The organism is Hymenobacter saemangeumensis (assembly GCF_039541835.1).
GTDB lineage: Bacteria > Bacteroidota > Bacteroidia > Cytophagales > Hymenobacteraceae > Hymenobacter > Hymenobacter saemangeumensis.
In genome coordinates, this window is sequence record NZ_BAABGZ010000028.1 from 57,672 (window position 1) to 153,755 (window position 96,084).

Consider the following 96,084-nt stretch of genomic DNA (forward strand, 5'->3'; position numbering starts at 1 on the left):
CTACCAGTACCGCATGGACAACGCCAGCTGGACCGACAACACCCGTAACAAGTACAAGCTCCGGCTGGGCCTGGCGTTCTCCGACCTCGGCGCCGTGACGTATGCCAACGCGGCGTACGTGCGCCGGGCCCAGCTCGCCAACACCCGCACCATTCAGTGGGGCCAGCTTGACACCTTGAAGTACAGCAGCCTGGGCACGTCCGTAGACCAGACCCTGGCCCGCGTGGTGGGCCTGCAGGGCCAGGCCACCCGTTTCACCAGCTACCTGCCCACGGCCCTGCGCTTCTCGGCCGACTATGCCGTGCGCAAGCACCTGTACGCGGGCCTGCTCTGGACCCAGAACCTGCTGCCGGCCACCACCATCGGCAGCCGGGCCATCAGTAGCCTGGCCCTCACGCCGCGGGTGGAATTCAGCCAGGCCGAGCTGTCGCTGCCGCTGCTGCTGACCAACAACTACCGCAGCCTGCAGGTGGGTGCCATGCTGCGCCTGGGGCCCGTATTTGTGGGCTCCGACAACCTGGGGGGCGTGTTTGGGGTGACCACCACCACGGGCTACGACCTGTACGCAGGCCTGGGTTTTGCCCTCGACAAGAAAAAACACAAGGACCGCGACGGCGACCAAGTGAGTGACAAGCTCGACCGGTGTCCCACGGTGAAAGGGGTGTGGGAGTTCAAGGGCTGCCCCGACCGCGACGGCGACCATGTGCAGGACACGGAGGACGAATGCCCCGATACACCCGGCCTGCTGGCCTTTAAAGGTTGCCCCGACCGCGACGGCGACTTGGTGCCCGACAAAATTGATGACTGCCCCGACCTGCCCGGCGTGCCCGCCCTGCGGGGCTGCCCCGACCGCGATGGGGACGGCGTGAAAGATGCCGACGATAAGTGCCCCGACCTGCCCGGCCCGGCGGAGCACGCCGGCTGCCCCGATACCGACCAGGACGGCCTCTACGACAACCTGGACCAGTGCCCCACCGTGGCCGGGCCCACCGAAAACCAGGGCTGCCCCTTCCCTGACACCGACGGCGATACCGTACTGGACAAAGACGATGCCTGCCCGGCTGTGGCTGGCCCCGTGGAAAACAAGGGCTGCCCTTACGAGGATGCGGACGGCGATACCGTGCTCGACAAGGACGATGCCTGCCCCAGCATAGCCGGGCCGGTAGAAAACAAGGGCTGCCCATTCTCCGACGCCGACGGCGATACCGTATTGGACAAGGACGACGAATGCCCCCACACGCCCGGCCCTGTGGCCAATAAAGGCTGCCCCGTTATTGCTGCTGCCGAGCAAAAGGTGCTGAACACGGCCTTTGCCAACCTGCAGTTTGCGTTTAACAAAGACATCATCCTGGCTGCTTCTTACCCTTCCCTCAATGAACTGGCCCAGCTGCTGCAGGCCCGCCCGGAGTTCCGCCTGCGCCTGCGTGGCTACACCGACAACGTGGGTACCCCGCAGTACAACCTGACCCTTTCGCGGAAGCGGGCCGAGGCAGTAAAGCGTTACCTGGTCGGCAAAGGCGTGCCAGCCGAGCACATTCGCAGCGAATATTTTGGCCGTAAAAACCCCGTGGCGACCAACAAAACCGCCGCGGGCCGGGCCCGCAACCGGCGCGTGGAAATGAAAGTCCTGTTCGACTAAGCTACCCGTTCTACAAAAGCGGCCCTTGCACCCTTGCCCGGCTGCAGGGGCCGCTTGGCGCTGGGGCTGGGCCACTCCCGAAGGTGTAGCTTCGCAAAGCCGAAACGGCACTTTTCACCCCCTTTGATAACGTACTTTCATCCCGGCTTTTCCTCCCTGCCTTGAAGCTCAGCACCAAATTCACCCTGTTCAACGCCGGCTCCCGGGTTGCCATCCTGCTGCTGCTGGCCGTGGGGCTGCCGCCCGTGATGAGCCGGGTAGCCCTGCTGGCCACCGACCAGCGGCTGCAGCAGAAAAAGGAGAAGGTGCTGCGCCTGATTCGCCGCAACGGCATTTCGGATTTTATTGCCAGTGGGCAGTCGTCCTACGGCAGCTACAACCTGCTCAAGGAGGAGTTTATATCCCTCGAAGAAATTCCGCCCGGCCCCAGCATTGATGTCATCGAAGACGCCAAGCGGGCCGTGGAAGACGAGATTGTGGAGTACCGGGTACTGAGCTACTCGTTTACCCAGGGCCGGCAGGCCTACCTGCTCGAAATCGGCCGCAGCACGGGCAGCATCGGCGAGACCGAACGCAACTTCCGGCGCTATGCCCTCTACATCCTGCTGGTGGCCGTGGCCCTGACCACGTTGGCTGACCTGGCCTTTTTCCGCTACCTGCTGGCCCCGCTGGGCACCATCATCCGGCAGCGGCTGAAAAATACCCACCACCCGGCGGCGTTCAGCTTTGAACCCATCCCCACCAGCACCGACGATTTCCGCCACCTCGACGAGAGCCTGCGCGAGATGATGGCCACCATCCAGGCCTCGTTCACCAAGGAGCGCAAGTTTATTGCCGATGCCTCCCACGAGCTGCTCACACCCCTGGCCGCCCTGCAGTACCGCTTCGACAACATGCTCAGCGACGAGAGCCTGTCGGATGAAAACCTGCTGCGTGTGGTGGAGTCGCAGCGCACGGTGCACCGGCTGCGCACCATCATCAAGTCGCTGCTCATGATTTCCAAGATTGAAAACGACCAATTCCCCCGCACCGAAACCGTGACGTTGACGCAGCTGGTCGCCGAGGTGAGCGAGGAGCTACACGAACGCCTTGCCCTGCTTGACCTGACCCTGCAGCAGGAGCTGCAGTCCGATTTCGTGGTAGCCAACTGCAACCGCAGCCTGCTGTTTACCCTGCTCTTCAACCTGATGAGCAATGCGGTAAAGTATAACCGGCAAGGCGGCCAGGTGCAGGTGCTGGGGCGCCCGGCAGCTTCCAGGGCCGGCTACGTGCTGGAAATCCGCGATACCGGCATCGGCATCAGCAAAGAGCAGCTGCCACGGCTGTTCCACCGCTTCGATAAGGGCAGCAGCACCGACCCCGACAGCTACGGCCTGGGCTTGTCCATTGTGCGTACCATCGCCGACCTGCACGGCATTGTATTGGAAGTAAACTCCATCGAGGGCCTCGGCACCTCGTTCTTGCTAACCTTCTCGCCCGAACCGGGCAGACACTAGCGCTGTCTGCATTTGGTCTGTATGCAAAAAAGCTTCAAGCGTCTGGTATATCGCCCCTTCGACAGCTCACAACTAAGCGGAACGATGGACTCGCCCGGTTATATCTCAGCCCCGGTCTACCTTTAATAGCCAGGGGTCGAGTCATACCAAGGCCCAAGAATCTCCTTCCATGCGTCCAGCACGGCCGGGGCAAGTAGCCTCGCTTTGTCCTTGGCGTAGCGGTCCGTTACGTCTTCTTCCGCATGCCCAAGGACGAGCTTCGCCAGAGCCTTGTTGTTTTTGGATACCTGTTTGAGCAAAGTTGCTGCCGTATGCCGTGCTGTATGGCTGCTGATAACCTGCCAGAGCGGGCGCCAGTTGTGCTTCACCTTACCCCCGCTGATAAGGCGGTCGTCCCATTCCCGCGTGAGTCCGGCACCTCGGGCTACCTGTTTAATCCACTCGTTGCGCTCCTGCTCACGGCGGGCGGGGAATTTCCAGCCCCACCGCTCACCAATGTGCACCGCAATGGGGGGCAGCGGCACAGCGGCATCCAGACCCGTCTTCCCCTGCACATGCAGCAACGCCGGCACCTGCCGGCCGTCCTCTAGCTGTAGCACCGTCCGCTGCCGGCTGGGCTCAAATTTCTCCAGGTCTTCGTACCGGCGGCCACTAAAGCATTGGAAAAGCTACCGGTCGCGCTCTTCGGCTAGATAGGCAGCTGTGGGCTTCCAGGCGATTAAACAACGCAGCTCGGCTATTTCCAAGTCAAGCTGCGGCGCATTCTTAGCCGAGTACTGCAGCCACGAGGCATCCGTCGGCCGACCAAGCCGCTCCAGGCACTTCCGGATACCCGTAAAGTGTACTTTGATGGCCGCATCGCTCAGCTCCTGGTCGAGCAGGTGGTTCAGGTAGTCCTGGGCCGCATCCTCATTAAATTGCAACGGGCGCAGGGCCGGGCGCCACGACTCCATCATGGTGGCCATCTGGTCGTATTTGCGCAACGAGTCGACAGCAAGGTGCCGGTTTTTTTCCTTCCACTGCTCCAGCACCTGCCGCCACGTTTGAGCGGAGGGGTCTGGTCCCTTTTCCGTTTCCGGGAAAAGGTAGCGGTGAAGCGCTTCTTTTGATATCTTTTGAAAAGGGGCTGCTCCCCACAAAGCATCGAAAGCCGCAAGCACGTCTCGTTCCCAATCGTTCAGCCGGTCGTTTAGGTTAAGATAATCAGGGTGCTGGCTGGTGACCCGGTCGGTCTTTTCGTCCCAGAGCATTATGAGCTCACCCTTTTTACCCACCTTCCGGGGCAGCACCCGCTCGCCGGTGCGCAGGTGCATGGTCTCGCCGTGCCAGCGCACCGTTACCCGCAGCGCGCACCATCCCTGCTTATCCGCTTCGGAGTGGATAGGGTAGAAATGGACCTTGATTTTGTGACGGTAGACCGTTGGGCTCTTCATCGTGTAGCCTTGTGCTATACCCGTACCGCTTTTCGTACCAGTTTCCGTACCGCTATACGGTGCAATACCGGTTTGGGGCTTGGTTGAAAACCGCTCTAATGGGCTAGAAACACGAATACCCGCCGGATTTCGGCGGGTATTGCGGTGTTGTAGCGCTCCCTCCTGGGCTCGAACCAGGGACCCTCTGATTAACAGTCAGATGCTCTAACCGGCTGAGCTAAGGAAGCATTTTGGTGCCCGAAACCCGGTTGTTGTTGTTTCGGACTGCAAACTTACAAGGTCGATTAGGTTAGTGCAAGCCTGGGGCAAAAAAAATTTCAAAAAAATACACTCAGCGCTTTAATTCAGGATATTAAGTTGCGAGCCCTGTAAGCTGGTGCTGTATTGGCGGAGGGGAAATGGCGACGGGCCGCCAATAACCTGGCCCTGCAGATTGAACTGAGAGTTGCAGCAGGAGTCGCGCAGGAAGAGCCCGGAGCGGTCTACGCTGACCAGTGCGCAGGCGTCGAAGGGGCGGTAAGGGCAGTTGCGCTCGAAGGCGAGGTAGGAGTTGCCGGCCTGGCGCACCACGATAATGCCCTTAAGCCCGCCAGCATCGGGCCGGCCGCTGCTGCCGGGGGGCAGCACCACCGTACCGTTTACGGTGCGCAAGGCCACGTATTGCTGATTTGTTAGCGTCAGCGACACGTTAACCGGCGTGTAAGGCATCTGAGGCTGCTCGTTGTTATTGCTGCCGCAGGCGCCTGCCCCAACGAGCAAGGAGCAACAGGCAATGAACCAAGCAAGGCGACACATAAGTGCTTTAACTGGGTTGTTCATTGCTAATAGCTCATTGATAATTGTAAAAGCCGCGTCCGGTTTTGCGGCCGTGGTGGCCGGCATCTACCTTCTGCTGCTGCACCCGGCTGGGCCGGAACTTGGCATCCTGGTGGAAGGAGGCAAACATGGCGCTGGTGACGGAAAAATTGGTATCGACGCCAATCAAATCCATCAGCCGGAACGGGCCCATCTTAAAGCCGCTGGCTTCCAGCAGCTCATCGACCACGGTGAAAGGTGCCACCTGCTCCTCCACAATCTTCAGGCTTTCGACGTAGTAGTGCCGGGCCACCCGGTTTACGATAAAGCCGGGCGCATCGGCGGCCCGTACCGGGGTTTTGCCCAGGCGGCGGGCCAGGGCCTCCACGGCATCGGCTACGGCGGGGCTGGTGGCTACTCCGCTGATGACTTCCACCAGCGGCATAAGCGGGGCCGGGTTGAAGAAGTGCATGCCCACTACCCGCTCGGGCTGGGGCACGGGCGCCGCCAGCTGGGTAATGGGTAGCGACGAAGTATTGGAAGCCAGAATGGTATCTGGACCATTGATGAGCGCCAGCTCCTGAAACAGCTGGTGCTTTACATCGAGCTTTTCCACCACGGCCTCAATAATGAGGTCGGCCTGCACCACGCTGAGGTCGGTAGTGGCGGTAAGGCGGGCCAAGGCCTCGTCCCGAGACTCGGCCGTAAGCTTACCTTTTTCTACCAGCTTGCCCAGCCCGGCGCCAATGGCAGCCTGGGCTTTCTCCAGTGCGGCGGGGTTGAGGTCGAATAGAATCGTCGGCAGGCCGTGCTGCACGCCCAGCTGGGCAATACCCAGCCCCATGGTTCCGGCGCCGACAACGGCCAGCGTGTTGATGGTCATACTTAATAGGTTTTAGTTGTCAGTTGTTCGTTGTCAGTTGTTAGAATGTTCTATATAATTATTCCTGACAACTGACAACTGACAACTACTTCTTAAACAGCGAATTCACGAAGGTGTGGCGGTCGAACAGCTGCAGGTCGGTCATCTTCTCTCCTACCCCGATGTAGCGGACGGGAATGCTGAACTGGTCAGAGATGCCGATGACCACGCCGCCGCGGGCGGTCCCGTCGAGCTTGGTGACGGCCAGGGCGGTTACCTCGGTGGCTTTGGTAAACTCTTTGGCCTGCATAAAGGCGTTTTGGCCCGTGCTGCCGTCGAGCACCAGCAGCACTTCGTGCGGCGCGTCGGGAATCACCTTCTGCATCACGCGCTTGATTTTGCTGAGCTCGTTCATCAGGTTCACCTTGTTGTGCAGGCGGCCGGCGGTGTCGATGATTACCACGTCGGCGTTCATTTCCACGCCCTTGCGCACGGCGTCGTAGGCGACGGAAGCGGGGTCGGTGTTCATGCCGTGGCTGACCACGGGCACGCCCACGCGCTGCCCCCAGATGATGAGCTGGTCGACAGCCGCGGCGCGGAAGGTATCGGCTGCACCCAGCACCACTTTCTTGCCGGCGCTGTGGAAACGGTGCGCCAGCTTGCCAATGGTGGTGGTTTTGCCCACGCCGTTCACGCCCACCACCATGATAACGAAGGGCCCGTTGGCACTATCGGCCCGGTCGAGCACGGCCATGGAGCCGGAGTTGTTGTCTTCGAGCAGGTCGGCAATTTCCTCGCGCAGGATGCGGTCCAGCTCGCCGGTGCTCACGTACTTGTCGCGGGCCACGCGCTTCTCGATGCGGTCAATCACCTTCACCGTAGTGTCGATGCCCACGTCGGCGTGTACGAGCAGGCCTTCCAGGTCGTCGAGCACGGCTTCGTCGACGGTGCTTTTGCCCACCACGGCCTTGCTGAGCTGGTCAAAGAAGCTGGTTTTGGTTTTTTCCAGGCCGGCGTCGAGCGAGGCCTGCTGCTCTTTGCTTTCCTTGTCTTTCTTAAAAAAATCGAAGAGTCCCATAAGTAGCTCCAACTTTTAGCTGGAGAATCAATGAATGGTCAGCGATGAATCGTTCGGCAGCCAGCGTTTCGCGACGGCCCAACGATTCTCCAACTGAAAGTTGGAGTTACGGTAACACGAAAAAAGTCCCACGAAGGTGGGACTTTTTTCACTTTTAAAAGCAAATGCGCAGCCAGCTTATTTAACGCCGGTGGCCAGGTACTCCTGTACTTTGTCGAGGAGAACCATCTCCTCCTTGAAGGTGTAGGCACCGGTTTTCTCCGATTTCACGGCACGAATAACCTTTGCCCAGTTCTTGGCATTCTCTGTGGTTTTCAGAGTTGCTACTACTTTCTTAGCCATTGTTCAGGTTATTTAATTTCCTTGTGAACGGTCATTTTCTTGAGGATGGGGTTGAATTTCTTCAACTCGATGCGCTCAGGGGTATTCTTGCGGTTCTTGGTGGTGACGTAGCGCGAGGTGCCCGGCATCCCCGAGTTTTTATGCTCGGTGCATTCCATGATAACCTGCACCCGGTTTCCTTTCTTGGCCATCTCGACGGGGGTGTGATTTTTAAATTTAGGACTGCAAAGGTACGGGTCTTTTTGAAAACTACAAAAGGGTAAGCGAATTATGTAGGTTGTTTCTGGTTTCTGGCTGCCTGTTTATGGCTTTTGGTTGCTGGTTTCTGGCTGGAACGACCAGCCGAACCCAGAAATCAGCAACCAGCAACCTACTTCAGCTCGGGCAGCTTCCACGCTTCCAGGGCGCTGGGCTCGGCCATGGTTTTCTCGATATCGGCCACCGTGCGGGGGCCTTCGGCCGAGAGGTTTTCGTAGCCATTTGCGGTAATCAGGATGTCGTCTTCGATGCGTACGCCGATGTTCCACCACTTGGGGTCGCAGGGGGCGCCGGCCGGGATGTAGATGCCGGGCTCCACGGTGATGACGTTGCCGGCCTTAAGCGGCCCGTAGCTGCCGCGGTCGTGCACGTCGAGGCCCAGGTAGTGGCTGGTGCCGTGGGGAAAGTAGAGGCGAAACTCTTCTTTCTTCTTGATAATGCCCAGCTTCAGCAGGCCCGCGGCTACTACTTCCTGGGCGGCTTTGTTGGGTGCCTGAAAGTCGGCGCCCGGCTTGCAGGCGGCAATGCCCGCGTCCTGGGCCGCCAGCACCAGCTCGTAAATCTGGCGCTGGGCCGGGCTGAAGGTGCCGCTGGGCGGCACGGTGCGCGTCACGTCGGCGGTGTAGCCGTGGTACTCGGCGCCGCAGTCCATCAGGATAAGGTCGTTGTCGAGCCGCAGCCGGTCGTTGGCTTCGTAGTGCAGAATGCAGGCATTGGCGCCGCCCCCTACAATGCTGGGGTAGCCCTGAAACTCGGCCCCGTAGCGGCGGTACACGTACTCGTGCAGGCCCTGCACCTCCATCTCGCCCATGTCGGGCCGCAGCAGGCGCATCACCTCGCGCTGCCCGGCCGTGCTGATGCGGACGGCGCGGCGCAGCAGGGCCAGCTCCTCCGGTGTTTTCACGGCCCGCAGCTCGTCCATTATTTCGCCCAGCGTGGCCCCGTCGTAGCGGCTGGGTGGGTTGGGGCTAATGGCCTTCTGGCGCTCGGCATCTGTTCTGGCCGCCAGGTAGGCGCGCACCGAAGGGTCTTCGGCCAGCCCGGGCAGATCCTTCAGCAGGTTATTCAGGTAAGCGGTTACGTCCTTGGCATTGCTCACGCCGTAGCGCTTGAGCATTTTGTAGACCACCGTGCGGTCGGCGCTGTAGTTGGCCGGCAGGCCCGACTGCTCCCGGAACGTGGCTACCAGGTTGTGCAGGTCGGCGGGGTCGCGGGGGTCGTCGCGGGTATCGGCGGGCAGCTCGGTGAACAGAATCTGGTCGAAGTCGGCCCACTTGATGCCGGCGCTGGCAAAGTCCTTGTTGTCGGCAGCGAACTGCAGCTGCAGCTGGGCCTTGGCCCCGGCGCTGCCCAGGCGGCGGCCGGTCCACTGCTCGGCGGCGGCGCTGCGCGGCTGGGTAAACAAGGCCTCCGTGACGCCTACCTGCCCGCCCACAGTGCGTGGCTCCTTAAAGAGCAGCAGCACGGCGTTGGGCTCGTCGTAGCCGGTCAGGTAGTAGAAGTCGGGGTTCTGGTGGTAGATGAAATTGACGTCGTTGGCCCGGTTGCGGACGGGGGCCGCAAACAGCACGGCTACACCGTGGGGCGGCAGCTGCTCGCGCACCCGCTCACGGCGCTCTTTGTGGAAGGCCGGCGACAGGAAGTCGGTGGGCCGGGGGGGCGCGGGCGCCATGGCCAGCGGTGGCAGGGCCGGCGCCTGTTGCGCCCGGCTACCGGGAGCCGCGGCCAGCAGCAGGCCCGCCAGGCCCAGCAGCCGCCAGAAAATCGTGTTGCCCGCCTGCTCATCTGCTCGTTGCTGTAGCCTCATGTTCCCGGTGTTGCTGATAAGATGTAAATCGACGGCCAACAGACAAAGCCAGCGCCGATACGTTGCCTTAAAAAGGCAAACATACCGGCGCTGGCTTTAGTGGCTGCTTGTTGCTGGCTTCCAGCTCCTGGTTGTCGTTCCAACAAACCAGCAACGAGAAACAAGTAACCAGAAACCTGATTTAGTAGGTGATGAAGCCTTGCTGCTTGGCTTTCTTCAACACCGCCATGATGCCATTCTTGTTGATGGTGCGGATGGTGGAAGTAGCAACTTTCAGCGTAACCCAGGCATCCTGCTCGGGAATGTAGAAGCGCTTCTTTTGCAGGTTCGGGAAGAACTTGCGCTTGGTCTTGTTGTTGGCGTGCGAAACGTTGTTACCAACGCGGGTGCGCTTGCCGGTCAAATCACAAACTCGGGCCATGATATCGAAGGGTTAGAAATTACAATGCTATGCGAAACGGGCCGCAAATATCGGAAAAAGTCTGGCATCCACCAAGCCTTTGCTCCTATTTTGTAGAAGAAGAGCTATTTGCAGGCCGTTGGGCGCGGGTTTTCCAGGGGCAATGCCGGCAGCCGCTGCCGCAGCAAGTGCCCCGGCGCAGGTGGTACTGCTCGGTAAATACCAGGTAGCCTTCCGGCGTATAGTAAAAATCGCCGGCTTGCAGCGGCTGGGGAGTAGCGGGCATGGGCCGCAAAGTTAGGGCCTTCCCATTGCCCTAAAGGCTACCGTTATCGTAAGGGACAGCTGCAGGCAGGCAGAGAGGCTACTACCAGCCTGCTGGTTAGCACGTATTGCTTCTTATATCCTCACGCCGACATGCTGCGTCTGTTCCTATACCTTACTTTATGCACCCTGCCGGGCATGCCGGCACTGGCCCAGCCGGCCCGGCCGGTTGTGCTTACCGAACCCCCGGGCACTGAAGCCGGGCGCCGCGCGCTGGCCACGGCCGACGCTGAGATTGCCGATGCCGTGCGCGAGGCACGGCGTACCCTGCCACAGGCCCGCAAGCGCTTTCAGGCCGGGCTGCCCGCCGGAGCCGAGTGCCAGCTGCTGGTGCGCGTGGTGGCCGGCGACACTCTTTTCCGCCCTACCCCGGTCCGCGTCATTGGCTGGCGCGACGGCAAAGTGCAGGCTTTGCTGCCTTTGGCCACGGCTAGCGACAAAATACCCGTCAGCTTCCCCGAATCCGCCGTTCTGGACTGGACCATCCTGCGGAGCGACGGCCGGGAAGAAGGAAACTTCGTGGGCCGCTACCTCGAAACAGCCCGCAACCTGGAAGGGCTGCGGCTGCGCTAAGGCCCCGCCGCTTCGGAACCGGACAAAACGCAGGATATATGCTGTTTTTCAGGCATCGCGCTTTTCCTTTGTTCCATGAAAACACTTTACACCCTGTTGCTGACCGCCGGCACCCTGCTGCCCGCCGTGGGCCGCGCCCAAACCACTCCCACTGCGGCTGAGAGAATCAAGCCCCTGCTGTTTCTGGAAGGCCAATGGAAAGGCCGCGGCTGGATAATGCTGGGCCCGGGCCAGCGCAGCGAGTTCAACCAAACCGAAAAAGTAGAGCAAAAGCTCGGGGGCAGCATTATAGCTATTGAAGGCCGGGGGACGGACCCCAACGACGACAAGCGCGTGATTCACCACGCTTTTGCTACCATGGCTTACGATGCGCCTTCGGGTACGCATCGCATGCGGGCCTACAAGGCCGATGGCAGCTACATCGACGCGCTGGCCACGGTGAACCCCAACGGCAGCGTGAGCTGGGGTTTCGACATGCCCAAGGCCGGCAAGGTACGCTTCACCATGGAGCTGAACAGCAAAGGGCAGTGGCACGAAACGGGCGAGTTCTCGCCCGACGGCACCAAGTGGTTTCCCAACTTTGAGATGACGCTCGATAAAGTGAAAAGTGAAAAGTAAGGAGGCAAAAGCTGACCAATCTCTAGCTCTACCCTTTTCACAAGAGCAGTTTCGGGGGCAGGAGCTAGCTGCCGTGTATCGCGGACTCTGCGAGTTCGCCCGGTTCAACGTTCACACGGGCGGACTCGCAGAGTCCGCGATACACGGCCGGCAAACCGCTCTAAGCATGACCCTACCGAGCATTTTCGCGTACTTTTAGCCTGTTTCATTCCCACTCCATTTCTATGCAAGCTTCCACCCTCGCCCCCACCACCCGCTCGCAGCAGTACATGCAGCTCGAAGACCAGTACGGTGCCCACAACTACCACCCCCTGCCCGTGGTGCTGAGCCGCGGCCAGGGCGTGCACCTCTGGGATGTGGAAGGCAAGCAGTACTACGACTTTCTGTCGGCCTACTCGGCCGTAAACCAGGGCCACTGCCACCCGCGCATCATCGGCGCCCTCACCGAGCAGGCCCAGAAGCTTACGCTGACTTCCCGCGCCTTTTTCAACGACCAGCTGGGCGCGGCCGAAAAGCAGCTTTGCGAGCTGTTCGGCTACGACAAGGCCCTGCTGATGAACTCGGGCGCCGAAGCTGTGGAAACGGCCCTGAAGCTGGCCCGCAAGTGGGGCTACCAGGAAAAAGGCATTGCCCCCAACACGGCCCGCATCCTGGTGGCCGAGCACAACTTCCACGGCCGCACCACGGGCATTATCTCCTTTAGCACCGACCCCGACAGCACCGGCGGCTTCGGGCCCTACAACCCCGGCTACGAGGTGGTGCGCTACGACGACCTGGCCGACCTGGAAGAAGCTCTGCAAGACCCGCATGTGTGCGCCTTCCTGGTGGAGCCCATTCAGGGCGAAGCCGGCGTGGTGGTGCCCAGCGAAGGCTACCTGAGCAAGGCCTACGAGCTGTGCAAGGCCCACAACGTGCTATTCATCGCCGATGAGATTCAGACCGGCCTGGGCCGCACCGGCAAGCTGCTGGCCACCCACTACGAAGACCTGCGCGCCGACATCATCATTCTGGGCAAAGCCCTGAGCGGCGGCGTGCTGCCGGTATCGGCCGTGCTGGCCGACGACCACATCATGCTGACCATTCAGCCCGGGCAGCACGGCTCCACCTTTGGCGGCAACCCCCTGGCCTGCGTGGTGATGCGCGCGGCCCTGGACGTGCTGCAGGAAGAAGGCCTGACCGAGAATGCGGCCCGCCTGGGCGAAATCTTCCGCACCCGCATGCGCCGCGTGATGGCCCAGCGCCCCGAAGTAGTGGAGCTGGTGCGCGGCCGGGGCCTGCTCAACGCCGTGGTCATCAAGCCCCACCCCGACGGCCGCACGGCCTGGGACGTATGCGTGACGCTGATGGAGCGCGGCGTGCTGGCCAAACCCACCCACGGCGACATCATCCGTTTTGCGCCCCCGCTGGTGATTAACGAGCAGCAGCTGCACGAGGCCTGCGACGTGATTGAGCAGGTTATTCTGGAGTTTTAAGTTGTTAGTTGACAGTTGTCAGTTGTCAGTTCGTTCTTACAATACAGCTATCAGAACGGCCTGACAACTGACAACTAACAACTGACAACTGACAACTAACAACTGACAACTAACAACTAACAACAACCTTCCCCCATTCAATATCATCAAAATGCGGACGCTGCTGGCTTTTGCATTGCTGCTTATCGGCCTGTACGCTACGGCCCAGGCTCAGACCACTCTGCCAGAGTTTAAGCTGACGGGGCACAGCCTGGTGCTGCCAGCGCCGCTTGCATTCAAGCCCGGCACGGCCGAGCTTACTCCCGGCAGCACGGCTGGCCTGGAGCATATCAAAAAGTATCTGGAGCAAAAAACCTACATCAGCCTGCTGCGGCTGGAAGGGCACGTTGCCGAAAAAGCGGCCACCGACCAGGCCTTAAGTGAGCAGCGGGCTCAGGCTGTAGCAGCCTGGCTGGTGGCCCACGGCGTGGAATGCCGCCGCCTGCTGCCCGTCGGGTTTGGCAGCACCAAACCGGCCGGCACCACCCCGGAAGCCAATACCCGCATCGAAGCGGTGAATACCGCCCTGCGCGACCGGCCCATCGGCGGACTGCCGGTGGATGGCGGAGGCCGGGTGGTAGACGCTGCTTGCAAGCCGTGATGGCGGCCAACCTCTCCTACTGGGAGCAACAGTCCTTTTTCGGGCCCGCCGACGTGGCCGTTATCGGGGCCGGACTGGTGGGCCTTACGGCCGCCCTGTACCTGAAGCAGCAGCGCCCGCAATGGCGCGTGGTGGTGCTGGAGCGCGGGGCCCTGCCCAGCGGCGCCTCCACCAAAAACGCCGGCTTTGCCTGCTTCGGCTCGATTTCGGAGCTGATTGAGCAGGAAAAGCGCGGCGACCTGCAAGCCGTGGTGGCGGCCCGCTACGAAGGGCTGCGCCGCCTGCGCGAGCTGCTGGGCGATGCGGCCCTGGACTACCGCGCCGTGGGCGGCTACGAGCTGTTCCGGGCCGATGAAGGGGAGCTAGCCCGCGAGTGCCTGGCCAGGATAGCCTACTACAACCAGCTGCTGGCCCCCATCACCGGCCGGCCGCTCACCTTCCACGATGCCAGCGCCGAGGCCGGCCGCTTTGGCTTCGGCGGGGTGCGCACCCTGCTCAGGAACGACTGCGAAGGCAGCCTCGACGCGGGCCGCATGATGCGCACGCTGCTGGGCCGCGTGTGGGCCGCCGACGTGCCGGTGCTGAGCAGCTGCGGGGTGGAAAGCCTGGAGGCGCCCGCCAGCAACCGCAGCGGGCCGGTTTTGCTTCACCTCAGCAACGGCGCCCGCCTGGAGGCCGGGCAGGTGCTGCTGGCTACCAACGCCTTCGCCGCCGAGCTGTACCCCAGCCTGGCCGTAGCGCCCGGCCGCGGGCAGGTGCTGGTAACCGAACCCCTGCCGGAAGTAAACCTGCCGGGTACGTTTCACTACGACAAAGGCTACGCCTACTTCCGGCAGCTGCCCGACGGCCGCATCCTGCTCGGCGGAGGCCGCAACCTGGACTTTGCCGCCGAAGCCACCACCGCGCCCGGTCTGACGGCGCCAGTGCAAGCTTACCTGGAAGGGCTATTGCACGAGGTGATAGTGCCGGGCCGGCAGCCCCGCGTCGACTACCGCTGGAGTGGGGTGATGGGCTTCGGCCCGGAGCTGGCCCCGGTGCTGGACTGGGTGGCCCCTGGCGTGCTGGCCGCGGTGCGCTGCAACGGCATGGGCGTGGCCATGGGCGCGGGCACTGGCTGGCGGGCCGCGGGGATGCTGGCGACAAACCCGGCCGGCTAAGGCCGAACAAAACGCCCTAGCTTTGTCGTATCCTGCGGAAGTCAGCTGTTTTTTTACTTATGCCCCTCTCCTACTCCCGCTTTTTCAGCTTGTGCCTGGCCTTTCTTCTGCTGAGCATGCTGGCCGGCTGCCGCAGCGAGCGGGTAGTATTTCACTTCGGCCCGGAGGCCGGCGCCCACGTGCCGCTAGCGGCCGAGCCTGCTTTGCCCACGCCTTCGGCCGTTGACGCTCTGCCTGCTGCTCAGTCAGAGTCTATGGTTAACGCTCAACCTGTATTAAGCCAGGCGGCTAAGTTGCCTCACCAACGGGCGGTGCGCAGAGTAAGCGGGGGCTTTGCTGCTAAAGGCACATTGCCCCGCCAGAAGGAGGCCATGCGCCACCTGCTAAAGCGGCACCGGGCCCCTGCCTCTGCCTCCGTACAGGCCCCGGCTGAGCAAGGCCTGGGGCGCATTTTCTTTTTCGCCTTGTTTCTGGTGCTGCTCGTGCTGGCCGGCATTACCTGGGGCATTGCGGCGCTGGCGGGTATCAGCGCGTGGAAAGCACTGGCTTTTCTAGGCCTGGGTGTGCTGGCACTTTTCCTGATAAAAGCAGTGCTGGAGCTGCTGGGCAACAATTAATACTCCACGAGCAGGAAAATAACGAGACCAGGCGCCTACCTTTACCGGTACTGGGCCTAGGTAAATTCTTATTTCTGCTATGCTTTCTCACTTCTCCCGCAGCCGCTGGCTTCTTGGTTTTATGCTTTCGCTGCTAGCCCTGGGAAGTGCCGGCTGCCGCAGTGAAAAGGCTGTTTTCGTGTTTGCCCCTGGCACCGGCAGCTTCGCAAATCCCCAGCCTCATACCACTGCGCCGGCCCCGGTGGCAGCAGCTGAGCTTGCAGCGCCCCAAGCCCTGGCCCCGGCCCCACCAGTTGCTGCGGCTGCTGAACCCCTGCCATTTAAAGCGAAGCCGGCAGCACGTAGCCAACGCGCCCCGCTACGCTTCGTCACGACCAAAAAAGCAGCGGGCAGTCCTTCAGCAGCCCGCGCCCAGGCCAGCGCCGACCGCCATCCGGCCGAGCGCATCCTGCTCTGGAGCGGTGTTGCCAGCACTGCGCTGGGATTTATTCTTACTTATATCGGGGGCAATACCGTGCCGATAAGCCAGGGGCTGCTGAGCATTGCCCACGCCTTCTTCTGGCTGGGAGCGCTGCTGCTCATCGGCTGGTTTGTTATGCTGCTGCTGCGGGCCAGCAAGGAATAGCCAAGCCTCATGCTTATGCCCCTGCGCCTCCTCTTACCTTTCTGCTTGCTGCTTCTGGCTGGATGCCGCAGCGAGCGGGTGGCATTCAGTTTTCAGCCGGAACCCTTGGCAGCTGAAGCCCCCATCCTGCCTCATCAGCAGCTCATGCCAAGGCATAACGCCACCTTTGCCGCACCCACGACGGCCGCAAAGCCTCAGCTCAGCAGCTACCAGCGAGTGCTGCCACGTCCTGTCGGGGCAGCCTCGCCCCGGGCCAAGGTGCGCAGAAGCCAGCGGCTGCTCTCGACACACCAAACCGCTGTTTATTCCCTTCGCAAGCCATTGCGCGCAGCTTTTCGACACCGCACCACCACCCAGCTGCCGGCTACCAGCTCCGGCGAATCCGGCTTTCTGTTAGCGCTGGGCGCCATCTGCATGCTGGGCGGCCTTATCTGCCTGCTGATTTCCCTGTTTATGCTATCCGGCACGCTGGCGCTGACGGGTCTGGGAGTACTGGCGTTGGGCGTACTGCTGTTCTCGGCGGGCTGGGGCAGCGGCTGGGCGTTTGGCTGAGCTGCCGAACGGCGCAACCTTACCTTTGCGGGCGCTGTTTTACCCCGTCTTATCAACCCTATTTCCTAGTGTCCCTCCTTCCCACCCACCGCCCCCGCCGCAACCGCAAGTCGCAAGTAATCCGCGACATGGTGCAGGAAGCCCGCCTCACCACCCACGACTTCATCTACCCGCTTTTCCTGATGGAGGGCCAGAACCGGACCCTGGAGGTGAAGTCCATGCCGGGCATACACCGCTTCACTGCCGACCGCATCATCGACGAAATCGGGCAGTGCGTGGAGCTGGGCATCAACGCCTTCGCGCCCTTCCCTGGCCTGAGCGACGCGGTGAAGGACCGGCTGGCCCGCGAGTCGGCCAACCCCGACGGGCTGTACCTGCGCACGGTGGCCGACATCAAGCGGCAGTTCCCGGACGTGGTGCTGATGACCGACGTGGCCATGGACCCCTACTCCAGCGACGGGCACGACGGCGTGGTGGATGCCGAAAGCGGGGAAATCCTAAATGATGCCACCCTGGAAATTCTGGCCCAGATGGCCCTGGCCCAGGCCCGCGCCGGCGCCGACATCCTCGGCCCGTCCGACATGATGGACGGCCGCGTGGGCTACATCCGCGAGGTGCTCGACCAGAACGCCTTCGCCCACGTCAGCATCATGAGCTACACGGCCAAGTACGCCTCGGCCTTCTACGGCCCCTTCCGCGACGCCCTGGACTCAGCCCCCAAGCGCGGCGACAAGAAAACCTACCAGATGAACCCCGCCAACAAGCGCGAGGCCCTGCGCGAGCTGGCCCTCGACGAGCAGGAGGGCGCCGACATGGTGATGGTGAAGCCCGCCCTGAGCTACCTCGACGTGATTCATGCCGTGAAGGAAAAAACCAACCTGCCCGTGACGGCCTACAACGTATCGGGCGAGTACGCCATGGTGAAAGCCGCCGCCCAGCAGGGCTGGCTCGACGGCGAGCGCACCATGATGGAAGTGCTGCTCAGCATCAAGCGCGCCGGCGCCGACGCCATCCTCACCTACTTCGCCAAGGAAGCCGCCGCAGTGCTGCGCCGCGGCTAATTAGTTGTTGGTTGTCAGTTGTCAGTTGTCAGTATTGTTCTGATAGAGCAGCCGGCAGAACAAGCTGACAACTGACAACCAGCAACTGACAACTACTACCAACATGACCCGCCGCGCTACCGAAGCCGACCTGCCCGGCATCCTGGCCCTGATAAGCCGGGTGGTGCCGCTGATGAATGCCAGCGGCAATATGCAGTGGACCGACGACTACCCCAACGAGGCGGTTTTTCGGGAAGACATTGCCCAAAGCCAGCTCTGGGTGGCCGAGCTGGGCGGCAAGGTGGTGGGCGTAGCTGCCCTCACCCGCGACCAGGACGCCGAGTACGCCGATGCCGACTGGGACGTGACCGAGCCCGCGCTGGTGACGCACCGGCTGGCCGTAGACCCGGCTGCCCAGGGCCAGGGCGTGGCGCTGGCCCTGATGCAGGAAGCCGAAGACGAGGCCCGCCGCCAGGGCCTACGCGTGCTGCGCGTGGATACCAACTCCGAGAACCTGGCTACGCAGCGCCTGTTTCCTAAGCTGGGCTACCGCTTTGCGGGCGAGATTAAGCTGGCCTTCCGGCCGGGGCTGCGGTTTTTCTGCTACGAGAAGCGGCTGGAGTAGGGCTTATTTCATGGCCAGCGGAAAGTCCTGGCCCAGCATTCTGCGAAGCTGGTTTTCAACGCTGGCCTCATCCAGCGGCTCCTGCTCGGCCATTGGTGGAGTCTGGTTGAAGTACACGACTTGCCGTTGCTGGCGGTCGTAGATAAGGAAGTAAATATCTGACCTTGCTTTAACGGAGACGGGCACAACCATGCCCATGGTAAGCAGCCCAACCCCGATGGTTTTTGCCAACTGCCCGCTGTAGTTCTCCGAGGTGCGGGTGAAGCCCCGCAGGGCCGTGAGCAGCACATAGCGGGGGCCCGGGCCAGCCAGCAGATGGTCGATGGCGGGTAAGTTGGCGCTGGTTTCCAGCCGCTGCCGGTACGCAATGCCCTCGGCGGCCCGAAAAATCTGCTGATATGCCTGCTGGTACAACGAGTCCGGGATATGCAGCTCGTGGGTAAGGTGCAGCTCAGCCCGGTGCCGGGTCAGCAGCCTTCGCATTATTTCAGTGGCCTGGGCGGTAGCTTCCTCATTTGGCTTGGGCAGGTTGCCCTTCTCAATTAGGCTAACCGCGGCTATTGGTGAGGCGAAAGTCATTTCCTGGCCTGCAGACGGTTGAAACCCCGCTCGCAACAGCCCCGACGAGGTTGCACAGGAAGAAAGCAGGCCAGTCAGGAGCAGAAGGGTGTAAAGCAGCCGCATATACGAGCAGGTTGAGAACGTTGGGAGCCTGCCAAAGCGGCGTACCTAGCGAGTAGAGGAGTAAGTCTGGCCGGCCGGGGCGGCCTGGGGAAGCTCAAACTCACTGCTCAGCAAGCGCCGGAGGTGCCGCGCGGTTTGCCGGGAATTATGGGGCTGGTAATTTTTGCTGGTTTCCTGCGCGTACACAATGCGCTGCTGCTGGTTGTCGTAAATCATCACGCACAGCGCCGTGGCCGACTTAATGGGCGGGGGCACGGCCACCGGCTGGCCAGCGGGGTCGAACATCGCCCCGGTGTGGGCGCTTCTTCCGCCCACCATGGCATAGTTGTCAGTTGAGCGGGCAAAGCCCTGGCTGAACAAAACCATGGTGTAGCGAAAGCCCGACAGGCCGGTTAGCTGATTAAGCAGCGGCATCCGCACCGAATCGGGGTTCACGCGGGCTCGCATTCCCAGTACGGCCCGGCGAATCTCCCTGGTCAGGGCCGGGCGCTCCAGGGAGTCTATTACCACCTCCGATACCAGATGCAGCGGGGTGCGAAGCGTAAGCAGCGCCTGCTTATCGACCCGGGCCACCATGGACGAGAAAAACGGGTCGGTACGCGCCAGCAGCTGGTAGCCTACCAGGTAAGAAGCCGAGCTTAGGGGAGTGGCAAAGCTCAGCTCCGTCGTGGCGCTGGGCCGGAAGGTCGGACTGGTATAGCTCGTCAGCTTTCGCGTACAGGAAACGGAGCAGAAAAACAGGCAAAAGAATAGAAGCAGAACAGGGCGCATCCTGTAAACATACTCCTTTTCAGCCATTAATTTCGCTTGAGCGGCCAGCGGCTCAGGCGCCGGCTGCAGGGCTAGTTGGCCGTCAGGTTGAAATCCTTGCCCAGCATGCCGGTGAGCTCCTTGTAGATAATTTCTCCGTTCTGAGCCAGGGGGTCTTTCTCGGTGGGAAAATTCGCTTTGTGGTACACAATGGCACTCGTTTGGGCATCGTAAATGAAAAGCCCCAGACGAACCGAAGCACTGGGCGTGACGGGCACCAGCATTCCCATGCTCAGCAGGCCGATGCCGAGGTCGCGGGCTACCATGGCGCGGCGGTTGGCAGGTGTGCGGGTGAAGCCCCACACGCAGCTCACGAGGCAGTAGCGCTGCTGGCTGGTCATCAGGAGGCTATCCAGCCAGGGCTGCGGCTGGGCCATGGTGGCCTTGCGCCGGCTTTCCAGCAAAGCCACGGTGCGCAGCGTGTTGCGGGCGATGGCCTTGCGCGCGCTGCTGTCGGGCGGCAGCTTTACCAGCCCGGTGAGGTGAAGCTTGGCATCGTGCTGAAAAAGCACCTGCTGCAGCATCTCGGCGGCATCGCTCGAAGCGTCGGGGTCGAATGCGGCCCGGTTACCCTGGCCAATCAGGCTGACAAGGCCTACCGGTGGCAGCACCAGCATCTCCTGGATATCGGCCGGCCGGAACCCGCCTGCCGGGCGCTGTGCGAACCCGCTGCAGATTATGGCAGACCAACAAATCAGCTTCAGTAGGTGTGAACGCATAAGCGGAAAGCAGAATGTGGGTACAAAGCCAAATTTATGGACTTTCAGTCGGCATCCTTACCAGCTCAGCTGTTTTTACACCCCGGCATACCGCACCATTAATCGGGCAGCGCAAAGGCGGCCAGCTCTGCCAGCTCCTGGGCCAGCTGCCGCTCCCAGGTTTCCTGCTTATCCAGATACAAGCCATAGTTGGTTTCGTCGGCGTACTGGATGTGGCGCCTGCTTGCTTCCTCACTCGCCAGCCGAAACAGCTCGCCGGTATCGGGCTTGCCTATTAGCGCAATGCGGCGGGCATTGGCCCGCAGCTCCTTTCTTAAGCGGCGGGCCGCTACCTCGCTGATATCCCACAGCGTTTGCATATATCGCAGCTGCTCGTTCATATCCTCGCGTCCGGCCGAGTCGAGATAAGATGCCGACGTGTTGAACAGGTTCTGAACCACGGCATTGACCCGCTTGCTTAGCAGGTCGTAGGCGTTGCCGTCCATTTGCAGGCCGATGTTGCCGATGCTTTGGCGCAGGTTGTTTTTAGAACGCAGCTTTAGCTGAAAGTCAGCCACCTGCAGCCGACGAACGGCGCTCCAGCGCAGGTAACCTGCCGGCAGGGGCTTGCCCGGCTGAGCTACCCCAAGAAAACCGACCAGCAACAGGCAGCAGGTTAATACCAGGCGACTACTCATCGGCTGAAGGTGATAGAAGTTGAACGCCACTGCCCTACCTCTCAAACGGCCAGCGCCCCAGCCGCCGGCTCCAGAGCAGAAACACCACCACGCCCAGGGCAATAACGGTGAGGCCCGACAGCATAAAGCTCACGCCGGTACTGTAAAAAATCAGCAGCCACACGGCAATGGCCAGCAGCACCGGCAGCGGGTAGAGCGGCATCTTAAACGGCAGCGACGCCGTGCCGCGCCGGCGCCGCAGCAGCATCAGCCCCACGGCCTGGCCCACGAACTGCACCAGAATGCGCATGGCCAGAATGGCCGTAATCACCTCGCCCAGGCGGAACAGCAGGCTGAACACAAAGCCCACGCCGCCCAGGATGAGCAGCGACACGTGGGGAAAGTTCTTGGTGGGGTGCAGCCGCCCGAAAAACGAGAGAAACTCGCCGTCGGCCGCCGCCGCGTAGGGAATGCGCGAGTAGCCCAGCAGCACCGCAAACAGCGAGGCAAAGGCCACCAGCAGCACCAGGGCCGTAGCCGCCTGCGCCGCCGCCGGCCCGTACAGCCGCTCCATAAATACGCTGATGATAAACTGCGACTTGTCGGCCCCCGCGCCCGCGCCGCCGGCCTGCCAGCCCTGTACTTCCTGCCAGGGAATGACCGTGCCCACGCTCCAGTTCAGCAGCAGGTACAGGGCCATGATGCCCAGGATGCTGAGGAAGATGCTGCGCGGAATGATGCGCTGGGGGTTGATAATCTCGCCGCCCAGGTGGCACACGTTGTAGTAACCCAGGTAGGAGTAGATGGTTTTGATGGCCGCCTGCCCCATAGCCGCCGACAGCAGCACGCCCGGTAAAGCAGCTGCGCCGCCGCTGGGCAGCCAGGCTACTTCGTGATTGGCGTGGGTGAGGCCGCCGAAAATCAGCCAGCCCATGAGGCCGAGCACGCCCACCCACAAGGCCACGCCCAGCCGACCAATGTCTTCGATGCGGCGGTAAAGCAGCAGGATAAGCAGCAGCACCACGGCGCCGCTCACCATTTTCGGCTGCCACCATTCCGTCATCGGCACGAGGTAGCCGAAGTACTGGGCAAAGCCGATGGCACCCGAGGCCAGCACCAGCGGCGACTGCACCAGGGTCTGCCACACGTAGAGAAACGACATCAGCCGGCCCCACTTCTGCTCGCCATACGCCAGCTTGAGAAAGCGGTAGGAGCCACCGGCTTCGGGGTAAGCCGCGCCCAGCTCGCTCCAGATAAGGCCGTCGACCAGGGCCAGGCCCGCGCCCACCAGCCAGGCCAGCAGGAAGTTGGGGCCCATAAAGCCCATCACGAGCGGCAAAGTGACAAAGGGGCCGATGCCCACCATGTCAATCATGTTGAGAGCGGTAGCCTGCACCAGGCCCAGGCGACGCTGTAGAGAGGGTTGCGACATGGGGGCGAAGGTAGAACGAGTACCGTGAAGCCGGGCTTCATCTCGCCCGTGTCCGGTCGCCGCAGGTTGAAGTGGTGGGCGGCTTACGGGGCCGGGCGGGAATGGAATTCCGTGTTTCGGCAGAATCTAAGCTCAACCTTAACCCTGGAGCCATTTTTCCGGTATGGAGGAACTTGGCCTGCTCCCAAGGCTATACCTCCATCTCACCTTATGCAGAGCACTTCTTCCAACCCTTTCCGCTCCTTCTGGTGGGGCGGCTTCGAATGCACCGACCAGCTCAACTGCTTTGGACACCGCGTTGATTTTCTACCCCTTACCGGCCACCTGGAGCTGATAGACCAGGACTATACCGCTCTGGCCCCGTTTCATGTGCGCACCGTGCGCGAAGGCATCCGCTGGGCTCAGATTGAGAAGACGCCCTACCACTACGACTTCAGCACGGTGAAAGCCATGCTGGCCGCCGGCAAGCGCCACGGCATTCAGCAGGTGTGGGATTTGTGCCACTTCGGCTACCCCGACGACCTGACCCCGTTGCACCCCATGTTTGCCCGCCGCTTTGCCTCGCTGTGCCGGGCCTTCGTGGATTTTTACCGCAGCGAGCGGCCCGACGACACGCTCATCGTGACGCCCATCAACGAGGTGAGCTTTATTTCCTGGCTGGGCGGCGATGCCAAGGGCACCTCGCCCTACTGCCACGGCCAGGGCTGGCAGGTGAAGTACGCGCTGATGCGGGCCTACATCGAAGGCACCTATGCCCTGCGCGAGGCCGACCCCGGCATCCGCCTGCTCACCACCGAGCCGCTGGTGAACATGGTGCCCCCGCGCAATGCCACGCCCCAACAGCGCCGCGGCGCCTTCCACGCCCACGAGTGCCAGTTTCAGGCCACCGACATGCTGGTGGGCCGCATGTGCCCCGAGCTGGGCGGCAGCCCCGACTGCCTCGACATCGTGGGCTTCAACTACTACTACGACAACCAGTGGCAGTACGACAACTGCCAGCGCCTGGGCTGGAACGACCCGGTGATGGACCCGCGCTGGACGCCCCTGCACAAGCTGCTGCGCAAGGCCTACAAGCGCTACGGCCGCCCCTTTGCCATCACCGAAACCAGCCACCCCAAGGAAGACCGGCCCCTCTGGCTGAAGATGATTGGCCGGGAGTGCGCCAAGGTGCTGCGCGAAGGCCTGCCGCTGTGGGGCGCCTGCCTCTACCCCATCATCGACCGCCCCGACTGGGACTTCCCCGACCGCTGGCACCAGTCGGGCCTCTGGGATGCTGACCTTAGCACCACGCCCTTTACGCGGGTGCTGCACGAGCCCAGCGCCATGGCCCTGCTCAAAGCCCAGGCGCTGATTGCCGGCATCGAGCCCAGGGTAAAGCGGCCCGTCATCAGCGCCCAGGTGCTGAGCGCGCCGGCCCTCACCACGGTTGCCGAGGGGGCCACGCGGGAAAGCTTACCCAGCATCACGGACATTATTCAGCCGAACTAGTGCTCAGTCAGGGAATTTGTTTAACAAAATAAAGTAGGTTGGAGTTGGGCGCTTATGGCACGTCCCCTTACTCCCTTTACCCTGCCGGCCGCAGACCAAGCCGCCCTGGAAGATTTCACCCGCACGGGCTGCCGGCCAGTGCGCGCTGTGCGCCGGGCCCAGGCGCTGCTGGCCCTGGCCCAAGGCATTGGCCAGCAGGCGGCTGGTCAAGCCGCGGGCTTGAGCCGCCAAACCGTGAGCCAACTGCGCCGCCGCTACGAAAAAGCGGGCTGGCAGGCGGCCCTGGCCGAAGCGCCGCGTAGCGGCGGCCCGGCACAGTTCACCGGCACCCAGCGGGCGGCCGTCACGGCGCTGGCCTGCACCCCGGCCCCGGTGGGCCATAGCCGCTGGACCCTGCGCCTGCTGGCCGATAAGGCCGTCGAACTGGAACTGGTCGGGACCATTTCGCACGAAACGGTGAGCCAGGTGCTCAAAAAAACGAGTTGCAGCCCCACCGCCAGCAGCACTGGTGCCTGGGGGCGATGAACGCGGCTTTCGTGGCGCGCATGGAAGACGTGCTGGCGGTCTACGAGCGCCCCTACGATGCGCGCTTTCCGGTGGTCTGCTTCGATGAGCGCCCCTGCGTATTGCACGGCCAGCCCGTCGGGCCCCTGCCCCCGGTACCCGCCCAGCCCGCCGGGGGCGAGCAGCCGGCCAAACCGGGCCGGCCCCGTCGCCAGAGCAGCACCTACGTGCGCCAAGGCACGGCCTGTTTGCTGGCCGCCTTCGAGCCGGGCACCGGCCAGCGCCTGGTCGAGGTCTCGGCCCGGCGCACCGGCGCCGACTACTGCCGTTTTATGCAGCGACTGGTCGCCGCGTATGCGCAGGCCGAGAAAATCGTGTTGGTGCAGGACAACCTCAACACCCACACCGACGCCGTGTTCTACCAGCACCTGCCCGCCGCCCAGGCCCGCGCGCTGGCCGCCCGCTTTGAGGTCCATTACACGCCCAAAAATGCTTCTTGGCTCAATATGGTCGAACTCGAACTCTCGGCCATCGCCCGCCAGTGCCTGCACCAACACATTCCGACCCAGGAGGAACTCACCGCTCACGTGGCGGCCTGCGTGGCCGAGCGGAATGCGGCCCGGGCTACCGTAAAATGGCAGTTCACCCTGGAAAAAGCCCGCGTCAAACTCGACCGCCACTATCAGAAAATTAGGTCAACCAATTCCCCTGACTAAGCACTAGGCCAAGGCAACAGGCTAGGGCGTAGTTTAACAAAAAGCGCATTGCCTCCGGTCAGGGCCGGAAGCAATGCGCTTTTTTTAGCAAAATTTTCTACTAATAATTTTGGCAAAAGCTATCTGTGCAGCTACCTTTAGGCTGTGAATACAACGGCTTATCTCCCCACTCCTATTGGCACCCTGCGCCTTACTGGTAGCGACGCCGGGCTAAGCGCCGCCACCTTTGTTGACGAGCAGCTTACTACTGCCCTGGCCGACGTGCCGGCTTGCCTGCGCGAGGCTCACCGGCAGCTGCAGGCCTACTTCGGGCGGGAGCTGCGCGAATTTCGGCTGAACTACGCCCCGGAGCTCGGCACCGCGTTTCAGCGCCAGGTGTGGGCGGCGTTGCTGGGCATAAGCTATGGGGAGACGGCCTCCTATCTCGACGTGGCCCGCCTGCTGAACAACCCCGGCTCGGTGCGGGCCGTGGGCGCTGCCAACGGGCAGAACCCGCTGGCCATTGTGTGGCCCTGCCACCGCGTGATTGGCGCCAACGGCAGCCTGACGGGCTATGCCGGTGGGCTGCACCGCAAAAAATGGCTGCTGGCGTTTGAGCAGCCGCTGCCGCCCGGCGGCCTGTTTCGCTAACCTGAACCACCTTCCGCAGCCATGACCTTCACCGAAACCTTCGAGCAGCTCCGCGCGGCCGGCTCGGCCCAGACCCGCAAAACCTACCAGCGCCACGGCGCCGGCGACAACCTGTTCGGTGTCAGCTTCGCCACCTTCGGCCAGCTGAAAAAGAAGTTTGTAGGCCGGAGCAAAGACCCCGGGCACGCCCACGAAGTAGCCCGCGAGCTGTGGCAGAGCCAGAACCTCGACGCCCGCATCCTGGCCACCATGATTGCCGACGCGGCTCGCCTGAGCGAGGCCGAAGCCCGGACCTGGGTCGCCGACTGCCAGTGGCACGGCCTCAGCGACGCCCTGGCCGAGCTGCTCGTCAAGGCTCCATTTGCTGAAAACCTGATGCAGGCGCTATTTGCCTCCGACCAGGAGCTGCCCCAGCGCATTGCCTACGCCATGCTGGGCCGCCTCGCCCAGCAGTCTGAAACGCACGACAACCCCTACTTCGCGCCCCGCCTGGCTCACATCACAGCCCACATCCACTCGGCCCCCAACCGGACCCGCGAAGCCATGAACAACTGCCTTATCGCCATCGGCAGCCGCAACGAGGCGCTGCGGGCCGCAGTTGAGCAGGCCGCCGACCGCATCGGCCCGGTTGTCATCGACCACGGCGACACCGCCTGCAAGACCTTCGAAGTCAAACCCTACCTGGCCAGAATATGGGCCAGAAAAGAAGGCAGGGCGTGTTGATGTGCTGATTGTTTGATGTGCTGATGAGGTGATGAGGTGATGGGGTGATGGGGTGATGAGGTAAATAGAACGTCATGCTGAGCGAAGTCGAAGCATCTTGCCCGCAGCAGTAACTCCTTTTGACTGGGTTTACTCTCGTGGTAAAGATGCTTCGACTCCGCTGCGCTCCGCTCAGCATGACGTTCTTATTGCCACATCAGCACATCAGCACATCAGCACATCAAACAACCAGCACATCAAAAAACCAGCTTGCGTAGCTCCTGATAAATGATATTGTTTTTCCAGTAGAGCATCAGCACCATGGGAATGTGCTTCTTGCCGGGCAGCACCTTATACAGTGGGTCCTGCCCCACGGCCTGCAGCTGCTTGCGAAAGCGCGCCGTGCTGCTGCTGATGCTGGGGTAGGTTTTTTCCCCCAGGAAAATAAGAAAGGGCGGCAGGCCGGGCCGCAGCTTGTAGATAGGCGACATCTGCTTCCAGCCCGCCGGGGTATCGCCGAAAGCATCGTGGTACTCCCGGTCGCCGGCCGCCTTGTTCATCAGGAAAGTGTACATGTCCAGCCCCCCGGGGTCGTCGAGCACCACGCCGCTGAGGGCATTCGGCGGCAAGCCGTGGCGGGCCTGCAGCTCCTGGTCGGTAGCCAGCAGGGCGGCCAGTCCGCCCCCGGCCGAGTGCCCCATGGCGTAGACGCGGGCCGCATCGCCGCCGTACCGGCCGATGTGCTGGCGCGTCCAGGCCAGGGCCCGGGCGCAGTCGTCGGCCATCTGCGGCACCTGCACGGCTGGCGCCAGGCGGTAGTTGATTACTACGGCTACTATGCCCTGCCGGGCCAGCCGCCGCCCCACAAACGTGTAGATGTTCTTATTCCCGCTGTTCCAGGCCCCGCCGTGAATGAAGATGACTACCGGATGCCCGGCGCCAGTGGCAGCTTTTCTGGGAGCATACACATCCAGGCGGTGGCGTTCGGGGTCGAAGCCCGGGGTAGAAGATTCTACGTATGCCACATCCCGAAACCGGCGGCTGGGCCGGGCACTCCCATCACAGGCTACCAGTAACAGGGCTAGCAGCAGGGCAGCGGGCAACACAGCAATGAGACGAGGCATGGGGCTTAAGCGTCAGCGCCAAGAAAAGTGCGACTACCCTACCTACGCCGGCCGGCGGCGGGCAGTTTGACCAGCAGCAAAAACCACAAGCCCGCCAGAGCTAAAACCAGGGCCTGCCCTGTGCCCTATCTTTGTCTTGCCTGGGCTATACCCCGGCATTGCTTTTTACCTCATTCTCTCGAACGTGCCTGCTTTAAAAACCCTGCTTTGGGGCACCCTGCTGGCTGCCCTGCTCACCGCCCCGGCTGCCCACGCGCAACGGAAACCCGGGAACAGCGCTGCTCCCGGCACTGGGGAAACTCCACCCCGTCCGGCTCGCCTGCAGCCCTTGTTCGGGGGGCTGCCTGCTGCTGAAGCCGCCCGGCTGTTTGGCCCCGCCCGGCTTGAGGCCATTGCGGCCAGCTTCGCTTCCCGGGCCGAAGCCAGCACCTTCTTTGCCAACAAGGGCTTTGAATACCTGAGCGAGAACCAGCCCGACACCGCCACGTACCGCTTCAACCTGGCCTGGCTGCTGAACCCACAGAATGCCAGCGCCTACCGGGGCCTGGGCGTAGTGGCCAGCGCCCAGCCTACTCCCGATGCCGCCATCGCCCTGCTCAGCCAGGGCCTGGCCCTGGCCCCGGCCGACGACCTGCTGCTCAGCGACCTGGGAACCAGCCATCTTATCCGCTACGGCCTTAGCAAAAAGAAAAAAGACCTGAGCACCGGCACCGAGCTGCTGCAACGCGCCACCACCGTGGCCCCCACCAACGGCGTGGCCTGGCAGCAGCTGGCCCGCGCCTACTACTACCAGGAAAAGTACCTCCAGGCCTGGGAAGCGGTACACAAAGGCCGCAGCGTCGACATGAGCAGCATCGACTTCGGCCTCATTCCTGAGCTGCAGGCCAAATACCCCGACCCGCAGGGTATGTTTAAGTAGCCGGCTGCCGTCGGCGGCTGGCGGAACAACACTGTTTACCAATCCAGGAAGCGGGAGAAGCCGCACCCTCGGCTGCTGGCTTCAATAAAAAGCCACGGCAGGCGTTTGCCCCAACCTTGGCCCTGTCAGGGCCAAAGTACGTACGCTCCCTTTTCCTTTCCACCTCACTCCGCTGCTATGCGTTTTTTCCTGGGGGCCGCCCTTGCTGGCCTCAGCTTGCTTTTCTCCCCTACCGCGGCCCAGGCCCAGCACGGCCGGCAGGTTCGGCGGTTCGACAGCCAGGGCCGCCCCTACTACCGCGGGCCGCTGCGCCTGACGGCCGGCCTGGGCGGGGCCATGTACAACGGCGACCTGGGTGGCCTCCCCGAAAGCTTCGTCGGCCCGGCCGCCAGCCTGGGCGTGCTGTACCGGCTGCGCCCCCACCTGCTCATCGGCAGTGAGTTTTCTTACTTTGAGATGGGGGCCCGCGACCGGCTCCCGGAGCGCGGCGTGGCTTTCTACAGCAACCACGGCATGCTCACTACCTTCCTGCGCTACGACCTACTGAGCGACCCTTCGGCTTATGTGGCGTCGGGCAGCGGCACCCTTCCATTTCAGCTGTACCTGCAGGGCGGCCTGGGAGCATTGCTCTACAACCCGAGGTCTTACCTGGGCAAGAGCCGACCCAGCAGCACTACGCAGTACCTGCCCGCCGAGCGCAACGACTACCCCGGCATGGCCCTGGTGGCCCCCGTTGGCGGGGGCGTCAGCATTCGCCTCAACGACGAGATGCGCGTGGGCGTGGAAGGCGCCTACTACTTCAGCACTTCCGACCACCTCGACGACGTAAGCAAGCGCGGCAACCCCGACCAGAACGACGGCTTCGGTACGCTGCTGCTCAAGTTCGACTACACCCTGTAGTTCCCGGCGCCACCCGCCTTTGTGAAGTCACTCAGAAGTAAACAGGTTGTCAGTTGTTCGTTGTCAGTTGTCAGTTCGTTCTTACAATGCAGCCATCAGAACGACCTGACAACTAACAACTGACAACTAACAACTGACAGCTTAAAACCACAAAAAGGCCCGCCAGCAACTGCTGACGGGCCTTTTTCATAGCTCAGAAAGACTAAGGGTAGCTTATTCTTTCACGAAGCGCTGGTGGAACACTTTCTGGCCGTCGCTCACCGCGATGGTGTACATGCCCTTGGCCAGGCGGCTGATGTCAACTTTGCCGTCGTGGTAGCGGGCATCGGCCACGCGCACGCCGCGCAGGTCGGTCACTACCACGCTGGTGGCTTCGGCGTTGCCGGGCAGCACCAGGCTCACTACGCTGCTGGCGGGGTTGGGGTATACCTCCAGCTGCTTGGCTATTTCGTTGCCGATGGAGGTGGAGCTGCCACCGGTGAGCGAGGGTGCCAGGCCGGTGAGGGCCGCGCCGCCCGTAATGTTGACGGTGTAGTCCTCGGTTTCGCCGTAGCTGTAGCTGTTGCAGCTGGTAGTACCCGAGTTGTCGCTCATCACAAGTCGCATGCGGGTATTGCCGCTGCGGGCCGTGGTGGGCACGGTGAAGGTGGCCGACAGCGTGCCGCTGCTGCTGCTCGAGCCGCTAACCACCAGCTCGCCGGCATCGATGAAGTCGCCGTCTTTGTTGTAGTCGATGTACACCTTCCAGTACTCGGTGTAAGCCGTGCCCGAGAAGCCGGCGCTGAAGCTTATCGTTTGCGAGGTACCGGCGCCAATGCTGGGAGCAGACAGGGCCGTGCCGTTGTAGTAGCCAGCATCGGCACCCGAGGTGCGGGCCAGGGTACCCAGGGCCACGTAGTCAATCCACTCGTAGGTAACGGTAGTGCCTTTGCTGGCGCAGTACGTCACCGTGGTAGTGCCACCGCCGCTGGCAGCTGCTCCTACGCCCACGGCGTGCCAGGCGTTGGTAACCGAGGTTACTTCCGCCGAGCCAGAGCCGTACAGGTCAGTAGCCGCTTGAATAGTGTAGGTGCGGCCATCGGCGTAGGTGCTGTTGGCCGACAGGTACACGCTTTCGGCACGGTACGCAATGCGGGCTGCCTTGGCGATGCCGATGCCGGTAACCGAAAAAGCATTGCCAATGTCGTTGGTACCGGTGGCTCCTACGCTGAGCACATAGAACCAGTAGTTGAGCACGCCGGAATTGGTGTGCACCCCGCCGTAATCGTTTGAGGAAGAGGGCGAAGTGGTGGTAGCCTTCCAGTAAGTACCGCGGTAGGTGTCGGGCTGGCTTTCGGCGTTGGGGTTGCTCATCGAGCGCAGCGAAGGCCGCACCTTGTCGATGTCTTCGCCAATCAGCCAGGTTTGCTTGCCGGGGGCCTTATAGTATTCTACGGCCGCGCCCCAGATGTCGGAGAAGCCTTCATTCATGGCGCCCGACTCGTTCTGGTAAGCCAGGTTGGCGGTGCGCTCGCATATGGCATGGCCGATTTCGTGGGCGCAAACATCCAGCGAGGTCAGCGGGCGGAAGCGCGAGGCGCCGTCGCCGTAGGTCATCACCGAGCCGTTCCAGTAGGCATTTTCATAGCCTACTCCATCGCCGGGGGTGTCATCGAAGTGCACGTAGCTCTTGATTTTCGCGCCGGCGTTGTCGTAGCTGTTGCGCCCCATCACATTCTTGAAGTAGTCGTAGGTACCCTGGGCGCCCCAGTGGGCGTCCAGCGCGGCGTTGTCCATGTTTGTATTGTTATACTCGGTCCAGCTGTTGTCGGCATCGGTAAAGTCCACCGCGTTGGTGTAGCTGTTCCCCTTGCGGCAGTTGTAGGTTTCAATGCCCAGGCCACGGGTCAGCTCGCGGAGGCGGTAGGTGGTGCCGGTATAGTCGGTAGCGCTGCTCTGCGTGCCGCTGTAGCGGGTTGCAAACGAGCCCGTGGCGGCGGCGTGCTTGATAATGGCATCGTGAAACACCACCTGTCCGCTGCGGGCATCTACGTAGATATAAGCGCGGCTTACCGGCTGCTTGGCGTACACGTTGAACTTCCAGGCCAGCACGGGCTGCCCAGTAGCGTTGCTACGCACAATCACCAGCTCGCCGGCGGGGCGGTAAGTTGCGTTGGGGTTGTTTTCCTGCTGCTTCAGGCTGGCTTCCTCGGCCGGGTCCTGCCACATGTAGCGGCTGGCGCCCACGTAGTCCAGGGCACGCGTCAGGGCGGCGGCGGCATTCAGGGAAGGCGTGGTGTTCAGGCCCGAGATTTTTTCAAAATCGCCGCTGATGCTTTCGATAGCCCCGCCTTTGGCGTGCACGGTGTAGTCGGCGTGCTCCACTTTCACGCCTTTGTAGAACTGGGAAAACTTCTGGTGAGTGAAGCCAATCTGGTCAGTCTCGATGCGCGCGGGCAGGAACTGGTCGTCGGCCGTCAGGGCGAGCTGCTCGCGCAGCACCGTCTGGGCTTCGCTGGCCCGGTAGGCTGCTTTGCCCGCGGCGTTGAACTGCACCAGCACAGGCTGGTTGTCGTCGCCCATCACCTTGGTCTGGATGCGGCCCGCATCCTGTCCCTGAGCCGTGGAAGCCGCCAGGGCGCCGAACAGCACTAATGCTGCAGCAGAGTATTTGTTGGTCATGTAAAAAGTGGGTTAATAATGGAAATGGGTTTGGGGAGAGAGAAAGTGAAGAATTTGCATTAAATGCGCCGCAATGTAGCGAAGTTGACCAGCATCCATACTGATTTGGCAGAAATTAGTTGGCAATGCCAAAATTTTGTTAACAATAAAGCAAAATTAAAATGCTGTTAACAAGACTTGCTTATCATCAGTAAATCAGCACATACCCTTAAGGCCCATTTTAATCTGCGGAATTGACCGAAAACCACTTACCCGCAGTATTGGCACCCCGTATTTTTGCAGCTACCTTCCCATGCCTTTCCGTAGCAGCCGTCAATGTCCTCCTTCAAGACCCGGGCCGTTCCCCCTAATCCTTCGCGGGCCAGCCTGCCGGGCAGCATTCCTGCTGCCTCGCGCTGGCCGGCCCAGTGGGCCCTGCCTCATTTCCGCTGGCGCCTGGGATTGGTGTTGCTCTTGCTAGTGGGCCTGCTGCCCATCATTCCCGACTTCTACCACTACATCCAGGCGCGCCCCGGCCGCCTGCTGCCCGACCCGCTGGCCTCCCTGCTGCCCGTGCGCGACGTATCGGCCCCCACCTTCACCCTGATTTACGGCAGCATCGTGGCTACCCTGTGGCAGGTGCTGCCCCGGCCGCTGCAGCTGCTGCGGGCCTTGTGGGGCTACTATTTCCTGCAGCTATTTCGCATGCTCACGCTGTGGCTGCTGCCCCTCGACCCACCCCGGGAGCTGGTCAACCTGCACGACCCCGTGGTGGATTACCTGTTTCAGGTAGCCGAGCAGCCCATTGTGCGCGACCTGTTCTTTTCCGGCCACACCGCTACCATGGTGCTGCTGCTGCTGCTGGCCCGTGGCCCGCGCCTGCGCCTGGCCATGCTGCTGGCTAGCATTGCCGTGGGCACGCTGGTGCTGGTGCAGCGCGTGCACTACTCCTACGACGTGCTGGCCGCTCCCCTATTTGCCTGGCTGGCTTACCGCTTGGCCGACAAGGTGGCGGGCAAGGCATAGGGTGGCGCGTGGTTGAATGTCAACCCCGTCCTGGTCAGTGCCCCGGCACGCTACTTCCCACCCAGGCTTTACTTTTTTCTGCCCTCGCTGCCCAGGTAATCCGCCGCCAGCGTGGCCAGCGCCTTCACTCCCAGCGTAAAGCCGCTTTCGTCGATGACGAAGCCCGACGTGTGATGGTCGGCGGTGCTGGCCGCGTCCACGCCTTTTTTCAGGCCACCCAGGAAAAAGTACAGGCCGGGCACTTTCTCCTGGTAGAAGGCAAAGTCCTCGGCACCGGTTACGGCTTTTATTTCTTTCACATTGTCGGCGCCGCCGGCCACGGCCTGCAGCGTGGGCAGCATGCGGGCCGTCAGCGGCAGGTCGTTAAACGTCACGGGCACGTAGGGCTCGATGCCTACTTCGGCCGTGGCCCCGGCGCTTTCGGCAATGCCCTTGGCCGTGCGGCGGATAGCGGCCCAGAGCTGCTCCTGGGTTTTGCGGTTGAAGGCCCGGATGGTGCCGCTCAGCTCGGCTTCGGCCGGGATGACGTTGTAGCGCACGCCGGCCTTCACTGTGCCCACCGTCACCACGGCCGCGTCTTCGGTTAGGTCGGTCTGCCGGCTCACGATGGTTTGCAGGCCCAGGATAATCTGGGCCGCAGTCACCACCGGGTCGACGCTGCTCCAGGGCTTGGCCCCGTGCGAACCTTTGCCCAGCACCTTAACCGTGAACCGGTCGGAGCTGGCCATCTCGCCCCCGGGCCGGTAGGTGAGCTTGCCCACCTCGGTCTGGGCCTGAATGTGCAGGCCAAAAATGGCGTCCACCTTGGGGTTTTCCAGCACGCCTTCCTTCACCATGAGCTTGGCCCCGCCCTCTTCGCCCGGCAGGGAGCCTTCCTCAGCCGGCTGAAAAATAAACTTGACGGTGCCCGGTAGGTCCTTTTTCACTTGGCTCAGCACTTCGGCCACTCCCATGAGAATGGCCGTGTGGGAGTCGTGCCCGCAGGCGTGCATCACCCCCACCGGCTGCCCCAGGTAAGTGGTTTTCACGGTAGAGGCAAAAGCCAGCCCCGTGGCTTCGGTTACGGGCAGGGCGTCCATGTCGGCGCGCAGGGCCACCACTCGGCCGGGCTTGCCGCCCCGCAGAATGCCCACCACGCCCGTGCGGCCCACACCAGTCTTCACTTCCAGCCCCAGCTTGCGCAGGTGGGCTGCCACAATGCCGGCGGTGCGGGTTTCCTCGTTGCCCAGCTCGGGGTGCTGATGAAAGTCACGCCGCCAGGCCACCACCTGGTCTTGCTGCTGGGCCGAGAGCTGCGCAATCCGGGCATTCAGGCCCGGGTTCTGGGCCGAGGCCGGCTGCCAGGCAGCCAGGCCCAGGGATAATCCAACAAAAGCGGTTGAGAGCAAAGTCGTACGACGCATACCAGAAGTCAGGAAAAATCAGAAGTGAAGCCCAGCGGCGGCCGGGGGTGCAATGGTACGAGGTTAGTTGTCAGTTGTTGGTTGTCAGTTGTCAGTTATTAGTTGTCAGTTGTTAGTTGTCAGTTGTTAGCATCGTTCTTAAAAAGTATCCTCCAGAACAACACTGACAACTGACAACGAGCAACTGACAACGAGCAACTGACAACGAGCAACTGACAACTAGCAACTAAACGCCCCCTTCCAGCCAGCTGGCGTAGGTCTGGTAGTTGGCCGCAGTGCGGCGCAGGCCCTCGCGCTGCGCCTCCGAAACGGGCTTTACTTTTCGGGCCGGCACCCCGGCGTACAGGTAGCCGGGCTCGCACACGAAGTTTTCCAGCACCACGCTGCCGGCGGCAATAATGCAGCCCGTGCCCACCACGGCATGGTCCATCACAATGGCGCCCATGCCGATAAGCACCTCGTCTTCCACGGTGCAGCCGTGCACAATGGCCCGGTGCCCGATGCTTACGCGGCTGCCAATAGTGAGCGGCGCTTTCTGGTAGGTGCAGTGCAGCACCGCCCCGTCCTGAATGTTGGTTTCTTCGCCGATTCGAATGCGGTGCACATCGCCCCGGATAACGGCCGTAAACCACACCGTACAGCCCCGCCCCAGTATCACGTCGCCAATAATGGTGGCATTGTCGGCCACAAAGCAGTCGGCCGGAATCTGAGGATGAACACCGTGGACGGGCAGGATGAGAGCGGGCATTTTTTTAGTTAGCAATGAGCAATGAGCAATGAGCAATGAGCAATGAGCAATGAGCAATGAGCAAAAATATTCAGCCTCTAATCAAGCCGGAGGGCTTTTTACGAATTGCCTAAGCAAAAATTTTTCAATACCCACTTATTTACTGCTAACTGTTAATTGCTCATTGCTCATTGTTAACTGCTAATTGTTAACTGATGAAAGCAGCCGCTTCCAGGTGCCTTTTTCCCAGTTGTACTTCAGGGTGCTGGGCAGGGCCTGCCAGAAGTACTTGCTGGTTTCCACGGCGAAGCTCGGCTGCATGTAGCAGTTGATGGTGCAGCCCTCACAGGCCGGCAGGCGGCCTTCGAGGGCGGCCAGGCGCTGGGTTTCGGGCGCATTGTAGAGCTCATACAGCCGGCCTTCAATGGGAAACTTCTGCTCGCCCAGGTGGTAGCAGGGCAGCACCAGCTCGTTGTAGGGCGAAATCACCAGCGTGGTGCTGGCCGCCCGGCACACGGGGGCGGCTACGTGGTTGCCGCCATCCCGGCGCAGCTGAATAAAGGCCTCGTTCAGGTACACGCCCTTGCGCTTGCCGAAAGCCGAGAGGTAGTCCAGCTCCGCGGCCGTCAGCTGCTCGCCGGTTTCTACCTCGCCGTACTCAAAGGCCGGGTTGATAATCAGCACCAGGCCATTGGGCTGGGTGATGTCGCGGTACACGGCCTCCAGGTCTGCCAGGTTTTTGCGGAATACCGTGAACAGAATATCCGGCCGCTCGCCCAGCTCCCGGGCCACGCGGATGCTTTCCAGCACGAAGTCATAGCAGGCCACGCCGCGCCCCAGGTCGTGGGTGTCGCGGTCGGCCGAGTCCAGCGAAAAATGCAGCATGTCGACCTGCCCGCGCAGCTTTTCGGCATTCTTGGGGTAGAGCAGGCCGTTGGTGGTGACGGTGGTGATAAACCCCATCTGCCGGGCCAGCCGCACAAAGTCGGGCAGCTGCCGGTGCAGCAGCGGCTCGCCCCCGGTGAAGTCTATCACCGACACGCCCAGCCGCTTGAGGTCGCGCAGGTTCTCGCTCACCTGCTCCAGCGTCACGTAAGGCGAAGGCTTTTCCCAGATATCGCAAAACGCGCACTTCGCATTGCAGCGGTACGTGACGTAGTAGTTGCAGAGGACGGGATGCTTGACGAGACGCATGGCAGTAGCGTGGACTCTGCGAGTCCGCGCGTGAAGGGACAGTGGATGCGCGGACTCACAGAGTCCACGCTACAAAGCTAATGCGGCAGCTTGCCCCAGGCCGCGGCATCCCAGCGCTCCGGCGTAGCGGCCAGAGCCTCGGCCGTGGCCGGACCGTAGTGCTCCAGGTAATAGCCGCAAAAGCCTTTCAGGGGGCAGCGCGGGCAGTTGGGCCGCAGAAAAAAGCAAATCTGCTGCCCGTGCCAGTAGTTGTGCTTGTGAAAGTTGAACAGCAGCTCGGCGTCGGCAGGCAGCAGGGCCAGCAGCACGCCGTGGGCTTTCTCTACCGAAACTTTCGGCCCCAGAAAGCCCACGCGCTGGGCTACCCGATGCACGTGGGTATCTACAGGCAGCACGGGCTTGTGATAATTGAAAAGCAGCAGCAGCGACGCCGTTTTCAGCCCAATACCGGGCATGTCCGTCAGCCAGGCCATGGCTTGCTCCAGCGGCCACTCGGCCAGAAAGTCCAGGGTAAAATCCCCACCCGTAGTGGCCTGAATGCGGCGCAGCACCTCCTGAATGCGCGGCGCCTGGGTGTCGGGCCAGCGCGTGGTGCGGATGGCATGCGCCAGCTCCGCGGTGGGCGCGGCCAGCACGCCGGGCCAGTCGCCAAAAGCTTCCAGCATGCGGTCGTAGGCCAGCTCTTCGTCGGCATGCGTGGTGCGGTGCGAGAGTATGGTCGAAATCAGCTCCCACATGGGCGTGCGCCGCGGCTGTGGCGGCAGGTGCCCATAGAAATGGTCCAGGATGCTGTGGTCGGCCAGGGCTTTGTCGGCGGCTGGGGAGGTGTAGGTGGCAGGCATAGGCCCTTGTACCCAGCCGCAGCAGCTTGGGTTGCTACTTCAGCTCTGTTGCGCTTAGGCTGCGTTCCCAGAGAAGCTTGCCCGCCTGGTCGAGCACCGAAATCTTCAGCTGCCGGCTGGCACGGGGCCCGCTCACGTCGATGAGCGCGAAGTTGCGCTCGGCCACGAAGGTTCCCTCCACACGGCCGGTGTTGGCTTCCGTGCGGGCGCCGGTGGCGGCGCTGCTCGTCAGGGGCGAGCAGGTAAAGTCGTAGAGCGGGTAGGTGCCCGGCCGCTCCAGCTTGGTCAGCTCGGTGTGGTGGCGGTCGCCATCCAGAAACACCACCCCGCTGATGCGGCGGTCGGCAATGCCTTGGAGCAGGGCTGCCCGCTCCTGCTCGTAGTTGCTGTAGTTTTCGAATACCTTGGCCGGGTTCAGCACCTGCCCGCCCACGGCTATCAGCTTAAAGGTGGCTTGGCTGGCGGTGAGCGCATCCAGCAGCCAGCTAAGCTGCTCGCGGCCCAGGTAGCTGCCTTCCTTGGTATTATAGCTGTTCGAGCTGCGAAACCAGCGGTTGTCGAGCAGAAACACCTGCACGTCGCTCCACTCAAAGCTGCCGTAGGCACCACCGGCCGGCCCATAGTTGGGATTGGCCCAGAAGTCGCGGAAGGCGGCGCGGGTGGTTTCCTTCATGGCAAAGCTTCGGTCTGAGTCGTTGGGCCCGTAGTCGTGGTCGTCCCAGATGGCGTAATTGTGCGTGCGAGCCAGCAGGGGCTGCATTTCCGGCACGGCCCGCGAGTGGCTATACCGGTGGTAGATGCCCGTGCGCGTGTTCCAGTCGGCCTCGCGCAGGTAGGTATTATCGCCCAGCCAGAGCATAAAGTCCGGCCGCTGGGCATTGATGCTGCTGAAGATGCCATACTCCCCGCCATAAGGCCGGCCGGGACGGTCGTACGCCGGCTCGTTCACATACACACAGGAGCCCAGGGCAAAGCGGAAGTTGGGCGGCTCCTGCCGCCATTGCCACAGCGCCTGGGTTTGAAACTCCAGCGGGTACGGCCGCGGCACCAGCTGCCCGTTCAGGTACAGGGCATAAGCATACCGATGCCCGGGCTCCACCTGGTCGGCCAGCAGATGCGCCGTGAAGCCCGGCGCGGCCGTAGCCACCACCGGGGCCGTGCGCAGCTTGCGGGCCGGCGCCGCCACGTCCCAGTACTCGATGACTGCTGTGGCCGGACCGTTGGTTTGCACCCATAGGGCCACTTCCCGCATCTCGGAATACCCCACCATGGGCCCCGAGCGCAGCAGCGCCGCGGTGGGCTGTGCCACTGCGGCTTTCGTCGTTTTTGCGGGCGTGCGGGGCTGAGCGGCCAAGGGCGAGGAAAGCAGCGCCAGGGCGGCGCCATACAGCAGGGCGTGTCGATTCATGCCCAAAAGTAGCAAGCGCCTCTTCCCGGCGCTGGTAGTGCCTTTACCAATAATGCACAAAAAAAGGCCGCTCCCTCGGGAGCGGCCTTTTTGACGTTTAATGGCGCTGGGCCTTGTGCTTACAGCTGGCCGCGCTTAGCAGCTTTCTGCATCTTCTCGTTGGCGAAGATGGCCACTTCAACGCGGCGGTTGGCAGCTTTGCCAGAAGCCGAGCTGTTGTCAGCTACCGGCTGGCTCGAGCCGTAGCCTTTCACCGTGATACGGCCGGAGTCTACCCCGTCGGCAATGATGGTATTGGCCACCGCCTGGGCGCGACGCTCCGACAGGGGCTGGTTGATGGCATCCGAGCCGCTGGCGTCGGTGTGGCCTTCAATCAGGACGTTGGTGTCGGAATACTTTTTCAGGGTCTCACCCAGCTGGGTGATGTTGCCAGCAGCTTCTTCGGTCAGGTTAGACGAGTTGGTGGCGAACAGAATGCCCGAAGCAAAGGTAATTTTGATGCCTTCGCCTACGCGCTCTACGGTAGCGCCTTCGAGGTCGCGGCGCAGCTCAGCAGCGGCTTTGTCCATCTTACGGCCGATAAGGGCACCAGCCGTGCCACCCACAACAGCCCCAATGATGGCACCTTTGGCCGTGCCCGACTTGCCGCCAATCAAACGGCCGGCTACGCCACCGGCTACGGCACCGCCCACACCGCCGATGATGCCGCCTTTCAGCGTCTTGCTCATGCCCTTCGGCTTCTCAGTCGAAACGGTAGTAGTCTGGGCCTGTACGAAGTTGCTCACGAGCAGCAAAAGAGCTAGCAGGAAAGTGAGCGACGAACGAAAATTTTTCATGTTAAAAGGTAAAATGGGTTGGTAAGGGTAAGTCTAGAGAGCGGCAAAAGTATGCGCTTATGCATTAGGCCGGCAAGTACGCCAATTGCAACCACCTTGCCAAACTGTTTACGGCCGACGCCAGCCTCCGCTAGCCGTACGGCTTGCTGCAGACTGCCAACAGCAAAAAGGCCCCGCTTTCGCGGGGCCTGCCAGCTTTTAGAAGTTTCCTAAAAACCTGACCCGTTCACTTGGAAAACGGCCTAGGTACGGCAGGCGGGGCCAAGGCCCTACTTGTCGTTTTTGTTGGCGTACTGCTCGTAGCGCACGGGGTCCTTCTTCTTGTCTTTCTTGCGTCCGATTATGCCGCCCCCTACGGCACCTACCACGCCGCCTACTACGGCGCCCTTGCCGCCGCCTACCACGGCGCCGGTAGCTGCCCCCGTGCCGGCCCCAATGGCAGCGCCTTTGGCTTTACCGCTCCATTTTTTGCGGGGAGCCGGCTGAGTAGTCTGTGCCTCGGCTACCGAGCCCGCAAGCATGAAAGAAGTGAGCAGCAGGGCGAAATATGATTTAAATGATTTCATGGCTAAGTCAAAATAAAGGTTGAAATAAGACAACAAGACCTAAACGAATTGCCCGCTGCTCGGGTTGCTCCAAAAGGGCTTATGAATATCTGTACTAAGGCTGACGCATAAAAAAAGGCCGCCCAGCGGGCGGCCTTTCTTAACTTATAGCAACTCAGAAGAGATTACAGACGGCCCTCTTCGGCAGCCTTCTTCATTTTTTCGTTGGCGAAGATGGCAACTTCCACGCGGCGGTTGGCCTGCTTGCCTTCCGCGGTGCTGTTGTCGGCTACGGGCTGGCTGGCACCATAGCCACGGGTGGTGATGCGGCTGGAGGCGACGCCTTTGGCGATGGTTTCGGCAGCTACGGCCTGGGCACGGCGCTCCGACAGGGGCTGGTTGATGGCATCCGAGCCGCTGGCGTCGGTGTGGCCTTCAATCAGCACGTTGGTGTCGGGGTATTTCTGCAGCACGGCGGCCATCTTGTCGATTTCCAGGCGCGAGGCCGGGCGCAGGTCGGCTTTGTTTACGTCGAAGAGAATGCCGGCGTCGAAGGTAATTTTAATGCCTTCGCCCACACGCTCTACTTTGGCATTGGCCATGTCGCGCTGCAGCTCTTCGGCCTGCTTGTCCATTTTACGGCCGATGAGAGCACCGGCCGTGCCACCGGCAGCGGCACCAACAATGGCGCCGATAGCCGTGCCCTTGGCGTCGCCGCCAATTACGCGGCCGATTACGCCGCCCACCACTGCGCCGCTACCGGCGCCAATAATGCCACCCTTGGTGGTTTTGCTCATTCCGTCATTCTGACGGGCACCAGTGCCGTTGGTATCCGGCAGGGGCTGGGGCGAGGTATTGCCCGCCGTTTGGTTGGAAGTGGCACAGGAGCTGAATAGCAGCATGAAGGCCATCAGCAGGGAAAGAAGGGATTGGGAGAATTTCATGGGAAAGGAAGTATTAAGAAGTAATGGTCAGGCCTTATACGGGAAAAGCCCGCTTCGGTGACGAAAGCGGGCTTTTCAAGAAGTATGCCGAAAGCAGAAAATGGCTTTTTGAGCGTTTCTACTGGGTTTTTACGGAGCTACGCCGGGCCTCACGCGGCTCCGGGGCGGCCGCATCGGCCGGGCGAAGCATGCCCAGCAGGTCGGCCAGGCGCTGCTTCAGCTCGCGGCGGTCGACAATGAAGTCCAGGAACCCATGCTCGAGCACGAACTCGGCGCTCTGAAAGCCCTTGGGCAGGTCTTTGCCAATGGTTTCCTTGATAACGCGGGGCCCGGCAAAGCCGATAAGCGCCCCGGGCTCGGCAATGTTGAAGTCGCCGAGCATGGCGAAGGACGCCGTCACGCCGCCCGTGGTGGGGTCGGTGAGCAGCGACACGTAGGGCACCCCGGCTTCGGCCAGCTGGGCCAGCTTGGCCGAGGTCTTGGCCATCTGCATCAGCGAGTAGCCGGCTTCCATCATGCGGGCGCCGCCCGAGCGGGAAATCATCAGAAAGGGCGTGCGGTTCTGCCGGGCAAAGTCGATGGCGCGGGCAATCTTCTCCCCTACCACCGAGCCCATCGAGCCACCGATAAACTTGAAGTCCATGGCCGCTACCACCAGCGGCTGCCCGGCCGACATGCCGTGGGCCGTGCGCACGGCATCTTTCAGGCCGGTGTTGCGCTCGGTGGCCTGCACCCGTTGCGGATACGCCTTGGTATCGACGAACTGCAGGGGGTCGCCCGACCTCAGGTCGGCATCCAGCTCGCTAAACTCGCCGCTGTCGAACAGGAGGTCGAAGTAGTCGGCGGCATCTACCCGGTCGTGGTAGCTGCAGCTGCCGCACACGTGCAGCAGGCGCTTGTGCTCGGCCATGGTGGCCACCGTTTTACACTCGGGGCACTTGTACCAAAGGCCGTCCGGAGTTTCTTTTTTCTGCTCGGTGGGCGTTACGATGCCCTTTTCTACGCGCTTGAACCAGGCCATTTTTCTTCAGTTAACAATGAGCAATGAACAGTGAACAGTGAGCAATATTCTGACTGCTCATGATTAAGTAAGATGTAGTGCGAGCAAAATTAGTGATGAACCACGCAGCGTATGCCGCATTGCTCATTGCTCACTGATAATTGCTCACTGAAAATTACGCCAGGGTGATGCTTTGGTCGAGGTACACGTCCTGAATGGCGTTTAGCAGCTCCACGCCTTCAGCAAACGGACGCTGAAAAGCCTTGCGGCCCGAAATCAGGCCCTGGCCACCGGCGCGCTTGTTGATGATGGCCGTGCGGACGGCTTCGTCGCGGTCGGTGGCGCCTTTGCTTTCGCCGCCCGAGTTGATGAGGCCGATGCGGCCCATGTAGCAGTTGGCCACCTGGTAGCGGGCCAGGTCGATGGGATTGTCCGAGCTCAGCGTCTCGTACATGGCCTGGTGGGTTTTGCCAAACTTGAGGGCCGTAAAGCCGCCGTTGTTCTCGGGCAGCTTCTGCTTGATGATGTCGGCCTGAATGGTCACGCCGAGGTGGTTGGCCTGGCCCGTGAGGTCGGTGGCTACGTGGTAGTCTTTCTCGGCCGTTTTGAAGGCATTGTTGCGGGTATAGCACCACAGCACCGTGGCCAGGCCCAGCTCGTGGGCTTCCTCAAAGGCCTGGGCCACTTCCACCAGCTGGCGGTTCGACTCTTCCGAGCCGAAGTAGATGGTGGCCCCCACGGCCGTGGCGCCCAGGTTCCAGGCTTCACGTACCGAGCCAAACAGAATCTGGTCGAACTTATTAGGGTAAGTCATCAACTCGTTGTGGTTGATTTTTACCAGGAAGGGAATCTTGTGGGCGTACCGGCGGGCCACGGTGCCGAAGGTGCCAAAGGTGGTGGCTACGGCATTGCAGCCGCCTTCCAGCGCCAGCCGGATGATGTTTTCGGGGTCGAAGTACATCGGGTTCGGGCCGAAGGAGGCGCCCGCGGTGTGCTCAATGCCCTGGTCGACGGGCAGGATGCTCAGGTAGCCCGTGCCGGCCAGGCGGCCGTGGCTGTAGAGCTGGCCCAGGCTGCGGATTACCTGCGGCGTGCGGCTGGACGGCACGAAGCAGCGGTCGAGAAAGTCGGGGCCGGGGGCGTGAATCAGGTCTTTGCCAATGGTTTGGCATTCGTGCGCCAGCAGGGCTTCGATTTCGGCGCTCATGGTCAGGGGTGCGGCCATCTGGAAGAGTGCTAGGGGAGGGATTTGGCAGTTGGGAAGGGTAGCTAACAGGGGCAAAGATAGGCCGGTTTTCAGTGGAAGATTGGTCGTTTGGTTGCGTAGCCGGCCCGGTTGGCGCTACCTTGCCGTACCAAAACCGAGCCCGCAGCTCAACCTGGGTTCTGCTGCTACTTTCTTACTACTCATCCTTGTGAAAAATCACTCCTTAGCCCTGCTGGGCCTCTCCCTATCCCTGCTGGCCGGCTCACCGGCGCTGACCAGCTGCGTGACGGCCAAGAAATACGACGACCTGCGCGCCCGCCAGGCCGCCGATGAGAAAGGCAAGGCCGACGCAGAGCGCCAGTACCGCAACGCCACGGCCGAGCTGAAGAAGGCCACCGACGAGCTGGCCCAGATGCGCCTCACCCAGAAGCGCCTCGTAACCGACTCGGCCGAGACCGGCGCGGCGTACCGCAAGACGCGCACCTTGTACAACGAGCTCAACAACAGCTACGACAAGCTACTCAAGAACAGCGACCGGGAGCTGGCCAACAAATCCAACGACTACAACAAGGTGGCCAAGGACCTGGCCCGGCGCGAAGCCGAGCTGGGCGAGCTGGAAACCAACCTGCAGAAGAGCAAGGCCGAAAACGACCGCCTCGCCGCCGACCTGAAAGGCCGCGAAGCCCGCCTGGCCGAGCTGACCCAGGCCCTGGCCGACAAGGACCGGGCCGTGAACGACCTGCGGGCGCGGGTCAGCAAGGCCCTGCTCAGCTTCAACTCCAGCGACCTGCAGGTGAAGCTCAAAGATGGCAAAGTGTACGTGTCGCTGTCGGAGCAGCTGCTGTTTAAGTCAGGCTCAACCAAGGTAGACCCCAAGGGAGAGGAAGCGCTGAAAAAGCTGGCCACCGTGCTGCAGGAGCAGAAAGACGTGAACGTGGTAGTGGAAGGCCACACCGACAACGTGCCCATCCGGACGGGCACCGCCGGCCTCACCGACAACTGGGACCTGAGCGCGCTACGGGCCACCGAAATTGCCCGCTTGCTTACTAACAACGGCGTGAACCCGGAGCGTGTTACGGCCTCTGGCCGGGGAAAATTTGTGCCGGTAGCCGCCAACGACACCCCGGCGAACAAGGCCCTGAACCGGCGCACGGAAATCATCCTCACGCCCAAGCTCGACGAGCTGTTCCAGATACTGGACAGCAACTCCAGCAGCACCCCGGGCGCAAAGTAGCTGTAGGAATGGTGCGGCAAAGCCACAATTGTGCGGGCATCCGTATGTGAAGTTCCGGCAGTTGCGGCATCGAGTGAACGCAGGGCGTTCGGGCCCGGCAGCTTTCGTGGCTTCCCGTTTCACCTTTTTCCTCGCTCAGCAGCTATGCGCCCGTATCTACTCATCCGTGTTTTCGCGCTTCTTGTTTGCTGGGGGGCCAGTACCCTCGCGGTCCGGGCCTCGCATATCTTATCGGTCGACCTGACTTATGAGTACACCGGCACGGCTGCCAATCCCTATCAGTATCGGGTAAGAGCCACCCTATACCAGGACCTGAACTCGTCGGTTACAGACAACCAGATGCAGTTAACCTGCGGGAGAAATGAGTGCAGCAGTACCCAGGTGGGCAGCTTCACTACCATGCTGCAGCGAACCAGCCCGCGGCTGCCGGCCGGCAGCTGCGGTGCGGGCCCCTTGTACTACAGCATTACGGTGCTGGAAGGCCAGGTGCAGCTGCCACCGGCCCTCTGGACTTTAAGCGTGAATACTTCAAACCGCCGGTATGGGCTTCTGAACATGTCTCAGCCTTGGCTGCAAAGCTATTATGTGCAGGCCCTGCTGGATAACCGCAGCGGACTGGTCAATACCTCCCCCCGGTTTGCGCCTGCCCGGCTTATCGACCTGACCGATGCCCCAGGACAGCGCTATAGCATGCACACCTTCGACGCGGATGGCGATTCATTGGTTTATGAGCTTGTGCAGCCGCAGGCGGACTCCGAACCATCGGTTTGCGGCTACTCCACGGTAGGTGCCATTGCTCCCCAATTCCTGATTAATCAAGAGACCGGCGAATTACTTTATCAGCCTGTGCCGGTACGCCAGGGTTATTATGCATTGGCCGTGCAGGTGAATGAGTACCGCCAGGTGAATGGCCGCTGGCAGCAGATTGGCAGCGTCAGGCGCGACACCCAATACCAGCTTCGCGTCGGCACCAATCAGCCGCCGGTGTTTACCCGGGTGACTTCCAGCAGCAACCCAGCTGTTCAGCTGCAGGGGCAGACCCTTCGCGTGAACCCCGGCCAAACCATTACGCTCAATCTCACGGCGACCGACGCCGATGCCGGCCAGGTACTGGAGCTGCGCAGCGATGATGTGGGCCTGGTCCCCGGGCTTATGTTTCAGGACCTGGGCAACGGCCAGGGCCAGCTGAGCTGGCAGGTGCCGGCGACTCTATCCCCTGGCCTGTACGTACTGACGGCTACCGCATCCGACAGCTTTTGCCCTACTGTTGGCGCTGCAGTACAAACCATCCCCTTCCGGGTAACCCGCCAGACGCTGGGCGCTGCCAGGCCGCACGTGGCTTCCATAGTTGCCTACCCCAGCCCTTTCGACCAGCAGGTGCGGTTTCAGCTTATTCAGCCCGGCATCCAGCCATTGCTCATCATCGACCAGCTGGGCCGTACCGTAGCCCGGCTGCAGAGCACCCCAGAAGGCAGCGTGGTATGGCAGCCCGCTGGCGTAAGCCCTGGCCTGTACCTGGCCCGCACGCTAGATGGGACTCAGGTAGCCAGGCTGGCTTACAGCGGCCGTTAAGGAAGAAGCCAGGCGCGGAAGAAGTCTAAAAGTCGGCCTTCACGCCCAGGCCCAGGGTAAGCAGCTGCCCAATGCCCAGGCCGCCGTCGCGGTTGGTGAGGTAGCTGGCGATGTAAAGGTCGTTGGAGCCCAGCTCGTAGTAAAAAGAAAGCTTACGTGGCTGCCCTGTGGCCCGCACCGGCGCCCCCAGGTAGGTAATGCGGCTGCCCAGCAGCGGGCCGTAGCGGGTGTGGGCCGAAAACCAGTAATAGCCACTGGGGTACTGGCCCTGCTCGCCGCTGTTCTCAGTGCCGTGGGTATAGCTTACATACGCCCCCACGGTAAGCGGTAAGAGCTGCAGCTTTTCTGTCGGCTGCACCCGGAATGGGGAGTAAAGCAGCTTGGCCGTGGCGACGCCCAGCGCAGAGCCGGCGTAGCGGGCCGGCACGTAGCCCAGTAGCAGGTCGGCTTCGACGCGGTTGCGCAGGAATTCATACCCCACGCCGGCCGCCGCCAGGCCCATGCCCCCGGCCAGTTGGGCCACTGCGTGGCGCGGCCGGTACCAGGGCAGGCGCGGCCCCGGCGAATCGGCGGCCGGGCTGGTCTTTACCGCCAGCGTATCGGGTGGGGCAGCGGCCAGGGCCGGGGTGCAAACGCTGGCAGCTCCAGCCAGGAGCAGGCCAGCAAGGTACCGGGCACTCATTAGAAGGCCACGCGCTTTACGCGGAATTGCTTTTCTCCCCACACCGTTACCACCATATAGCTGCGCTCGGAGAAGGCGTCGGAGTTGATGTAGGTCACGCCGTCGTTGAAGGGCTGGCCGATGCGGTAGGAATGGTTGTGCCCATTCAGGGCAAAGGCCACGTTGGGCGTCCGGCTCAGGGCCTGGCAGAAGGCTGGCTGCAGGTTGGCATCGAAGTCTTCGTTGCCCGGCGGCACATGGCACACCACTACCTGGCGCAGGGCCCCTTCCACATCGTTGAGCTGGGCCTGCAGCCAGGGCACATTGGGCACGCTGCCATCAAAGTTGTACTCCCGGCTATTGGTATCGATGAGGATAAACTTGGTGCCGCCGTACACAAAGGTGTAGTTGAGGGCGCCGAAGATGTGCTGGTAGGCTTCGCGGCCATTGCCCACCATGTCGTGGTTGCCTACTACCGTGAGGTAGGGCACCTTCAGGCGGCGCAGCTTCTCATCGACCCAGCGCATCTCCCGGGCCAGGCCGAAGTCGGAGATATCGCCGGCCACCAGCATAAACTGGATGCCGGGCTGCTGGTTGACGCTGCTCACCATGGCTTCGGCCTCGTCGTAGAACTGCTGGGAGTCGCCGGTAAATACGAAGCGCAGGGTGTCGCCTTCGGGCAGGGGCTGGGCCAGCAGGCGGGCCAGGTTTTTCTCGGTCAGTTTGGTGAATTCTTCCGGCACGCGGTGGTCGTTGGGGCTGAATTCAAGCAGGTCGCAGCTCGTGCTGCTAAGCAGAGCCAGGCCTAACAGCAGGCGGGCTCCGAGGTGTTTCGTAAGAGTAAGGAAGTTCATAGCAGTAGCTCCGGGTCAGTTAGTGAAAGAGGGACGCGGAGGATATTGCTTTAAACTGATAAAGCCCCTTACAAGTTGGACCTAACCATGATTTTTAAGAAAAATTTAAGGATTTACTTTTGCCGGGGTATCATTTAATCTATAAAAACTGGTCGGCGCAAACTACGCTAACGCTTTGAAGTGAGGCCATATAACCACTAAAAAATCCCCGCCTGACTTCAGGTGGGGCACTTTTGATTTTTGCAGCCCCCGGGTTGGGCTGAGAATCGGTGACAGACTCTATCGTTTTCTTGAGCTAAGCTGGTTAATACTATGCAGGCTTCACTGGAGACCACAACTTGCTCTTTGCGCGTTGCAACGCTCCTGGGAAAACATCTTATGGCAGCGCCATGTCCTGCCGCAGCATGAAATACAGTTTAACGTGCCTGCCCCCTTACGCAAGATACCGCGATGCCAGAAAGATTAACCCTTCTTTCATTATTCGAACGGCTAGAACTGCGCTTGAAGATAAGGCCACATGAAAAAGAAAACCGCGCCTTGCAGCAGCATCAGCACCAGGGTAACACCCCAGAAAGCGGCTTTGCGGTTTTTATGGTGCAGCAGCAATATGGCTGCCCACGCCCCGGGCGCCGCGCCCGGCAGCGTAGCAAGGTGCAGTGTTTTTTCGGCAATGCGCCGCTGCCCCCGCTGGGCTTTCCGTTTATCCAGGGCGAACAGCAGGAAGCACAACAGATTGGAAAATAACAGGCAGCTCAAGAATATTTTCATGGTGCGGGAGCCGGGCCCTTATGAGGAGTCGGTGCTGGGTTTCAGCCCAGGTAGCCATTTCAGCTAGTAGTGGGAATAAAATTACGCTAAGGGCGTCCAACCATCAAGCGGAACTAGTCATGGGCGAAGCCACCGCCGTTTCCATTTTCCGCTTCGGTAGGAATAGGATAGTTTGCCCGCCACCAGTCGCGCATATAGGGCGAGACACGAAACCCCTCTTCCTCCAGGCTTTACTCGTCTGCATTCCAGCAGCACCAATAAAGGGCCGTGGTAGCGAGCATGCCCGCGTCTTGGTCAAACAGCGCTCTAATTCGGGGCCAGACTTCTTGAAACTCGACCGTAGACAGCACGCCATTTGAAGCCGCTTCCAGAATCATTTCCATCACCACGATGCGCCTGCCTGCCTCGGCTTGGGTGCCTTCCATGGAGCATAAGCAGCCGCATGCTCAGCCACTGCCCCCGGCCTTAGCGCAGGGCGGAGGCCGCTGCCGGCAGGGCCTGCCGGGCCCACTGGCCCATCTGCAGGCCCGAGTAGTGCAGCCCGTCGCGCACAAATTGGGTGTTGTCGCCGGCGGCGGCCCGGGTGAGCGGGGTGATGTCAACGAAGGCCATGCCCCGGGCCTGACACGCCTGCCGGGCTGCCGCGTTGAACTCGTCGATTTCGGCCCCGATGCGGGCGCGGTCCTGGTCCGCGGCGAAGGCCGACTGCCCCCAGTCAGGAATGGAAAGCACCAGCACCCGGCCTGCGCGGTTGCCGGCCAGGGCCTGGGACGTTTGCAGCAGCTGCTCAAACTCGCGGCGGAACGTGGCCAGCGACTGGCCCCGGTACTGGTTGTTGACCCCAATCTGCAGCGACACCAGGTCGTAGGTGCGGGTGAGTTGGGCATTGGCTATGGCTTCGAGCAGCTCGCCGGTGGTCCAGCCGGTGCGGGCAATAATGGCGGGCTCCTGCAGGTTGAGGCCTTGCTGCCGGGCCAGGGCGGCCAGCTGCACCGGCCAGCGCTCGGCGGGGGCGGCGCCTTCCCCAATGGTGTAGGAGTCGCCCAGGGCCAGGTAGTTGCTGGCTGGCAGCGGGCCTGCCGCTTGCGGGGGAGTAGGGTCCTGCTGCTTGCTGCACGAGCAGGCAAAGAAGGCCAATAGAAGAAGCAGCAGTCGCATGGGGGTGGTAAGGCTAGAAGTGACGGACATACGAACCCCTAACCGGACCGGATGCTGATTAGTGCCGGCCCCGAGCAGCCCGTAGGCTGGCAGCGGGGTTCCCAACACAACAGGGCAGCCTCACCCTGGTGGGTAAGGCTGCCCCCGGCGGCTAGCAGGCTACACGATGCAGTGGCCCACCATCAGGCCATTACGGCCACCAGGCGCAGGGCTGCTTCGGCCAGGCGTAGATTGCCGGCCAGCTGCACCTGCGGCCGGGCCTGCTCCGGGCTGAGGCCTTTGGTGAACAGGCGCCAGGCGGTGTCGGGGCCGAGCGTGACTTCGGCCGCGGGGCGGCCCTGTGGGACCTGCAGCCGCCACCGCTCATCTTCCCTGACCAGCTGCCAGCACCCGCCAATCGGCCCGGCTATGCTCACCTGCACCACAGTTCCGGGCGCGGCCGCCACCTGGCGGTAAGCATGGGGCAGCCCCCGCATCAGCGTCTCGATAAAGGGTGGAAACAGCTGCGGCGTGAGCAGACCAGGGCCACCCACGGCCGCGTGAATCTGCTGCTGGTGGTGCCACTTCTCGGTGTAGTCGCGGGCAATGTGAAACCAGTTCGGCGACTCGGCCTCGCCGGCCCAGGCCACGGCGAAGGTAGCCGGAGCCCAGGGGTCGAGCGTGGCCAGGAAGGCGTTGTACTCGGTGCCGGCCTGGGCCAGCAGGTCGATAAGCTGGGCCGGGCTCAGGCGGCGGGCCGCCCGCACCCAGTCGGCGTTCAGCTGGTTGAGATAGCGAAGCAGGCCCTCGTAGGAGGCCGGGTCGTCGGGCGCCTCGGCAAAGTGGCCGTCGCGCAGCATGGCCAGGGTGCGCAAGCTGCCATCGAGCAGGTGGGCGGCTACGTCCTTTACCGTCCAGAGCCGCGCCAGCGTGGGCTGCTGCCAGTCGGCCGGCGCCAGGGAGCGCAGCAGGGCCAGCAGCTTTTCATCCAGCACCGGAAACAGGGGCAGCACGTCGATGGGCAGGGTGTTCGAGGGCTCATTCATGGCTGGATATCATCAGGATTCAGTTAAAAGTTAAAAGTGAAGCGTTAAAAGGCGGGGCTGCTTTTTAACGCTTCACTTTTAACTTTTAACTAAAAAGAACCCGGTTTAGCCAATGGCCTGGGCCAGGTCGTCAATCAGGTCTTCGGCATCCTCAATGCCCACGCTCAGGCGAATGAGCGAGTCACTGAGGCCGGCCTTGCGGCGCTCCTCGGCGGGAATGCTGGCGTGCGTCATGGTGGCGGGGTGGCCGCTGAGGCTTTCCACACCGCCCAGGCTTTCGGCCAGGGAGAACAGCTGGAACTTCTCGAGGCAGGCCACGGCGTCTTCCTTGCGGTCGCCCTTGAGCACGAAGGAAATCATGCCGCCGAAGTCGCGCATCTGGTTGGCCGCCACCTGGTGGTTGGGGTGGTTTTCAAAGCCGGGCCAGTACACCTTTTCCACTTTGGGGTGCTGGCGCAGATACTCGGCCACGGCGCGGCCGTTTTCGCAATGGCGCTGCATGCGCAGGTGCAGGGTTTTGAGGCCGCGCAGCACCAGGAAGCAGTCCTGGGGGCCGGGCGTGCCGCCGCAGGCGTTCTGGTAGAAGCGCAGGCGCTCGGCCACCTCGTCGTTGTTGAGCACCAGGGCACCCATCACGGTGTCGGAGTGGCCGGCCATGTACTTGGTGAGGGAGTAAGCCACGATGTCGGCACCCAGCTCCAGCGGCTGCTGCAAGTAAGGCGTCGAGAAAGTGTTGTCGACCACCAGCAGGGCACCCGCTTCTTTGGCTACGGCCGCCGCGGCCTTGATGTCGATGACGTTGAGCAGGGGGTTGGTGGGCGTTTCCACCCAGATGAGCCGGGTGCGGGCATTTACCTTGGCGCGCACGGCTTCCATGTCGTGCATGGGCACGAAGTGGAATTTGATGCCGTACTGCTCGTACACCTTGGTGAAGATGCGGTAAGAGCCGCCGTACAGGTCGTTGGTGCTGATGACCTCATCGCCGGGCTGCAGCAGCTTGACTACGCAGTCGGTAGCGGCCATGCCGCTGGCAAAGGCGATGCCGTGCCGGCCGTTGTCGAGGGCCGCCAGGGCATCCTGCAGCTGGGTGCGGGTGGGGTTGTGGGTGCGCGAGTACTCGTAGCCCTTGTGGTCGCCGGGCGAGCGCTGCACATAAGTCGAGGTCTGGTAGATGGGCGTCATGATGGCCCCGGTGGCGGGGTCGGGGTGGACGCCGGCGTGAATGGCTTTGGTGGCGAATTTCATGGATGCGGGAAGAAATAGCGGATGGGATTTCAGGCCGAAAGGTACGACGCTAACGGAAGGCGCCGCCCGGAGTTTACCCTGCTGCACCTGGCAGGCCCGTCGTCAGACGCCCCCTGCCAGCTGGCGCTTCAGGGTGGCTTCACCCGGCCCGGCCCGGCTGCATTCAGCAGGATATTGCGCTCAGGCTTTGGGCTTAATTTCTGAGCAACAGCAAAAAGCATTGATTTACCAGTATCTTCGCTACCGGCGGGCTATGGCCTTTGCTCAATTTTTATCTATTCTGCGTATGAAGAAAATCTTACTCCTTGCCGGGCTTGCCCTGCTGCACGGCGCGGCCCTGGCCAAGCCCAAGCCGGCCCCCGCTCCTGCCCCGGCCGCCGTCGACTCGGTGGCCATTCGCCAGGCCATGTACAAGGCCTTTGCCGACTCCGTGCACGCCACGCTGCACTTCCAGCAGGGCCACATTGTGCTGCCCGGCGGCATGGGCGAGCTCACGGTGCCACGCGGCTTCCGCTACCTCGACTCGGCCCAGAGCCGGCGTGTGCTCACTCAGCTCTGGGGCAACCCCAAGCAGGAAACCCTGGGCATGCTGTTTCCGGCCGACCGCGGCCCGCTCGACAAGAACAACTGGGCCTACTCCATCAGCTATAACCCCATGGGCTATGTGAAGGACGACGATGCCGATGACATCGACTACGCCGACCTGCTCAAGGACATGCAGAGCGACACGGAAGAAGAAAACGAAGCCCGCGAGGCCAGCGGCTACGAGCCCATTCACATGCTGGGCTGGGCCGCCACCCCGTACTACGACAAAAACACCAAGGCCCTGCACTGGGCCCAGGCCCTGCAATTCGGCGCCAGCCCCGACACCACGCTCAACTACAACGTGCGCCTGCTGGGCCGCAAGGGTGTGCTGGTGCTCAATGCCATCGGCGAGCCCTACCAGATGCCCGAAATCAAGGCCAGCATTCCGGGCCTGCTCAGCAACGTGAGCTTCAGCAAGGGCCAGCAGTATGCCGACTTCGACGCCAACCTCGACGACGTGGCTGCTTATGGCATCGGTGGCCTGGTGGCGGGCAAGGTGCTGGCCAAGGTGGGCTTCTTCGGCCTGCTGCTCAAGTTCTGGAAAGTGGGCCTGCTGGCTTTGGCCGGCGCCTGGGCCGCCATCAAGCGGTTTTTGGGGTTTGGCGGCAAGGAAGAGTAGTGCATGCTACTGCTTGCTAGCGCGCGTCTGCGACGTGCGCTAGCTGCGGTGCCAAGTCAGCCCAATGAGGCACAAAAGGCGTAAGCAGGCTGCTACCCGGGTGGCGGCCTGCTTACGCCTTTTTGCTGGGAAGGCAGGGCTATGGTCTAGCTTTGCCTCCCTCCTCCTGCTGCCTGCACTATGAATTTTCTACGCGAGCTTTTTCAGAAGAACTTCTCCACCCTGCTCACCATGTTTTTGCTGGTGGCCGTGCCGCTGCTGGGCTCGTCGTCGCTGCTGTACCTGCTGTACAAGTATCAGGACTTGCTGCAAAATCTCAGCGCTGGTCAGGTGCTGCTATACTTTGTGGTCATTGCCTTCACCATGGCCTTTGCCTTCACGCCGACTACCGTGGTGGCCATCGTAACGGGCTACTACTTCGGCTGGGGCGGGCTGGCGGGCATGGTGCTGGCCTACGCCCTGGCCTCGGCCATCGGCTACGAGCTGGCCGTGCGCCTCGACCACGGCAAGCTGCGCGACTTTATGCACCACTTCCCCAAGGCCGGCGCCGTAGTGGACGAGCTGCAGCAGCAAAGCTGGCAGCTGATTATTCTCACCCGCCTCTCGCCGGTGCTGCCCTTCGCCCTGATGACCTTTGTGCTGGCCATGGTGGGCGTGGCCCGGCGCCGCTTTCTGGCCGCCTCGGTGGTGGGTATGCTGCCGCGCAGTCTGTTTTTCTACTGGCTGGGCACCAAAGCCTCCGACGTGCTGGCTTTGCTGCGCGACCCCGACGGCGGCACGCTGGGCAAAGTGGTGGTGGTGGGCCTGGTCGTGGCCTCGCTGGGCGGCCTGTACGTGGTGTTCAACCGCGCCCTGAAAAAAGCCCTGCAGCGCGGCGTCGACGCAAAAAAAGCCCGTTGATTTTTAACACCTTGCCCACTGCCGAAAAAAATATTGCCCCAAAAGGCGAAGCAAGGCTTGTGAAGGCGGAATTTTTCCTCTTACCTTTGCAGTCCCAACACGGGAACTGGTTGCATAGCTCAATTGGATAGAGCATCTGACTACGAATCAGAAGGTTTGGGGTTCGACTCCCTATGCGACCACAGAAAAGGCCCTCAGCAGCACGCTGAGGGCCTTTTTGTTTTTTCACCCGCAAGATGACGCGGGCAGGGCTTCGCATGATGAAATCTGCTGGGGCGGGTAGGCTGGCCTGCGCCGCCAATTTCGAACAGACGAGCTAGCTTGCACCCCCTCAACCTACGGGGCTGCACTTTGGCAGTGCCGGCACCGCTTTCAAAATTCCCATCATGCTCCAGAAAATCCGCCCCGAAGAAGCCCTGGCCTACCACGCCCAGGGCCGGCCGGGCAAGCTCGAAGTGGTGCCCACCAAGGCCCACAGCACCCAGCGCGACTTGTCGCTGGCTTACTCCCCCGGCGTGGCCGAGCCCTGCCTGGCCATTGCCGACAACCCCGACGACGTGTACAAGTACACCGCCAAGGGCAACCTGGTGGCCGTTATCAGCAACGGCACGGCCGTGCTCGGGCTGGGCGACATCGGCCCCGAGGCCTCCAAGCCGGTGATGGAGGGCAAGGGCCTGCTGTTCAAGATTTACGCCGACATCGACGTGTTCGACCTGGAGCTGAATACCAAGGACGTGGACGAGTTTGTGCGCACCGTGAAGCTGCTGGAGCCCACCTTCGGCGGCATCAACCTGGAAGACATCAAGGCCCCCGAGTGCTTCGAGATTGAGGAGCGCCTGAAGCGGGAGCTGCGCATTCCGGTGATGCACGACGACCAGCACGGCACGGCCATTATCTCGGCCGCCGCCCTGCTCAACGCGCTGGAGCTGGTGGGCAAGAACATTGCTGATGTGCGCATTGTGGTGAACGGAGCGGGCGCCTCGGCCATTTCCTGCACCAAGCTGTACCTGGCCCTGGGCGCCCGCGCCGAAAACGTGGTGATGTGCGACAGCAAGGGCGTGATTCGGGCCGACCGCGGCGACCTCGACGAGCGCAAGCAGCTGTTTGCCACCGCGCGCGACCTGCACTCGCTGGAAGAGGCCTTTGCCGGCGCCGACGTGTTTGTGGGCCTGTCGAAGGGCAACGTGGTAACGCAGGACATGGTGCGCAGCATGGGCGCCGACCCCATTGTGTTTGCCATGGCCAACCCCACGCCGGAAATAAGCTACGAGGAAGCCGTGGCAGCGCGGCCCGACCTGATTATGGCCACGGGCCGCTCCGACTACCCCAACCAGGTGAACAACGTGCTGGGCTTTCCCTACATCTTCCGGGGGGCGCTCGACGTGCGGGCCACCGAAATCAACGAGGCCATGAAGCTGGCCGCCGTGCACGCCCTGGCCGCCCTGGCCAAAAAGCGGGTGCCCGACGCCGTGAACATGGCCTATGGCACCGAGAACCTGCAGTTCGGCCGCTTCTACATCATTCCCAAGCCCGTCGACCCGCGTCTGCTGGCGGTGGTGGCCCCGGCCGTGGCCCGCGCCGCCATGGAATCGGGCGTGGCCCAGGCCCCGATTACCGACTGGCCGGCCTACGAAAGCCAGCTGGCGCGCCGGCTGGGGCAGGACACGCGCATCTCGCGCGTCATCCTCGACAAAGCCAAGACCAACCCCAAGCGCATCGTGTTTGCCGACGCCGAAAACCTCAAGGTGCTGAAGGCCGCCCAGCAGGTGCGCGACGAAGGCATTGCCCACCCCATGCTGCTGGGCAATGCCGCCGTGATTGAGGAGCTGCAGGCCCAGCACCAGCTCGACCTGCGCGGCGTGCCGATTCTGGACCCGCGCGCCGAGGAGCAGGCCGAGCGCGTGCAGCGCTTTGCCGACGCCCTGTACGAGAAGCGCCACAGCAAGGGCATCAGCGCCCCGGAGGCCCTGGATTTGATGCGCACGCGCCGCTCCTACTTCGGGGCCATGCTGGTGGAAACCGGCGAGGCCGATGCCCTGATTTCGGGCCTGACGCGCAAGTACCCCGACACCATCCGGCCCGCCCTGCACGTCATCGGCCGCGAGGCCGGCGTGCGCAACGTGTCGGGCATGTACATCCTGCTCACCAAGCGCGGGCCCCTGTTTTTGTCCGACACCACCGTCAACATCGACCCCACGGCCGAAGAGCTGGTGGAAATCACCGAGATGACGGCCCGGGCCGTGAAGCGCTTCAACATCAAGCCGCGCATTGCGCTGGTGACGTACTCCAACTTCGGCAGCGCCAAGGGCGCCGACGCCGGCAAGATGCAGCGGGCCGTGCAGCTGCTGCAGGAAAAGCACCCCGATATGCTGGTCGACGGTGAGATTCAGGCCCACCTGGCCTTCGACACCGAGCTGCTGCGGCAAAACCACCCGCTGAGCAAGCTGGTGGAGGAAGGTGCCAACACCCTGATTTTCCCCAACCTCTCGGCCGCCAACATCGCCTATAACCTGATGCGGTCTGCCGCCGGCTTCGAGGCCATCGGCCCCATTCTGCTGGGGGTGCGCAAGCCCGTGCACGTACTGCAGCTGGGCTCGTCGGAGCGCGAAATCGTGAACATGGTGGCCCTAGCCGTGGTGGAGGCCCAGGAAAATGAAAAAGCGTTGAGCAAGCCGGCCCGGACGTAAAACCATCTGGCTGCGCGCTGTTCCTGCAGCCGGAGTGGGCTTCTTCTGGTTCTGTTTAGTGCGCATCCCAGGTTGCTGTACGGTTTTTCCAGACCGGCTCCCCGCTCCTTTCGGAGAGGGGGCGGGGGGTGAGGCGGACGGTAGAACAAAGCCTGTACACCGACTTGGGAGTTGCTGTAGAAGAAGCGTTAACAGGCAGGCCGACCTGTTAGCGCTTCTTTTTTTCTTTCCGGAAAGGCCATGCATCAGCCAGAGCGTAGTTGCCGCAGCCAACCTTTTACTCAGGCAGCGGGTAAAGCTATGCTTACTCCTTTTCCACACTTTTACCCCTTTGTCCTATGCACCAGCAAAATCAACAGCTGCTCGACGCCCTGGCCGCCTGCGTGGCTGCCTGTGAACACTGCGCCACGGCCTGCCTGCAGGAAGACCATGTAAAGATGATGGCCGCCTGCATCGCCCTCGACCGCGACTGTGCCGACATCTGCGCTCTGACGGCCCGCTTCCTGGCCCGGGGCTCGGCCCATGCCCAGCACCTGATGCGCGAGTGCGCCGAAATCTGCCGCCTGTGCGGGGACGAGTGCAGCCAGCACCAGCACGAGCACTGCCAGGCCTGCGCCGCCGCCTGCCGCCGCTGCGAGGAAGCCTGCCGCCAGGCCATGGCAGCCTAAACCAGCCGCACTCGCCGGGCCGGCTATTGGCAGGTCTGGCGAGTACAGCAGGCTGCGGCCCACCTTGCCTGCCTTTTCATCAACCCCAACCAACTTGGCAGGCAGGAGCTTGGGGGTACTGCCTGGCCCTTTCTCAGCCAAACCGCTTGATTCCACGTATGGAAGGCCTTTCGCCTTCTTTACTGCATGTGCTAACCACTCGTCATTATTTCGCCAATGCCGTGGGCTCGGTTGATTTCGTGCCCAAGGCCTACGTTTACCTGCACTGGTCAGGCAAGCAGCTCAGCAGCCTGGAATTCCGGGCCCTGTACGTGCATGCCCGCAACCTGCTGCGCCGCAACCGCCTGACGGGCATCCTGGCCGACCACCGCGCCATGCCCGATGCGCCCGCCGAAGCCGACCGCGAGTGGCTGCTGAACGAGTGGCTGCCCCAGACCATGGAAGAGTCGGCCCTGGCGCGCTACGCCGTGCTGCCTGCCCCCGCCCCCGAGAACCGCCTGCACACCGACCATGTGCTGAAGGACCTGCGCCGCTACCTGACGGTGAAGGCCTTCGACGACATGGACGCCGCCGTGGCCTGGGTAAGCACCCCGCAGTAAAGCAAGGCCTGGCCCGGGCAGGCAGGTAGCCATTTTAACTGCCGTCCTCAATGCTTCCTGCGCATGATTGAGACTTTCCTCGCCAAACAAGACTGCCGCTTTGCCTGGCTGGACCTGACCAACCCCAGCCGCGACGAGCTCGAACGTGTGGCCAAGCAGTACCAGCTGCCCGATGCCCTGGTGCTCGACTGCCTGGAACCCAACCACCTGCCCAAGTTCGAGTTCAGCCACGGCATCAGCTTCGTGATTGTGCGGGTGTACCACGCCCCGGAAAGCCATGAGGCCGACACCATTCAGGAAATCAGCACCAAAATCGCCCTCTTCTACACCCGCGACCTGCTCATAACCGTGCACCGCCGGGCCCACCCTTTCCTGGCCGAGCTCAAGCACGAGCACCAGGCCGACGCCCACGAGTGCAGCACCCCGGCCGAGCTGGCCCTGCGCCTGGTGCGCCACGCCCTGCACACCTTCGTGCGCCCGGCTCTGCTGCTCACCCGGGAGCTTGACTCCTACGAGTCGGAGATATTTCTGAAGCAGGAAGTACCCAACGCCCTGCAGGGCCTGTACTTTCTGAAGCGCAAAGCCTCCTCGGCCAAGCAGCTGCTGCTGCTCACGCGCGACGTGCTGGCTATGCTGCGCCGGCAAACCAACGGCGACACCACCCTGCTGCACGACACCCAGGACCTGCAGGTGCGCGTCGAAACCCTGTACCAGGAGCTGGACGGCGCCGCCACCAACCTCGTCAACCTCTACCTGTCGCTGTCGTCGCAGCGTACCAACGAGGCCATGCGCGTGCTCACCGTGTTCTCGGCCTTCTTTCTGCCCCTGACGTTTATTGCCGGCATCTACGGCATGAACTTTCAGTACATGCCCGAGCTGGGCTGGCAGCTGGGCTACCCCGGCGTGCTCGTGCTGATGGTGCTGGTGGGCCTGGGCATCTGGGTCTGGTTTAAGCGCAAAGGCTGGATTTAGGCCGGGCCCACCGCCGGGCTTTTCGGGCCGGGGGCAGTACTTTGCCCCGCCTAACCACCCGGGCTGGTCCCCTGCCGACTGAGGCGCCTCCGAGCGTCGGCTCGCAGGGCTCCACCTGCTGCTTTCTATGAAAATTACCTTGTTCCGCTGGCTGCGCTGGCGCTTCGACCTGGTGCACGACATGGCCACGCCCGAGGCCATTGTGGCCGGGGTGGAAGACGGCATCACTTTCCGCGGCACCAACCTGTGGGTACTCATCTTTGCCATTCTGGTGGCCTCGGTTGGGCTCAACGTCAACTCCACGGCCGTCATTATCGGGGCCATGCTTATTTCCCCGCTCATGGGGCCCATTGTGGGCGTGGGCTTCGGCGCCGCCACTATGGAGGTGGCCCTTATCCGGCGCGGGCTCAAAAACCTGTTTGTGGCGGCGGGCATCAGCCTGCTGGTGTCGGCGCTGTACTTCTGGCTTACTCCGCTCACCGATGCGGGCTCGGAGCTGCTGGCCCGCACCACGCCCACTACCTGGGATGTGCTCATTGCCTTGTTTGGCGGGGCGGCCGGAGCCGTAGGCCTCACCCGGCGGGCCCGCGGCAACGTGGTGCCGGGCGTGGCCATTGCCACCGCCCTGATGCCGCCGCTGTGCACGGCCGGCTACGGCCTGGCCACGGCCCACTGGGCGTACCTGTTCGGGGCCCTGTACCTGTTTTTTATTAACTGCGTGTTCATCAGCCTGGCTACCTTTCTGGTAGCCCGCATCCTGCCGCTGCCGGTGCACACCTTCGTCAGCTCCCGCCGGGCGCGGCAGGTGCAGCTCAGCATCTGGGCCGTGGCCTTGCTCACGGCCGTGCCCAGCGTGTACCTGGCGGCGGGCATCGTGCGGCGCACCACCTTCACCCACAACGCCCAGCGCTTCGTGGAAGAGCAGCTCAACCTGCCCGGCTCCTTCGTCGTCACGCGCCGGCTCGATGCCGACGCCCGCACCATCAACGTGCTGCTGGCCGGGCAGCAGCTCACGCCGGCCCAGCTGCGGCAGGCCCGGGGCCGACTGCCCGAGTACCGCCTCACCGATGCCCGCCTCACCGTGCGCCAGGGCCTGGCCCGCCTCGACTCGGCCGATGCCCAGAGTCTGCGCAGCAGCCTGCTGGAGGACGTGCATAGCCGCAACCAGCAAACCCTGGCCGGCTACGACAGCCGTCTGGCCCAGCTGCAGCAGGTGTTGGCGGCTCCCGACAGCCCTTTGTCGACGGGCCTGCCGGCGGCGGCCCGCCTCCTGCGCGAGGTACAGGTGGAGCACCCCAGCGTGCGCCAGCTGGGCCTGAGCCGCGTGGTGCAGGCCGCGGCCGACTCCCTCCGCGCCGATACCGTGGTGGTGGTGTCGGTGCGGGCACGCCGCCCCCTGCCCCTGGCCGAGCAGCAGCGCCTGCAGCAGTGGCTCAGCCTGCGGGCGGGCGACAAGCGCCGGGTGCAGCTGCTGGTGCAGTAGCCCGGAGGCTGCTTTACAGCGCCAGCAGCAGCACCGCGTAGGCCGAGGCCCCCAGCAGAAAGGCCCAGTAGCGGCTTTCGCGCTCTTTGGGCAGCTCCTCTTTGAGCACGTTCAGCACCACGCCGCCGCCGATGAAGGCCGTGAGCAGGGCAATGGCCGCCTCGGGCAGCTCCACCACCAGCCCGGTGGCCCACCCCAGCACGAGGGCTGCCACCAGTACCCAGCGCCCCCGGCGGCGGTAGGCCTGCGCGTGGTGCTGCTGCAGGCCAAAGTCGTTGACCACAAAGTGCAGGGCCATGGCCAGGGCAAACAGCAGCAGCTGCCGCGTGGCTTCCTCCTCGCGCTGGTACAGCAGGTAGCCTATCAGGGCGTTGTAGATGGCAAAGGAGCCGATGTGCAGCCAGAACACCCCCGGGTTGGCCTCAGCCTCCGGCCCCGCTTTTGCCTGTCGACGCTGGGTAGTAACCAGGCGCTCGAGGCCGTAGAATACCACCAGGCCAGTCAGGGCCATGAGGTAAACGTGGTGCTCGAGCCAGCCGAAAGCTCCCGCCGCGGCCTCCACCAAGGCCTGGCCGGCCCCCAGCTCGGGGAAAAGGTGCAGAAAGATGTAGGCTACCGACACGCCGCCGGCCAGCGACAGCCAGATGCTGCGCGGCGTGCCCGACAAGAACACCAGGCGGCCGGCAAACAGGTGCAGCAGCGCCAGCGCCAGCACCGGCCACATGGAAACGAGCTGAGTTTGACTCATGGCAATAAGGCGGTGGTTTACTGCTTTTCGCTGTTCCAGTCCGCAACGGTTGTATCGGGCCTGCCGCGCACGTCCCGCAGCACCGAATGAGGCCCGGAAGCGCTGTCTTTGAGGATGCTGAGCTCGCCACCGGTTTCCAGCACCACGGCCGCGGCCTCCGCCACGCTGCCCAGGCCCTTTTCGCGCAGGCCGGCCAGAATTTCGGCCTCCGTTACCCGCTCGGCCTGCATGGCGGCCTGCAAAAACTGGCCCTGGTACACCAGCAGGGTAGGCTCCGACTTCACCAGCTGGCCCACCGCCTTCACCCGCACCGACAGCCAGGTAATGGCGAACTGCAGAAAAATCAGCAGCCCAAACGCCACCAACCCATCAGCCAGGGGCACGCTTTTGGTGAGTAGCACGGTGGCCAGCGTCGAGCCCAGGGCCACGGTCACAATCAGGTCGAAGGCGTTCATCTTGGTCAGGGTGCGCTTGCCCGACACGCGCAGCAGCAGGATAAGGCCGGCATAAGCGGCGGCCCCGACAATCAGAGTGCGGGCGATGCTGGCCCAGCTGCTAAAGAAAAGGTGTTCCATGCCATTTAGGGGTGTAATGAAGCCGGGCAGCGCCTGGGCGGCCGCCCACCCGGGGTGCTATATCCGGGTTTTTCGGCCGGTCGGCAGTGCCTCCGGCCGCGCCCGCCTTTCCTTTACGCGAACAGCGGCAGAAGGTCGGCCATCCGGCGGCGCACCTGCTCCCGCTCGTAGGCCTCCTCGAGCTTGCTTTCGGCCGTTGTGCCAATCAGCTCGCACTGCTGGCGCAGCACCCGGCGCCGGCCCGGGGCGGGCGTGCGCTTCACCACGGTTTCGAGGGCGGTGAGCAGGCGCAGCAGCACGGCCACGTTGGCCGCGCCGCTGCGCCGAATCTGGTCGAAGGCCGTCGTGACGTAGTCGGCATAAACGGGGTGCCGGGCAATGAGCAGCACCCGGTCTTCTGCGCTTTCCGAGCGCAGCCGGTTGCCAAACTGCCGGCCGCCTACATAAGCCAGCAGGGCCCCCAGGTGGTCGATGCAGATAATGGCCGTGCTGGTGTCGTTCACGCCCGGCGAGAGGGCCTTGAGGGCAATGTCGACTATCTGCCGCAGGCCAAAGCCGGCGTCCTGCTCGATGGTGCGCTGGTTGCCGATTACGTAGGCCTGGTGCAGCTGCCGCTCCACGCGGGGGCTCGGGCCTTGTCCTTGCTCCTCAAAGGCCACCGAAACCAGCGGGGAGCCCTCGGCCACGAAGCTGCCCAGGGCCAGCTCCATGCGCACCACGCAGCGGTAGTCGCGGGCCGCCCGCAGCAGCATCTTGTCGTCGACGCTCTGCAGGTAGCCGGTTACCAGGGCCGGTATGGTGTGCCACTGCCGCTCGGGGGCGTCTTCCTCCAGGCGCCGGGCTTCGGCATCGTCGGCATCTTCTCCGGTTTCCGTCGGGAAAAGCTGTCGCATGGCTTCCCGGGTATCCTGCATCACCCGCTGCACGATGTTGGAGGCTTCAATGGAGGAGGCAATGTGGTGAATAAAAAAGATAAGCACCCCGATGCTGAGCAAGGCCAGGAAAAGCGCAAAGGCAATGGCCAGCGAGGGCACAAAGCCTTCCTTGCCTGTGCCGCGAATGGTGCGCAGCACCACCAGGCAGTACGCGAAAATGCCCACAAACGAGCCCAGCACGGCTTGGTTGCTGTGGTCGCGCATAAACGTCCAGACCACCCGCGGCGAGTACTGGCTCGATACCTGCGCCAGCGTGGTCAGGGTAAGGGTGAAGATGAGGGCCGCCACGGTAATCATGGAGCTGGCCAGGGCCGCCAGCATGCTGCGGGCGGCTTCGGCCCCGGCCCCAAACAGCAGGGGGAAGTTGCGCTCCCAGCCGTGGCTGATGTTTTGGTCGAGCTGCACCAGGCCAAATGCCAAACCCAGGAACACGCCCACCATAAGGACGGGCAGAAACCAGAGCCCGGCTTTCAGGTTCAGCCAGAAGCGGGTGAATCGATTCATGCCGTTAGCTACTCCCCATTGCGCGGCCGGGTTATTGTCGAGGCTATTTGTCCAGACTCGCAAGCATTTTTGGCCTCCTCCGTTAACCAACTCATAATAAATGAATTACTTTCTCTATTACAGCACCAACCGCCTCCATCAAAGCCGCCTTCAGGTCAGGCAATGCGCTGGCCGGGGCAGCTGCTACGCCCGGCGCTGCTGTACCTCGGCGGCCCGGTTCCGCACCTGTTCCCGCTCGTATTGCGTGCCCAGCGTGCGCTCGGCCGCTTCCAGAATCAGCCGCCGCTGCTGCTCCAGCACCTGCTGGCGCTCGGGCATGCTGGTGCGCTGCGCAATAATGGCCAGCGCCGTGAGCAGGCGCTGGTACACGGCCGCGTTGCCATCGGCACAGATGCGAATCTGGTCGAAGGCCGTGGCCACGAACTTTGCAAACGTGGGGCGCACGGCTATTACGCGCACTCGGTCCTGGTCGGTACGCAGCGGCGCGGGCAGGCGGCGGTTAGCCAGCTGGGCCAGCAGGCTGCCCAGGTGGTCGATGCCGATAACGGCCGTGGTGGTGTCGTTCACGCCCGGCGAGAGGGCCTTAAGGGCAATGTCGACTATCTGCCGCAGGCCAAAGCCGGCGTCCTGCTCGATGGTGCGCTGGCTGCCCAGGCCAAACCGGGCGTTGAGGCGCTCGAGCAGCTCGTCGGTGAGTTGCAGCGGCGCTCCCTGGTAGGGGGCAATGGACAGCAGGGCTGCTCCCCGGGCCACAAAGCCGCCGATACCGTGCTCCATGCGCAGCACCGCCTGCAGCTCGCGGGCCAGGGCCAGCAGCCCCTCTTCGTCGACGCTCTGCACGTAGCCGCTGTTCCGGGAAGGCACTACCTGCCAGTGCAGCTCCCCGGCCTGGTCGAGCAGCTGCTGCGCGTCGCTGGCATCGGCCTCCTGGCCCAGCTCGTCGGGAAAAAGCCGGGTGATGGCGGCTTCGGTTTCCTCGGTAGCATTGCGGATGATGTTGGACGCCTGAATGGAAGAGGCGATGTGGTGAATAAAAAAAATCAGCACCCCGATGCTAAACAAGGCCAGCACCAGCCCCATCAGCACGGCCAGGGAAGGGATAAAGCGGCCTTCGTCGCCGCCGCGGATGGTGCGCAGCACAATCAGGCAGTACACGAAAATGCTGACGAAGAAGCCCAGCACCAGCTGATTGGCCCGGTCGCGCATGAAGTTGCGCAGCACCCGGGGCGTGTACTGGCTCGACACCTGAGCCAGGGTGCTCAGCGTAAGGGAGAAAATCAGCCCCGCCACGGTAATCATGGAGCCGGCAATGGCCGTGAGCATGCCCCGCGCGCCGTCGGAGCCGGCCCCAAACAGCATCGGGAACTCCTGCAGCCAGTCGTGGCTGATGCGCACATCCACGAAAATCAGCGCAAACGCCAGCAGAATGGCCCCGCTCACCATCAGCGTCGGCACAAACCACAGGCTGGCGTTGAGATTCAGCCACAGGGCGCGAAGACGGTTCAGGGGCATAGGCAGAGCGGGCAGGTTCGCTGAAACGATGTCGAGGGCCGGAATACCAGCTACGTATTTCTACGGTAGCCGGCGCAGAAAGTACGCACGCACCCCAGGGACTTGCATGCTGGCCTGCCGCCCACGAATAGTATTTATTCCTTCATGGCCAATACATTACCGCTACAATAGCCCGCGGCGCACGGCTAATTATACATAGCTACCCGCCTGAGTTCGTTTATCGGGCATAAGCACAAGTTGAATTTTTCATGCTTTTGAACAGGCACGGTTTTTTCTTTTCAAGCTCGACGCTGGAAAGCCCGGCCCCTGAAAACGCCGCAAGCCGCCTGGCTGTATCACCAGGCTACTCGCGCTGTTAAGTACAATTTAACTCAGGAGAGCAGCATGCCTTTTAATGCTTACTAAGAACCTGGATTCATGAATTTAGAAATTACAGTCTAAGCTCAAAACACGCACCATGGGAAAAGTTATAAAAATTTCAGATTCTCTGCCTTTTTATTCCCTTCCTTGTCCTATAAATTTGTTGATTCCGCATTGCGGAGCTTAATTGATAACACCGTGCAGCTGACTTAGTATTATTCGGGGTTGAAAACACTGTTCACGCTTCTTTTGGGTTTACTGTGCCTGCAAAGCTTGGCGCAAACGGGCGTGGCCGTGCCCGAGCTGGCCCACTGCGACGAGTCGGTGCAGGACTTTATGCGGCGCTGGAAAGTTCGCGGGGCCTCCGTGGCCATCAGCAAAGACGGGCAGTTAGTGTACAACCGCGCCTTTGGCTACGCCGATGCGGCTCACTCCCTTCCCCTGCAGCCCTACCACCTGCTGCGGGTAGCCAGCGTGTCGAAGCCCGTGACGGCCCTGGCCGTGATGAAGCTGGTGGAAACCGGCCAGCTCCACCTCAGCGATAAGGTCTTTGGCCCCCAGGGCCTGCTCAGCGGGCCGGCGTACACCCGCGAGATACAGGACCCGCGCCTGTACGACATCACCGTGCAGCACCTGCTGGAGCACAGCGCCGGCTGGGACCGCAGCCAGGGCTGCGATGGGCACAGCACCTGCGACCCCATCGACTTTCCGACCCAGGTGGCGCGCGTGATGCGCGTGCCCAACCCCGTGGGCGACTCCACCCTTGTCCGCTACATGCTGCGGCAGGGCCTCAACTTTGCCCCCGGCACCCGCTTTGCCTACTCCAACGTGGGCTACCTGGTGCTGGGCAAGGTGCTGGAGGCCGTCACGCACCGGCCCTACGAAGACTGGGTGCGCGAGCACGTGCTGCTGCCCAGCGGCATCCTGGAAGCGCGCCTGGGCCGCAGCCTGCCCGCCCAGCGCGGCGAGCGGGAAAGCAGCTACGACAGCCGCTACCAGATGCCCTCGGCGTTTGCGCCGGCCCGGCGGGTGCCCGCGGCCGACGGCGGCATTCACCTCGAAGCCATGAATGCCCACGGCGGCTGGCTGTTCTCGGCCCGCGACCTGGTGCGCCTGGCCCTGGCCGCCGACGGGCTGCCTTCCCGGCCCGACCTGCTGGCGCCGGCCACCCTGCGCAGCATGGTGCAGCCCTCGGCCGTGTCTACCTGGTACGGCCTGGGCTGGATGGTGCACGGCGACACCTGGTGGCACAGCGGCCTGCTCGACGGCACGGCCAGCCTGGTTACCCGCGCCCCCAGCGGCTACACCTGGGCCATTCTGCTGAACACCGGCTCGGGCTCGGCCCAGTTCTGGCGGGAGCTGCAGGAGCTGGGCAACAGCTGGATTCGGGATGCGAGCAGCTGGCCCGCCCACGACCTGTTTGCGCCCGAGATGAATGCCGGCCTGCTGCGGGCCAGCAGCTCCGACTCGGCCTTTGCCCAGCTGAGCTGGGTGAACGGCAGCGGCACCGGCCGCCTGCTGCTGCTGCGCCCCGACAAAGCCGGCACCTCCTTTCCCCTGGATGGCACGTCCTACCCGGTGGGCCGGGAGCTGCCCGATGGCACCCTGGTAGCGGCCAACGGCCCTGGCAGCACGGCCCTGCTCGCCCGGCTCGACCCGCAGCGCAGCTACTATGCCCGGGTGGTGGAGTACCGCCAGGACAGCAGCACGGCCTTCCGCCCCATCTATACCCTCGACGGCAACCCCCAGCTGGTGCTGACCCCCGAGGAGCTGGCGCACTCGTCGCCGCTGACCCTCTACCCCAACCCGGCCCTGGGTGAGGTGCACGTTGCCGGCACCTCCCGCAACCTGCTCTACCACTTGTTCACGCAGCAGGGCGGCCTGGTGCAGAAAGGCGAACTGGAACCCAACAAGCCCCTGCCCGTGCGCGACCTGCCGCCCGGGCAATACGTGCTGCGCATCGTGCGCGAAGAGCGGGAGGATTTGTTGCGCTTCGTGAAGGAATAGCCGGGTTCTTGGTTTCTGGTTTCTGGTTTCTTGTTCCTGGCCACAGAACAGCTAGGCGGCGTAAGAACCATAAATCAGGAACGAGTTACCATAAACCAGCACCTATTGCGGTTCTCAGGTTGCTGTAGGGCATTGTTCTGGTGGTCGCCTCACCCCCCACCCCCCTCTTCGAAAAGGAGAGGGGGAGGCACAGAGCTGCCCCATACTAAAACCTGAAATCCGCTGTAGAAACCAGGAATTGGCAACAAGAAACCAGGAACTGTTAACCAGCAACCAGTACCCGGTTCCCGCTTATTCCACCAGCTGGGCGTAGAGCCGGGCCAGGGTGGCCGGGCCGTCGGCGCACATACCGGGGTGCACGGGCGAGGTCTGCACCACGGTGCTGCGCGTGGCCGTAAGCCAGCGGAACCGCTCGTGCGGAGGCAGCTGCCCGATGGCGCCGCCCTCGGGCCGGCCCTGGCAGATGCGCTCGAAGGCGCGCAGGCGCTCCACCAGCTCGTCCACGTCGAGACCCGGGGCGAAGGCCTGCAGGCGGGCCGGGGGCAGATGGTAGCGGGTTTGCAGAAAGCCCAGGCCGCGGCAGTACACAATCACGCCCACGTTGAGAAACTCTTCGCGCTCGACGCGCGGCACTACGCGCAGAACGGCGTACTCAAATACGTGCTTGTCGGGCATCTTGGGCTTCCTGAACAAAGGTGGAGGATGCGGCCAGGCGGGCCGTCAGAAACCGCACGTAGGCGGCACGCTGCTCGTCGGGCGAGGCGGGAGTGGCTACGCCGGCCAGCCAGTCGTCGGGCACCTTGGCCACAATGGCTTCAATCAGCTCGGGCGTGAGGCGGGCCCGGGCGTCGGCATCGGCTGCGTCGAGCTCGCTGGCGTGGGGCAGCAGCACGTGGTCTTTCACCTGGGCAAAGCTGCGGGCGCGGCCGGGCTGCTCCCAGCCGGGGCCGGCGTGGTGTACATACAAGGCTGCGCCGTGGTCAATCAGCCACAGCTCGCGGTGCCACATCAGCATGTTGGTGTTGCGCACGGTGCGGTCTACGTTCAGCGTGAGGCTGTCGAGCCACACAATCTGTGAGGCCAGCCGGGGCTCAATGGTCGTCACCAGCGGGTCGAAGGTGATGGCGCCGCTGAGGTAGTGCAGCCCCAGGTTGAGGCCGGTGCTGGCGCGCAGCAAGTCCTGGATTTCTTCGTCGGGCTCGCTGCGCCCGAATGCTTCGTCGAGCTGGCAGAACACCAGCTCGGGCACGCGCAAACCCAAAGCACGGGCCAGCTCGCCCACAATCAGCTCGGCAATCAGGGCCTTCACGCCTTGCCCGGCGCCCCGAAACTTAAGCACGTAGAGAAAGCCGTCGTCGGCTTCGACCAGGGCGGGCAGGGAGCCGCCCTCGCGCAAGGGCGTCACGTAGCGCGTTACGTCCACGCTGCGCAGCGCTGAAATATCCACCGGCATAGGCAGGGAGTTAGAATGGAAGCTGCAAAGGACGGATAATTACGGCGGCTATGGAAAAAGGGCTTAGAAAAGCCAAGTTGCGGGACTGATGGCGCGGGGCTCTGCCCCGTGCCGGCTATTGGCCGGCCTCTGGCCGGCGACGCTAGAACGACTTAGAGAGATGTTCTGACGGCTGCAGGCCAGAGGCCTGCGAACAATAGTCACGGGGCACAGCCCCGCGCCATCAAGCTCGCAACTCGGATTAGATAGGAGAAACAGGGCTTAGAGGAGAGAGCTTAGGACTTAGGGTTGTTCCTTATGATGGGAAAACAGCGCTCTGCTCGCAGCGCGCAACTTTTCCACCGCGAGCGTGTCTTCTGTCCGGCTACTTTACTCACAATCAGATGCCCGCTCGCCGCTTTCTGCTGCTCTTCCTCCTACCAGGCTTTTTGAGTCTGGCTTCGCCGGCCCTGGCCCAGCAGGTGCGGGTGGTGAAGCTGCCGGAGCTGCAGCGCCTGCTGGCCCGGCCCGGCGACACTACCTACGTGGTGAACTTCTGGGCTACCTGGTGCAAGCCCTGCCTGGAAGAGCTGCCGGCCTTCGAGCAGCTGCGGGCCCGGCACCGGCGCGATAAGGTGCAGGTGCTGCTCATCAGCCTCGATTTCCGCTCCAAGCTTGAAAGCAAGGTGCAGCCCTTCGTGCAGCAGCGGCGCCTGGCCTCCCCGGTCTGGCTGCTCAACGAAACCGACCCCAACGTTTTCATCGACCAGGTAGACCCGGCCTGGTCGGGGGCACTGCCCTTCACGCTTATCTTCAACAACGCCCGCAAGCAGCGCAAGTCCTTCGAGCGCCCCCTCACCCTGGCCGAGCTGGAAGCGGAGCTGAAGCGGACTTTTTCTCTTTAGAGTTGTCAGTTGTTCGTTGTCAGTTGTCAGGTTGTTCTGACGGCTGCTTTGCAAGAACAGCCTGACAACTGACAACGAACAACTGACAACTAAAACCCAACAACCACTTCTTCACCTATGAAAAAATCCCTGCTTTCGTTTGCCCTGCTGGGCTTGCTGCTTTCGCTGAGCAGCTTCCTGGGTTTGCTCACTCCCGCCGGCTATCAGGTGGGCGACAGCGCCATGGACTTCAAGCTGAAAAACGTGGACGGCAAGATGGTGTCGCTGGCCGACAACAAGGCGGCCAAAGGCTACATCGTGGTGTTTACCTGCAACACCTGCCCCTACGCCAAGGCCTATGAGCAGCGCATTGTGGCCCTGCACCAGAAGTATGCGCCGCAGGGCTACCCGGTGGTGGCCATCAACCCCAACGACCCGCAGATTGTGCCCGGCGACTCCTTTGCGGAGATGCAGAAGCAGGCCAAGGAGAAGAAGTACGGCTTCCCCTACCTGCTCGACGAAACCCAGGAAGTGGCCCGTACCTACGGCGCCACCAAAACGCCCCACGTGTACATCATCACCCGCAGCGGGGCCGACTTCAAAGTGGCTTACATCGGCGCCATCGACAACAACACCGAGGACGGCACGGCGGCCACCAGCAAGTACGTGGAAACCGCCATGAGCGAGCTCATGGCCGGCAAGCCCGCCTCCACCAGCTCCACCAAAGCCGTGGGCTGTGGCATCAAGTGGAAGAAGGCATAGCAAAGGCCTCTCACAAAAGAAAAAAGAACGTCATGCTGAGCGGAGCCGCAGGCGGAGGCTAAGCCTCTTGCCCGCAGCAGTAATCCAATCGAAAGGATTTACTCTCGTGGTAGAGATGCTTCGATTCCGCTGCGCTCCGCTCAGCATGACGTTCTTTTTTCTTTCAGCTAGCGCCCCTGCTTCCCTAATTAAACAACACCTGGTACTGCAGTACCACGGCGCTTTTGCGCGACTCCACCACGTTGTCGCCGTTGGCCAGGGTTTGGTACACGGGGCGGTTCTGGTAGCTGAGGGTGAACTTGGCGGCGTGGCCGGCCAGCAGCCAGTTCAGGCCCAGGTCGTAGTAGTGCAGGTTGTCGGTGAGGCGCTCGTAGCGGGCCAGCTGGTAGCTGGCGTAGGGCATGAGGGTGGTTTCGCCCAGCAGGTTGTCGCGCAGCTTGTAGCCCAGCTGGGTGTAGAGCACGTTGCCGCTGCCGTAGAGCGGCAGGGCATTGCCGGGCCCGTTTAGGATGGTAGCCGGCACGGTGCCGCCGGCGGCCGGGTTCATCACGCCAAGGTTGCGCAGGTAGTTCGGGCCGAAGTCGAAGCGTATGGCCGTGGCGTAGAAGCTCACGCTGGGCCCACCCCGGGTAGTGTCGACGGGGGCATCGTAGAACAGGTCGACAGCCAGCTGCGACATGGCCTGGCTTAGGGTGTCGCGGCCGTTGTCGGCGCGGTACCACATGGCCCTGGGCTGGGCCACGAAGCCGGCGCCTACGTTCAGCACGCGCTTTTTGCCCAGGTAGGTGCCTACCGTGTACGGCGTGAGGTTGCTTTCCTGGTCCCGAAACTGCCACTGCAGGTAGCCCAGGAACTGCGGCTGCGGCGGCCGGGCCGAGAAGCTGGCTACCCGGCTAACAGTGGCGTTGTAGCCCGCCGAGCGCTGAATGGCCATGGGGCTGGCCACGGCCAGGCGGTAGTCGAGCCGGCTTACCTTGCCCTTGGCGTAGAAGCTGAGCTTGCGCAGAAACTGGTCGGTTACGTCGTTGGTGGCCTGCTCCACCAACGGAGCATCGACCCCCAGGATGGTGCCGGCCGAGGGCGAGGCAAAGCGGGCCAGGCCGCTCCAGCCGCTCAGGCCCAGGCCCACGGAAAGGTGGTTTTTCACCACGGCGTAGTCGCCGGTGGCGTCGTGCACGAAAAAGCCGGCCTTGCGCTCGGAGAGGTAGTTGAAGTTGTTCATGCCCACCTGCGAGTAGATGAACACCCGGTCGGTGAGCTGCCCGAAAAACTGCAGGCGGAAGCGGCGGATGCCCAGGTCGAAGGTGTGGGGCTTGTTTTCGCCAAAGAGCCGGGTACCGGTATTGCTTTGGTTGTAGCGGGCCCAGCCCTGGTTGAGCAGCGTGAGCTTGACGTAGCGGCTGCCGTCGGTGTTGAGGGTGAGCTTGCCGTCTTTCAGGGTTTGGGCCGGGGCCAGCAGTGGCAGAGCGGCGAGGGCAAGCGCCAGAATTTTCTTCATGAACAAGGAGTAGCGAGCGGGCTCAGGCAAGCTTAGCAAACCTCTCTTCTTGCGTTTCCGAAGGTATTCAGAAGCTTCTATGAGGCGATTCTTCCCTGGCATCGCAGCCGTCAAAAGTACGATGCGCGGCCGCCCCTCTCCTGCGCCGGGTGCCGGCCGGGCCTGGCCTTACTGGCTTTCAGCCCCCAAAACTACTTACCTATCGAGCCTATCTTGGGCTGAATCTGAATGATGAAGCGCTTGTTCAGGGCTTCTTCCCGGCCGGTGTAGCGGCCGGCCCCGCGGAAGCCGCTGCCGGCAGCCACCACTTCCAGGTTGGCGGGAAAGCGCAGGCCGGCCTGCTCCCAGAGGCGAATTACAGCCATGGCGCGGTTGTAGCTCAGCTCGCGCACCGCTGGCCCGTCGAGGTTCTGGGGGGCATTATCGGGGTAGCGCAGGTCTTTGGCAGCCCGGCCTTCCACCACGATAAGGTACTGCACGTTGTCGTCGCTTTTCAGGGCCTGCATCTGGCTTAGCAGAAAGCGCCCGGCCTTCACCAGCGGGGCCTGGGCTTCGGCCGGCAGCACGTCGCTTTTGGGCGCAAACGTAACCGGGAAGTTCAGTTCGTAGCGCTTGTAGCGCTGGTTGTAGGTGAAGTAGTTGCTCTCCAGCCGCTGCAGGGCCTGCTTTATCTCGTCGAGCTTGCGCTTCTCCTCCACCTGCACCTTCAGGTCGTAAATCAGCTGCTCGTTGTCGCGCTGCTTGTCTTTGAACAGCTTGTAGCTCAGCACGAACATCACCAGCATGGTGAGAAACAGGGCCGTCATCAGGTCCACGTAGCTCGGCCAGAAGAAGTCCCTGCTTTCTTTCATTTTTTGGTTGTCAGTTATTGGTTGTTAGTTGTCAGGGTTGTGGAGTCAATGTTCCGACGTCAGATTTACCAGAACAGACTGACAACTGACAACGAACAACTGACAACTTAAAAACTTACTTTTTCCCCAGCAGCGTCCGCTGAAACCAGTTGGGCTTGGTCAGCTCTTCCAGCACTTTGTTGGTGCGGGCTACCTGTTGCAGGAGCTGCTGCTGCAGCTCGGTGTCGGCGGCCAGGCGGCGCTCGAGCTGCTCCAGGGCGCGGTTGGTTTGCAGGGCCTGGCGCTCCTGAATGATGTTGAGGGCCTTCTGCTGCTCGGGCAGCTGGGTGAAGGGGTTGAGGTACTCGGTAATTTTCTGGTACACGTTGTCCTGGTTGAGGCGGCGGAAGTGCTGCTGCCAGGCTTCGTGGGCGGCACTGGCTTCGCGCTGCAGCTCCAGCAGGCGGGCATCGAGCTCGGTGTCGATTTTGTGCACACCCTCGCTCAGGCCCTGGCGTATCTGGGCGCCCAGGTCGTTGAGCAGCTTGCCGTGCTGGCTAAAGAAAGCCACTTGCTGGCGCAGGGCATCGTCGTGCTGCTGCAGATATTGCGGCACGCTGGCCAGCCCCTCTTCCACGGCCTTCAGCCGGTTGAGCAGGGCCACAATCACCTGGGCCACCTCGGCCCCGTGAGTCACGGTGTTATTCAGGGCCTGCTGGTAGCCCAGAAACTTCTCGAAGGTCTGGGCGCTTTCGTCCACCCGGTCAAACACCTTGATGGTGGCGTTGGCCAGCTCGGAGTAGCCAATCTGCTCAATCTTCTCCAGAAAGTTTTTCTGGATGCTGATGTTGTCGGTAATGCTGGCAATGAGCGGCGTAAACTCGCTGATTTTGCTGAAGAAGTCGTTCTGAATCTTGCTGAAGAAGTCGGTATTGAAGGTATCGAGCACGGCCTTCAGGTTGCTCATTCCGGTTTGCATGTCGGAGTTGAGCTTGGGCAGCAGCGACTTCTGCAGCACGGTGTAGTAGGCGTTCTTATACCGGTCGCGCACGGCGCGGGCCTGCTTCAGCAGGTGGTTGCCGGCCAGGGTGAAGGCCAAGCCGATAAGGCTGCCCACCATGGCAATGAGCACCCCGCCCAGGAAGCGCTGCACGTCGTTGTTGCTGAAGGAGGTATCGGCCGCCGGGTTAGCCGACACCTCGGCAAAGGGGTTGCCCACCAGGGCCACCAGCCCCAGGATGGCCCCGGTAAAGGTGCCCAGCAAGCCCAGGTACAGCGGCGTGGCAATCTGGGCCTGTATCTCGTCGTCGAGCGACTCGGCGTGGCGCTCCGAAATATCCTTGAGAATGCCGAAGTCGGCCGCCGCGCCGCGGTTATTCAGCAGGTACTCGTTGGTGTCGGCCACAATCTGCCCGAACTCGGGCGAGGGGTTGTTGGCAATCAGCGCGTCGTAGCTGATATCCGGGTTTTTGCTCAGGTCGCCACCGGTGTAGGGCAGCACAATGGGCTGCACGGCAATGCGGCCGGGCTCGGGATACATGTGCTCCAGGCGCTGCACCAGCTGCCGGTTGCGCCAGAACACCACCGCCTGCCAGCCCACCAGCGCCAGTATCAGCAGAATTTCAACAATGAGCATAAGGTATTGAGTAGTAAGTATGCAGTAGTAGTAAGTATTGTGTGCGCTACAATTTACCAGCTATAGCCCCTGGCAGTCCTCAGTGGCTGAAAAGAGAGTATTGACAACCAGACATCCAATACTTACTACTGCATACTCTGTACTGACGCTTAGCTGAGCGCAATGGTAGCTTTCTGAACCACGTGCCAGGTGTCGTCGCGCTTTTCCAGCTTGCCCGGGCTCAGGTTTTTGATGGAAGTGAACTGCTCGGTGGGCGGCAGGTCGAAGGCAAAAAACTCCTTCAGCTCCCGCACGCCGTTGCCAATAATGCGCGACTGGTCGGCCTGGGGGCTGAAGGAATACTCAGCTTTGGTGGCTTCGGGATGCGTCAGCTTGATAAGCAGCGGCATCTGGGGCAGCGGGTTGGGGCTGAGTTTGCGGTGCTCGATGCTGGGCACGTCGGGCGCCGGCGCGTAAAACTGAACCGGCCCAGCCGCGGCCGCCGGCAGGGCGGCGCTGTCGTCAATCAGCTCCGTGATTGACGGGGGCACTGGCACGGACGCAGGTGGATTTGAAGTGGTGTTCTCGTTCATGGGCCGGGCTGCTTTGGCAGAAGTTGGTGGGGTTGTTTTAGGCTTGTTTTCTGCGGGAGCCGGCCGTCGTGCCGGGGCCGTCTCTGAGCCCTCCCGGGGGGGCTTATTGGCCGGGTTAGCCCGCATAGGCCCCTTCAGAAACTCCTGGTTCAGGGACTTGCTCATTTTTTGCTCTTCACGGCTGGCCGGGTTAGAGCCCGCCCCCCGCTGGTGGCGGTGGCGGCGGGTGGAGGCGTCCGTATCCTGGGTCTGAATTATCACCTTGGGCTTGGTGCTCAGTATCCGAGCCAGGATGAAGCCCAGCACTAAGCCCAGGAATATGCCCAGCCCCCATTTCCAGGTATCATTTTCTTCCTGGCCTACTGCTTTGTGCTTAGGCCCATCGGTGGGCGCAGCAACCGGGGCCGGCACCGGGGCCGGGGCCTGCAGCTCGGCCTGGCTTGCCGTGGTCATGGCCTCGCGCTGCGCCGATGTCATGCCATCTGCCGGCTGGGCCGTGCCCTCCGCGTTCAGGCGTATTTCTTCTGACTGAGGCGGCTGCGCCAGCGCCACCGGGCTGCTCCAAAGCAGGCCAGCCAGCAGCACCAGCAGCGCTGGCTTAGGCCAGGGGCTGCGACTCGACCAGCACTTTGGACAGTTCATACAAGGCATTTTTAAAGGGCAGGAAAAACAGCGTCTCCGGGATGGCATCGCCATCGCGCAGGGTGTCGGCATACTGCTGCCGGTACAGGTTGAAGGAGTCGGCCAGGTGGCGCTCCAGGGTTTCCATTACCACGCCGGGGTTGTTTTTCACGCCCAGGTCGGCTTGCAGGCGCATGATTTCGCGGTCTTCGAGCAGCAGCTTGAGGCAGGCGCGCACGTTGGCCAGCACGGCCTGCTTGGTGTCGTCGGTTACCTCAGCCGGGTGCAGGAAATGCTCGCCCTGGTCGGTTTCGGTGCCGGTGCCTACGGGGCGCACCATGGGCGGGTCTTCGGGCATCTGCCCGGTGGCCAGCACGCCACCGTTGGCGGTGGTTTGCTTGGGGTCGTCGGCCAGCTTGATGCGGAAGTCGGAGGGCACTGTTTGCCCGGTGGCTTTTTCCATAATCATCCGGGCCAGGCGCTCTACCGGCTGCAGGTTGGCGCCGGCGGCCAGCAGGCGGATGTAGAGGCTGCCGCGGCCGGTGAAGCAGAGGTAGCGCGGCAGCTGCTGCCCATTGGCCGTCACTACCTGCGCCACGTGGTAAATCAGGGCGCCGAAGTGCAGGAAGAACAGCACGCGCAGGTGCTCGGCCCGCAGCAGCCGCTCGCTGTAGCCCAGCAGCTGGTCGTAGCTGAACAGGAAGCTGGCCACGTCTTCGGAGCCGAAGTTCTCGGTGCCCTCCGCTACCAGCACGTACTCGCGGGCGCGGCGGGCGGCGGGGCTGAGCACGGCGCTCTGCACGCCGGCCACGCCGAAGCGCACCAGGCCGTTGTCTTTGGCGCCGCGCACCTCGGCCCCGCCGTCGCCCCACAGGTCGTTGCCGGCAAAGCGGAAGGAGGTGCTCAGCACCGGCTTGCGGTCGGCGTACAGCAGCACGTCGGTGGTGCCGCCCCCGATGTCGATGAAAGCCGCGTTTTCGCCCGGGCCCAGCGTCACGATGTTGCGGCGGGTGAGGAAGTAGTACGGCGCCGTGCTTTCCACCATGCAGGGCATGGAGTTGCTGGTATGAAACACCTCGTGGAAGAGGCTGTCCCACTCGCGCTGGTAGAGGTTGCGCTGGTAGGTGGAAAAGCTCAGCGGGGCAAACCAGGTGATTTGCGTGGCGCCGATGTTGCCGCCGTTCAGGGCCACCTTGGCGCGGCAGAGCAGCAGCAGCTCCTTGAAAAAGGCCCGCACGCGGTTGCTGTTGGCCTGGTTCAGCGAGTTGTCCCACTTCAGGTTGGTGCGGTAGTTGGGCCGGCGCTGCTCTTCGGTGATGATGCCGAAGGCGATGTTGATGTTGCCGAGCACGCTCAGCTCCTGGGTGGCGTAGTTGCTGGCCTCGTAAGTGGCCGTACGCGCCGGGAAGGCGAAAGGCGAGGTGTCGGCCCCCAGCAGCGGCGGCACAAACTCGCGCTCCTGGTACTGCTGCCAGCGCTTAATCTGCACGTAGTTGGCGGGGTCGTCGTCGATGCCGCGGTACAGGCGCTCGTAGGGCGTGCGGTCGGGCTCGTCGGTGCTCTTTTTCAGCAGGGCCACCGGCGTATCCTGCAGCCCGAAGCTGAAGGGGCGCGGCTCCTGCCCGGCGTCGGCCTGCATGGCCACGTGGGTGTTGGTGGTGCCGAAGTCGATGGCAAAGCGGAACTCACGGGTGCTCTGCCGCACCTCGGGCCACTTTGGAATGACGAGGGCGCGGCCCGCGGCCGGGGCGGGGTTCAGCACTTCCAGGTAGTCGAAGTGGGTGCCGCGCACTTCGTAGTAAGCGCTGCCTTCGTCCTGGCTGGTTTTGGGGTTGCGCTCGTAGCGAGTGGCGGCCTGGTCGGTGCCGGTGTCGCTGAGCGGGCGCCCGTTCACCCAGAAGCGCAGGTCCACCTTTTTGGTGACCATGCTGGGGTCGATGTTGTTGGCATCTACCAGCATCACCTTGTAGAAGTCGTTGTACTGGGGCGCGTCCATCACCTTCACGAAGGGGAAGATGGACAAGGCCAGGTTGGTCACGCGCAGCTGGCCCAGGTTGTCGCTCTGCGGGTTGGGGTAGTAGGCCCGCTCGTAGTCCACGTAGTCGCCGCTGCTTACGGGAATGCGCAAGCGCACCCGCACGCAGGCCGGGTCCAGCTCCACGCTCAGGTGCTCGGCCAAGTCCTGGGGCGTAAAGTAGTCGAAGTAAGCCGGGCGCAAGGGCAGCAGGGGCCAGTTGTTGGGCCGGAAGCCGGGCGCAATCTTCACCTGCCCGCAGAAGAAGCGGCTTTCGTCTACCTCGTAGGGCACCACCAGCAGGGTGTCTTCCAGCAGGTCGTTTACCGTCAGGTACGGGTAGGGCAGCTCCGGCCCGGGCAGGGTGCGCTCCTTCAGGGGGCGGGCATCCGAGGCCGGCACAATGGCGCCGCTGTCGGCAAACAGGGTTTCGTTGTAGTACTTCTTCCCTACGGCCTTGAGACCCGGGCGCAGCACGATGGGCAGCGGCCCGGCCACCCCGGCCCGGCTGGGCCGGATAAACAGGTCGGAGCCGCGCACGGTGGCCTCGTCGGGCCGCACGCGCAGCAGCACGCCGGCCACGTCAATCTGGTTGTTGTGGGCGTCGGTCAGCACCGGGTAGTTGCTGAGGCTGTTGGTGCCGTCCATGGCCCACTTCTGCAGCAGGCCGCGGTCGAGCACGTCGCGCACCACCGGCGCCAGGGCCGACAAGGCCGGGTCGGCCGTGAACTGCTGGTACACGAAGTCGCGGAACGCGGCCTCGCGGCTGGCCAGGGGCACGTACTGGTTGTCGAAGTAGTAGCCGCCGCCCTGGGGCCGCTGCACCGGCAGGGGCCGCTGAATAGGCGCCGGGAAGAACAGCGTAAGCGGCGAGGTGCCGCCGATAAGCTGGGGAATGCCGTCGGGCCCGGGGAAGTAGAGCAGGTGCAGCTCGCGCAGGTTGGCAAAGCGCCCGTCGAGGTACAAGCTCAGCACGTCGGCCAGGGGGCGGGTGGCGGGGTTCTGGCGCAGCTTGGCCAGCTCCTCGTCGCGGCGCCAGGTCCGGATTTGCAGGCGCTGGCTGGCCAGCTTGCGCTGGTGGTAGTCGAACACCAGCTCCCACACGTCCCAGAAGTGGCTTACCAGCTGGTGATACACCGAGTCCTGGCTGGTGTTGGACTGGCCCACGAAGCGCAGGGCGGTTTCCACCAGGTGCATGCGGGCGAAAGGCGAAGGAATGGACACTGCCACCTTGGCAGCGCGCCCGCCCTGGGGGTCGAGCAGGCGCTCCACTTCGTGCGGACCAATTTTGCCGGTAGGCCCCCACCCTTCGTGGGTGCTGGAGCCGGTGTCGTGCAAACGCAGGATTTTAGCCATCTATGGGTTAGTTGTCAGTTGTTCGTTGTCAGTTGTCAGGCTGTTCTGACGTAGGCGGTTGTAGGTAGTCAGTTGTTGGCTGTCAGTTGTCAGTATTGTTCCGAAAAAGCAGCCGTCAGAACGAGCTGACAACTGACAACGAACAACTGACGACTAAGGCGGTGACAACTATCAAGTGTACTGCAGCTTCTTATCAATCAGCTCACCGGTGGCTTCCTCAAATGCCTTTACCACCCAGCGCAGGGCTTCGTTCTCGGTGGGGTTCTTGAGGGTGGCCTTGCCCACGGCGCGGGTTAGCTCGTCGCGTATCAGGCCGGGCGTGATGCCTTTGCTGAAGATGCCGGTTTCGATGGCTTTGTCGGCCACCATCTTGTTGAAGTCCATTTCCTCGGCCCGGATGGCGGTGTAGCGGCGCTGGTTTACGCCCAGCTCGCGCAGCCACTCGTTGTACTCGCCGAAGAAGTCGTTTAGCTCACGCAGCGCGCGGTTGTTGCGCAGCTGCGCGGCCAGGTCGCCGGCTTCGAAGTAGGGCGCCTTGGCGTCCTCGGGGGTGTGCTTGAGGAAGTAGCGGGCGAAGTAGTGCAGCTGGATGAGGGGGCGGGCCACTTCCTGGCGCAGCTCGGTGGGCAGCTGGCCGAAGTCTACGTCGGTGCTGTCCGACTTCAGCCCAAACTCGTGGTAGAGCGGCTGGCCGGCATCGAGCTGGTTTTCGGGCACGTCCATGAAGTGGGGCACGGCCAGGGCGCCCAGCAGCTCCAGCAGGTGGGCCTGGTTGCGCTGCTCGGCCCGGCCGGGGTGGTTGGCCAGGGGCTGCCCGGGCTGGTCGCCCAGGTAATACATGGCTTCCAGGCCCTGCAGGTTGTCGGCGTAATAGCTCAGCGCCGTTTTCGTCTTGGTAACGAAGGTGTTGGAGTCAATAAAGTCCTTGCCGCCGGCTTTCTCGTCGGCCGAGGGCTCCTGCAGCTTGAAGTAGGGCAGCATCACCAGGGCGCCGGCCTTCATGCGGCGGCGCACTTCGGGGTGAGCCAGCGGGGAGTTGGCATCGCGCAGGTTTTTCACCAGCAGCGGGAAGCCGGCCGCGCCGGTACCGCCAAAGATGGAGCTGATAAAAAAGGCGCGGTCGCCCTCGTGCAGGCTCTGGGCCAGGTAGCGCATCTCCTTGCTTTGCACCACGGCGTTCAGCACCACCGAGCCCACGTTGGGCGAGCCGCGAAAGCCCACGTCGAGGTTGGCCGCCAGGCTGTCGGGCGTAAACAGCAAGTCCACCAGCCCCTGCGACTCCACGGAAAGGTCGTTGTACTTCAGGTAGTCGCGGAAGGGCTGGCTGATGCCGCCGAAGTCGTACACGAAGGAGTCGCGCAGCTCCTCGGAGCCACCACCGGTATTCAGATGGGCCAGGGTGCTGAGCGGCTGGCTGAAAAAGCCTTTTTTCTCCTTTTGCCCGTCGCCGTAAATGGCTTCGTGAATGCGGGCGTAGCGTTTGAGCAACGCCACGGTGCGGGTCACGTCGCCATTTTGGGTGTCGGGGTCAATCAGCACGGGCACCACCAGCTCGCAGTTGGGAATGCGCACGCCCGAGGCCAGCAGCATGGTGAGGGAGCGCAGCACACGGGCTCCGGTGCCGCCCACGGCGAAGATGAAAAGCTTCATGAGTTATGAGTTATGAATTATGAGTTATGAGTTACAAACCAGAGCCATGACCAAGCCATAACTCATAATTCATAACTCATAACTCCCTTAAAAAGGCCCTACAAACGGCGTCGTCCGCGCATAGGTGCTCCAGCGCTTGAGCAGCACCGAGAACAGCAGGAACCACAGGGCGCCAACGATGGCGTTTACCACCATAAAGTAGCCGAGGTAGCTGCCGCCTTCGGCGCCGTGCCCGGTGCTGAGGTTATAGGCCAGGAAGGTGCCCAGGCCGGCGGCCAACGCCAGCGTCAGCACCCAGTGCGTGGTGCGGAACATGCCCGTACGCAGAATGGAGTTGAACAGGTAATAAAAAAGGAGTACCAGCAGCAGGGCCATGCCCAGCGTGCTCCAGCCCACCAGCGGAAACAGCTCGGTTTTGTAGAGGCCATAGTCGGCCGGGCGCTGGCCTTGAAAGATGGAGATGAGGGCCGAATACAGGCTTGTGAACATGAGGTTTTGTTTGTTGTCAGTTGTTCGTTGTCAGTTGTCAGGCTGTCTGACGGGGCTACTTGTCAGCTGTTGGTTGTAAGCTGTCAGTCCGTTCTAGTAAATCAGCTATCAGAACGAGCTGACAACTGACAACGAACAACTGACAGCTAAAAACTACTTGTCATTCTTCAACGGCAGCTGGGCCGTGAATACGGGCGGCAGCGGCGAGGGATACGACAGGCGCACGCCGCTCAGCAGCTGGTCGAGGCCAAACGTGCGGGGGGCGGGCGTATTGTCGTTGGTGGTCGACCAGGCGGCAACCCAGTCCGGCGTTTCCGGGGCGGGCAGGGCCAGGCTGAGGGTGGCGTTCTTAGCTGCCAGCTTGCTTACTTTCAGCCGCAGCACATGGCTGTAGGGCGAGAGCGTGGGCTGACCGGCCTGCTCGTCGTCGCTGAGCTTGCGCACCGAGTTGGGCACCAGGCCGGCCTGGCCGTTGGGCAGGCGCACCTGCAGGTTTTGGGCCAGAAACGCCGGCTGCTGCATGCTGGCGGGCAGCGCCGCCAGGTTCAGGCCCATGGTAAACTCGCTGGGGTCGTCCGACACGTCCAGGGTGAGGCCACCGTTTTCGGCGTACACGCTGCCGCTGGGCTTAAGCTTGGAGTCGGTAAGCTTGGTGAGCAGGGGGGCGAAGGCCGGGGTGGGCAGCTTCAGGCCGTAGTAAGCCTGCTGGGCCGGGGCGTTGCGAAACACCTCGCCCACGTAGCGGGCTACCTGCGTGGGCGGGCCAATCACCCACACATAATAAGGCACCTTCTCGCCGTTGAGGGTGCGCTTCTGCACCGGCTCCTTCACGGCCGGGTGGTAGGTGCCGTAGAACTTGGACGCCTCGCCAAACACCGCCACGGCCAGCTGCTGCTGGCTGACGGGCGCGATGGACGTGCGAATCAGGTTGGGCAGCTGGGAGAAGTCGGATTTGCGGGCCGGGCCGTAGATAAAGTCGGAAATCACCACGCTCACCTCCTGCGTGGCGCCGGGCCGGGCCAGAATGCCTTCCAGCATCTGGGGCAGCTCGGTGCCCAGCGCGGCCTGCGCTACTTCGCCCTGCACCACGTCGCGCAGCTCGTTGAACTTCACTGGGCGCGGCGCGGCGTTCTCACACAGATAATACTTGCGCTCAGCTACGGCCCCGTTCACCTGGGTTTCGGTGATAAGGGCGCCGATGCGCTGCTGAAACTCCGTGGGGGGCGTGGCGGCCCCGCCGCGGGGCACGAAGCCCTTCATGCCGCCCGAGTATTCCAGGAATATGCTTACCCGCAGGGGCTCAGGAGTGGCGGCGGCAGTTTCGGCCGGCGCGGGCTTGCTGCCTTTAGCCGGCTTGGCCGATTTAGTTTCGGTGGCATCGCCGCCGCAGCTGCCCAGCAGCATAATGACCCCCAGGAATGCCCCAAACAGGCCGGAGCGGTGCAACAGTCGCGGCGCGGGCAGCCCCGCGCAAATGGGTATGGGCATAGAAGATACAGAAAGCAGGTTTTCGGGGCGCAGTATAGGCATTACGCAGCCAAACGTCCAATGGTCGAAACCCGATGCGCATTAACAGGGCCGGCAGTGGCTCGGCACCCGTACTTTTGGCCTTCCATGAAATTTGCTTTCCTCCTGCTGCCCCTGCTGCCCCTGCTGCCCCTGCTGCCCCTGCTGGCGCAGGCCCAAGCGCCGCCGCTGCCTCCCCAGGCCGATACCCTCAAAGCAGTGGCCTCGCCCCTCTCCTTTTTTGGCTACGCCGAAGCCTACTACAGCTACGACTTCGCCAACCCCGCCAACAAGCAGCGGCCCGACTTCCTGTACTCCCACAACCGCCACAACGAGTTCAACCTCAACCTGGGGCTGCTGGGCGTGCGCTACCAGGACGAGCGGGTGCGCGGCGCGCTGGCCCTGCAGGCGGGCACCTACGTGGAGGCCAACTACGCGGCCGAGCCCCCCACCCTGCAGCACGTCAGCGAGGCCTGGGCGGGCCTGCGCCTGGCGCCCCGCCTCTGGCTCGACGCCGGCATCTTCACCTCCCACATCGGCCTGGAAAGCGCCCGCAGCCTCGACAACCCCACGCTGACCCGCTCCATTATGGCCGACAACTCCCCTTACTACGAAACCGGGGCCAAGCTGACGTTTGAGGCCAGCCCAACCTGGACGTTCACCGGCCTGGTGCTGAACGGCTGGCAGAATATTCAGGACAACAACCAGAACAAGGCCCTGGGCAGCCAAATTCAGTTCAAGCCGGCCCAAAAGCTGGCCCTGAACTACAGCACCTTTTTTGGCGAGGGAAAAAATGAGGCCGGCCCCAGCCTGCGCTGGCGGCACTTCCACGATGTGTACCTGACCTGGCAGGCCACCCCCGCACTGAACATTGCGGCCGCCGCCGATGCCGGCTGGGAGCAGCAAAGCCCCGGCAGCGACGCCTACCACGCCTGGCAGGCCGGGCAGCTCGTAGCCCGCTTCCAGACCACGCCCAAAACCGCAGCCGTGTTCCGGGCCGAGTACTTCCACGACCCCAAGGGAGTGGTGGTGCGCACGGCATCGCCCAACAACCTGCGCACCTTCGGGCTGTCGGCCGGCTTCGACTACGCGCCCACCGAGCGGGCCATGCTGCGCCTGGAAGCCAAGCAGTACCAGGCCCGCGACTTTATCTTTCCTACCGGCGACGAGCTGTGGCTGTCCAGCACCGCCCTCACGGCCTTGCTGGGGGTGTCGTTTTAGTGGAGAAGTAGCGCGGAACTGCATTCGGCGGCTTGCGTGTGGGTGCGCGGCACTCCTCGCTGCGGGAGTGCGGAATGGAATTCCATGTTACGGCGCCAGTGCCCTACAACTTGTCGGGCACTGGCGCCGTTGAAAACCAGCCAACGGCCGGCAGTGGCGTGCTCTATAGCGGTTGGCGTTCCTTTATGCGCCTCATTGCTTTTCGCCCCGAATATCAGCTCACCGTAGACCCTGCCCGGAACCGGATTTTCTACAAGCATTACCAGGAGCTTGGCGACGCCGTGGACCTGCCCGACTACCTCACCGACTGGCAGCAGGCGCTGGATGCGGTGCAGACCGGCTTTACCATTCTCACCGACGTCACCAACCTGCCCAGCACCTCGGAGCAGCTTATGCAGCTCTTTGTGCAGGCCCAGCAGCTGTGCGTGAGCCGCGGGGTGCGGCAGGTGGCCGAGGTGCACAGCCCCGAAGCCGACACCTACAAGAACAGCCGCCTGGCGCGTGAGCAGTCGGCCATGCCCGTGCGCACCTTCAGCGACCTGTGGGAGGCCGACAAGTACCTCGACGATTTGGCCGCCCCGGAAGCACGGGTGCTCGATTCCTGGCCTCCGCCCAACGATTCCCTGCGTTTCTCTGTTGAGGAATAAGTTGCAATTGGCGGCCCCCGTCGTGGGCCGTACCTTTGCGGCATTATCTTTTTAGTGCTTGGTGCTTAGTGCTTGGTTTCTCATTTTGATGAAGCTGGCCCTAAGACCTAAGAACCTAAGTCCTCTTCATGCCCAACCCTATTTCAACTGATATCTGCATCATCGGGGCCGGTCCCGTTGGTTTGTTTGCGGTTTTCGAAGCCGGCCTGCTCAAGCTCCGCTGCCACGTGGTAGATGCCCTGCCCCAGCCCGGCGGGCAGCTGTCGGAAATCTATCCCAAGAAGCCGATTTACGACATTCCAGGCTTTCCCGAGATTCTGGCCGGCGACCTGGTCGACAACCTCATGCGCCAGATTGAGCCTTTCCACCCCACCTTCACGCTGGGCGAGCGGGTGGAGCGCTTCGCCAAGCTCGACGACGGCTCCTTCCAGCTCTTCACCACCGACGGCACCGAGATTCTGTGCAAGGCCGTGGCCATTGCCGGCGGCCTGGGCTCCTTCGAGCCCCGCAAGCCGGCCGTGGAAAACCTGGAGCGGTTCGAGGGCGGCAAAGGCGTGCACTACATGGTGCGCGACCCCGAGCACTTCCGCGGCAAGCGCCTGGTGATTGCCGGCGGCGGCGACTCGGCCCTGGACTGGACCAACTTCCTGGCCAACGTGGCCAGCGACGTAACCCTGGTGCACCGTGGCACCACCTTCCGCGGCGCCGCTGACTCGGCCGAGAAAGTGAAAACGCTGGCCGAGGCCGGCAAAATCAAGCTCGTGCTGAGCTCCAACGTAACCCACCTGCACGGCAACGGCCACCTGGAGCAGGTAACCATCACTGCTAACAGCGGCGAAACCCAGACCGTGGAGCTCGACCACTTCATTCCGCTGTTTGGCCTTACGCCCAAGCTGGGGCCCATCGGCGAGTGGGGCCTGGAGCTGGAAGACGACGCCGTGAAGGTGAACACCCTCGACTACAGCACCAGCCTGCCCGGCGTGTACGCCATCGGCGACATCAACACCTACCCCGGCAAGCTTAAGCTCATCCTCTGCGGCTTCCACGAGGCGGCCCTCATGTGCCAGGGTGCCTTCAAGTACATCTTCCCCGACAAAAAATACACCCTCAAGTACACCACGGTAAACGGGGCACCATCCATGTAAAAGAGTTATGAGTTATGAGTTATGAATTATTTGACCGCCTTATGGCACGAACAATTCATAACTCATAACTTATAACTCATAACTCCCTTATGACTGACATTCGCATTTACGTCGAAGATGCTGCCGGGCAGCGCACGGAGCTGGTTGGCCCCACCGACATGGGCCTGAGCCTGATGGAGCTGCTCAAAGCCAGCGGCTACGACATTATGGCGACCTGCGGCGGCATGGCCCTGTGCGCCACCTGCCACGTGGAAGTGCTGGCCGGCCCCGCCCTGCCCGAGCCCGGCGACGACGAGCTGGACATGCTCGAAACCCTGCCCCTGGTGCACGAGGGTAGCCGGCTGAGCTGCCAGATTCGGCTCTTGCCCCGCACCGACGGGCTGGTGGTGCGGCTGGCTAACTAGGAGTCGGCTATGGACCAAGCTTCCAGCTGACCATCTGCGTAACTGCTCTTAGGCAGTGGCTGCCGTAGCAGCGGGTTTTGTTACTGGTTCATTGTTGCTGGTTGCTGGTTGTCGTTCTAACCAGCAACCAGCAACAACCAGCTAAAGCGCGCATCGCACAATTTCGGGCGGAACGGCAGTGCTTGAATATTGCGGATGCTTTCCGCACGCAAAAGGCCCGGCAATAGCTTGCCGGGCCTTTTGTGTTCAATCTAGCTGGGAGGGCTTACCGCGCTTCGGCGAGCACCCGTAGCGGCGGCACCCGGACGGGTGCCAGCGGGGACCGAACGGGCCCCAGCGCGGTATGGCGGGCCAGCTGCGCCAGCAGGGAAGACTGCCGGGCGTAGCGGCTACAGTGCCGGCAGTGGTGCAGATGCGTCCACAGCCCGGCGCGCTGGGCTGCCGACAGCGCATGGTCGTGGCGTTTAGCCACCAGCAGGGCGGCTTGCTGACAGGTGATAAGGCGTACCATCGTTATGCAGGTTAAGGGGAACGATAAAAGCTGAGCGACACGGAATAACAGCTTGCCAACCAGGCCTGACACCCAGCAACAACCAGCCAAAAACGCGTTTGTAGCCAGCTAGTTGCACCACGCCGCCATCCCTGTTCGCAAGCTTTGCGCCCCGCGGTGGCCTGAGCGCTGCCGCTGGGCTGCCCATGTACGTTAGCGCGACCATTGATGGCTGAAAGCCGGCGTGTAAATAAGATGCATTTAGCGGCCTGCCCAGGCTACTAGCGCTGCAACCCAAATAGCGAGTACAGGCGAAAAACCACTACATTTTATCTAATTCGACAGAAAAACACGGCACACCGGGAGTAATTGATAGAGATTTCTGGTTTTTCCCATCAAATTTCTGCCTATTCCACCTACATTTGACAGCATTCACCTAACTGCATTTACCATGAGACAAAACTACGCTTCTGCAACGGCAGCCTTTAAACTGCCGGGGGCGTCCCTACTGCCAACAGCGTTGCGCAGCCTTGGCAAGGCCGGGCTGCGGGCAGCGGCAGGCACCGGGCTGGGCCTGCTGTTGCACAGCCCGGGAGCCCAGGCCCAGCAGCGGGCCAGCCTGACCTACTTCCAGGACGATGCGCCGGCCCAGGTGGCGGCCAGGATTTCGCCGCTGGCGGCCCAGCTGCAGCACTCCCGCCCCCTCACCCTGGATGCTCCCGGCATGCTGGCCCTGCTGGCCACGGCCCCGCCGGAGGGCCGCGCCGGTGCCGCCCCCGTGGAGCTGACCCTGCCCCTGCCCGACGGTGGCAGCGCCCGCTTCCGCATTGTCGAGTCATCGGTAATGGAGCCCGCCCTGGCCGCCCGCTTTCCCACCATTAAAACCTACGCCGGCATCGGCCTGGACGAGCCCGGCGCCACCGTGCGGCTGGACATGACGCCCCGCGGCTTTCATGCTCAGATATTGTCGCCCACCGCTGGTACGGTCTACATCGACCCGGCCAGCCCCACCGACCTGCAGCACTACCTGAGCTTCTGGCGGCGCGACATGCCCGCCGGGCCCTTCAGCTGCGGCGTGAGCACGCCCAGCGTGAGCACCAGCGCCCGCAACAGCCTGGGCACGGGCAGCACGGCGCAGCGCACGGCCGGCACCTCGCTGCGCACCTACCGCCTGGCCGTGGCTGCCACCGGTGAATATACGGCCACCAAGGGCGGCACCGTAACCGGTGCCCAGGCCGGTATCGTCACCACCGTCAACCGCGTGGTGGGCGTGTACGAGAAAGAGCTGGCCGTGCGCCTGGTGCTGGTGACCAACAACTCTTCCCTGATTTACACCAACGGCAACACCGACCCCTACACCAACAACGACGGGGTTGCCATGCTAAGTGAAAACCAGACCAACGTTACCAACATTATCGGCTCGGCCAACTACGACATTGGCCACGTGTTCAGCACCGGCGGCGGCGGCGTGGCCGGCCTGGGCGTGGTGTGCAACAGCACCCAGAAAGCCCGGGGCGTAACCGGCTCGAGCAATCCCGTGGGCGACGCCTTCGACATCGACTACGTAGCCCACGAAATCGGCCACCAGTTTGGTGGCAACCACACCTTCAACAGCACCACGGGCAGCTGCGGCGGCGGCAACCGCAATGCCAGCACGGCCTACGAGCCCGGCTCGGGTACTACCATCATGGCCTACGCCGGCATCTGCTCGGGCGACAACATCCAATCGAACTCTGACCCCTACTTCCATGTGGCCAGCTTCGAGGAAATTCAAACCTTCATCGGCACCACGAGCTGCGCGGTGACGGCAGCCACCAACAACACGGCGCCAGCAGTTACGCTGCCGGCCAGCGGCGAGGTACTGCCCATCAATACCCCCTTTAAACTGACAGCCGCGGGCAGCGATTCCGACGGCGACGCGCTTACCTACTGCTGGGAAGAGTATGACCTGGGCCCGGGCGGCTCGCCCACCGCAACCCAGGTAGCCAACCAGACCCCGCCGCTGTTCCGGTCCTTCAACCCCAGCACCAGCCCCACGCGCTACTTCCCTCGCCTGAGCAACCTGGTGGCCAACACCACCAACATCGGCGAGCGCCTGCCTACCGTGACACGCAATATGACTTTCCGGGTGACGGTGCGCGACCAGCACAACGGCAGCCAGGGCGTGGTGGGCGGCCTCAACAGCAGCGCCAACGTAACCATGAGCACCACCAGCGCCGCTGGCCCCTTCCTGGTGACAGCCCCCAACACGGCCATAACCTGGACCGGAGGCAGCAGCCAGACCGTTACCTGGGACGTGGCCGGCACCACGGCCTCGCCGGTAAGCTGCGCTACGGTTAACATCCGGCTTAGCACCGACGGCGGCTTCACCTACCCCACGGTGCTGCTGGCCGGCACCGCCAACGACGGTACCCAGGCGGTGACGGTGCCCAGCATCAACACCACCCAGGCCCGCATCATGGTGGAGGCTGCCGACAATTACTTCTTCGACATCTCGAATGCCAACTTCACCATCAGCTCGGCTTCCGTTTGTGCCGCGCCTAATGGCCTGAATGCCAGCAACGTTACTCAAACTTCCGCCACCATCAACTTTACGGCCAGCGGCTCGGCTACCTCCTACACCGTAACGACTTCGCCGGCCACCACTACCCAGACGGTAACCGCCTCCCCGGTAAGCCTGACCGGCTTGTTATCCAATACCAGCTACACGGTAAGCATCGTGAGCAACTGCGCCGCCGGCGCCACGTCGACGGCCGCCAGCCTCACCTTTACCACCGGGGCCGCGCCGCCCTGCAACGAGGCCTCCAGCCTGGCCGTGGGCAGCATCACCAGTACGTCAGCCTCGGTGAGCTTTACGGCCAGCGGCACCGCCACCTCCTACACCGTAACGACCACGCCGGCCACCACTACCCAGACGGTAACCGCCTCGCCGGTGAGCCTGACCGGCCTGAGCGCCGGCACCAGCTACACGGTAAACATTGTGAGCAACTGCGCCGCCGGTGCTACCTCCACACCGGCCACGGTAAGCTTTGCTACTTCCATTACCAACGACGAGTGCGCCACGGCCGTGACCCTGACCTCGGCCACTACCTGCATTACCACGAGCGGCACCGTCACCGGCGCTACGCAGTCGCAGGCGCCTTCCACCTGCAGCGGCTTTGCCAGCCCCTCGGCCCTGGACGTGTGGTACAGCTTCACTGCCACCGGCCCCAACCACACCATCACGGCCAGCAGCTCCTTTGATGCCGTGCTGCAGCTATTCTCCGGCGCCTGTGGCAGCCTCACCAGCCTGCAGTGCGTGGATGCCACCACCACGGGCGCCGAAACGCTGTCCCTGACCAACCTGACTGCGGGCACCGTTTACAAGGTGCGCTACTATCCCTACGGTAGCTCTGCCCCCACCAACGGCAGCTTCACCATCTGTGTGTCGGGCCCCGTGGCCCCGGTATCCTGCCCGGCTCCGACGGGCCTGGCGTCCAGCAACGTCACCAGCAGCTCGGCTTCGGTGAGCTTTACGCTCAGCGGAGCCGCCAGCAGCTACACGGTAACGACCTCGCCGGCCACCACCACCCAGACGGTAACCGCCTCGCCGGTGAGCCTGACCGGCCTGACCGCCGGCACCAGCTATACGGTAAACATTGTGAGCAACTGCGGGGCCAACGGCAACTCCACCACCGCCTCGACCACCTTCACCACGGGCCCGGCCCCGGTGGTATCAAGCGTATTTACGCCGGCCAGCGTCACTTACCCCATGGGGGCCACCATTCCGGTAACGGTGCGCTTCAGCCAGAGCATGGTGGTGACCGGGCTGCCCTCGCTGTCGCTGACCATCGGCTCGACCGTGCGCCAGGCCGTGTACTCAGCCGCCGGCAGCAGCGGCACCGACGTGGTGTTTAACTACGTGGTACAAGCCGGCGACCTCGACACCAACGGCATCGACATCGGCACCATCAGCCTCAACGGCGGCACCATCCGCAACGCCGCCGCTACCAACGCCGTGCTCACGCTCAACAGCGTGCAGAACACCAACAACGTGCGGGTAGATGGCGTGGTGCCCACCGTGACCAGCATCAACCGCCTCACGCCGGCTACGGCCCTGACCAACGCCGCCAGTGTTACTTTCCGCATCACCTTCAGTGAAAACGTGACCGGCGTGGACGCGGCCGACTTTGCCCTGACCACGACCGGCACTGTGGCCGGCACCATCGCCAGCGTGAGCGGCACCACCACTACCCGCGACATCATCGTGAACGGCCTGAGCGGCGACGGCACCCTGCGCCTCGACCTGATAGCAGCCGGCAGCGGCATCATCGATGCAGCCACCAACCCCGTGGGCAGTGATTTCACCAGCGGCCAGACGTACACGCTCGACCGCAACGCGCCCGACACCAACATCACCAGCAGCCCGGCCGCCACCACCACCAACACCTCGGCCACCTTCACCTTCACCGGTACCGATGGCTCGGGCAGTGGCGTAGCCAGCTTCGAGGGCAGCCTCGACGGTGCGGCCTTTACCACCGTGGTGAGCCCCCTGACCTTTACCGGCCTGGGCCTGGGCCTGCATACCTTCCAGGTGCGGGCCATTGATGCGGCCGGCAACGTAGATGCCACGCCGGCCTCCTACAGCTGGACGGTGGTGGCCGCTACGCCCGCCCCAACTGTCAGCAGCTTCACCCCGGCTTCCGGGCCGGTGGGTACCAGCGTCAGCATCAGCGGCGCCAACTTCACGGGAGCTACGGCTGTCACCTTCAACGGCACGGCGGTAACCTCCTTCACGGTTAACTCGGCCACCAGCATTACGGCTACCGTGCCCTCGGGTGCCAGCACCGGTGTTATTGCCGTGACTACGGCGGCTGGCACTGGCAGCAGCACCAGCAGCTTCACCGTAACCCTGCCCAACCTGGTGGTTAGCTCTTCGCAAACCATTCCCGGCGGCAGCTACAACAACATTACCATTACAGGCCCGGGTTCGGGCGGAGCCGGCCGCCTCGACCTGGGTGGCGCGCTCACCGTAGCCGGCACCCTGATGGTGATGGACGGCGGCATGCTGCAAACCAACTGCAACGTGGTGAGCGGCGCGGGCAGCTTCACGCTGGCCGCCGGTGCCACGCTGAACATCTGCAGCCCGGCCGGCATCTCGGCCAGCGGCGGCAGCGGCGACATTCAGATGAGCGGCGCCCGCAGCTTCAGCACCGACGCTTCCTATAACTACATGGGCTCGCAAGCCCAGGTAACCGGCTCCGGCCTGCCGGCCACGGTGCGCAGCCTGACGGCAATGAACGCAGCCGGCGTTACGCTGAGTGGCAACGTGAGCATCCGCGAGACGCTTACTCCGGCCCTGGGCACGCTTACCACCACCGGCCGCGTGCTCACCCTGCTTTCCGATGCCAGCGGCACGGCCATTGTGGTGCACACCCGCCCCGTGGCGGGCCTTATCAGCGGCCCCATCACCGTGCAGCGCTACGTCGATGGCAGCGTGAATGCCGGGGTGGGCTACCGCCACTTCAGCAGCCCGGTTACCAATACCACCGTGGCTGACCTGAGCACCGGTGGCTTCACGCCCGTGGTGAACCCGGCCTACAACAGCTCGGCCACGCCAACCACGGAAACCCCATTCCCCACCGTGTTTGGCTACGACGAAAGCCGCATCAGCACGGCCATCAACAACCTGGACAGCTTCTCCAAGGGCTGGTTCTCGCCCAGCTCGCTTACCCAGTCCATGACCTGGGGCCGCGGCTACACGGTAAACAGCCTGGCGGGCATCACGCCTGATTTCGTGGGCGCTCCCGGCCAGACCACTCTCACCCTGAGTGGCCTCAGCCGCGGGCCACAGGCCGATGCGGGCTGGCAGCTGCTGGGCAACCCCTACCCCAGCCCCATCAACTGGGACTCGGTACGCCTGCACAACGGCTTGGTCAACATCGACAACGCCCTGTACGTGTTTAAGTCGACCGGCCCCTACGTGGGCAACTACTCCAGCTACGTGAACGGCATTGGCCTCAACGGCGGCGGCCCCGTGCTGCCGGTAGCCCAGGGCTTCTTCGTACGCACCAGCACGCCCGGCGCCTCGGGCCAGGTAACCTTCCGTAACATCGACCGCCTGACCACGCCAACGGCCCCGGCCTTCCAGCGGCAGGCCGCTGGCGCGGATGCCCGCCCGCAGCTGCGCCTGCGCCTGTCCGGTGCCAACGCCAGCCCCGATGAAACCGTGGTGTACCTGCAGGCCGGCGCCACCGCCTCGGGCACCGACCGGGCTTTTGATGCGCCGAAGCTGAACAACCCCGGAGCGGCCATCAGCCTGGCTTCGCTGATGAACGGCCCGCAGAATGCCCCGCTGGCCATTAACGGCCTGCCCGAGCTGAGCCTTAACGGCCCGGCTACGCGGGTACCGCTGCTGTTGGTGGCACCGGTTGCCGGCGCCTACCGCTTCCAGGTAGCCGAGCTGTCGGGCTTCGCGGCCAGCACCAGCATCACGCTGGTCGACCACGCCACCAACACCAGCACCGACCTGCGCCTGACGCCGGCCTACGCCTTCACCGCCGCCCAGGCCGGCTCCATTGCCGGCCGCTTCGAGCTGGTGCTGGGCCGCGCCGGCAGCGTTACGGGCACCACGGCCGCGCTGGCTACGCAGTTCAGCGTGTGGCCCAACCCGGCCACCAAGCAGGCTGCCCTGCAGGTAGCCCTGGCGGCCCCGGTGAAAGCGGCCACCGTTACCCTGCACACGCTGCTGGGCCAGCAGCTCAGCCAGCGCAGCTTCAGCGGTGCTGCTACTGAGGTGCCAACGGCAGGCCTGGCGGCAGGCACTTACCTGCTTACGGTGCAGGTGGCCGGCCACGCCGCCACCACCCACCGCGTAGTGGTCGAGTAAAGCCACCCCGCAGCTTCAGGCTGCAGGAAACCAACACCCCGCCGAAGACCTCGGCGGGGTGTTTTGCTTTTAGGCCCCCGGGGCTGCCGCCCTGGCACAAAGCCTGGTGCATTTGGATGCGGCAGTGCAGTAGCGCGGGATTTTATTCCGCGACGTGTTAAGGCCCGTGGGCACCAAACCGCGCGACTACCTGGCCCTCTACCCAGGCATCGAAACAGCTTCAAGACCCGTGCTATCAAAATCACGGCAGCAGCCTGTACTGCTTTGCCGGGGCCAGCAGGGCTACCTTATAGAGCTTCGGGAAGCCCAATGAAAGATGGCCGGGCCGTAACATTGTAGTGCAGGCGCCATTTTGCGGGCCTACACCCTTTGTATATGACCCAAGCCGACCTTTACGCCCGTGCCCGCCAGATACGCCTCGTGCTCACCGACTGCGACGGGGTGCTTACCGACGGGGGCGTGTATTACTCCGAGCGCGGCGAGGAGATGAAGCGCTTCAATATTCGCGACGGTATGGGCGTGGTGCGCCTGCGCGAGCACGGCATCGAGAGCGGCATCGTAACCGGCGAAGTCTCGCCCTCGGTGCGTACCCGGGCGGCCAAGCTGCGCATTACGGAGCTGCACCTGGGCATTCAGGATAAGCCTGCCTGCCTGCTCGAAATCCTGGCCCGCACCGGCCTGCGTGCCGAAGAGGTAGCTTTTATTGGCGACGACACCAACGACCTGGGTATTCTGGCCATGGTGGGCCTCTCGGCCTGCCCCGGCGATGCTACTTCCTTTGCCCGCGCCGCTGCCCATTACCACTGTCAAACCTTTGGCGGGCACGGCTGCTTTCGCGAGCTGGCCGAGCTCATTATTACCGCCCAGTTTGGGGACAAAGCAGACGCGTGATGGGGTGATGGGGTTGGCGATGGAGTGATGAAGAAAGAACGTCATGCTGAGCTTGTCGAAGCATCTTGCCCGCGGCAGTAATTCCATATTGATTGGATTTACTCTCGTGGTAAAGATGCTTAGCCTACGGCTGCGCCTTCGCTCAGCATGACGTTCTTTTTACCTCTTCACCTTATCGCCTCATTACTTCCTCACCTCCTTACTTCATCACCCCGTCACCTCCTCACCAAAATCAACCCATCCCCAAATAAGGAACTTACTCTGGCAACAGCCCTTGGCGTACGGCCAGCTTGATGAGCGCCGCGGTGTTGCGCGTCTGCGTCTTCTCCATAATGTTCTGGCGGTGGGTTTCGACGGTGCGCTTGCTGGTGAAGAGCTTACCGGCGATTTCGGCGTTGGTGAAGCCTTCGGCTACCAAGCTGAGCACCTCCATCTCGCGCTTGCTTAGCCCCAGGGCCGCCCGGGCGGCTTCGCTGGTGGCGGGCGGGCCCATGTGCAGGCGCCCAAGCAGGGCCAGGCCAATTTCGGTACACAAAAAAGGACGGCCCGCCGCTACCGTGCGCAGGCCATGCGCCAGCTCGGTGGCGCTGGCGCTCTTCAGGATGTAGCCGTGAGCTCCCAGGTCGAAGGCCCGGGCAATGTATTGCTCGTTGCTAAGCTCGGCTGTGGCCAGCAGGCGCAGCTGCGGGTACTGTTCGCGCAGGGCAGGCAGCAGGGCAAAAGCGTCGGGGCCGGGCAGGCCCAGGTCGAGTAAAACCAGTGTAGCCCCGGCCGAAGCCAGCTTCTCCAGCAGCTCGTCGCCGCCAGTGGCTTCTCCTACAATAGCAAGACCGGCGGCTGCGCTGAGCGTGACCCGTAGCGCTTCGCAGGTGGAAGCATGGCCATCAGTCAGAAGCAAGCGAATCATACCGGGAAGAAAATAAAGCGTCCGGCGTCCGAACTGGATTTAAAGTAAAACCTATAATAGCACCAGAAGCAGGCAGCTTGCCTTTTCGGACTTCGAAAGTACAAGCCGGGCGCAAGCGCCGGCCTCAGCCCAGCTGAAAAGCCGTATTTATCCCTGCTAATCTACGCAGAGGGGCTACAATTTTGGTAGAAATACGGAGAGCATTTTTTGTTTGACAAATAAATTTTACCGTATAAGCGAGGTATTGCCTTCCGGTTTTTGGTATTTCTTCGCCCTTCTAAAGCCTTCTTTTATGCCCCGTATTCTGCTTGCTGACGACCACACAATTCTCCGCGACGGCATCCGCTCGCTGCTCTCTGCCGAACCCGACCTGGATATTGTGGGCGAAGCCAGCAATGGCGCTGAAGTACTGGCCCTGCTTGAAACCACCGAGGCAGATGTGGTGCTGATGGATGTACAAATGCCCGTACTAGATGGCTTTGCTACCATGCCGGAAATCCGCAGCCGCTTCCCCAACGTGAAGGTATTGGTGCTGACCATGCTCGACCACGAAAACTACGTGGCCCGCATGCTGGAAGCCGGTGCCCTGGGCTATGTGCTGAAGAACGCGGCCATCACCGAAATCACCTACGCCATCCGCACGGTTGCCGCGGGCAGCCCCTTCCTCTGCACGGAAATTGGGCTCAACATGCTCTACAAGGCCGTTGCCCAAGCTACCACCCATTCCGTCGACGGCGACGATACCCGCGCCGGGGGCGAGCTCACCGCCCGCGAGCTGGAAGTACTGAAGCTGATTGCGGAGGGTCTCACCAACAGCGAGATTGCCGACAAGCTCTTCACCAGCAAGCGCACCATCGAAACCCACCGCCAGAATATCATCAGCAAAACCCACGCGAAAAACACCGCCGCCCTCATCAAGCTGGCCGTGAGCCGCGGGCTTATCTCGTAGTTGCTGGTTTCTGGTTCCTTGTTTCTGGTTTCTGGTTGCTTGTTTCTGGTTGATATACTGAAGCCGTTTGGTAGGTCTGAAAACTTACTAATGGCCGTCATGCTCATCTGAGGTCCGCTTTTCGAAGCATCGCTACCACGAGCGTTACCCTAGCAAACCTAAGTTGCGGGGTATAGATGAGGCAGAAAAAAAGTCTGTTCGGCGTGAACAGGCTAGGTTTGAAGTATTCGAC

At 62.7% G+C, this 96,084-nt stretch carries 89 protein-coding genes and 2 tRNA genes (1 of these 91 cut by a window edge); 40 read left to right on the forward strand and 51 right to left on the reverse strand.

What is annotated here, in order from left to right:
- Both ABD919_RS12700 and ABD919_RS12705 read left to right on the forward strand, forming a co-directional pair.
- Window positions 1-1,639 carry the 3' portion of a DUF5723 family protein gene (locus tag ABD919_RS12700; RefSeq protein WP_345236394.1) on the forward strand. 881 nt of this gene lie to the left of the window's left edge, so the window shows 1,639 of its 2,520 coding nt (coding positions 882-2,520); its start codon lies beyond the left edge, outside the window; the stop codon is at window positions 1,637-1,639.
- 161 nt (window positions 1,640-1,800) lie between these two features.
- The gene (locus tag ABD919_RS12705) at window positions 1,801-3,135 is read left to right on the forward strand and encodes a sensor histidine kinase (protein ID WP_345236395.1); all 1,335 of its coding nucleotides are present in this window, start codon (window positions 1,801-1,803) and stop codon (window positions 3,133-3,135) included.
- Between the two features lie 122 nt (window positions 3,136-3,257).
- On the opposite strand, the gene ABD919_RS12710 is transcribed toward ABD919_RS12705, so the two are convergent.
- The 11 genes from ABD919_RS12710 to ABD919_RS12760 all read right to left on the reverse strand — a co-directional run bounded on the left by ABD919_RS12710 (window position 3,258) and on the right by ABD919_RS12760 (window position 10,396).
- Window positions 3,258-3,734 (reverse strand): site-specific integrase, encoded by a 477-nt coding sequence (locus ABD919_RS12710; protein WP_345236396.1) that lies wholly within the window; start codon window positions 3,732-3,734, stop codon window positions 3,258-3,260.
- Window positions 3,735-3,803: 69 nt separating this feature from the next.
- Window positions 3,804-4,568: a hypothetical protein gene (locus ABD919_RS12715; RefSeq protein WP_345236397.1), complete on the reverse strand. Its 765-nt coding sequence runs from the start codon at window positions 4,566-4,568 to the stop codon at window positions 3,804-3,806.
- A 153-nt stretch (window positions 4,569-4,721) separates the two neighbouring features.
- Window positions 4,722-4,795: transfer RNA gene (locus tag ABD919_RS12720), tRNA-Asn, on the reverse strand.
- 112 nt (window positions 4,796-4,907) lie between these two features.
- On the reverse strand, window positions 4,908-5,327 hold the full coding sequence (locus ABD919_RS12725; RefSeq protein ID WP_345236398.1) for a Rieske (2Fe-2S) protein: 420 nt from the start codon (window positions 5,325-5,327) through the stop codon (window positions 4,908-4,910).
- 70 nt (window positions 5,328-5,397) lie between these two features.
- Window positions 5,398-6,246: a 3-hydroxyacyl-CoA dehydrogenase NAD-binding domain-containing protein gene (locus ABD919_RS12730; RefSeq protein ID WP_345236399.1), complete on the reverse strand. Its 849-nt coding sequence runs from the start codon at window positions 6,244-6,246 to the stop codon at window positions 5,398-5,400.
- An 85-nt stretch (window positions 6,247-6,331) separates the two neighbouring features.
- Complete coding sequence (gene ftsY, locus ABD919_RS12735) at window positions 6,332-7,303, reverse strand: signal recognition particle-docking protein FtsY (protein ID WP_345236400.1); 972 nt, start codon at window positions 7,301-7,303, stop codon at window positions 6,332-6,334.
- Window positions 7,304-7,480: 177 nt separating this feature from the next.
- Window positions 7,481-7,645: a DUF4295 domain-containing protein gene (locus ABD919_RS12740; protein WP_190925582.1), complete on the reverse strand. Its 165-nt coding sequence runs from the start codon at window positions 7,643-7,645 to the stop codon at window positions 7,481-7,483.
- 8 nt (window positions 7,646-7,653) lie between these two features.
- Window positions 7,654-7,836 (reverse strand): 50S ribosomal protein L33, encoded by a 183-nt coding sequence (gene rpmG / locus ABD919_RS12745; RefSeq protein WP_196285948.1) that lies wholly within the window; start codon window positions 7,834-7,836, stop codon window positions 7,654-7,656.
- A gap of 179 nt (window positions 7,837-8,015) precedes the next feature.
- Window positions 8,016-9,710 (reverse strand): aminopeptidase P family protein, encoded by a 1,695-nt coding sequence (locus ABD919_RS12750; RefSeq protein ID WP_345236401.1) that lies wholly within the window; start codon window positions 9,708-9,710, stop codon window positions 8,016-8,018.
- Window positions 9,711-9,891: 181 nt separating this feature from the next.
- Window positions 9,892-10,131 carry a 50S ribosomal protein L28 gene (gene rpmB, locus ABD919_RS12755; protein ID WP_345236402.1) on the reverse strand — a complete coding sequence of 80 codons (240 nt, stop codon included), beginning with the start codon at window positions 10,129-10,131 and terminating at the stop codon, window positions 9,892-9,894.
- Between the two features lie 85 nt (window positions 10,132-10,216).
- A complete protein-coding gene (locus tag ABD919_RS12760; RefSeq protein ID WP_345236403.1) occupies window positions 10,217-10,396 on the reverse strand; it encodes a C1orf53 family protein in 180 nt (59 codons plus the stop codon).
- A gap of 131 nt (window positions 10,397-10,527) precedes the next feature.
- Here ABD919_RS12760 and ABD919_RS12765 point away from each other — a divergent pair, with 131 nt between their 5' ends.
- From ABD919_RS12765 to ABD919_RS12810, 10 genes are all read left to right on the forward strand, one after another.
- Window positions 10,528-11,007: a hypothetical protein gene (locus ABD919_RS12765; RefSeq protein WP_345236404.1), complete on the forward strand. Its 480-nt coding sequence runs from the start codon at window positions 10,528-10,530 to the stop codon at window positions 11,005-11,007.
- A gap of 75 nt (window positions 11,008-11,082) precedes the next feature.
- Window positions 11,083-11,625, forward strand: coding sequence for a hypothetical protein (locus tag ABD919_RS12770; RefSeq protein WP_345236405.1), 543 nt, complete (start codon window positions 11,083-11,085; stop codon window positions 11,623-11,625).
- Between the two features lie 224 nt (window positions 11,626-11,849).
- Window positions 11,850-13,097 carry an ornithine--oxo-acid transaminase gene (gene rocD, locus ABD919_RS12775; RefSeq protein ID WP_345236406.1) on the forward strand — a complete coding sequence of 416 codons (1,248 nt, stop codon included), beginning with the start codon at window positions 11,850-11,852 and terminating at the stop codon, window positions 13,095-13,097.
- 151 nt (window positions 13,098-13,248) lie between these two features.
- Window positions 13,249-13,737: an OmpA family protein gene (locus ABD919_RS12780; RefSeq protein WP_345236407.1), complete on the forward strand. Its 489-nt coding sequence runs from the start codon at window positions 13,249-13,251 to the stop codon at window positions 13,735-13,737.
- Entirely contained in the window at window positions 13,737-14,894 is a 1,158-nt protein-coding gene (locus ABD919_RS12785; protein WP_345236408.1) for an NAD(P)/FAD-dependent oxidoreductase, read from the forward strand. Before ABD919_RS12780 ends, ABD919_RS12785 begins: the two co-directional genes overlap by 1 nt.
- Window positions 14,895-14,953: 59 nt before the next feature.
- Window positions 14,954-15,511, forward strand: a complete 558-nt coding sequence (locus tag ABD919_RS12790; protein ID WP_345236409.1) for a hypothetical protein — start codon at window positions 14,954-14,956, stop codon at window positions 15,509-15,511.
- A gap of 121 nt (window positions 15,512-15,632) precedes the next feature.
- Window positions 15,633-16,136 (forward strand): hypothetical protein, encoded by a 504-nt coding sequence (locus tag ABD919_RS12795; RefSeq protein ID WP_345236410.1) that lies wholly within the window; start codon window positions 15,633-15,635, stop codon window positions 16,134-16,136.
- 144 nt (window positions 16,137-16,280) lie between these two features.
- Window positions 16,281-16,688, forward strand: a complete 408-nt coding sequence (locus ABD919_RS12800) for a hypothetical protein (RefSeq protein ID WP_345236411.1) — start codon at window positions 16,281-16,283, stop codon at window positions 16,686-16,688.
- A gap of 68 nt (window positions 16,689-16,756) precedes the next feature.
- Entirely contained in the window at window positions 16,757-17,749 is a 993-nt protein-coding gene (gene hemB, locus ABD919_RS12805; protein WP_345236412.1) for a porphobilinogen synthase, read from the forward strand.
- Window positions 17,750-17,852: 103 nt separating this feature from the next.
- Window positions 17,853-18,353, forward strand: coding sequence for a GNAT family N-acetyltransferase (locus ABD919_RS12810; RefSeq protein WP_345236413.1), 501 nt, complete (start codon window positions 17,853-17,855; stop codon window positions 18,351-18,353).
- Between the two features lie 3 nt (window positions 18,354-18,356).
- Here the strand turns inward: ABD919_RS12810 and ABD919_RS12815 are convergent, their stop codons facing one another.
- The 5 genes from ABD919_RS12815 to ABD919_RS12835 all read right to left on the reverse strand — a co-directional run bounded on the left by ABD919_RS12815 (window position 18,357) and on the right by ABD919_RS12835 (window position 22,654).
- Entirely contained in the window at window positions 18,357-18,932 is a 576-nt protein-coding gene (locus ABD919_RS12815; RefSeq protein WP_345236414.1) for a hypothetical protein, read from the reverse strand.
- Between the two features lie 150 nt (window positions 18,933-19,082).
- Window positions 19,083-19,808, reverse strand: a complete 726-nt coding sequence (locus ABD919_RS12820; RefSeq protein WP_345236415.1) for a hypothetical protein — start codon at window positions 19,806-19,808, stop codon at window positions 19,083-19,085.
- A gap of 71 nt (window positions 19,809-19,879) precedes the next feature.
- Window positions 19,880-20,566, reverse strand: coding sequence for a hypothetical protein (locus ABD919_RS12825; protein ID WP_345236416.1), 687 nt, complete (start codon window positions 20,564-20,566; stop codon window positions 19,880-19,882).
- A 98-nt stretch (window positions 20,567-20,664) separates the two neighbouring features.
- The gene (locus ABD919_RS12830; protein ID WP_345236417.1) at window positions 20,665-21,243 is read right to left on the reverse strand and encodes a hypothetical protein; all 579 of its coding nucleotides are present in this window, start codon (window positions 21,241-21,243) and stop codon (window positions 20,665-20,667) included.
- A gap of 34 nt (window positions 21,244-21,277) precedes the next feature.
- Complete coding sequence (locus tag ABD919_RS12835) at window positions 21,278-22,654, reverse strand: APC family permease (protein ID WP_345236418.1); 1,377 nt, start codon at window positions 22,652-22,654, stop codon at window positions 21,278-21,280.
- A 210-nt stretch (window positions 22,655-22,864) separates the two neighbouring features.
- Between ABD919_RS12835 and ABD919_RS12840 the strand changes: the two genes are divergently transcribed.
- The 5 genes from ABD919_RS12840 to ABD919_RS12860 all read left to right on the forward strand — a co-directional run bounded on the left by ABD919_RS12840 (window position 22,865) and on the right by ABD919_RS12860 (window position 26,715).
- Window positions 22,865-24,142, forward strand: coding sequence for an amine oxidase (locus ABD919_RS12840; protein ID WP_345236419.1), 1,278 nt, complete (start codon window positions 22,865-22,867; stop codon window positions 24,140-24,142).
- A 54-nt stretch (window positions 24,143-24,196) separates the two neighbouring features.
- Window positions 24,197-24,667: a helix-turn-helix domain-containing protein gene (locus ABD919_RS12845; RefSeq protein ID WP_345236420.1), complete on the forward strand. Its 471-nt coding sequence runs from the start codon at window positions 24,197-24,199 to the stop codon at window positions 24,665-24,667.
- The gene (locus ABD919_RS12850; protein WP_345236421.1) at window positions 24,664-25,362 is read left to right on the forward strand and encodes an IS630 family transposase; all 699 of its coding nucleotides are present in this window, start codon (window positions 24,664-24,666) and stop codon (window positions 25,360-25,362) included. The genes ABD919_RS12845 and ABD919_RS12850 overlap by 4 nt, the downstream gene beginning before the upstream one ends.
- 144 nt (window positions 25,363-25,506) lie before the next feature.
- Window positions 25,507-25,992 carry a methylated-DNA--[protein]-cysteine S-methyltransferase gene (locus ABD919_RS12855; protein WP_345236422.1) on the forward strand — a complete coding sequence of 162 codons (486 nt, stop codon included), beginning with the start codon at window positions 25,507-25,509 and terminating at the stop codon, window positions 25,990-25,992.
- Between the two features lie 21 nt (window positions 25,993-26,013).
- Window positions 26,014-26,715, forward strand: a complete 702-nt coding sequence (locus ABD919_RS12860) for a DNA alkylation repair protein (protein WP_345236423.1) — start codon at window positions 26,014-26,016, stop codon at window positions 26,713-26,715.
- A gap of 236 nt (window positions 26,716-26,951) precedes the next feature.
- Here the strand turns inward: ABD919_RS12860 and ABD919_RS12865 are convergent, their stop codons facing one another.
- A complete protein-coding gene (locus ABD919_RS12865) occupies window positions 26,952-27,818 on the reverse strand; it encodes an alpha/beta hydrolase (RefSeq protein ID WP_345236424.1) in 867 nt (288 codons plus the stop codon).
- A 184-nt stretch (window positions 27,819-28,002) separates the two neighbouring features.
- On the opposite strand from ABD919_RS12865, the gene ABD919_RS12870 reads away from it, so the two are divergent.
- Together ABD919_RS12870 and ABD919_RS12875 are read left to right on the forward strand one after the other, a co-directional pair.
- Complete coding sequence (locus ABD919_RS12870) at window positions 28,003-28,737, forward strand: tetratricopeptide repeat protein (RefSeq protein ID WP_345236425.1); 735 nt, start codon at window positions 28,003-28,005, stop codon at window positions 28,735-28,737.
- A gap of 177 nt (window positions 28,738-28,914) precedes the next feature.
- Entirely contained in the window at window positions 28,915-29,637 is a 723-nt protein-coding gene (locus tag ABD919_RS12875) for a hypothetical protein (RefSeq protein ID WP_345236426.1), read from the forward strand.
- A 213-nt stretch (window positions 29,638-29,850) separates the two neighbouring features.
- On the opposite strand, the gene ABD919_RS12880 is transcribed toward ABD919_RS12875, so the two are convergent.
- The gene (locus ABD919_RS12880) at window positions 29,851-32,298 is read right to left on the reverse strand and encodes a M4 family metallopeptidase (RefSeq protein WP_345236427.1); all 2,448 of its coding nucleotides are present in this window, start codon (window positions 32,296-32,298) and stop codon (window positions 29,851-29,853) included.
- A 315-nt stretch (window positions 32,299-32,613) separates the two neighbouring features.
- Between ABD919_RS12880 and ABD919_RS12885 the strand changes: the two genes are divergently transcribed.
- Entirely contained in the window at window positions 32,614-33,303 is a 690-nt protein-coding gene (locus ABD919_RS12885; protein ID WP_345236428.1) for a phosphatase PAP2-related protein, read from the forward strand.
- A 68-nt stretch (window positions 33,304-33,371) separates the two neighbouring features.
- On the opposite strand, the gene ABD919_RS12890 is transcribed toward ABD919_RS12885, so the two are convergent.
- The 10 genes from ABD919_RS12890 to ABD919_RS12935 all read right to left on the reverse strand — a co-directional run bounded on the left by ABD919_RS12890 (window position 33,372) and on the right by ABD919_RS12935 (window position 43,427).
- Complete coding sequence (locus ABD919_RS12890) at window positions 33,372-34,706, reverse strand: amidohydrolase (RefSeq protein ID WP_345236429.1); 1,335 nt, start codon at window positions 34,704-34,706, stop codon at window positions 33,372-33,374.
- 226 nt (window positions 34,707-34,932) lie between these two features.
- Complete coding sequence (locus ABD919_RS12895; protein ID WP_345236430.1) at window positions 34,933-35,454, reverse strand: gamma carbonic anhydrase family protein; 522 nt, start codon at window positions 35,452-35,454, stop codon at window positions 34,933-34,935.
- A 180-nt stretch (window positions 35,455-35,634) separates the two neighbouring features.
- A complete protein-coding gene (locus ABD919_RS12900) occupies window positions 35,635-36,627 on the reverse strand; it encodes a radical SAM protein (protein ID WP_345236431.1) in 993 nt (330 codons plus the stop codon).
- 77 nt (window positions 36,628-36,704) lie between these two features.
- The gene (locus tag ABD919_RS12905; protein WP_345236432.1) at window positions 36,705-37,469 is read right to left on the reverse strand and encodes an endonuclease III domain-containing protein; all 765 of its coding nucleotides are present in this window, start codon (window positions 37,467-37,469) and stop codon (window positions 36,705-36,707) included.
- Between the two features lie 34 nt (window positions 37,470-37,503).
- On the reverse strand, window positions 37,504-38,877 hold the full coding sequence (locus ABD919_RS12910; protein WP_345236433.1) for an alkaline phosphatase D family protein: 1,374 nt from the start codon (window positions 38,875-38,877) through the stop codon (window positions 37,504-37,506).
- A gap of 119 nt (window positions 38,878-38,996) precedes the next feature.
- Complete coding sequence (locus ABD919_RS12915) at window positions 38,997-39,713, reverse strand: YiaD family glycine zipper/OmpA-like lipoprotein (protein ID WP_345236434.1); 717 nt, start codon at window positions 39,711-39,713, stop codon at window positions 38,997-38,999.
- 269 nt (window positions 39,714-39,982) lie between these two features.
- Window positions 39,983-40,279 carry a glycine zipper domain-containing protein gene (locus tag ABD919_RS12920; protein WP_345236435.1) on the reverse strand — a complete coding sequence of 99 codons (297 nt, stop codon included), beginning with the start codon at window positions 40,277-40,279 and terminating at the stop codon, window positions 39,983-39,985.
- Between the two features lie 164 nt (window positions 40,280-40,443).
- Window positions 40,444-41,157, reverse strand: coding sequence for a YiaD family glycine zipper/OmpA-like lipoprotein (locus tag ABD919_RS12925; RefSeq protein ID WP_486332703.1), 714 nt, complete (start codon window positions 41,155-41,157; stop codon window positions 40,444-40,446).
- 163 nt (window positions 41,158-41,320) lie between these two features.
- A complete protein-coding gene (gene accD, locus ABD919_RS12930) occupies window positions 41,321-42,223 on the reverse strand; it encodes an acetyl-CoA carboxylase, carboxyltransferase subunit beta (RefSeq protein WP_345236437.1) in 903 nt (300 codons plus the stop codon).
- A gap of 154 nt (window positions 42,224-42,377) precedes the next feature.
- Window positions 42,378-43,427, reverse strand: a complete 1,050-nt coding sequence (locus ABD919_RS12935) for a class I fructose-bisphosphate aldolase (RefSeq protein ID WP_345236438.1) — start codon at window positions 43,425-43,427, stop codon at window positions 42,378-42,380.
- A 190-nt stretch (window positions 43,428-43,617) separates the two neighbouring features.
- Between ABD919_RS12935 and ABD919_RS12940 the strand changes: the two genes are divergently transcribed.
- Window positions 43,618-44,643, forward strand: coding sequence for an OmpA family protein (locus ABD919_RS12940; RefSeq protein WP_345236439.1), 1,026 nt, complete (start codon window positions 43,618-43,620; stop codon window positions 44,641-44,643).
- A 144-nt stretch (window positions 44,644-44,787) separates the two neighbouring features.
- Window positions 44,788-46,215 carry a hypothetical protein gene (locus ABD919_RS12945; RefSeq protein WP_345236440.1) on the forward strand — a complete coding sequence of 476 codons (1,428 nt, stop codon included), beginning with the start codon at window positions 44,788-44,790 and terminating at the stop codon, window positions 46,213-46,215.
- A gap of 25 nt (window positions 46,216-46,240) precedes the next feature.
- On the opposite strand, the gene ABD919_RS12950 is transcribed toward ABD919_RS12945, so the two are convergent.
- The 7 genes from ABD919_RS12950 to ABD919_RS12980 all read right to left on the reverse strand — a co-directional run bounded on the left by ABD919_RS12950 (window position 46,241) and on the right by ABD919_RS12980 (window position 51,926).
- Entirely contained in the window at window positions 46,241-46,897 is a 657-nt protein-coding gene (locus ABD919_RS12950; RefSeq protein ID WP_345236441.1) for a hypothetical protein, read from the reverse strand.
- The gene (locus tag ABD919_RS12955; protein ID WP_345236442.1) at window positions 46,897-47,730 is read right to left on the reverse strand and encodes a metallophosphoesterase family protein; all 834 of its coding nucleotides are present in this window, start codon (window positions 47,728-47,730) and stop codon (window positions 46,897-46,899) included. Before ABD919_RS12955 ends, ABD919_RS12950 begins: the two co-directional genes overlap by 1 nt.
- Window positions 47,731-48,219: 489 nt before the next feature.
- Window positions 48,220-48,498 (reverse strand): DUF1294 domain-containing protein, encoded by a 279-nt coding sequence (locus tag ABD919_RS23995; RefSeq protein ID WP_425556414.1) that lies wholly within the window; start codon window positions 48,496-48,498, stop codon window positions 48,220-48,222.
- A gap of 230 nt (window positions 48,499-48,728) precedes the next feature.
- Complete coding sequence (locus tag ABD919_RS12965) at window positions 48,729-48,923, reverse strand: hypothetical protein (RefSeq protein ID WP_345236444.1); 195 nt, start codon at window positions 48,921-48,923, stop codon at window positions 48,729-48,731.
- A gap of 40 nt (window positions 48,924-48,963) precedes the next feature.
- On the reverse strand, window positions 48,964-49,656 hold the full coding sequence (locus ABD919_RS12970) for an SGNH/GDSL hydrolase family protein (protein ID WP_345236445.1): 693 nt from the start codon (window positions 49,654-49,656) through the stop codon (window positions 48,964-48,966).
- A 182-nt stretch (window positions 49,657-49,838) separates the two neighbouring features.
- Complete coding sequence (locus tag ABD919_RS12975) at window positions 49,839-50,681, reverse strand: maleylpyruvate isomerase N-terminal domain-containing protein (RefSeq protein WP_345236446.1); 843 nt, start codon at window positions 50,679-50,681, stop codon at window positions 49,839-49,841.
- Window positions 50,682-50,786: 105 nt separating this feature from the next.
- A complete protein-coding gene (locus tag ABD919_RS12980) occupies window positions 50,787-51,926 on the reverse strand; it encodes a cystathionine gamma-synthase (protein ID WP_345236447.1) in 1,140 nt (379 codons plus the stop codon).
- A gap of 286 nt (window positions 51,927-52,212) precedes the next feature.
- Between ABD919_RS12980 and ABD919_RS12985 the strand changes: the two genes are divergently transcribed.
- From ABD919_RS12985 to ABD919_RS13020, 8 genes are all read left to right on the forward strand, one after another.
- Window positions 52,213-53,130: a DUF2167 domain-containing protein gene (locus tag ABD919_RS12985; RefSeq protein ID WP_345236448.1), complete on the forward strand. Its 918-nt coding sequence runs from the start codon at window positions 52,213-52,215 to the stop codon at window positions 53,128-53,130.
- A 180-nt stretch (window positions 53,131-53,310) separates the two neighbouring features.
- Window positions 53,311-54,030: a TVP38/TMEM64 family protein gene (locus ABD919_RS12990; protein WP_345236449.1), complete on the forward strand. Its 720-nt coding sequence runs from the start codon at window positions 53,311-53,313 to the stop codon at window positions 54,028-54,030.
- Window positions 54,031-54,138: 108 nt separating this feature from the next.
- Window positions 54,139-54,212: transfer RNA gene (locus ABD919_RS12995), tRNA-Arg, on the forward strand.
- A gap of 204 nt (window positions 54,213-54,416) precedes the next feature.
- Complete coding sequence (locus ABD919_RS13000; protein WP_345236450.1) at window positions 54,417-56,717, forward strand: NADP-dependent malic enzyme; 2,301 nt, start codon at window positions 54,417-54,419, stop codon at window positions 56,715-56,717.
- Between the two features lie 338 nt (window positions 56,718-57,055).
- Window positions 57,056-57,385, forward strand: coding sequence for a four-helix bundle copper-binding protein (locus ABD919_RS13005; protein ID WP_345236451.1), 330 nt, complete (start codon window positions 57,056-57,058; stop codon window positions 57,383-57,385).
- A 188-nt stretch (window positions 57,386-57,573) separates the two neighbouring features.
- A complete protein-coding gene (locus ABD919_RS13010; protein WP_345236452.1) occupies window positions 57,574-57,984 on the forward strand; it encodes a hypothetical protein in 411 nt (136 codons plus the stop codon).
- A 63-nt stretch (window positions 57,985-58,047) separates the two neighbouring features.
- The gene (locus ABD919_RS13015) at window positions 58,048-58,956 is read left to right on the forward strand and encodes a magnesium transporter CorA family protein (RefSeq protein WP_345236453.1); all 909 of its coding nucleotides are present in this window, start codon (window positions 58,048-58,050) and stop codon (window positions 58,954-58,956) included.
- A 127-nt stretch (window positions 58,957-59,083) separates the two neighbouring features.
- The gene (locus ABD919_RS13020; protein ID WP_345236454.1) at window positions 59,084-60,439 is read left to right on the forward strand and encodes a DUF389 domain-containing protein; all 1,356 of its coding nucleotides are present in this window, start codon (window positions 59,084-59,086) and stop codon (window positions 60,437-60,439) included.
- Window positions 60,440-60,452: 13 nt separating this feature from the next.
- Here ABD919_RS13020 and ABD919_RS13025 read toward each other — a convergent pair whose 3' ends face one another.
- From ABD919_RS13025 to ABD919_RS13040, 4 genes are all read right to left on the reverse strand, one after another.
- Entirely contained in the window at window positions 60,453-61,187 is a 735-nt protein-coding gene (locus ABD919_RS13025) for a hypothetical protein (RefSeq protein WP_345236455.1), read from the reverse strand.
- 17 nt (window positions 61,188-61,204) lie between these two features.
- On the reverse strand, window positions 61,205-61,762 hold the full coding sequence (locus tag ABD919_RS13030) for a DUF421 domain-containing protein (RefSeq protein WP_345236456.1): 558 nt from the start codon (window positions 61,760-61,762) through the stop codon (window positions 61,205-61,207).
- A gap of 113 nt (window positions 61,763-61,875) precedes the next feature.
- The gene (locus ABD919_RS13035; RefSeq protein WP_345236457.1) at window positions 61,876-63,201 is read right to left on the reverse strand and encodes a DUF2254 domain-containing protein; all 1,326 of its coding nucleotides are present in this window, start codon (window positions 63,199-63,201) and stop codon (window positions 61,876-61,878) included.
- Between the two features lie 183 nt (window positions 63,202-63,384).
- Window positions 63,385-64,713, reverse strand: a complete 1,329-nt coding sequence (locus ABD919_RS13040; protein ID WP_345236458.1) for a DUF2254 domain-containing protein — start codon at window positions 64,711-64,713, stop codon at window positions 63,385-63,387.
- A 609-nt stretch (window positions 64,714-65,322) separates the two neighbouring features.
- Between ABD919_RS13040 and ABD919_RS13045 the strand changes: the two genes are divergently transcribed.
- Entirely contained in the window at window positions 65,323-67,080 is a 1,758-nt protein-coding gene (locus tag ABD919_RS13045; protein ID WP_345236459.1) for a serine hydrolase domain-containing protein, read from the forward strand.
- A gap of 291 nt (window positions 67,081-67,371) precedes the next feature.
- On the opposite strand, the gene ABD919_RS13050 is transcribed toward ABD919_RS13045, so the two are convergent.
- Window positions 67,372-67,755 (reverse strand): DUF3037 domain-containing protein, encoded by a 384-nt coding sequence (locus tag ABD919_RS13050; RefSeq protein ID WP_345236460.1) that lies wholly within the window; start codon window positions 67,753-67,755, stop codon window positions 67,372-67,374.
- Window positions 67,733-68,533, reverse strand: a complete 801-nt coding sequence (locus tag ABD919_RS13055) for a HipA family kinase (protein ID WP_345236461.1) — start codon at window positions 68,531-68,533, stop codon at window positions 67,733-67,735. The genes ABD919_RS13050 and ABD919_RS13055 overlap by 23 nt, the downstream gene beginning before the upstream one ends.
- 383 nt (window positions 68,534-68,916) lie before the next feature.
- On the opposite strand from ABD919_RS13055, the gene ABD919_RS13060 reads away from it, so the two are divergent.
- Both ABD919_RS13060 and ABD919_RS13065 read left to right on the forward strand, forming a co-directional pair.
- Window positions 68,917-69,417 carry a TlpA disulfide reductase family protein gene (locus ABD919_RS13060; RefSeq protein ID WP_345236462.1) on the forward strand — a complete coding sequence of 167 codons (501 nt, stop codon included), beginning with the start codon at window positions 68,917-68,919 and terminating at the stop codon, window positions 69,415-69,417.
- Window positions 69,418-69,534: 117 nt separating this feature from the next.
- The gene (locus ABD919_RS13065; protein ID WP_345236463.1) at window positions 69,535-70,158 is read left to right on the forward strand and encodes a thioredoxin family protein; all 624 of its coding nucleotides are present in this window, start codon (window positions 69,535-69,537) and stop codon (window positions 70,156-70,158) included.
- A gap of 184 nt (window positions 70,159-70,342) precedes the next feature.
- Here the strand turns inward: ABD919_RS13065 and ABD919_RS13070 are convergent, their stop codons facing one another.
- The 8 genes from ABD919_RS13070 to ABD919_RS13105 all read right to left on the reverse strand — a co-directional run bounded on the left by ABD919_RS13070 (window position 70,343) and on the right by ABD919_RS13105 (window position 82,312).
- Window positions 70,343-71,656, reverse strand: coding sequence for a hypothetical protein (locus ABD919_RS13070; protein WP_345236464.1), 1,314 nt, complete (start codon window positions 71,654-71,656; stop codon window positions 70,343-70,345).
- Window positions 71,657-71,847: 191 nt separating this feature from the next.
- Window positions 71,848-72,507 carry a hypothetical protein gene (locus tag ABD919_RS13075; RefSeq protein ID WP_345236465.1) on the reverse strand — a complete coding sequence of 220 codons (660 nt, stop codon included), beginning with the start codon at window positions 72,505-72,507 and terminating at the stop codon, window positions 71,848-71,850.
- A 115-nt stretch (window positions 72,508-72,622) separates the two neighbouring features.
- Window positions 72,623-74,122 carry a hypothetical protein gene (locus ABD919_RS13080; protein ID WP_345236466.1) on the reverse strand — a complete coding sequence of 500 codons (1,500 nt, stop codon included), beginning with the start codon at window positions 74,120-74,122 and terminating at the stop codon, window positions 72,623-72,625.
- 149 nt (window positions 74,123-74,271) lie between these two features.
- Window positions 74,272-75,336: a hypothetical protein gene (locus ABD919_RS13085; protein ID WP_345236467.1), complete on the reverse strand. Its 1,065-nt coding sequence runs from the start codon at window positions 75,334-75,336 to the stop codon at window positions 74,272-74,274.
- Entirely contained in the window at window positions 75,293-78,685 is a 3,393-nt protein-coding gene (locus ABD919_RS13090) for a hypothetical protein (protein WP_345236468.1), read from the reverse strand. The genes ABD919_RS13085 and ABD919_RS13090 overlap by 44 nt, the downstream gene beginning before the upstream one ends.
- A gap of 171 nt (window positions 78,686-78,856) precedes the next feature.
- Window positions 78,857-80,335 carry a hypothetical protein gene (locus ABD919_RS13095; protein ID WP_345236469.1) on the reverse strand — a complete coding sequence of 493 codons (1,479 nt, stop codon included), beginning with the start codon at window positions 80,333-80,335 and terminating at the stop codon, window positions 78,857-78,859.
- 87 nt (window positions 80,336-80,422) lie between these two features.
- Window positions 80,423-80,824, reverse strand: a complete 402-nt coding sequence (locus tag ABD919_RS13100) for a hypothetical protein (protein WP_345236470.1) — start codon at window positions 80,822-80,824, stop codon at window positions 80,423-80,425.
- A gap of 153 nt (window positions 80,825-80,977) precedes the next feature.
- On the reverse strand, window positions 80,978-82,312 hold the full coding sequence (locus ABD919_RS13105) for a hypothetical protein (RefSeq protein WP_345236471.1): 1,335 nt from the start codon (window positions 82,310-82,312) through the stop codon (window positions 80,978-80,980).
- Between the two features lie 126 nt (window positions 82,313-82,438).
- Here ABD919_RS13105 and ABD919_RS13110 point away from each other — a divergent pair, with 126 nt between their 5' ends.
- The 4 genes from ABD919_RS13110 to ABD919_RS13125 all read left to right on the forward strand — a co-directional run bounded on the left by ABD919_RS13110 (window position 82,439) and on the right by ABD919_RS13125 (window position 85,747).
- Window positions 82,439-83,551, forward strand: a complete 1,113-nt coding sequence (locus tag ABD919_RS13110; protein ID WP_345236472.1) for a porin — start codon at window positions 82,439-82,441, stop codon at window positions 83,549-83,551.
- 74 nt (window positions 83,552-83,625) lie between these two features.
- Entirely contained in the window at window positions 83,626-84,198 is a 573-nt protein-coding gene (locus ABD919_RS13115; RefSeq protein ID WP_345236473.1) for a hypothetical protein, read from the forward strand.
- A gap of 128 nt (window positions 84,199-84,326) precedes the next feature.
- On the forward strand, window positions 84,327-85,343 hold the full coding sequence (locus tag ABD919_RS13120) for an NAD(P)/FAD-dependent oxidoreductase (RefSeq protein WP_345236474.1): 1,017 nt from the start codon (window positions 84,327-84,329) through the stop codon (window positions 85,341-85,343).
- Window positions 85,344-85,432: 89 nt separating this feature from the next.
- Window positions 85,433-85,747, forward strand: coding sequence for a 2Fe-2S iron-sulfur cluster-binding protein (locus ABD919_RS13125; RefSeq protein WP_345236475.1), 315 nt, complete (start codon window positions 85,433-85,435; stop codon window positions 85,745-85,747).
- A gap of 265 nt (window positions 85,748-86,012) precedes the next feature.
- On the opposite strand, the gene ABD919_RS13130 is transcribed toward ABD919_RS13125, so the two are convergent.
- Window positions 86,013-86,258, reverse strand: a complete 246-nt coding sequence (locus ABD919_RS13130; RefSeq protein WP_345236476.1) for a hypothetical protein — start codon at window positions 86,256-86,258, stop codon at window positions 86,013-86,015.
- Between the two features lie 499 nt (window positions 86,259-86,757).
- Here ABD919_RS13130 and ABD919_RS13135 point away from each other — a divergent pair, with 499 nt between their 5' ends.
- The gene (locus ABD919_RS13135) at window positions 86,758-93,105 is read left to right on the forward strand and encodes a reprolysin-like metallopeptidase (protein ID WP_345236477.1); all 6,348 of its coding nucleotides are present in this window, start codon (window positions 86,758-86,760) and stop codon (window positions 93,103-93,105) included.
- 375 nt (window positions 93,106-93,480) lie between these two features.
- Window positions 93,481-93,996, forward strand: coding sequence for a KdsC family phosphatase (locus ABD919_RS13140; protein WP_345236478.1), 516 nt, complete (start codon window positions 93,481-93,483; stop codon window positions 93,994-93,996).
- A 256-nt stretch (window positions 93,997-94,252) separates the two neighbouring features.
- Here the strand turns inward: ABD919_RS13140 and ABD919_RS13145 are convergent, their stop codons facing one another.
- Window positions 94,253-94,903, reverse strand: a complete 651-nt coding sequence (locus tag ABD919_RS13145) for a LuxR C-terminal-related transcriptional regulator (RefSeq protein ID WP_345236479.1) — start codon at window positions 94,901-94,903, stop codon at window positions 94,253-94,255.
- A gap of 292 nt (window positions 94,904-95,195) precedes the next feature.
- Here ABD919_RS13145 and ABD919_RS13150 point away from each other — a divergent pair, with 292 nt between their 5' ends.
- Window positions 95,196-95,852 (forward strand): response regulator, encoded by a 657-nt coding sequence (locus ABD919_RS13150; protein ID WP_345236480.1) that lies wholly within the window; start codon window positions 95,196-95,198, stop codon window positions 95,850-95,852.
- The last annotated feature ends 232 nt before the right edge of the window (window positions 95,853-96,084 follow it).

Bases quoted from the DNA above. Each gene is read 5' to 3' on its own strand.
- ABD919_RS12715 (WP_345236397.1), bottom strand. From the start codon at position 4,568: ATGAAGAGCCCAACGGTCTACCGTCACAAAATCAAGGTCCATTTCTAC.
- ABD919_RS12730 (WP_345236399.1), bottom strand. From the start codon at position 6,246: ATGACCATCAACACGCTGGCCGTTGTCGGCGCCGGAACCATGGGGCTG.
- ftsY (WP_345236400.1), bottom strand. From the start codon at position 7,303: ATGGGACTCTTCGATTTTTTTAAGAAAGACAAGGAAAGCAAAGAGCAG.
- ABD919_RS12740 (WP_190925582.1), bottom strand. From the start codon at position 7,645: ATGGCTAAGAAAGTAGTAGCAACTCTGAAAACCACAGAGAATGCCAAG.
- rpmG (WP_196285948.1), bottom strand. From the start codon at position 7,836: ATGGCCAAGAAAGGAAACCGGGTGCAGGTTATCATGGAATGCACCGAG.
- ABD919_RS12750 (WP_345236401.1), bottom strand. From the start codon at position 9,710: ATGAGGCTACAGCAACGAGCAGATGAGCAGGCGGGCAACACGATTTTC.
- rpmB (WP_345236402.1), bottom strand. From the start codon at position 10,131: ATGGCCCGAGTTTGTGATTTGACCGGCAAGCGCACCCGCGTTGGTAAC.
- ABD919_RS12760 (WP_345236403.1), bottom strand. From the start codon at position 10,396: ATGCCCGCTACTCCCCAGCCGCTGCAAGCCGGCGATTTTTACTATACG.
- ABD919_RS12765 (WP_345236404.1), top strand. From the start codon at position 10,528: ATGCTGCGTCTGTTCCTATACCTTACTTTATGCACCCTGCCGGGCATG.
- ABD919_RS12770 (WP_345236405.1), top strand. From the start codon at position 11,083: ATGAAAACACTTTACACCCTGTTGCTGACCGCCGGCACCCTGCTGCCC.
- rocD (WP_345236406.1), top strand. From the start codon at position 11,850: ATGCAAGCTTCCACCCTCGCCCCCACCACCCGCTCGCAGCAGTACATG.
- ABD919_RS12780 (WP_345236407.1), top strand. From the start codon at position 13,249: ATGCGGACGCTGCTGGCTTTTGCATTGCTGCTTATCGGCCTGTACGCT.
- ABD919_RS12785 (WP_345236408.1), top strand. From the start codon at position 13,737: ATGGCGGCCAACCTCTCCTACTGGGAGCAACAGTCCTTTTTCGGGCCC.
- ABD919_RS12790 (WP_345236409.1), top strand. From the start codon at position 14,954: ATGCCCCTCTCCTACTCCCGCTTTTTCAGCTTGTGCCTGGCCTTTCTT.
- ABD919_RS12795 (WP_345236410.1), top strand. From the start codon at position 15,633: ATGCTTTCGCTGCTAGCCCTGGGAAGTGCCGGCTGCCGCAGTGAAAAG.
- ABD919_RS12800 (WP_345236411.1), top strand. From the start codon at position 16,281: ATGCCAAGGCATAACGCCACCTTTGCCGCACCCACGACGGCCGCAAAG.
- ABD919_RS12810 (WP_345236413.1), top strand. From the start codon at position 17,853: ATGACCCGCCGCGCTACCGAAGCCGACCTGCCCGGCATCCTGGCCCTG.
- ABD919_RS12815 (WP_345236414.1), bottom strand. From the start codon at position 18,932: ATGACTTTCGCCTCACCAATAGCCGCGGTTAGCCTAATTGAGAAGGGC.
- ABD919_RS12820 (WP_345236415.1), bottom strand. From the start codon at position 19,808: ATGCGCCCTGTTCTGCTTCTATTCTTTTGCCTGTTTTTCTGCTCCGTT.
- ABD919_RS12825 (WP_345236416.1), bottom strand. From the start codon at position 20,566: ATGCGTTCACACCTACTGAAGCTGATTTGTTGGTCTGCCATAATCTGC.
- ABD919_RS12830 (WP_345236417.1), bottom strand. From the start codon at position 21,243: ATGAGTAGTCGCCTGGTATTAACCTGCTGCCTGTTGCTGGTCGGTTTT.
- ABD919_RS12835 (WP_345236418.1), bottom strand. From the start codon at position 22,654: ATGTCGCAACCCTCTCTACAGCGTCGCCTGGGCCTGGTGCAGGCTACC.
- ABD919_RS12840 (WP_345236419.1), top strand. From the start codon at position 22,865: ATGCAGAGCACTTCTTCCAACCCTTTCCGCTCCTTCTGGTGGGGCGGC.
- ABD919_RS12845 (WP_345236420.1), top strand. From the start codon at position 24,197: ATGGCACGTCCCCTTACTCCCTTTACCCTGCCGGCCGCAGACCAAGCC.
- ABD919_RS12850 (WP_345236421.1), top strand. From the start codon at position 24,664: ATGAACGCGGCTTTCGTGGCGCGCATGGAAGACGTGCTGGCGGTCTAC.
- ABD919_RS12860 (WP_345236423.1), top strand. From the start codon at position 26,014: ATGACCTTCACCGAAACCTTCGAGCAGCTCCGCGCGGCCGGCTCGGCC.
- ABD919_RS12865 (WP_345236424.1), bottom strand. From the start codon at position 27,818: ATGCCTCGTCTCATTGCTGTGTTGCCCGCTGCCCTGCTGCTAGCCCTG.
- ABD919_RS12875 (WP_345236426.1), top strand. From the start codon at position 28,915: ATGCGTTTTTTCCTGGGGGCCGCCCTTGCTGGCCTCAGCTTGCTTTTC.
- ABD919_RS12880 (WP_345236427.1), bottom strand. From the start codon at position 32,298: ATGACCAACAAATACTCTGCTGCAGCATTAGTGCTGTTCGGCGCCCTG.
- ABD919_RS12885 (WP_345236428.1), top strand. From the start codon at position 32,614: ATGTCCTCCTTCAAGACCCGGGCCGTTCCCCCTAATCCTTCGCGGGCC.
- ABD919_RS12890 (WP_345236429.1), bottom strand. From the start codon at position 34,706: ATGCGTCGTACGACTTTGCTCTCAACCGCTTTTGTTGGATTATCCCTG.
- ABD919_RS12895 (WP_345236430.1), bottom strand. From the start codon at position 35,454: ATGCCCGCTCTCATCCTGCCCGTCCACGGTGTTCATCCTCAGATTCCG.
- ABD919_RS12900 (WP_345236431.1), bottom strand. From the start codon at position 36,627: ATGCGTCTCGTCAAGCATCCCGTCCTCTGCAACTACTACGTCACGTAC.
- ABD919_RS12905 (WP_345236432.1), bottom strand. From the start codon at position 37,469: ATGCCTGCCACCTACACCTCCCCAGCCGCCGACAAAGCCCTGGCCGAC.
- ABD919_RS12910 (WP_345236433.1), bottom strand. From the start codon at position 38,877: ATGAATCGACACGCCCTGCTGTATGGCGCCGCCCTGGCGCTGCTTTCC.
- ABD919_RS12915 (WP_345236434.1), bottom strand. From the start codon at position 39,713: ATGAAAAATTTTCGTTCGTCGCTCACTTTCCTGCTAGCTCTTTTGCTG.
- ABD919_RS12920 (WP_345236435.1), bottom strand. From the start codon at position 40,279: ATGAAATCATTTAAATCATATTTCGCCCTGCTGCTCACTTCTTTCATG.
- accD (WP_345236437.1), bottom strand. From the start codon at position 42,223: ATGGCCTGGTTCAAGCGCGTAGAAAAGGGCATCGTAACGCCCACCGAG.
- ABD919_RS12935 (WP_345236438.1), bottom strand. From the start codon at position 43,427: ATGGCCGCACCCCTGACCATGAGCGCCGAAATCGAAGCCCTGCTGGCG.
- ABD919_RS12945 (WP_345236440.1), top strand. From the start codon at position 44,788: ATGCGCCCGTATCTACTCATCCGTGTTTTCGCGCTTCTTGTTTGCTGG.
- ABD919_RS12950 (WP_345236441.1), bottom strand. From the start codon at position 46,897: ATGAGTGCCCGGTACCTTGCTGGCCTGCTCCTGGCTGGAGCTGCCAGC.
- ABD919_RS12955 (WP_345236442.1), bottom strand. From the start codon at position 47,730: ATGAACTTCCTTACTCTTACGAAACACCTCGGAGCCCGCCTGCTGTTA.
- ABD919_RS23995 (WP_425556414.1), bottom strand. From the start codon at position 48,498: ATGAAAATATTCTTGAGCTGCCTGTTATTTTCCAATCTGTTGTGCTTC.
- ABD919_RS12965 (WP_345236444.1), bottom strand. From the start codon at position 48,923: ATGGAAGGCACCCAAGCCGAGGCAGGCAGGCGCATCGTGGTGATGGAA.
- ABD919_RS12970 (WP_345236445.1), bottom strand. From the start codon at position 49,656: ATGCGACTGCTGCTTCTTCTATTGGCCTTCTTTGCCTGCTCGTGCAGC.
- ABD919_RS12975 (WP_345236446.1), bottom strand. From the start codon at position 50,681: ATGAATGAGCCCTCGAACACCCTGCCCATCGACGTGCTGCCCCTGTTT.
- ABD919_RS12980 (WP_345236447.1), bottom strand. From the start codon at position 51,926: ATGAAATTCGCCACCAAAGCCATTCACGCCGGCGTCCACCCCGACCCC.
- ABD919_RS12985 (WP_345236448.1), top strand. From the start codon at position 52,213: ATGAAGAAAATCTTACTCCTTGCCGGGCTTGCCCTGCTGCACGGCGCG.
- ABD919_RS12990 (WP_345236449.1), top strand. From the start codon at position 53,311: ATGAATTTTCTACGCGAGCTTTTTCAGAAGAACTTCTCCACCCTGCTC.
- ABD919_RS13000 (WP_345236450.1), top strand. From the start codon at position 54,417: ATGCTCCAGAAAATCCGCCCCGAAGAAGCCCTGGCCTACCACGCCCAG.
- ABD919_RS13005 (WP_345236451.1), top strand. From the start codon at position 57,056: ATGCACCAGCAAAATCAACAGCTGCTCGACGCCCTGGCCGCCTGCGTG.
- ABD919_RS13015 (WP_345236453.1), top strand. From the start codon at position 58,048: ATGATTGAGACTTTCCTCGCCAAACAAGACTGCCGCTTTGCCTGGCTG.
- ABD919_RS13020 (WP_345236454.1), top strand. From the start codon at position 59,084: ATGAAAATTACCTTGTTCCGCTGGCTGCGCTGGCGCTTCGACCTGGTG.
- ABD919_RS13025 (WP_345236455.1), bottom strand. From the start codon at position 61,187: ATGAGTCAAACTCAGCTCGTTTCCATGTGGCCGGTGCTGGCGCTGGCG.
- ABD919_RS13030 (WP_345236456.1), bottom strand. From the start codon at position 61,762: ATGGAACACCTTTTCTTTAGCAGCTGGGCCAGCATCGCCCGCACTCTG.
- ABD919_RS13035 (WP_345236457.1), bottom strand. From the start codon at position 63,201: ATGAATCGATTCACCCGCTTCTGGCTGAACCTGAAAGCCGGGCTCTGG.
- ABD919_RS13040 (WP_345236458.1), bottom strand. From the start codon at position 64,713: ATGCCCCTGAACCGTCTTCGCGCCCTGTGGCTGAATCTCAACGCCAGC.
- ABD919_RS13050 (WP_345236460.1), bottom strand. From the start codon at position 67,755: ATGCCCGACAAGCACGTATTTGAGTACGCCGTTCTGCGCGTAGTGCCG.
- ABD919_RS13055 (WP_345236461.1), bottom strand. From the start codon at position 68,533: ATGCCGGTGGATATTTCAGCGCTGCGCAGCGTGGACGTAACGCGCTAC.
- ABD919_RS13060 (WP_345236462.1), top strand. From the start codon at position 68,917: ATGCCCGCTCGCCGCTTTCTGCTGCTCTTCCTCCTACCAGGCTTTTTG.
- ABD919_RS13065 (WP_345236463.1), top strand. From the start codon at position 69,535: ATGAAAAAATCCCTGCTTTCGTTTGCCCTGCTGGGCTTGCTGCTTTCG.
- ABD919_RS13070 (WP_345236464.1), bottom strand. From the start codon at position 71,656: ATGAAGAAAATTCTGGCGCTTGCCCTCGCCGCTCTGCCACTGCTGGCC.
- ABD919_RS13075 (WP_345236465.1), bottom strand. From the start codon at position 72,507: ATGAAAGAAAGCAGGGACTTCTTCTGGCCGAGCTACGTGGACCTGATG.
- ABD919_RS13080 (WP_345236466.1), bottom strand. From the start codon at position 74,122: ATGCTCATTGTTGAAATTCTGCTGATACTGGCGCTGGTGGGCTGGCAG.
- ABD919_RS13085 (WP_345236467.1), bottom strand. From the start codon at position 75,336: ATGAACTGTCCAAAGTGCTGGTCGAGTCGCAGCCCCTGGCCTAAGCCA.
- ABD919_RS13090 (WP_345236468.1), bottom strand. From the start codon at position 78,685: ATGGCTAAAATCCTGCGTTTGCACGACACCGGCTCCAGCACCCACGAA.
- ABD919_RS13095 (WP_345236469.1), bottom strand. From the start codon at position 80,335: ATGAAGCTTTTCATCTTCGCCGTGGGCGGCACCGGAGCCCGTGTGCTG.
- ABD919_RS13100 (WP_345236470.1), bottom strand. From the start codon at position 80,824: ATGTTCACAAGCCTGTATTCGGCCCTCATCTCCATCTTTCAAGGCCAG.
- ABD919_RS13105 (WP_345236471.1), bottom strand. From the start codon at position 82,312: ATGCCCATACCCATTTGCGCGGGGCTGCCCGCGCCGCGACTGTTGCAC.
- ABD919_RS13110 (WP_345236472.1), top strand. From the start codon at position 82,439: ATGAAATTTGCTTTCCTCCTGCTGCCCCTGCTGCCCCTGCTGCCCCTG.
- ABD919_RS13115 (WP_345236473.1), top strand. From the start codon at position 83,626: ATGGAATTCCATGTTACGGCGCCAGTGCCCTACAACTTGTCGGGCACT.
- ABD919_RS13120 (WP_345236474.1), top strand. From the start codon at position 84,327: ATGCCCAACCCTATTTCAACTGATATCTGCATCATCGGGGCCGGTCCC.
- ABD919_RS13125 (WP_345236475.1), top strand. From the start codon at position 85,433: ATGACTGACATTCGCATTTACGTCGAAGATGCTGCCGGGCAGCGCACG.
- ABD919_RS13130 (WP_345236476.1), bottom strand. From the start codon at position 86,258: ATGGTACGCCTTATCACCTGTCAGCAAGCCGCCCTGCTGGTGGCTAAA.
- ABD919_RS13140 (WP_345236478.1), top strand. From the start codon at position 93,481: ATGACCCAAGCCGACCTTTACGCCCGTGCCCGCCAGATACGCCTCGTG.
- ABD919_RS13145 (WP_345236479.1), bottom strand. From the start codon at position 94,903: ATGATTCGCTTGCTTCTGACTGATGGCCATGCTTCCACCTGCGAAGCG.
- ABD919_RS13150 (WP_345236480.1), top strand. From the start codon at position 95,196: ATGCCCCGTATTCTGCTTGCTGACGACCACACAATTCTCCGCGACGGC.